This is a genomic window from Stenotrophomonas sp. 22LJNL06-5-1 (assembly GCF_056861455.1).
This window is the reverse complement of sequence record NZ_JBSPUE010000010.1, coordinates 1-111785: the sequence shown is the minus strand read 5'-3', so window position 1 is coordinate 111785 and position 111785 is coordinate 1. Positions and strand designations below refer to the sequence as shown.

The window sequence follows — 111785 nt, the reverse complement described above, 5'->3', positions numbered from 1 at the left end:
GGCGGGTCAGCACCTTCAGCAGGGCGAAGATCACGTCCTGCTTGCGGGCGCGGGCCACGCCTTCGGAGATCTGCAGCTGCTCGGCGATTTCCAGCAGCTTCTGTGCCGGCATGCGCTTGAGGTCGCTCAGCGAGTAGACCGGGAAGCCCTCGGGCACGTTGGCATGCGGGCGCGGCACGAACGGCTGCTGCTCGCCGCCGTCGTTGGGCAGGCCATCGTCGCGGAAGCGGTTGTTGCGGTCACGGTCGCGGCGGTTGCGGAAGCGGTCGCGGCGGTTGCCCTGACCTTGCCCCTGGCCCTGCTGGCCGTTCTGGTTGTACGGGTTCTGGCCCTGGTTCTGGCCGCCCCCCTGGTGGTTCTGCTGGCGCGGCTGGCCGGATTCGCGACCCTCACCGCCTTCGCCACCGCCACTGCTGGCAGGGGCCTCGGCGGCGGGCGCGCTCGGCGCGGGGGCAGCAGCCGGTGCCTCGGGCGCGGCGGCCAGCGGCAGGGTCGGCTGCGCCGGAGCGGCGCTGGTTTCGGCGGCTGCCGGAGCGGCGGCCTTGCTCACGCGGGGCTTGCGCACGCGCTTTTCGGCGGGCGCATCGGCGCTGCCGGTTTCGGAAGTGTTATCGGACAAGAGCGTTATTCCTCGCTTGAAGGTGCGAGCGCCCGGCTGGGGCGGCGAACGTTGGGAATGGGTCTGGAAGAAACTGCGTCCAGAGGGTGCGGCACGCGAACGCGGCCGGATATGCCGACACTATCATCGGCCTGCGGCGCCACGCAAGGGTCGCCGGGAACAGCATTCATCATGGGCGCGGGGCGCCCGCCGGCAGCCGCGGTCGGCGGCTGCCGGAGAACAGCAGGATCAGGCCAGGGCCTTGTCCAGCAGGCCGGCCAGCTGGGCCTTGCCCACCGCACCGATCTGCTCGCCGACCTTCTCGCCGTCCTTGAACACGACCAGGTACGGAATCGAACGCACGTGGTACTTGGCGGCCAGCGCACGGTTGTGGTCGACATTGACCTTGGCGATCTTGGCGCGGCCCTGGTAGGCATCGGCCAGCTCGTCCAGCGCCGGGGCGATCATCTTGCACGGACCACACCACTCGGCCCAGAAATCGACCAGCACCGGTTCCTTGGAATTCAGCACTGCGCTATCAAAGTCGGCGTCGCCGACATGTACAACCTTGTCGCTCATCTTGGTTTCTCGTCTTGGATTGCACCCGGCCATGCCGGAGGTGGGTGAACTGGGCCATGCCCGGTGGCGCGACCCTCGTCGTTGCCTCGCGGCGCACTGCCGCGGTGCGTTCGGCGGGATGCCTGGACGCTCACGGCCGGCAGTGTACCCCTATCGCAGGGCGGGGACAGGCGCCGGCTGGAACCCAGCGTATCGTGATCGCTTCGATGCCTGGTATGTGTCGGATTTCACTGTCTTCCTGTACATGGGGCTGGCAGCGGGCGACACCAGCGGCCCTGGCAGGGCCGTTCAAGTCCGGTGTGGCTGGGTGAAGGGCGCCGTCTCTTGACTTTATGAGACGGGTCATTCCGGTTTGCTGGCCCGAGTGCGTTAAACTGGGGCATTGTGCGGCGCGCGGACCGGGTGGTCCCAGCCTGCCAACCCGCCGCAGGGGCCGCAGTTTGCGACGGTGCCCCTAGACGATGAAGTGCCAGCCGCCCCACGGGCCGGCGGCCATACCAAGACGGACTCATGAGCGACAAACCGCTGACCGATTTGACCTTCTCCTCCTTCGAGCTGCATCCGGCCCTGCAGGCCGGCCTTGAAGGAGCCGGATTCACCCGCTGCACCCCGATCCAGGCGCTGACCCTGCCGGTCGCGCTGCCCGGTGGTGATGTTGCCGGCCAGGCCCAGACCGGCACCGGCAAGACCCTGGCCTTCCTGGTCGCTGTCGTGAACCGCCTGCTGACGCGTCCGGCCCTGGCTGACCGCAAGCCGGAAGATCCGCGCGCGCTGATCCTCGCCCCGACCCGCGAACTGGCCATCCAGATCCACAAGGATGCAGTGAAGTTCGGTTCCGACCTGGGCCTGCGTTTCGCGCTGGTCTACGGCGGCGTGGATTACGACAAGCAGCGCGAACTGCTGCAGCAGGGCGTGGACGTGATCATCGCCACCCCGGGCCGCCTGATCGACTACGTGAAGCAGCACAAGGTGGTGTCGCTGCACGCCTGCGAGATCTGCGTGCTGGACGAAGCCGACCGCATGTTCGACCTGGGCTTCATCAAGGACATCCGCTTCCTGCTGCGCCGCATGCCCGAGCGCACCACCCGCCAGACCCTGCTGTTCAGTGCCACCCTCAGCCACCGCGTGCTGGAGCTGGCCTACGAGCACATGAACGAACCGCAGAAGCTGGTGGTTGAAGCCGAGACCATCACCGCCGCGCGCGTGCGCCAGCGCATCTACTTCCCGGCCGACGACGAGAAGATTCCGCTGCTGCTGGGCCTGCTGTCGCGCAGCGAAGGCGCGCGCACCATGGTTTTCGTCAACACCAAGGTGTTCGTCGAACGCGTTGCCCGTTCGCTGGAAAAGGCCGGCTACCGCGTCGGCGTGCTGTCCGGCGACGTGCCGCAGAAGAAGCGCGAGAGCCTGCTCAACCGCTTCCAGAAGGGCCAGCTGGAAATCCTGGTGGCCACCGACGTGGCCGCGCGCGGCCTGCACATCGACGGCATCAAGTACGTCTACAACTACGACCTGCCGTTCGACGCCGAAGACTACGTGCACCGCATCGGCCGCACCGCGCGCCTGGGCGAAGAGGGTGATGCGATCAGCTTCGCCTGCGAACGCTATGCCATGGGCCTGCCGGACATCGAGGCCTACATCGAGCAGAAGATTCCGTCCGAGCCGGTCACCAAGGAACTGTTGACCCCGCTGCCGCGCCCGGAACGCCCGGCCCCGGCTGCAGGCGAGGAAGGCGAGGACAACGAAAGCGTCGGCCAGATCTTCCGCGAAGCGCGCGAAGCCCGCGCCGCCGAGGAAGAGCGTCGCGGCGGTGGCCGTAGTGGCGGCCGTTCAGGCGGTGGCGGTCGTGGTGGTCGCGACGGTGAGCGCAGCGGCGAGCGCCGTTCGCGTGGCCCGCGCAAGCCGCGCGTGGAAGGCGAGCAGGGCGCTGCCGCCCCGGCCGCCGGTGCCGAAGGCGCCGCTGCCCAGGCCCCGCGTCCGCCGCGCCCCCCGCGCGCCGAAGGCGCACCGGAAGCTGCGGTGGACGGCGAGCACAAGCCGCGCAAGCGCCGTCGTCGTCGCCACGGCCGTCCGGTCGAAGGTGCCGAGGGCGTGCAGAACGCCGCCGGCAATGGCGCCAGCCCGGTCACCCCGGTGCAGGTGGTGGCCAAGCCGGTGCGCACGGCTGCTGATACCGGCGATTCGTTCCTGACCCGCATCGGCCGCAAGATCCGCCGGATGCTGTCGGGCAACTGATCGGCGTGCCGATCAGCGGGTAGCACCCGACCGTTGGTCGGGTGGCTTTAAGGGAGTGCCGACCAACGGTCGGCACCCACCGTCTCCACGACGTCGCGCCGGTCCTGCATAATCGGGGCATGAGTGTCCTGCGCTTCGACAATGTCAGCAAACAGTACGCCGGTGGCCACGAGGCACTGACCGATGTCAGCTTCGAGGTCGCGCCGGGCGAGATGCTGTTCGTCACCGGCCACTCCGGTGCGGGCAAAAGCACCCTGCTCAAGTTGATTCACCTGGACGAGCGGCCCAGCCGCGGCGCGGTGGTGTTCGACGAGCGCAACCTGCTGAAGGTGCGTGGCGGCGACGTGCCCCGCCACCGTCGCGCGGTGGGTGCGGTCTACCAGGACCACCGCCTGCTGATGGACCGCTCCATCGCCGAGAACGTGGCGCTGCCGCTGATCCTGCGCGGCACCCGCCGTGGCGACATCAACAAGCGCGTGCGCTCGGTGCTCGAGCGGATGGGCCTGGGCCATCGCGAGAAGGCACTGCCCTCGCAGCTGTCGGCCGGTGAGCAGCAGCGCGTTGGCATCGCCCGCGCCATCGTCGGTGAGCCCAAGCTGCTGGTGGCCGATGAGCCGACCGGCAACCTCGACCCGACCCTGGCGGCGGAGATCATGGCCCTGTTCGCCGAGCTGCCTGCGCGCGGCACCAGCGTGCTGGTGGTCAGCCACGACCTGCCGCTGCTGCGCCGCATGCGCAAGCGCGTGCTGATCCTTGACCACGGCCGGCTGGTGGATGACATCTCGCCGCAGGACCTGGCGGAGTAATCGATGGCGAAGAACGAAAACAGCGAAGCCGCCGCCCCCTCGCGTGTGGGCGTCTGGTTCCAGCACCACGTGCACAGCGTGGTGTTCAGCCTCGGCCGCGCCTGCCGCAAGCCGTGGGCGACCCTGCTGACGGTGATGGTCATGGCGCTAGCGCTGGCCCTGCCGCTGGGCCTGTCGATCGCGCTGGACAACCTCAAGCAGTTCGCCGGCAGCGTGCAGCAGTCGCGTGACATCAATGTGTTCCTGAAGGGCAACGTCGATGGTCCCGGTGCGCTGCGCCTGGCCGGCCAGCTGCGCGACCGCGACGACGTGGCCGAAGTGAACGTGCGCACGCCCGAACAGGGCCTGCAGGAACTGCGCGATGCCGGCCTCGGCGAGGCGATCGATGCACTCAATGACAACCCGCTGCCGTCGCTGCTGGTGATCACCCCGGGCCAGGGCAAGGACGACGCACGCCTGGCGCGCGCGCTGGAAAGCCTGCCCGAGGCCGATCTGGTGCAGCACGACGCACTGTGGCGCCAGCGCCTGGATGCCTGGCTGGCGTTCGGCGCACGGCTGGTGCAGGTGCTGTCGGTACTGCTCGGCGTCGGCGCCGCGCTGGTGGTCGGCAACACGGTGCGCCTGGACATCCAGGCGCGTCGTGAAGAGATCGGCGTGCTGCAGCTGCTCGGCGCCAGTGATGGCTTCATCCGCCGTCCGTTCCTGTACCTGGGCGCGTGGTATGGCCTGGGTGCCGGCGCGGTGGCGCTGGCCCTGATTGCTGCGGCCGGCGCCGCCCTGCGCGTGCCGCTGGCCGAACTCTCGCGCAGCTACGGCAGCCCGTTCGTGCTGCACGGCCTGGACCTTCTGCATGGCAGCCTGGTCCTGCTCGGCACGCTGCTGCTGGGCTGGCTGGGCGCGTGGCTGGTGACCGGCCACTTCCTCCGCCAGACCCGCCCGACCGACACCTGAGACCGGCATGCAACCGCAAGCGCTGAAGCACCTTGAAGGGCCCGCGACGCGGGTGATGGTGGTCGATGGGTCGAAGCTGGTCCGCAAGCTGATCGCCGATGTCCTGCAGCGCGACCTGCCGGGCGTGGAGGTGATCGGCTGCGACAGCATCGAGGATGCGCAGCTGGCGCTGGCGCAGGGCCCGGTGGATCTGGTGACCACCTCGCTGACCCTGCGTGATGGCGACGGCCTGGCACTGGCGCGGATGGTCCGCGAAGCCGCCGGCCAGGCCTATGTGCCGGTGATCGTGGTCTCCGGCGATGCCCAGCAGCACCTGGAGCAGCGCCGCTTCACCGAGTACGTCACCGACTATTTCGACAAATCGCTCGGCCATGAAGCACTGGCGACCTTCATCCGTGGCTACGTGCAGCCGCAGACCATTCCCGGCGCCACCATCCTCTACATCGAGGACAGCCGCGTGGTGGCCGAGGCCACCAAGCGCATGCTGGAACGCCAGCAGTTGAACGTGCTGCACGTGGTCAGCGCCGAAGAGGCGTTCACCCTGCTCACTGCCGAGTCGCTGGGCCGCAGCCGCCACCGCATCGACCTGGTGCTGACCGACGTCACCCTGAAGGGTGAACTGAGCGGCCGCGATGTGGTGCAGCGCGTGCGCGTGGACTTCGGTTACGGCAAGCGTCGCCTGCCGGTGCTGGTGATGACCGGCGATGGCAACCCGCACAACCAGACCGGGCTGCTGCAGTCCGGTGCCAACGACCTGGTGCTCAAGCCGATCGAAGAACGGCTGCTGGTCACCAAGGTGCTGTTCCAGCTGCGCCTGGCCCGATTGAACGATGGACCCCTGATTCGATGATGGATGAAGTAGCCGGCACCCCGACGATCCAGCTGGAACCGAGCTGGAAGCAGCATGTCGGCGATTACCTGTTGCAGCCGCAGATGCGCGAGCTGTCCAGCTTCCTGCGCCAACGCAAGGCCAGCGGTGCGGCGGTGTTCCCGCCGGGCCCGCAGATCTTCGCCGCGTTCGACGCTACGCCGTTCGAGCAGGTGAAGGTGGTCATCCTCGGCCAGGACCCGTACCACGGCCGCGGCCAGGCGCATGGCCTGAGTTTCTCGGTGGCGCCCGGTGTGCCGGTGCCGCCGTCGCTGCTGAACATCTACAAGGAGATCGAGAGCGATCTCGGTGTCCCGCGTCCGGACCACGGCTGCCTGATCCCGTGGGCGCAGCGCGGCGTGCTGCTGCTCAATGCCGTGCTGACGGTGGAAGAGGGCCAGGCCGGTGCCCATCAGGGGCGTGGCTGGGAAGGCTTCACCGACCACGTGGTGGATGTGCTCAACCGCGAACGCGACGGCCTGGTGTTCATGCTCTGGGGCGCGTACGCACAGAAGAAGGGCAAGGTCATCGACACCCGCCGCCATCGTGTGCTGAAGTCGCCGCATCCGTCGCCGCTGTCGGCCCATCGTGGCTTCCTCGGCTGCCAGCATTTCTCGATGGCCAATGAGTACCTGCAGCGCCGCGGCCAGGCCCCGATCGACTGGTCGCTGCCGCCGCGTTCGGCGCTCTGAGCGGGCCGCCCGGCCCGGGCTGAACGCCTGGCAACGTTGCTGACCCTGAATGGGCCTCCAGAACGGCCCGTTCAGCTCCGCTTGACCGGAATCGGCCGGTTTCCGGTAGTTAATTGCTTGAATTCCAAGGGATTGTGAATCCCGAAAAGCGCGCTCGCCACTGTCATCAAATCGCGCTACGGTAGGACTCTGTTTGGGACCAGTGTTGCATCAATAGGATGCTGGAACTTTTTCCTCCTTTAGCAGTCCAAATCCCGGACTGCTAAGATGGGTGCCTATGAGCCAGAACACCTCTACTGCCCTTGTGGCAAACAATCTCCCGATTCCCAGTGCGCTCGGTTCGCTGGACGCCTACATCGGTGCCGTGCACCAGATCCCGGTGCTGTCGGTCGATGACGAACAGGACCTGGCCCGTCGCTTCCGCGACGGCAACGATCTGGACGCTGCCCGCGAGCTGGTGCATTCGCACCTGCGCTTCGTGGTGCATGTGGCCCGCGGCTACAACGGCTACGGCCTTGCCCTGGGCGACCTGATCCAGGAAGGCAACATCGGCCTGATGAAAGCGGTCAAGCGCTTCGACCCGGACATGGGCGTGCGCCTGGTCTCCTTTGCCGTGCACTGGATCCGTGCCGAAATGCACGAGTTCATCCTGAAGAACTGGCGCATCGTGAAGGTCGCCACCACCAAGGCGCAGCGCAAGCTGTTCTTCAACCTGCGCAAGTCGAAGACGCGCCTGGGCTGGATGAACGCGGCTGAAGTCAGCGCGGTGGCCAAGGACCTGAACGTGTCCGAGCGCGAGGTCATGGAAATGGAGTCGCGCCTGTCCGGTCGCGATATCGGTTTCGATGCGCCGACCGACGAGGACAACGAACACGCGCCGCCGTCGCCGGCTGCGTTCCTGGTCGCCAACGACGAAGACCCGTCGATGGCCTACGAGCGTGCCGACAGCGAAGACAACCAGATGCAGCTGCTGCGCGAAGGCCTGGCCGAGCTGGATGCCCGCTCGCGCGACATCATCCGTCGCCGCTGGCTGGATGCCGACAGCAAGGTGACGCTGCAGGAGCTGGCTGACGAATACGGCGTGTCCGCCGAGCGCATCCGCCAGGTCGAGGCGAACGCGCTGAAGAAGATGAAGGCGCTGTTCACCGCGTAAGGCGGGAAGGCGTAGGAATGAAGAAAGGCCCGGCGGTGATGCCGGGCCTTTCTTGTCTGCGCGGATGCCCCCGCTCTGCTGCACACTGCGGTCGGACCGACAGCGAAGACAACCAGATGCAGCTGCTGCGCGAAGGCCTGGCCGAGCTGGATGCCCGCTCGCGCGACATCATCCGTCGCCGCTGGCTGGATGCCGACAGCAAGGTGACGCTGCAGGAGCTGGCTGACGAATACGGCGTGTCCGCCGAGCGCATCCGCCAGGTCGAGGCGAACGCGCTGAAGAAGATGAAGGCGCTGTTCACCGCGTAAGGCGGGAAGGCGTAGGAATGAAGAAAGGCCCGGCGGTGATGCCGGGCCTTTCTTGTCTGCGCGGATGCCCCCGCTCTGCTGCACACTGCGGTCGGACGTCAAAGGCGGTGGCCTGTCAGCGGCGCAGCCCGTACAAGGAGTCCACGGTGAGTTACGAGTACAGACTGGTGTTCGATCACACCTCAGCAGCGAAGCGCGTCATGGACGTACTGGCTGAGGACGCCAGCTGCGTAGGGCGTCAGGGGCCGGATCTCTGGTTGAAGGATCCAGCGCTGCATAACGGCACGGACTACGATGTGGGGCTGACGTACGAAGGTGACTGTTCGCTGTGGTTGCAGATCCAGACCGGCTCCCTGTATCTGCATGCACGCCTGCAGGACGCGCTGGACAGCGCGTCGGTGGTCTGCCTTGAAGACGGCGATATCAGTGACGCCGTAACGCTGCACGCCGCATTTCGCATCCGGTGACAACGACCCGGCTGTGCCGGGTCGTTCCGTTCGGCCAGTAGATCCACGCCACGCGTGGATGCCTGATCTGCATTCACGCTTCGCGTGCGATCGCGCGCCAGCCGATGTCGGTGCGGTGGTACTCGTTTCACCGCATAAGCAGGAAGGCGTTGGAATGAAGAAAGGCCCGGCAGTGATGCCGGGTCTTTTTGTTTTTGGAGCGCATCCACACGTGGCGTGGATCAATCCTGACGCCAGGGCGGCAGCTGCGCCGACCGGAGCATGCGCTGGTCGCTGATTTTCACGCCGTACCACTCGGTGGCACGGTATGATCATGTCACGTGTCTTCCGCACTCGAAGCTTCAACCGCAGTACACGACGTTCTTCACTGACCGATAGAGCCTTGTGCCGCGCGGTGGTGGAAATGCGTCAAGGACTGATTGATGCAGATATAGGGGGCGGCCTTCTCAAAAAGCGAGTTGCGCTGCCGGGCCGCGGAAAGCGCGGTAGTGCCCGCGTTATTGTCGCAACTAAGGTGGGGCGCTACTGGTTCTTTCTCTTCTGCTACGAGAAGAACGCGCGCGCGACCATCAGTAGTGCGGAACGGGATGCCCTTCAGCTGTATGCGTCTGAGTTCTTGAGAATGAGCCCTGCACAGTTGGACAGGGCAGTTATCTGCGGAGAACTGCAGGAGATTTGCCATGACAAAGACGGTTGAACATAGACGTGCAAAGAGTGCGATCCTCGATGCGGTGCATGAAGGCGCGGCGAGCCTTTACGCCAGCGGCTTCATCGACAAGCGGCGCATGAGCATGTACGAGGCGCTTTGTCTGGAGCCTGTGCCCGAATACAGCAGCGCCCAGATCCGTGCACTTCGCACGTCGTTGGAACTTAGCCAGCCGGTGTTCGCAGGTGTGCTCAACACCAGCGTTTCGACGGTCCGTAGCTGGGAACAGGGCGAGAAGAAGCCGAGCGGGCCGTCGCTGAAGCTTTTGAACCTGATCGACCGTAAGGGCCTGGACGCCGTTCTCTAGAGCAAAGGCCCGGCATTGCCGGGCCTCCCTCGTTGGTGAGATTCATCCACGCCACGCGTGGATGCCTGATCCACATTCACCCCTCGCGTGCGATCGCGCGCCAGCCAATGTCGTTGCGGTGGAATTCGTTGGCCCAGGTCACCTTGGCCACGCCGGCATAGGCGTTCGCCTGCGCGTCGCGCACGCTGTCACCCAGCGCAGCCACACACAGCACGCGGCCGCCGGCACTGAGCACCTGGCCCTGTGCATCCAATGCCGTACCGGCATGGAACACCTTGGCACTGGCCGGCACGGCGTCCAGGCCGGAAATCACGTCGCCGGTGATCGGCGTTTCCGGGTACGGCTTGGCGGCCAGCACCACGCCCAGCGACGGGCGCGCATCCCACTGCGCTTCTACCTGGTCCAGGCGGCCGTCGATGGCGGCTTCCACCAGCTCCACCAGGTCCGACTGCAGGCGCAGCATCACCGGCTGGGTTTCCGGGTCGCCGAAACGCACGTTGAATTCGATCACCTTCGGTGCGCCGCTGGCATCGATCATCAGGCCGGCGTAGAGGAAGCCGGTGAACGGGATGCCGTCGGCGATCATGCCCTGCACGGTCGGGTTCACCACCTCGCGCATCACGCGTGCGTGCACCTCCGGCGTCACCACCGGCGCGGGCGAGTAGGCGCCCATGCCACCGGTGTTCGGGCCGGTGTCGCCGTCGCCGACGCGCTTGTGGTCCTGCGAGGTGGCCATCGGCAGCGCATGCACGCCGTCCACCATCGAAATGAAGCTGGCTTCCTCACCATCGAGGAACTCTTCGATCACCACGCGGGCGCCGGCATCGCCGAATGCGTTGCCCGAGAGCATGTCACGCACGGCGTCTTCGGCTTCGGCCTGGGTCATCGCCACGATCACGCCCTTGCCAGCGGCCAGGCCATCGGCCTTGACCACGATCGGGGCGCCCTTCTCGCGGATGTAGGCCAGGGCGGCGTCCACGTCGGTGTGCACGGCGTAGAACGCGGTGGGGATGTTGTGGCGGGCCAGGAAGTCCTTGGCGTAGGCCTTGCTGCCTTCCAGCTGCGCGGCGGCGGCGGTCGGCCCGAAGATGCGCAGGCCGGCGGCGCGGAAGCGGTCGACCACGCCGGCCACCAGCGGTACTTCCGGGCCGACCACGGTCAGCGCCACGCCTTCGGCCTGTGCCAGCGCCAGCAGGCCGTCGATATCGGTGACCTTGACCGCCACGTTGCGGCACTTGTCTTCGCTGGCGGTGCCGGCGTTGCCGGGCGCCACGATCACTTCGGTGACACGGGAGGACTGGGCCAGCTTCCATGCCAGGGCGTGTTCGCGGCCGCCAGAGCCGATGACAAGAATCTTCTTCATTTGGGAAGTATCCGAACTGGGAATCAGGAAGGAAAACGGTGGTGGGGGAGGGGTACTGCTCAATCCTCGCGCTTCGGCGCTGCAGCGATGAGCGCTTTTGCTTCTGCTTCGAGCTGGCGGAGATCCTCATCTACTTCCTGCTCGGACACGATCCGGTCGCCACTGCGGCGCTGTTCGTCGAACTGGCGGTAGCGCTCGGCAATGACTGTCGCCATCTGTTGGTGCGAGACCTGCCCTGCGCCCTCCAGAATCGCGCGCTCATTGAAGTCCAGGAACCGATCCGTCTGAGCAAGTCCGACATCCGCATCTCGACGCGACGCTCGGCGCGGTCTTCGGCGAAGTCCAGGAACATAGTTACCAAGCGGTTGAGTTGTTCCAGCTCTGGTTGCGCCAGATAGTTCTTGGAGACCAAGGCATCGGACTTCCTGATGCGGTCACCACTCCAGTGGGTCAGGCCAAGGGTCGCCGAGTCCGGATCGGCACGATCGACGATCAACTGCGCGGCGGTGCGGCCGGTGACAGCGTAGACAAGCTTGTTCTGGATCGTGGCGAAGAACGCTTTGGCCGTCTGTGCCGTACCGTCATAGTCGCTGCTGGTAGCTTTGAACAGGTCGCGCAGCGTCTGGTAGAAGCGCTTTTCGGAGCTGCGGATATCGCGGATGCGACTCAGCAGTTCCTTGAAGTAGTCAGCGCGCTCGGCATCCTTCAGCCTTTCATCGTTGAGCAGGAAGCCCTTGAGCAGGTACTCGGCCAGTGTTGAGCCTGCCCAGCGTCGGAACTGGCGACCGCGTGGTGACCGCACCCGGAATCCGACTGCCAGGATCAGTTCAAGTCGATAAAGCTGCGTCCTGTATCGCTTGCCATCGGCAGCAGTAGTCAAGTCAAACTTGACAACTGAATCGGCGGCAAGCTCGCCTTCCTCCAGGATTCTCCGCACATGCAGGCTGATGTTCTGTTTGGTCGTATCAAACAGTTCGGCCATCTCGCCCTGGGTCATCCACACTGTCCCCTCCGCAGCGCGCAGGTGGACCTCCGTCCGGCCGTCGTCGGTGCGGTAGAGGATCAGTTCGCCGAGGGAGCTATTCATGCTGGTCGATATGCCTCACTCGCAGCCTTCGCGTCGCAGCGATTCGGGGAAGGAATAAGCCCAGGTCTTCGGGTCCAGGGTGAAGCGGTGTTCCTGCCGGACCTGCTTGCCACCACAGGTGGCTCCGGTTTCGTCGATCAGCAGCGGCCAGACGCGCGCGCTGCGGTCGCTGTCGTCGAAACGCAGGGCGAAATCGATGCTGAAGCGGCGGGTGCGGCAGTCAGTGGCCGTGTCGGGGTCGGTACTGGCGTCGACCGTGTCGCACTCGTACTGGGCGTCATTGTCGATATGGCTGCGCACGCTGCCGCTGGCAACCAGGCCGTTCGGGCCCGGCAGGATCAGCGACTGCGAGAGCAGCGAGAAACCCTGCCCGAACCAGCCGTCCTCGACGCGGAAACCATAGAAGTCGCTGCCGGCGCGGATGATGCTGGCGGTACCGGGCTGGCCGCCGCTGCCGAAGCGCTCGCCGGTCAGTTCGCTGGTCACTTCGAAGCCATCGTCCTTCGGGCGCAGCACGAAGAACTCGATGGTTCCCGGGTCGATGTGCGCGCCATCGACCAGCGCACCGCACACGGCCAGCAGCTGTTGCCAGCTGTCACCGTTCACCACCGGTTGCTCCGCACAGACCTGCCAGTCCACCGGATGGGTGTCGTCGTCCTGGGTCCAGCTGCCGCGCCATTCACCGGAGAGCGTGGCGTTGCTGCCGTAGCGCTCAGCCAGGAAGGCCTGCAGCCGCGCGGTGCGGCTGACATGCTGTTCCGGTGCGGCGGGGACCGCCGCAGGCGCATCCACCTTCGGCGCCACGCCGGGCTCGGCAGCAGGCTTGCAGCCCGCCAGCGCGGCCGCGCCCACGAGGGCGAGGGCGGCCAGCGATTTCATCGAAACTGTGGACATCCGTGTCGCTCCAGGATCAATGACGGAAGTGGCGCACGCCGGTGAACACCATGGCCAGGCCATGTTCGTCGGCGGCGGCGATCACTTCGGCATCGCGCATCGAGCCGCCCGGCTGGATGACCGCCTTGATGCCGGCGGCCGCTGCGGCATCGATGCCATCGCGGAACGGGAAGAACGCATCGGAGGCCATCACCGAACCATCCACCACCAGGTTCGCGTCGGCCGCCTTGATGCCGGCGATGCGCGCGGAGTAGACGCGGCTCATCTGGCCGGCGCCCACGCCAATCGTGCGGTTGTCCTTGGCATAGACGATCGCGTTGGACTTCACGAACTTGGCCACCTTCCAGGCGAACAGCAGGTCGGTGAACTGCTTGTCGGTCGGTGCCAGCTTGCTCACCACCTTCAGCTCATCGCGGGTCATGCCGCGGTTGTCCGAAGACTGCAGCAGCAGGCCCGAGCCCACGCGCTTGCTGTCGAAGTTGTTCAGGCCATCGCCATGCGGGATGCGCAGCACGCGCACGTTGGCCTTCTTCTGCGCGTATTCCAGCGCGGCCGGCTCGTAGTCCGGGGCGATCAGCACTTCCACGAACTGGCGGTCGAGGATGACTTTCGCGGTAGCGGCGTCCAGCGGCTTGTTGAAGGCGATGATGCCGCCGAAGGCGCTGGTCGGGTCAGTGGCGTAGGCCAGCTCGTAGGCATCGCCGTTGCCGGCACCGACGGCCACGCCGCACGGATTGGCGTGCTTGACGATGACGCAGGCCGGCGCGTCGAACTGGCGCACGCATTCCCACGCCGCATCGGCATCGGCCAGGTTGTTGTAGCTCAGTTCCTTGCCCTGCAGCTGCTGGAAGGTGGCCAGCGTGCCCGGCACCGGGTACAGGTCGCGGTAGAAGGCGCCGCTCTGGTGTGGGTTCTCGCCGTAGCGCAGGTCCATCACCTTCACGAAGGTGGAGTTCATCTGCGCCGGGTACTCGGCACGCACCGGCACCGCGGCGTCGGTGGCGGTGACCGCCGACAGGTAGTTGCTGATCGCGGCGTCGTACTGGGCGACGCGGTTGAACGCGGCCACCGAGAACGCAAAGCGGGTGGCGGCCGTCAGCTGGCCGTTGTTGGCCTCCAGCGAGGCCAGCAGTTCGGCGTACTGCGACGGGTCGGTGGCCACTGCCACGCGGGCGAAGTTCTTGGCCGCCGAACGCAGCATGGCCGGGCCGCCGATGTCGATGTTCTCGACCGCGTCGGCCAGAGTGCAGTCGGCCTTGGCGGTGACCGATTCGAACGGGTACAGATTCAGCACCAGCAGGTCGATGGCGCCGATGCCGTGCTCGGCCATGACCGCATCATCCAGGCCCGAACGGCCCAGCAGGCCGCCGTGCACCATCGGGTGCAGGGTCTTGACCCGGCCGTCCATCATTTCCGGGAAACCGGTGACCTCGGCCACGTCCTTCACGGCCAGGCCCGCATCGCGGATCGCCTTGGCGGTACCGCCGGTGGACAGCAGCTCCACGCCGCGTGCCGCCAGCGCAGTGGCCAGCTCGACCAGGCCGGTCTTGTCGGAAACGGAGAGGAGGGCCCGGCGGACGGGCAACAGATCAGCAGTCATGGGACAGAATCGGCAGCGGAGCGGGGCCGATATTGTAGGCGGTGGGGGCCGGTGGCGGGCGCTGGAAGGGGTAATTTGCCGTGGCAATCGGCGTAAGGCCGGGTCGGGCACACCGATCCGGCCCGATCCGGGGGCTGGCCTGCGGACCAGAGCAGGGTTGCCGGAATCTGCCAACGATGGGGTAGGCTGTGCCCGCACTGCCAAGGATCAGCGGGTACGGATCATGTCGATCTATGCATTGAAAGGACGTTTCCAGGACCTGTTGCGTCCGGCCGTACGCGGCCTGTACCGCATGGGGATCACCGCCAATACGGTGACCGTGGCCGCCGCCGTGGTCTCGTTGCTGGTGGCCGCCGCCGTCTGGTGCTGCGCGCCGGCCCAGCCCCTGCTGTACCTGCTGCTGCCACTGTGGATGCTGCTGCGCATGGCGCTCAACGCCGTGGACGGCATGCTGGCCCGCGAGTTCGGCCAGCAGTCGCGGCTGGGCGCCTATCTGAACGAGTTGTGCGATGTGATCGCCGACGCGGCGCTGTACCTGAGCCTGATCAGTGTGCCGGGCGTACGCCCGGAAGCACTGTGGCTGTTGGCCTGGACAGCGGCGCTGAGCGAGTACGCCGGCGTGCTGGGGCTGATGGTCGCTGCCAGCCGCCGCTATGACGGCCCGATGGGCAAGAGCGATCGCGCCTTCGTGATCGGTGCGCTGGGCCTGCTGCTGGCGTTTGAGTGGGTTGGCGCGATGACGGTCACTGGCGTGGCCGCGGCCATGGCGGTGCTGTGCGTGCTGACGATGATCAACCGCGTCCGTCGCGGACTGCGGGAAGCGGCGGTTTCGCCGAATTAATCAAGCAGATACAAAAAGACAATCAGGAGATTGCATGCGTCAGGCGCAGGAACGGGAATTCCACAGCTTCGACCAGGTACCGCTGTTCTACCGGTACTGGGCGGGCACCACCGCCACCCCGGCCACCCGGGCCATCGTGCTGCTGCACCGCGGCCACGAGCACTCCGGCCGGGTCACCCATCTGGTCGATGAGCTGGACCTGCCGGACACCGCCTTCTTCGCCTGGGATGCGCGCGGCAATGGCCGTTCGCCGGGCGCACGTGGCGATGCACCGGGCTTCCCGGCGCTGGTGCGCGACCTGGACAGCTTCATTGCCCACATCGGCGCCGAGCATGGCATCGCGGTGGAGGACATCGTGGTGATCGCGCAGAGCGTGGGGGCGGTGGTCGCCGCGACCTGGGTGCACGACTACGCGCCGCGCCTGCGCGCGCTGGTGATGGCTTCGCCGGCGTTCAAGGTGAAGCTGTACGTACCGTTCGCGCGCCCGGGCCTGGCATTGATGCAGAAGCTGCGCGGCAATTTCTTCGTCAACAGCTACGTCAAGCCGCAGTGGCTGACCCACGATCCGGAGCGGGTGGAAAGCTACCGCACCGATCCGCTGATCACCCGGCCGATTTCGGTGCGCGTGTTGCTGGGCCTGTACGAAGCGGCCGACCGCATCGTCGCCGATGCGCAGGCGATCAGCGTGCCGGTGCAGCTGCTGGTGTCCGGCTCGGACTTCGTCGTCCACCGTGCCCCGCAGGATCGCTTCTACGAGCGCCTGTCCAGCCCGATCAAGGAGCGCGTGCATCTGCCGGGCTTCTTCCATGACACGCTGGGCGAACGTGATCGGGCGCCGGCGCTTGCGCGCATCCGCAGTTTCATCCAGGCACGTTTCGCCGAGCCGCTGCGTGAGCTGTCACGGCGCGATGCGCACCGCCATGGGCCGACCTTCGAAGAATCGGAAATCCTGGCGTGGCCACCGGAGCGCAACAGCCTGGCTGACCTGCGCTGGCGCGTGGTGCGCGGTGGCCTGCGATTTGGTGGCACGTTGTCCGAAGGCATCGCACTGGGCCTGCAGACCGGTTTCGATTCCGGCAGCACGCTCGACTACATCTATCGCGACCAAGCGCGTGGCAAGGGCCCGCTGGGCCGCATGGTCGACCGCAACTATCTGGATGCAATCGGCTGGCGCGGCATCCGTGTGCGCGGCCAGCACCTGCAGGAACTGCTGCGCGATGCCGCCCAGCGCCTGCGCGGGCAGGGCACGCCGGTGCGCGTGCTGGACGTGGCCGCTGGCCATGGCCGCTATGTGCTGGAAGCCCTGGGCCAGGGCGAGCAGCGCGCCGACCGTATCGTGCTGCGCGACTTCAGCGATCTGAACGTGACCCAGGGCCAGGCCTTGATCGAGCACCTCGGGGCGACCGACATCGCGCGCTTCGAGCAGGGTGATGCGTTCGACCCGGTACAGCTGGCCAAGGTCGATCCAGCGCCGACGCTGGCGGTGGTATCGGGCCTGTACGAACTGTTCCCCGACAATGATGCGGTGCTGCGCTCGCTGCAGGGTATCGCCGCGACCGTGCCGGTGGGCGGCTACCTGGCCTACACCGGCCAACCCTGGCATCCGCAGCTGGAATTCATCGCCCGCGCGTTGACCAGCCATCGTGGCGGCGCCGCGTGGGTGATGCGCCGCCGTACCCAGCAGGAGATGGATGAGCTGGTGCGCCTGGCCGGGTTCGAGAAGGTGGCGCAGCGCATCGATGACTTCGGCATCTTCACCGTGTCGCTGGCTCGCCGGACCGCGTGATGGCGACGCTCGCTGCAACCCCGCTGGCCGCGGAAGGGCGCCCCTGGCGGCGCGCCCTGCTGTGGCTGGCCCTGCTGGGCCCGTTCTTCTTCGCCAGCTATGGCTTTGCCAACTGGATGGCCGGCCGCCATGCCACGCTGCCGGTGATGGCGTTCGCATGGGAGGCACGCATTCCGTTCGTGCCGTGGACGATCGTGCCGTACTGGTCGATCGACCTGTTCTACGCGGTCTCGTTCTTCCTGTGCCGGCAACGGCTGGAGCTGGACCGGCACGCGTTGCGGCTGTTCAGTGCGCAGGTCATCGCGGTCACCTGCTTCCTGCTGTGGCCGCTGCGCTTCAGCTTCGAACGGCCGGAGATCGGCGGCGTGTTCGGTTGGTTGTTCGATGTGCTGCTGGGCTTCGACAAGCCGTTCAACCAGGCACCGTCGCTGCACATCGTGCTGCTGATCGTGTTGTGGGTGAAGTTCGCGCAGTATCTGCACGGGGTGTGGCGCGGGGTACTGCATGTGTGGGCGCTGCTGATCGGCGTCTCGGTGCTGACCACGTTCCAGCATCATTTCATCGATATCCCGACCGGCCTGCTGGCCGGTTGGCTGTGCGTCTGGCTGTGGCCGGAGCAGGGCACGCCACCGTTGCGGGCGTGGCACACCGCGCGTGATGCCAAGCGTTGGCGATTGGCAGCGCTGTACCTGCTGGGGGCTGCTGTATTGCTGGTGCCGGTGGTGCTTCTGCGTGGCGCAGCGTTGTGGCTGCTGTGGCCGGTGGTGTCGTTGCTGCTGGTGGCGCTGGCATATGCCGGGCTGGGTGCGGCGGTGTTCCAGAAACGCGCCGATGGTCGCCTGACCATGGCCGCGCGCTGGCTGCTGGCGCCGTACCTGGGCGCCGCCTGGATAAATTCGCGGTTGTGGACGCGGCGTGCGCCGCAGCCGGTGCCGGTGATGGATGGCGTGTGGCTGGGGCGCATTCCCTCTGAGGCATTGCCGGCACCCCTGGTGGGCGTGGTCGATGCCTGTGCCGAGCTGTCCTGCCGCGCGCCGGGCGCCGCGTATGCCAGCGTGCCGATGCTGGACCTGGTGGTCCCTGCACCGGAACAGCTGCGCGAGGCGGCCGAGGCCATCGAGCGGCTGCATGCGCGCGGGCCGTTGCTGGTGTGCTGTGCGCTGGGCTATTCGCGCAGCGCCGCCAGCGTCGCCACCTGGCTGCTGCGCAGTGGCCGTGCGGCCGATGTGAACGCGGCAGTGGCGATCGTGCGGGCTGCACGCCCCGGCATCGTGCTGGGCGCGGCGCATCTGCATGCCATCACTGCTGCGGCCGGAGCGCGCGCATGAGCATGGTTCCCGATCTGGCGACCCTGCAGGTGCTGCTGCGCCAGGGACGTTGGCCGGCGCTGCTGTCGCTGGGCCTGTTGCTGGTGGCGCTGCTGCTGCTCGGCATCGAGCCGGGGCTGGCGATGATCGCTGCCGGCCTGTTGCTGCTCAGTGTTGCTGCGGGCATCGCACAGGCCTATCACGCGTGGCGGGTGGGGCTGGATGCCAGCCTGCTGCAGCTGCTGCGCGATGAAGGCCTGGATGGCGAAGCCGCCGCGCGCCGCATCGATCAGCTGCTGCACGACAGTGGCCTGCGCCGCGCGTCGCCCGATGCGCCACTGCGTGGCTGGGATGCGCGCTGGTCCGGCATGCGTCGCCTGCTGCTGCGCCAGTACCTGCTGACCGCAGTGCAGTTCGCACTGCTGGTGCTGGCCGTGTTGTGGCCGCAGACGTGAACCGGAGGGACCGATGTTTGCCGAACTGATTGCCCGCGCCTGCAGTGGCGCGATCCATGTGGTGACCGGCGCACGCGCGCTGTGGATCGGTTGCGCGCCGTCCAGCGAGCGCCGCGTGTACTACGGCAACCACGCCAGCCATGGTGACTTCGTGCTGATCTGGTCGTCGATGCCACCGGCACTGCGGCGCCAGGTGCGCCCGGTGGCCGCGGCCGAATACTGGCAGCGTGATGGCCTGCGTCGCTACCTGATCGACGCCGTGTTCAACGGCGTGCTGGTCGAGCGCGAGGCTGGCCATCGCCAGCAGGATCCGCTGCAGGCCCTGCGTGACGCGGTGGACGAAGACTGCTCGCTGATCCTGTTTCCGGAAGGTACCCGCAACGTGGGCGATGAGCCGCTGCTGCCGTTCAAGAGCGGCATCTATCACCTGGCACGGCAACGGCCGGAGCTGGAATTCGTGCCGGTATGGATCGACAACCTGAAGCGGGTGATGCCGAAGGGCCGGTTCCTGCCGCTGCCGCTGCTGTGCACGGCCACCTTCGGTACGCCGCTGCGGCTGCAGGCCGACGAGGACAAGGCGGCCTTCCTGGCCCGCAGCCGGCAGGCGCTGCTGGACCTGGCGCCGAATGGAGGTCGCGCATGAGTTTCGTGCTGGATGTATCTGGCGATCTGGCAACGCAGAGTGTCGGCCAGCAGACCGGCCTGCTGTTTGCCGGTGTCGGCGCGGTGCTGGTGCTGGCCACGCTGGTGGCCGAGACCCTGCGCTGGCGCCAGCGCGGGCAGCCCAGTGCGGTCATCGCCAATCTGGTGTCACGCATCCGTGCCTGGTGGGTGATGGCGATCGTGGTCGGGCTGGCGCTGTTCTTCGGCCGTGCCGGGGTGATCGTGCTGTTCGCGATCATCTCCTTGTTCGCGCTGCGCGAGTTCATCACCCTGGCGCCGACCCGCTCGGGCGATTACTACGCGCTGCTGGCCGCGTTCTACATCGTCCTGCCGTGGCAGTACTACCTGGTGTGGATCGACTGGTACGGCATGTACACGCTGTTGATTCCGGTCTATGCGTTCCTGTTCCTGCCGATCCTGTCGACCATCGGCGGTGACACCACGCACTACCTGGAGCGCACGGCGAAGGTGCAGTGGGGGCTGATGATCTGCGTGTTCTGCATCTCGCATGTGCCGCTGCTGCTGAACCTGCATGTGCCCGGACATGACCCCTCGCGCAACGTGCTGCTGTTCGCCTTCCTGGTGATCGTGGTGCAGTCCTCGGACGTGCTGCAGTACATCTGGGGCAAGCTGCTGGGCAAGCACCTGATCGCGCCGAAGCTGTCGCCGTCGAAGACGGTGGAGGGCTTCGTGGGCGGCGTGCTGAGTGCCAGCGCGCTGGGCGCGGCGCTGTGGTGGATCACCCCGTTCACGCCGATGCAGGCGTTCGGCCTGTCGTTGCTGATCAACCTGATGGGGTTCTGGGGTGGCCTGGTGATGTCGGCGATCAAGCGTGATCGTGGCATCAAGGATTGGGGCCACATGATCGAGGGCCATGGTGGCATGCTCGACCGGCTGGATTCGGTGTGCTTCGCCGCGCCGGTGTTCTTCCACGTGGTGCGGTATTACTGGAAGGCGGGCGGCGGCGGTTGATTCTGCCGGCTTCCATCCACGCATGGCGTGGATCTACCGGTAGTGCCGGCCGCTGGCCGGCAACTGCAACATCCTGCCATTGTTCATGGGGTTGCCGGCCAGCGGCCGGCACTACCCAGGTGCGCGCTTACGCGCTGATGCCGTATTCCTTCAGCTTCTTGCGCAGGGTGGCGCGGTGGATGCCCAGCATCGCCGCGGCGCGGCTCTGGTTGCCTTCGCAGTGGTTGAGCACTTCCACGAACAGCGGGATTTCCATCTCGCGCAGCACGATCTCGTAGACATCGTCCGCATCGCAGCCATCAAGGTCACGCAGGTAGCGGCGCACGGACTGGGCGACGTGTTCACGCAGCGGTGGCCGGGGAGCGCCACGACTGTTGTCAGGACGAGAAAGGACAGCGTTCAAGGGGGTTCCCGATTCGGTTGGCCCGTGCGCGCGGAGCGCGCGGCCGGACGAGGTGGTGGCGGCCAGTCTAGCGCGAGCGTGCCCGGCCTGCCACGGCTGGTCGCCTCACCCCGGTCAGAGGAAGTCGAAGGTGAATGCGACGGTGGACGCTGCGGGCTCCTGTACCCGGAACGCGACGCGCGCGCTCTGGCCCGGTTCCAGCAGGGCTGCGCCGGGGTTCTCACCCAGGTACTGCGCGGGCGTGAACACACCGCTGCCGATCACCCGGCCATCGGCATCGGACAATGACAGCCGCAGGTCCGGCCACGCCTGTGCCCAGCGCGCATCGTTGCGGATGCTGGCCTGCACCTGCAGCACGCCGGCCTGGCCTGGCAGGGGGCGGATCTCGCGGCTGGTCATGGTGAACGCCGTGGGTTCGTGCCAGGTAGGCAGGCTGCAGCGCAGCACGCCGCACAGCGTGCCCAGCCATGCGCGGTTGCCGGCGTCGGCGGCCAGCCGCGCGCGGTCGGCCAGCACGCTCTGCAGTAGCAGCAGCAATGCCAGCCCGGCGACCAGCAGCCAGTGCCAGCGGGGTGCTGGCAGCGTGCGCGCGCGTGCGCTGCCGAGGAAGCTGGGAGCATCACTGGCGACCGCCGTCGCCTGCACCGCGAGCGGCGCAGGCTCGACGGCTGCTGCTTCATCAACGATGACAACGTCATCGTCGTGTCGCATCTCTGTCGCCGGTGGTCGTGCCAGGTCGATGGGCTCGACGGGCATCTGCTCCACAGGCGTTGTGTGCCCGGCTTCGTCCTGCGTGCGCGCATCGGTCGCAGGCGCGGGCTCACCTTCCGGCGTCGTGCGCAGGAAGGTGGCCAGGGGACGGCGCGGTGGGTTCGGCTCGGACATGCTCAGGGCGCGGGCTCGGATCCAGCGGTCATTCAACCACGATCAGGCGCGGCGCACGCCGGTGATGCGCATCCAGTCGCCATCCTGGGTGGCCTGAAGATCGTCGAACCATGCTGCATAGCGCTGCAGCAGTTCGCCTTCCTGGCCATGCAGGATGCCGGACAGGGCGATGCGGCCACCGGCCGCGACGCGCGCGGCCAGCAGTTCGGCCAGCGCATCCAGCGCCGAGGCGAGGATGTTGGCGACCACGATCGGATAGGTCGCGACCGGTTCGTCCTGCGGCAGGTACACATGCATGCGGGCCTGTTCGCCGTTGCGCTCGGCATTGTCGGCGGTGGCGACCAGCGCCTGCGGATCGTTGTCCACGCCGATGGCTTCAGCGGCGCCCAGCTTCAGCGCGGCCAGTGCGAGGATGCCCGAGCCGCAACCGAAGTCGAGCACGCGCTGGCCCTGCAGCAGGCCATCGACCGCCAACTGGTCCAGCCAGCGCAGGCACAGTGCGGTGGTCGGGTGGGTGCCCGAACCGAACGCCAGGCCCGGGTCCAGCCGCACCACGGCGGCATCGGCGGCCTGTGCGGCATCGGGCAGTTCATGGTTCCACGGCACGATCCAGGTACGGCTGCCGAAATCCATCGGCTGGAACTGGTCGATCCAGGCGCGTTCCCAGTCTTCATCCTCGACCGCGCGGAAGCTGCCGCTGCTCCAGTCCAGCTCCGGATCGAAGGATTCCAGTGCGGCCAGCAGCAACAGCGCGTTGCTGTCGGCGGGGAACAGTGCGCTCAACACCAGTGTGTCCCACAGGGGGGTCTCGCCCACGCCCGGTTCGAGAATGGCCTGTTCGTTGCTGGTATCGGCCTCGGCATCGAGCAGGGTCACGGCCAGTGCACCAACGTCCTCCAGCGCATTTTCATAGCGGGGCTGGGTGGCTTCGGTGCAGCGCAGGGTCAGTTCCAGGAACGGCATGGCGGTGGGGGCAATCGCGGGAAAGGGGGCCATGCTAGACCATCGGGGCGTCTCCGTATTGCCTGAGATGCTGCTCCGAGATGAACGAAGCCCGTTCAGACAGGCCCGCCGGGCCTTGCTAAACTTCGTGCTTTCCTGTGCGCCGCATCGCTCACCGCCGCCGATGGCCTTCGCTCCGACCCTGAAAACCTGGTTGCTCGTACTGCCGGCCGTGGCCGTGCTGGGCGTGGCCGGTTATCGGGCCAGCGGCCATGCTGCGACCCCTTCGCTGGCGTCGGCGGATCTGGCAGGTGGGGTGGCAGCCACTGACAGTGCGGCGCCGCTGCCGGTGATGCCGGAGGCGCTCGCGCGCCGCCTGGCACCCTTCGAGCGTGGCAATGCATTGCCGTCCGGGCTGCCGCTGGATCTCCGCGCCGATATCGAAGACGCCACCGACCTGTATGCCTATGCACAGCGGTTGCGTGCGCAGGCGGACGAAGGCAACCACGAGGCGCGCTGGATGCTCAGCCGTGTCTATGACTATTGCGCGCAGTACGCGGTCGATCCGGGCGGCTACCGCCTGGACAACAACGTGCTGGCCGGGCTGGGCCTGACCGCCGCACCGGCGATGGTGCAGGCGCGCGAACGCGTCGCGCAGCGTTGTGGTGGTTTCGTGCCGGGCGACAAGCTGGGCACGGCCTTGGTGCTGTCCGAACGTCGCAAGGCGGCCGCACAAGGCAATCTGGCTGCTGAGGCTGCGTTGTTCGCCGAGGGCGAACCGCTGCAGGACAGCCCTGAGTACCGCCGTGACCTGGTTGAACGGGTGCGCACCTCGCGTGACCCGGAGGCCTTCATGGCGATTGCACCGGGCATGGGCGTGCGCGCCTCGGGTGACCGCGCGCTCAACGGCCTGGTGGCGGGCGAGCAGCTCAGTGAACTCGCATGGCGGCTTGCGGCCTGCGAACTCGGTCTACCGTGTGGGGCAGACAGTGTGCTGGTCAACAGTTTTTGTGCGAACGGAGGGATCTGTTCGCAGGATGGTACGCAGGATTTCCGGGATTTCGTGTATGACGCTGCGGTATCGCGGCAGGGCGCTGGGAAGATGAAGGAATGGATCAAGCGATTGGTTGGAAAGAGGAACGAGCAATGAACTACCGCCGATTCCTGCACGGGGCCAAGTTCTGGTTCTGGGTGGCCCTGTTCGTGGCCTACTCGGCCGGCGCGGTTGGCCTGTTGATGATCGATACCTATGAAGATCGCTACCGGCATCTGTCGAAGGTGGAACTGACCACGGTGAAGGCGCAGGAAGACGTGCGCCGTGCCGGTGCCAGCCAGGTGGCCGCGGTCTATCGCGCGCAGAGCGGCATGCCGTTCGCGTCGCTGCCGGCGGGCAGCACCTTCCAGGTGGTGTGGCCGGATGGTTCGACCGAGACCATGGTGATCGTCGACCCGACCTCGCCCAATGGCGTGCGTCCGCTGGCGAACTCGCAGATTCCGGCCGAAGCGGCCGTCAAGCGCTGATGCGCCTGCTGTAGAGCCGAGCCCGCGCTCGGCTGGGCTTTCCGGCAAGCCGGGCATGGGCTCGGCCCTGCAGCAACAGAAAAGGGCGGGGATATCCCCGCCCTTTTCATGTCCAGCACCTGGCGCCGATCAGGTCAGCGCGATCGGCTTGTTCTTGCGTTCGGCCAAGCGCTTTTCCAGGTAGTGGATGTTCTGGCCACCGGCCTGGAAGCCCTTGTCGCGCATGATCCGCTGCTGCAGGGCGACGTTGGTCTTGATGCCATCGACCACCATTTCGCTCAGTGCCACGCGCATGCGGGCAATGGCGGTTTCGCGGTCCGGGCCGTGCACGATCAGCTTGCCGATCATCGAGTCGTAGTTCGACGGCACGCGGTAGCCACTGTAGATGTGGGTGTCCACGCGCACGCCGGGGCCGCCCGGCGGATGGAAGCCGGTGATGGTGCCCGGGCTCGGCACGAAGGTTTCCGCGTCTTCGGCGTTGATGCGGCATTCGATGGCATGGCCGGTCAGCACCACGTCACTCTGCTTGATCGACAGCTTCTGGCCGGCGGCGATCTTCAGCTGCTCGGCCACCAGGTCGATGCCGGTGACCATTTCGGTGACCGGATGTTCCACCTGGATGCGGGTGTTCATCTCGATGAAGTAGAAGCGGCCGTCCTCGTACAGGAACTCGAACGTGCCGGCGCCACGGTAGCCGATGCGCACGCAGGCTTCGGTGCAGACCTTGCCGATCTGCTCGCGCTGCTCTGCGCTGATGCCCGGTGCCGGTGCTTCTTCCACCACCTTCTGATGGCGGCGCTGCATCGAGCAGTCGCGTTCGCCGAGGTGGATGGCGTTGCCCTGGCCGTCGGCCAGCACCTGGATCTCCACGTGGCGCGGATTCTCCAGGAACTTCTCCATGTAGACCTCGCCATTGCCGAACGCGGCCTTGGCCTCGCTCTTGGTGGTTTCGATCGAGGTCTTCAGCGAGGCTTCGGCATGCACCACGCGCATGCCGCGGCCACCGCCGCCACCGGCCGCCTTGATGATGACCGGGTAACCGATCTCACGGGCGATCTTGGTGTTGGCGACGATGTCCTCGCCCAGCGGGCCGCCCGAGCCGGGCACGCACGGCACGCCGGCGGACTTCATCGCGCGGATGGCTTCGACCTTGTCACCCATCATGCGGATGGTGTCGGCCTTGGGGCCGATGAAGATGAAGCCGGACTCTTCCACGCGCTCGGCGAAGTCTGCGTTCTCCGACAGGAAGCCGTAGCCCGGGTGGATGGCCTGGGCGTCGGTGACTTCCGCCGCAGCGATCAGTGCCGGGATGTTGAGGTAGCTCTGCGGCGACGGCGCCGGACCGATGCAGACCGACTCGTCGGCCATGGCCACGTGCTTGAGGTTGCGGTCGACCGTGGAGTGTACGGCCACCGTGCGGATGCCGAGGGTGTGGCACGCGCGCAGGATGCGCAGCGCGATTTCCCCTCGGTTGGCGATGACGACTTTGTCGAGCATGGCGTGCCCCTCAGCCGATCACGAACAGCGGCTGGTCGAATTCGACCGGCTGGCCGTTCTCGCCGAGGATGGCGACGATGGTGCCGGACTTGTCGGCTTCGATCGGGTTGAACATCTTCATTGCTTCGATGATGGCCAGGGTCTCGCCTTCCTTGACCTGCTGGCCAACGCTGACGAAGGCCGGCTTGTCCGGGGCGGACGACGCGTAGAAGGTGCCGACCATCGGCGAGCGCAGCACGTGGCCTTCCGGCAGTGCCGGGCCCGGCTTGGCGGTGCCGCCGGTGGAAGCTTCGGTCGGCGACTGCATCGGCATCGCCTGCGGCGCCGGAGCGGCCGGAGCGGCGTACACCGGGGCGGCGACCGGGGCGGCATAGCCGGCCACCGGGGCGCGCGACAGGCGCACCGACTCTTCGCCTTCCTTGATTTCGATTTCAGCCAGGTTCGACTCTTCCAGCAGGTCGATCAGCTTCTTGATTTTGCGGAGATCCATGGTGGCCTCTTTGCTCTTGATGTCAGTGTGGTGGGAAGCGCATCGCGCTCGGGTCAAAGCAGTTCGTAGAACTCGCGCAGCTGCCGCGTACGGTCGCGCGCGAGGGTGATCAGGCAGCGCATCTGTGCGCCGTTGCGCGCTGTGCCATCGGAATTGAGGGCATAGACCGCGTTGCAGTCATGGTCGCGCAGCTGTATCCAGGCACGCTGGGCCAGGACCAGCTGCTGCTCGGCATCGCCGCAGTAGCTGCAGCCGCCGCCGTTGGCGGGTGTGCGCAGCTGGCGCCGGGCTTGTGCATACACCGCGTTGAGTTCGACATCAGCGGCTGCGGCCACGTCCGAGGCGCACAGGTCGCTCTCCATCGTGGTGGTCGGACGCGCGCAGTCGATGCCTTCGTCCTTGAGGTCGAACGCCGTGGCCGCGCCGCAGAGACCGGCCCACGCCAGAACGCCGGCAAGCACGCGCGGCAGCACGTTCACGCGCGGGCCGCCTGCACGCGCAGCAGCGCCGCGTCCATCGCGTAGCGGTAGCTGTCGGCGCCGAAGCCGCAGACCACGCCCACGGCCTTGTCACTGAAGTAGCTGTGCTGGCGGAACGGTTCGCGGGTATGCGGATTGGACAGGTGGATCTCGATGAACGGCACCGCCACCGCCGCCAGCGCATCGCGCAGGGCCACCGAGGTGTGGGTGAAGGCGGCGGGGTTGATCAGGATGAAAGCGGTTCCGTCGTCGCGCGCGGCCTGCACGCGGTCCACCAGCACGTGCTCGGCATTGGACTGCAGGCTCTCCACCGCGTGCCCGGCGGCCGAGGCCTGGGTGGCCAGCGCCTGGTCGATGTCGGCCAGCGTGGTGTGGCCGTAGACCTCCGGCTCGCGGGTGCCGAGCAGGTTGAGGTTGGGGCCGTGCAGGACCAGCAGCTTCGCCATGGGATCCGGAAGACGGGAAAGGGCGGCAGTCTGGCGGAACCGGCGGATGCTGTCCAGTTCGGCGAAGTTTGCAGCGTTTCAATCGTATGTTTGAAATTCCCCGGAGGGCTTGCGGCCGTACGGCGGGCGCTGGATCAAGGCGCGCTGAACGACGTGCAGGCGGGGGATGCATGCACGTAGGCCGACGATGTCGGCAGGCATGGGCAGGGCTGATGCTGCCATGGGCGGTGATGCGGTAGATCCACGCCATGCGTGGATGAAGGAAGTTCGGTGCGCAGCAAGCTACGCACCCACCGAGGGGCAGCCCACGCTGCGCTGCACGCCACCCACCGCCCCCGCCACGCACCCGCTCACGTCTCCAGCGGCACCGTCGGAACCACGTTCGGGAACACCTCCTCCAGCGGCTCCCGTTCCCCCGGCTTCGGTGCCGGCCAGTTGTAGGCGTTCACCGGCTGCGCGCGGTTCACCCACAACGCGTAATACAGGTGGTCGGCGCGGCCATCACCGGTATTGGGGTGGATCAGGATGGTCAGGCCCAGGCTGTTGAGCTGCAGCCAGGGCACCAGCACCGGCAGCAGGTCGTTGGTGAAGCCGAAATAGAACGACGGGGTGACGTGCGGCCCGCGCGGCTCCAGGTTCCAGTTGCCCAGCTCCACCGGGAAGCGCTCGGCCGCCCAGCGTCGCAGCAGCGCAGCCTTCTCGAAGCTGTCCTCGTCGAAGTAGATGTGCGCGTGATAGCTCTTGATGTCGGTGTAGGCGCGTGGGATCGCGGGCAGCGTGGCCTCGCCGGGGCGCACGCTGGCCGGGCGCGGGGTCGGTTCGCTGGCCGTGGCCCGGCCCCAGGGGCTACTGCCCTCGGGCGCCGGCGGAACGATGGCGCGGAAGCCGGGGCGGCCAGGCTCGGTGGTGTTCACCGCGCCGTTGCCGCGCGGTGCTGCGGTGGAGGTCGATGCACTGGCCAGGCCGCCAGCGGCCAGACCTGCCGAAGCGATCAGGCGGCGCCGTGCGGGCGAGAGCAGGTCGGCCCAGTGGGCGTCATCGTCGCCGGTGTCGGTGAGGGGCTGTGGGTCCGGGTGCATGAAGGGCTCCGTGGCGGCATTGTGTGGGCAGGCAAGCACGCTCGGGTACCCGCATCCACAGCGTCCAATAAGCAGGGGGCATCACCTCATGCAGGTTCGCCTCGTCGTCGTTGAGCGCGACCGCACGGCGGGCTAGGGTGCAGGTCTGCCGCCCCGGAGCCCTGCCATGACCTCGCCCGATGCCGACCTCCAGCGCAAGCGCGCGACCTTCCGCCAGCTGCATGCAGCAGGATGCTTCGTGCTGCCCAACCCGTGGGACGTGGGCAGTGCGCGCTACCTGCAACGGCAGGGCTTCCAGGCCCTGGCCACGACCAGTGCCGGCTGCGCCTGGAGTGAGGGGCGGCCGGACGGCGCGGTATCGCTGCAGGCCACGCTGGAGCATCTGCGCCTGATGGCGGCGGCGACCTCGTTGCCGTTGAACGCCGATTTCGGTGATGGCTTCGGCGCTACGCCACAGGCGGTGGAGGAGGCGGTGGCTGCGGCACTCGATACCGGCATCGCGGCCTTGTCGATCGAGGACGCCAGCGGCGTGGCCGATGCACCGCTGCGACCCATCGACCAGGCGGTCGAGCGACTGCGTGCGGCACGTGCGGCCATCGACCGCGCTGGCGGTGATGTGCTGCTGGTCGGGCGAGCCGAGAATTTCTTCGTTGGCGTGCCGGATCTGCAGGACACCCTGCAGCGCCTGCGTGCCTACGCAGAGGCCGGTGCAGACGTGCTGTATGCACCTGGCATCAGCACGCGCGAGCAGATCAGCGCGGTGGTTGCCGCTGCAGGGGCGAAGCCGGTGAACCTGCTGGTCGGTGGACCGACACCGCTGAGCCTGCAGGACATTGCTGCACTCGGCGTACGCCGGATCAGCCTGGGCGGTGCACTGGCCCGTGCCGCATGGGGCGGGTTGATGCAGGCGACGCAGCCGATCGTGCAGGATGGACGTTTCGATGGCCTGCAGCAGGCGGCTTCCGGGGCTGCCTTGAACGCCTTGTTCCGGTGACGGAAACCCCGGCACTGGCCCTGGCCAGCAGACGGCAGTAGATCCACGCCATGCGTGGATGGATGCGCCTGCGATTACAGCGCTTCCATCCCACCCTTGGGCAGCGTCACGCCAGGCTCCAGCGCCGGCAGCAGTTGACGCAGCAGCGCGGGGTTGTCCAGCAGTGCAGCGCCGTCAATGAAACTCCATTGGGTTGTGCCGACGCGGCGCACGGCGAGCATGAACGAGGTGCTGCGCATCGGCGCCTCGCGCACGCGCAGCAGCGACTGGCGGGGCACGAAGCAGACTTCTTCATCACCGGCTGCATAGGTGTGGCCCGGCACACCGGCCTCGTCGCTGATGATGGTGACCCCGGCCTTGCGCAGTTCTTTCAGGGTGTCGCGGGTCATCCGCGCATAGGCCTCATCGCCCCCGGCCAGGCGCTTCAGGCTGGGATGGGTGCGGGCGATGATCAGCTCGGCATCGCCGCGGGCGAATGCGCCCATCATCGCCTGCACGTCCTGGCGCAGGGCCGCCGACTCGTCGGCGCTGAGTACGCCGGCCAGCGCCGCCGGGGCCATCGCGGCCAGCAGCAGGAGCAACAGGGGAACAAGCAGGTATCGGCGCATCGGCGGGTGTCTCACAGGGCACCGCCGCACTATACGGTGGATGCGAAAACAGCGTCCCATCGATGGCGCTGGTATCCCGATAATCACTACTTACTATTGGTAGCTATTGATTTCTGGAGACCCCCATGCACAGCCTCATTGTCATCGCCCACCCTGAACCCGGTTCGCTGACCCATGCGATGGCGCATCGCATCGGCGATGCCATCACTGCCGCCGACGCCCGCAACACCGTGGCCTACGCCGATCTGATGGCCGAAGGCTTCGATCCCCGCTTCAACGCCCAGGACCAGGCCTTGTTCCGCAGCACTGGCGCGGTACCGGCCGACATCGCCGCCGAGCACGCACGGCTGGAGGCCGCCGATACGCTGGTGCTGGTGTTCCCGTTGTACTGGTGGTCGTTCCCGGCACTGCTGAAGGGCTGGATCGACCGTGTCTTCACCAACGAATGGGCCTACGCACAGGATGCGCAGGGCAGGCTGGTGAAGAAGCTGCAGCGCCTGAACGTGCATCTGGTGGGGCTGGGCGGTGCCGATGCAGCGATGGTCGAACGACGCGGCTACGACGCGGCGATGAAGACGCAGATCGACATGGGCATCTTCGACTACTGTGGCGCACGCGTGCTGACGTCCGACCTGCTGCTGGATGCCGATACCGGTGCGGCCGGAACGCATCTGCAGACCGCGCTGGCGATCGGCCGTAAAATAGGCACTCCGATGCGCTGATCGCCGTGTTCCGCCGATGCCTGCCAACGCCGCTCCCACGCGCCGCCGATTGACCCGCGAGCAACGCGCCCGCCAGTTGCTGGATGTGGCCTGGGCGCTGGTTGGCGAAGAAGGCACCGACGCGTTGACGCTGGGACGGCTGGCCGAGGCGGCGGGCGTGACCAAGCCGGTGGCCTACGATCACTTCGTGACCCGCAACGGCCTGCTGGCCGCGCTCTACGATGACTATGACGGGCGCCAGACGGTGGTTTTCCACGAGCGTATCGGCCGAGCCCGGGCGCAGCTGGCCGACCGTGCGGCGGCCATCGCCTCCGGCTACATCGACTGCATCCTCAGCCAGGGCAGTGAAGTGCAGGGCATCCTCGCCGCGCTGGTGGGCGCGCCGGAACTGCACGAGGTGCGGCGGCGCTACCAGCAGGACTTCATCGACAACTGCGACGCCTGGCTGGGTCCGTTCGCCACCGATGGCTCGGTGCCGCTGGCAGGACGCTGGGCGATCCTTGGTGCGGCTGAAACCCTGTCCGAGGGTGTGGCCGCCGGCGCGCTGGACAAGACCAACGCCGAGGCCGAGCTGCAGCGGCTGATCGTGGCGACGGTCAAGCGTCGTTGAGCCGCTTCGGGAGTCAGGCCCCGGCAGTACTGCTGGCCAGCGTGGCGAATCCTGCCGCCAGCTGATCGCGCACTAGGGCATCGCGTGCGTCGCGGCTTTCAGAACCCAACACCACGGTGATCAGGCGTATCGGCTCGTCCTGCCCGTGTACCGCCCGGCATGCGGTGGCGGCCAGGCAGAAGCCTGCGGCCCGGGTGTAGCCGGTCTTCAAGCCATCCACGCCGTCATCGCCAAGCAGGGCGTTCTGGTTGTTGCGGCTGAAGCTGCCGTGCGCGAACGCGCGCTGCGCGGTGACTGCCAGGATCTGTGGATGATCGTTCAGCAGGCAGGCGGCCAGCACCGCCATGTCGCGCGCGCTGGACGCATGGTGCGGCGTGGTGATGCCGGAGACGCTGGCGAACCAGCTGCTGCGCAGGCCGAGCTGGCGCGCGTGCCGGTTCATGCGCTCCAGGAACGCAGGCTGCGATCCGTCCAGGTGGCGCGCGACCGCCAGCGCCGCGTCATTGCCGGAGACGATCATCAACCCTTCCAGCAGGCGTGCGAGCGTGACCGTTTCGCCGGGCACCAGGCCCATGCGTGTTTCATCGTCGGCGACCGCATGCACGTCGGCGGCGGCGATGGTGACTTCGTCGCCCCACGAGCGCCCGCGCTCCTCGACACATTCGTAAGTCGCGTAGGCGGTCATCAGCTTGGTCAGCGAGGCCGGTTGCCTGGCGATGTCCGCGTTGTGCTGATGAATCACCGCGAAGGTTGCCGCATCGAGGGTGATGGACGACAGCGCTGCACGCGCAGGAGCAGGAGACGGCATGGAAACGATGATGGCAGTGGGGACTCTGCAGGATAGTGTGCGGCGGCTGCACGAAGCTGAAATATTGCAACGATATAACGTATCGTCATTGTGGGCCGCTGATGGCCCGACGGGACATCCGATGACTGCACGCATTCCACGCCGCTGGCTTCATTCTTCGTTGCTGCTCGCGCTGGCCGCACTTGGCGGCTGCCAGCCCAACCTGCGCGCCGAGGCCGTCTCCTCCGGCCGAGCCGGTCCGCACAATGTGATCGTGATGATCAACGACGGTGCCGGTTGGGGCACCTGGGATGCCGCCGCCTACTGGCAGTACGGCAGCCGTGAAGGTGCCCCCTATGCGGATTTCCCGCAGCGCCTGGCGGTAACCACCTTCCCGTTGAACGCCAGCAGCCAGCCGACCCGCGACAACGCACAGACCCTGGGCTACGACGCGGGCAAGGCCTGGGACAGCGAGCCGGTGCCGGCGCAGGATCTGCCGTTCGTCGGCTACCAGTACCTGGCGGCGGTCGCGACCGACAGTGCTGCGGCCGGTACGGCGTTGTCCTCGGGCATCAAGACCTACAACAACGCCATCAACTACAACAACGATGGCCAGCCGGTCGAGTTCAATACGCTGCGCGCCAAGCGCCTGGGCATGGCGACCGGTGTGGTGACTTCGGTACCGTTCGCGCACGCCACACCCGCCGCATTCGCGGCGCAGAGCGAATCGCGCAACAGCTATCACGCCATTGCGCACCAGATGCTGGCGCAGGGCCACCTGGACCTGGTGATGGGCACCGGAGGCCCGGGCTACAGCGTCGACGGCCGCGCCTGCAACGAAGGCATGGACGCCGCCAAGGCAGAGGGCTGTGCGAATCCATGGGAGTGGGTGTCGCAGCAGGATTGGCAGCAGCTGGAAGCGGGCAGCACCATCGGCGGCAATCCGTCCGGGCCGTGGCGCCTGATCCGCAGCAAGGAAGCGTTCGCCGCGCTGGCGCAGGGACGGTTGCCGGCCGACCGGCCGCTGATCGGCGTGCCGCGCGTGGCCAACACACTGCAGCAGGCGCGCCAGCTGCAGGTGCTGGGCAAGGATGCAGCCACGCCTTCGGGAGTGAGGAAGATCGACAGCGTGCCCGATCTGGCGACCATGACCCGCGGCGCGCTGCAGTTCCTGCAGCAGCGCTCGTCCAAGGGGCTGTTCCTGATGGTGGAAGGCGGCGCCACCGACTGGGCGGCGCATACCAGTGCCTGCGGCACCGAATGGCATTACGGCCAGTGCAGCGATCAGCCGCAGTATGGCCGGTTGATCGAAGAGACCGTGGAGTTCAATGACGCGGTGACGGCGGTGGTCGACTGGATCGAGCGCAACGGTGGCTGGGAGCGCAACCTGTTGATCGTCACCACCGACCACGACAACAGCATGCCGATGGGCCCGGATGCACAGAACGTTGCCTTCGCGCCGGTGCGCAACAACGGCCGTGGACGCATGCCGGGGATGAGCTTCCGTCCCACCGGCAACCATTCCAACGCGCTGGTACCGCTGTGGGCCAAGGGCGCCGGCGCGGAGCTGCTGGGCAAGCGCGTGCGGGGCGTTGATGCCGGCTACCGTCAGCACGTGCGCTGGAACGACGGCAGTTACATCGACAACACCGACGTGGCTGCAGCGGTGCAGGAAGCGCTGCAGCGTTAGGGGCGCGCCGGCCGTTGACCGGCAGTTGTGGAATGCCCGGTCGGCGAGGTTGCCGGCCAGCGGCCGGCACTACCGGGGGGGCTGCTGGGCGCCGGGGACGGGCTGGCCAGTTGGCGTGCCAGCTCGGCGCTGGCCACGTGGCCCTGCAGGAACAACAAGCCGCCGAAGATGTTCATGAGCGTGCCTCCACTTGAGTGGATTGCACGATACGGGCAGCATGGGTGGGCAAAAAGCGACATTTCCGCAAGCGTGCCTTGAGAGGAATTCAAGCCTGATGTCCCGCCCACCGCTCCATGCCCTGCAAGGCTTCGTGGCCGCTGCCCGGCTCGGCAACCTGTCGCGCGCGGCGGCGTCGATGAACCTGACCGTCAGCGCGCTCAGTCATCAGATGCGGCAGCTGGAAGAACGGCTCGGGCAGCCGCTGCTGATCCGCCAGCCGCGTGGTGTCACCCTCACCCTTGAGGGGCAGCGCCTGCTCGACCAGGTGGGACCGCACCTGGATGCGATCAACGAAGCCTTCCAGCCCTATGCCGCACGCGCCGAGCACGTGCTGACGATCAGTGCGGTGCCGTCGATGGCGTCGGCGTGGCTGGTGCCGCGCCTGGGGCACTTCGTGGCTGAGCACCCACAGATCGAAATCAACCTGCAGTCGAGTGAACGCCTGATTGATTTCGAGCGGCAGCGCCAGTTCGACGCCGCGCTGCGGCTGGGCAGCGGGCAATGGCCGGGCCTGGTGGTGGAGCCGCTGTTCGACGAGTGGCTGGTGCCGATGGCGAGCCCGGCGCTGATCGAACGCATGGGAGGCGTCGACCGTGTGCCGTTGACCCGGTGGCCGCTGCTGGGTGATCCGGACGGGGCATGGGGCGCCTGGTTCGCGTTGAGCGGGCAGAGCCCGCCGTCGCGCTTCGTGGCGGTGCTGGATGATTCGGAGGCGCACCATCGCGCGGCTCTGGATGGCGTGGGTGTGGCCCTCGGGCGGGTGACGCGGGCGCGGCTGCTGCTGGATTCGGGCCAGCTGGTCGCACTGTCCAGCCAGCGCCTGAAGACCGACTGGCCGCATTGGCTGGTGTACCCGCAGCGCTCGGCCCGCCATCGTGGCTTCCTCGCCTTCCGCGACTGGCTGCATGCGCAGGCCGCCGAGCACGTGCGGCACATGGCAGCGCAGGGACCGACCGGCTAGACAGGTGCACCGGCCTGTCCGGGCGCTGTCATCAGGGCGTGGCCGGCCGCAGCGAAGCTGGGCACCTCCGCTCAACGCTGCCTGCCGCCATGCGCTACCGACTTGCCGTCCTTGATATCGCCGGAACCACCGTTGCCGACCCGGGCCTGGTCGCCCGTGCCTTCGCAGAGGCGATGGCCACCGCCGGCCACACCATCGAGGTGGAAGACGTGCGCCCGTTGATGGGCTACCCCAAACCGCAGGCGATCGCGCGGCTGCTGGGGACCGCGGTGGACGACCCGCGCGTGGCATCGATCCATACCGACTTCGTGGCGCGCATGCTCGAGTGCTATCGCCATGCGCCGGGCATCGCACCGCTGCCGGGTGCAGAGGCGTTGTTCGACACGCTGCGCACGCACGGCATCCGCATCGGTCTGGATACCGGTTTCTCGCGCGACATCGCCGAGGTGATCATCGAACGACTCGGCTGGCACGATCGCATCGACGCGCTGGTGGCCAGCGATGAGGTGCCGGCGGGCCGCCCGGCGCCGTACATGATCCAGGCACTGATGCAGCGCACTGGCGTTGACGATGCTGCGACGGTGGTGAAAGTGGGGGACACCGAAGTCGACATCAACGAAGGGCGCAATGCCGATGTCGGCCTGAACGTGGCGGTCACCACTGGCGCGTTCACCCGTGCCGAACTGCTGCCGTACGGGCCGGACCACATCATCGATCATCTCGACCGCCTGCCGGCGCTGCTCGGCCTGGCACGTTCCGGCACGGTCGCCGCTGCATGAACCGGGCATCGCTGTGGGCGCGCCTGCAGGGGCATCCGCTGGCACTGACCGTGTTCGCCGGCAGTGCCGCGCTGTCCACCTATGCGTGCATGTATGCCTTCCGCAAACCGTTTGCAGCCGCCTCGTTCGACAACCAGCACCTGTTCGGCGCCGACTACAAAGTGTGGCTGGTGGTGGCGCAGGTGCTGGGCTACATGTGCAGCAAGTTCATCGGCGTACGGGTGATCGGTGAACTGCGCACCGAGCGCCGCGCCAGCCTGCTGCTGGGCCTGATCGGGATCTCCTGGCTGGCCCTGCTTGGCTTCGCGCTGGTGCCGGCGCCCTGGAACATCCCGTTCCTGTTCCTCAACGGCCTGCCGCTGGGCATGGTCTGGGGCTTGGTGTTCAGCTATCTGGAAGGGCGACGGACCACCGAAGCGATGGGCGCGATCCTTGCCTCCAGCTTCATCATGGCCTCCGGCGTGGTGAAGTCGGTCGGCAAGTGGCTGCTGCTGCAGGGCGTGAGCGAGTTCTGGATGCCATTCCTGTGCGGACTGCTGTTCCTGCCGCTGCTGCTGGTGTCGGTGCGCATGCTCGAACGCATTCCCGCCCCGGACGCCGCCGACCTGCGCGAGCGCTCGCCGCGCCTGCCGATGGACCGTGCGCAGCGTCGTGCCTTCGTGCGCCGCTTCCTGCCAGGGCTGGCGCTGATGATCCTCTGTTACGTGTGCCTGACCGTGGTCCGCGATTTCCGCGACAGCTTCGAAGCCGAGCTGTTCCGCGAGCTGGGCTACGGTGGCAGCGCCGGCGTGTTTGCCGCCATCGAAACGCCGGTGGCGTTCGCGGTGCTGGCACTGACCGCCGGCCTGACCTGGTTCCGCAACAACCTCAACGGCCTGATGGCGTTGCACGCGCTGATGTTCATCGGCCTGGCCACTGCAGGACTGAGCACGCTGGCGTTCCGCGAAGGCATGCTGCATCCGCTGGCGTGGCTGGGCCTGGTGGGCTTCGGCCTGTACCTGGCCTACGTGCCGTTCAACTGCGTGTTCTTCGAACGCCTGATCGCCACCTTCAAGGTCGCCGGCAATGTCGGCTTCGTGATGTACCTGGCCGATGCGTTCGGCTATCTGGGCAGTGTGCTGGTCCTGCTCGGCCACGAGTTCTCCGGCCTGCAGCTGTCCTGGGTGCGTTTCTTCTCCAGTGCGGTCATCCATCTGTCGCTGCTGGGCGGTGCCTGCCTGCTGTTGTCCCTGTTGTACTTCCACCACAAGGCGCTGCGCCTGGCTCGCATGCCGGCACTCGCCTCCGTCTGAGTCCATCCCCATGAAGAACACAACCGCCCTGGTGGTCGGTGCCGGCATCGTCGGCCTGGCCGTGGCCCGTGCGCTGGCCGTACGTGGCTGCAAGGTCACCGTGCTGGAGCGCCATGAACGCGCTGTCGGCGCCTCCATCCGCAACTTCGGCATGGTCTGGCCGATCGGCGTGCCCAATGGCCCGCTGTATGAGCGCGCGCTGCGCTCACGGCAGATCTGGCAGGAGCTGATCGACGTGGCCGGCCTCTGGCACGATCCCAGCGGCTCGTTGCATGTCGCCCATGCCGACGACGAATGGGCGGTGCTGCAGCAGTATGCGGCGGCCAATGCGCAGCTGCGCCCATGCCGCGTGCTGGATCGGGATGCGGCACTGGCGAAGTCGCCGGCACTGGTCGCGCGCGAGCTGCGCGGCGCGCTGTTCAATGCCGACGAACTGGTGGTCGATCCGCGCCAGGCGATCCGCGTGCTGCCGGACGTGCTGCATGAGCAGCACGGTGTGCAGTTCCATTGGCGCACTCCGGTGACGGCGGTGGAGAGCGGTCGGGCGTGGTCTGGCAGCCGCCTGTTCGAGGCCGATCAAGTGTTCGTCTGCAGCGGTCCGGAGTTCGAACAGCTGTATCCGGAGCTGTACGCGGCGGCGCCACTGACCCGCTGCAAGCTGCAGATGCTGCGGCTGGCCGCACAGCCGTCCGGGTTCCGCCTGGGCGCTGCCCTCTGTGGCGGCCTGTCGCTGGTGCACTACGCTGGATTCCGCGAGGCCGCCGATGTCGCGCCGTTGCAGGCGCGCTACCAGGCCGAGCATGCCGATCTGATCGAGCTCGGCATCCACGTGATGGCCGCGCAGAATGGCCTGGGTGAAATCACCATTGGCGATTCGCATGCCTATGCGCATACGCATGACCCGTTCGACGAGCACACCATCAACCAGAAGGTGCTCGATTACCTGGCCCGTTTCATGCAGGTACCTGACGCACGCATTGCGCAGACCTGGCACGGTATCTATCCCAAGCTGCTGGATGGCAGCAGCGAATTCGTCGCCGAGCCGGCACCGGGCGTGACCATCGTCAATGCCATCGGCGGCGGTGGCCTGGGCATGACGCTGAGCTTCGGCCTGGCCGAAGAACTGGTGGACGGCCGCTACACGGCGCTGCGCCGCGCAGCGTGAGGCGCAGCACGCGGCGGGTGCAACGCCCGCCGCGCTTTCCCTAGAGGTCGCTGCTGACCATCAGCTGCACCCAGTCTCCGGCGAAGCAGGTGATGCCGAACTGCACCGGTTGCCCTTGCGGATCGACATTCAGCGAGTGCACGCACAGCACCGGCCGCCGCGTCGACTGCCCGAGCACGCGCGCGATGTCGGCATCGGGCAGGCGTGCCATGACCGTGGTATGCCGGCGCAGGTAGTCGGTCACCCCGAAGGCGGCCAGCGTGCGGGTGACCGACGGCATGCGTGCGAACACCTCGCCCAGCCCCGGGAAGCGGGCAGCCGGGAAATAGGCTTCGCTGTGGTCCACCGTGCGGCCTTCCACCTGGCTGGAATACACCACCCGATGCACACGCTCGCCGGCGATCAGGCCAAGTGCGCGCGCGACCTGCCGGCTCGGCACCTGCACCCGGGTATCGAGCAGGGTGTAGTGGCTTTCCACGTTCAGGTCATGCATGGCCCGGCCGAAGCGCGTGCGGCGGCTGATCGGGTAGTGGTACGGATGCTCCTGCACGAAGCTGCCGCGGCCGGTTTCCGTGCGCACGTAGCCACGTTCTTCCAAGGCCTCGATCGCGCGCCGCACAGTGTGGCGGTTGACCGCGAAGCGCTTGGCCAGCACCTGCGCCGAGGGCAGCTGGTCGCCTTCCACCAACTGGCGCTCGCGGATCTGCCGCAGCAGCGCCTGTTCGATCTGCTGCCACAGCGGCAGCGCCGAATCGCGCGGCGTCGGGGCCGGGTCGGTCATGGTCATCAAACCTCCATCTGCGGCTGCTGGACTAGACAGGTGCACTGCACGTGCAGGCATATCAACGCGTTGCGGTTGCAGCGGCATGACACGGGCGAAGGAATCCATGGGCGAACGCATTCTCGACAACCTGAAGCTGGTGCTGGCCGACGAGGTCGTGCACGGCCATGTAGTGCTGGATGGGCCGGGCATCCGCGCCGTGGGGCAGGGGCGGGTGGGCCTGCCGGGTGCCGAAGACTGTGGCGGCGACTGGCTGATGCCGGGGTTTGTCGAGCTGCACACCGACAATCTGGAGAAGCATCTGGTGCCGCGTCCTGGCGTGGCATTTCCGGCTGGGGCGGCGGTGCAGGCGCACGATGCACAGCTGCTCGCGGCAGGCATCACGACGGCCTGCGATGCGTTGGCGGTGGGTGACGTGGAAGCCGACAGCGTGCGCGTGCGTACCCTGCAGGCCGCGCACGCAGCGCTGGTCGAAGCGCGCCATGCTGGCGGCCTGCGCAGCGACCACTACCTGCACCTGCGTGCCGAACTGCCGTATCCCGGGTTGCTGCCATTGCTGGAGCCACTGCTGGATGATCCGGCGGTGCGCCTTCTGTCGCTGACCGATCACACGCCGGGGCAGCGCCAGTTCCGCAACCTGCAGCGCTATGCGGCCTACTATGGTTTGCCGACCGACACGAAGACCGGTTACCTGGACGACCTGCTGCAGGCACGCCGTGCGCAGCAGGCACGCTATCGCCCTGCACACCTGCAACAGGTGCTGCAGTGGGTGCGCAGGCGCGGCCTGTGCCTGGCCAGCCACGACGACACGGTGGCTGCGGATGTGGATGAAGCCGTGGCCTGTGGAGCGCGCATCTGCGAGTTCCCGACCACGCTGGAGGCCGCTGCGGCCGCACGCGCGACCGGCCTGGCGATCGTCGCCGGCGCACCCAACCTGGTGCTGGGCGGCTCGCATTCCGGCAACGTGGCGGCGCTGGAACTGGCCCGCGCCGGCTGCCTCGATGTGCTGTCCTCCGACTATGTGCCGGCCAGCCTGCTGCCGGCGCTGGGCGTGCTGTGCGCGCAGCTGGGCTGGAGCCTGCCACGTGCGGTGGCCACGGTCAGCCATGCACCGGCGCGGGCGCTGGGCCTGCAGGATCGCGGTCGCATCGGCGAAGGCCTGCGCGCCGATCTGCTGCGGGTGCGTGGATCCACGCCGGACTACGTGGCCGAGGTCTGGGTGGCCGGCCGTCGCTTGCTGGCCCAGTAGCCGCCACGGCGCGAACACCTAGACAGCTGCCCCGACCTGGCTAGTCGCTGCCGCCTGCGCTTCACCGCACTGATCGAAAGTGGCCGCCATCGCCGCTCCCGCCGGAGCGGTCCACTTTCCCTTGCCGCCGCCATCGCCATGTCCACACTGCCTTCGCGCCACCCGCTTACCCTGGGCCTGCTCGCCCTGCTGCATGCCCCGCTGGCCGCCCAGGCCGCCACTCCGGCCGCGACCGATACCGTGCCTGCCACCTCTGCCGTCGACCTGGATACCGTCACCGTGGTCGGCAGCATCGTCAGTGGCGAGAAGCAGGCGCTGGATGCACAGCGCGAAGCCAGCCACCTGATGAACGTGGTCAGCGCCGACGGCATCGGCAAGCTGCCTGACCACAACGCGGCCGAGGCGGTGCAGCGGGTGCCGGGCGTGTCGATCGAGCGTGACCAGGGCGAAGGCCGCTTCGTCGCGGTGCGTGGCCTGCCGGCACAGTGGAATTCGACCACCCTCAACGGTGACCGTCTGCCGACCGCCGAAGAGGAAACCACCAGCCGTGCCACGGCATTCGATTTCTTTCCGACCGAGCTGATCGAGCGTATCGAAGTGAGCAAGACGCTCACGCCCGATCGTGAGGGCGATGCCATCGGTGGCCAGGTCAACTTCGTCACCCGCACCGCACCGACGCGCCGCACCTTCGCCGCCAGTGTGGCTGGCAACTACAACGACAAGGCCGTCGACACCGGCACCAGCGCCAACGTGCTGTACGGTGACCGCAGTGCCGATGGCCGCTTCGGCTTCCTGGTCAACGGTACCTACTGGAAGCGCCCGTGGGCGACCGACAACTTCGAGCCGCGCCGCAGTTCCGACGGCCTGGGCATCTACCGGCTTGAACTGCGTGACTACACCGGTGAGCGCACCACCCGCGGTGTCAACGGCGGCATGGAGTTTCTTCCGGCCGATGGCCACCGCCTGTACGTGCGTGGCCAGTATGGCGAGCTGAGCGACGATGAAACGCACTACAAGCACCGCTACCGCTTCGACAAGGACCGCGTCGAGCTGCAGAACATCCACAACGAGCTGATCACCGAGTTCAAGACCTTCGAATTCGGCGGCCAGCACACCTTCGGTCGCGGCCAGGTGGACTGGAAACTGGCCACCGCCGAGAACGACTTCCGCTACGGCTGCATTCCCACCTGCGCCGACAACGCGTACTTCGTGGTCCAGTTCAACCAGGGCAAGGTCGGTTACCTGGGCCTGCAGGATCGTGGTGTGGGCCGCAACTCGTACAACACCCTCGATGGCGGCAATGTTGCCGCCGATACGCCTGAAACCCATCTGCCACCGGGCTTCGCGATGGACCCGCGGAAGATGTCGCTGAGCGCGGTCGAGCTGTACCGGGTGGCGATCAACGAGAAGGACAAGGCCGTCGCACAGCTGGATTTCACCTTCGACGCCAGCGACACGCTGACCTGGAGGGTGGGGGCCAAGTACCGTGACAAGCAGCGCCGTGCGCGCTTCTCCGACGAGTTCTATGCATGGAACACCGCCACCGGCGGCCCGGTGCCGACCCTGGCCGACTTCCCGTTGATGGACCAGCCGGGCCGCAGTGGTTACGACGTCGGCAATGGCCATGACTACGCCCGCGATTTCTCGCAGGTGGTGCCGATGCAGGCCCTGGCCGAGTGGTACCGGCAGAACAAGCAGCATCTGGTGCTGGTACCGGGCGATTCGGCGCTGGTGGCCAACGGTGCAGCACTGGGCCGCAACTTCGACGTGGCCGAGAAGCAGTACGCGACCTATGCGATGGCCACCTGGAAGCCGGACGAGCGCTGGGACGTGGTCGGCGGCGTACGTCTGGAGCGCACCGCCACCGACGTGCGCGGGCTGGTGCTGGAGCGTGATGCCGATGGCAGCAGCGCGCTGCTGCCCAACCTGGGCCGCAAGCGCTATACCTCGGTGCTGCCGCAGCTCAACGTGCGCTTCTCGCCGCGCAGCGATCTCAACCTGCGGCTGGGCCTGACCCGCAGCTTTGCCCGGCCGAACTTCGGCGACATCAACCCGGGTGGCTCGTTCATGGAAGCCGATGGCACCTTCACCTCCGGCAACGCCAACCTGGACCCGACCTATTCGGACAACCTGGACCTGATGGCCGAGTGGTATGCCGGTCCGCTGGGCCTGCTGTCCGGCGGCGTGTTCTACAAGAACATCAGCAATCCGGTGTTCCAGAGCAGTAGCACCGGCAGCTTCAACGGCAACCCCAACGTCACCTTCTACCGGCCCGAGAATGGCGACGACGCCAAGTTGTGGGGTGCCGAGCTCGCTTTCGTGCGCCGCTTCGATTTCCTGCCCGGCCTGTGGAGCAACTTCGGCGTCAACGCCAATCTGACCCTGATGGATTCGCGCATGCGCATTCCGGGTCGTACCGGCAATGTACCGATCACCGGGCAGGCCGACCGCCTGTACAACGTCACCGTGTACTACGACGATGGCGCGTTCGCTGCCCGTCTGGCCACCAACCACAAGGGGGCCTACATTGAGTCGCACGGAGACAGCAGCATCACCGACGCCTGGTACGGTGCCAACACCTCGGTCGACTTCAGCGCATCCTATACCTTCGATCGCTGGACGGTATTCGCAGAGCTGAGCAACCTCACCAACGAGCCGTTGAAGTACTACCAGGGCAGCCCGCGGCGTCCGCTGCAGGTGGAGTACTACGGTCGCCGCGCGCAGATCGGCCTGAAGTACCTGTTCCAGTAAGCTGTACCCGCGTTCTGTAGCGTCGAGCCACGCTCGACTGCTTCTGCTCGACCCTACAGTCACCGGACCAGCGTAACCGCCTGCCTGGCACGCGCGAACGCTTCCTCCAGCAACGGGCCTGCCTTGATCGCCTCCACTGCGTGAAACAACGCCTGCAGCGCGTCGGCCGGGCGTGAGGCAGGCGCCGCCACCGCCTGCCGGATCGCGGTGAAGCGGTCGGTCAGCACGCGGTGGCCGGGATGCGTCTGCGCCCAGGCCACCAGCGGCTGGCGCACGCCGGCCGCGGCATCCAGACGCTGCTGATCGAACAGGGTGATGGCCGCCGCCGAGGTCTCTGCCCGCTCGATCATGGCGTGGCGCAGTTCACGGCTCAGGAACAGGTCATAGGCCGCGCCACGCCCCACCGCGATGCGCAGCCCCTCGCGGTCGAGGTCGGCCACCTGCTGCGCAGGGCTGTCCTCGCGAACCAGATAGGTGCCTTCGATCTCTACGTACGGGGCACTGAAGGCGATGCGGTCGGTACGTGCCGGATCGATGGCCAGGAAGGCCAGATCCCAGCCGTCTTCGCCTGCTGCGGCGACCACCGAGGCTGCGGCCTCGTGGCAGGTGAAGCGTGCCTGCACCCCCATCCGTTGCGCCAATGCGGTAGCCAGTTCCAGCGAGGGGCCGCGCGGTGAGCGCGCATCGCCCTGTGCCAGCACCGGGTTGCCCAGGTTGATCGCCACGCGCAGGAAACCGTGCGGTGCCAGCGTACTTCGATGGTCGGCCAGGGACATGCAGGACTCCACGGGGCAGGGGAGGCCCAGCATGCCAACAACGGTGTCCGCGTGGCGTGGAGTCAGCCGCGCGCGGCAAAGGTGCCGTGGAAGCCCAGTGGCACCGCATACGGCAGCCAGGCCTGTGCCAGCGGGCCGTCATCCACATGGCGCGCATCCAGCACGGCCAGGCCGCTGCGCTTGTTCACCGGGTCGAGCAGGGTGCCGATCAGCCAGCCGTCATCGGCGTTGCGGCTGCCCGGACGCGGTACGAACACATGCTCTTCGGCCATGATGTCCGCCCCGTAGTTCCACAGCTGGCGGCGCCCGTGCGCGATGTCGAACGCGGCCACGGCGTTGAAGTACGGCGCAGTGGCCGTGCCGTCGATGGTCGGCGCATACAGCCGTGCGCCACGTGTGTTCGTCGAGCGCGGGTCGAACAATGGGAACTCCACCGCGCTGATGCCCAAGGTCTCCCAGCGGGCCTGTCCACGACGCAGGTCCAGATGCAGCTCGACCAGGCTGGCGCCACTGTTGGCCGCATGTGCGCCGTCACCGGCCATCGCTTCCTTCATCGGCGAGCGTGCTTCTTTGATGTCGTCATGCCGTACTGCGCGAAGCACGATGCCGCCATCGCGGATGAACGCGTCGCCGAAGTGGTAGATCGCCGCGAATGGAGCCTCGAACCATTGCGCCTTGTCCGGCGCATCCTTGGCGACCACCGCGATGCGCACAGGACGCTGCGGTGCGAACTGCATGCGCTCGAAGAAGCTGCCACCTGTGCCGGTGAAATCGAACGGCATCATCACGAACACCAGGTGCTGGTCGGTCAACGCGAAGGCATGCAGGTAGCCATGCTCGGGTGTTTCGATCACATTGGCGCTGCGCAGCTGGCCGTCCGCACCGATGTGCCAGACCAGCAGGCCATGGCCCCCCATCAGGCTGATCGAGCCGAAGTTCCAGAGGCTGCCGTCGCGGTCGCGCAGCGGGTGCGCCGAGAACGGCAGCGCCGCCAGGTCCGGACGCCAGGTGACCGGGCCAAGCGTCTGCAGCGAATCGGGGTCCACTTCGAACGCCGAACCGGATTCGCACAGGGCGAACAGGCGGCCATTGATCATCGTCACCGAGGTGTTGGCCACGTTGGCATCATCGTTGTTGCGTACCGCCAGCGCACCGGGAACGCTGGTGCCGGCAGCCGGATACTGGAAGCGGCCGGCCTTCTGTTCACGGGTGAATTTCGGCGTGGCGACCATGCGCCCGTGATGGGTCAGGCTGCCATCACCATTGAAGCGCCAGCCATGCACCATGCCGTCGCCGTCGAACCAGTGGTCGTAGCGGAAGCCATCGCGCTCGGTCCACGCCGGGCCGTTGCGGTACAGCGTACCGGCCAGGCCCGACGGCAGCTTTCCGTGCAACTGCACGGTGGCCGGGCCGAGGCTTTCGCTGCCGACGCTGCGCCAGCCGAGCAGCCATGGGTGTTCCTGCATGCCCTGCGCGAACCGCGCCGGGTCGCCGGCGAAGGCGGGAGCGCTGCGCAGCGCGGTGGCGCCCAGGGCCAGGCAGGCACTGCTGCTGAGCAGGGTACGAAGGAAGCGGCGACGGTCCATGGTGGCCTCGGGTCTGGATGCGGAATCAGCGCAGGGTGATGTCGATGGCGGTGCCAGCGGCCGGCACGTCGACGCGTGCTTCGTCGAAGGTCGGCTTGCGCATCACCTGCGGGTTGTTGCTGAAGCCGTAGCCTTCCACCGGCATGCCGACCAGGTTGGTGTCGAGCTTGCCGTTGTCGTTCTCGTCGTGGGTGAGCAGCACGGCATAGCTGCCGGCCGGCACGCCCTTGAACGTGAAGTGGGCGCCGTCGCCGCTGGGCGCCGCCTGCTGGGCCTGCACGGGCCTGGCCTTGCCGTCCCAGGCGGCAGCGCTGTCGACCAGCGCAACGCGCAGGGTGCCGGTCTGCGCGCGGACGTCATGCACGGTCACGGCTAGGTCGGCGGCGTGGGCACTGCCGGCCAGGGCCAGGGTAGTCAGGGCGGTGCTGAGCAGGGCGGTACGGATCATGGCAGTGGCTCCGGAAGTGTGTGTGGCGGTGTGGAGCCAGTCTGCGTGGGGCGCTGCACTGGGTTCAGGGCCAGTGGTCATCGATTCGACGTGCCAGAAGTCACTTTCTGCGCCGGACCCATTGCCGCCGGCGTGCGCGGCGGTCAGCATCTGGCCATGCCCAGCCTGTTCCGTCATCTGTTGCGTCCCCTCAGCCTTGCCGGCCTGGTCACCGTGCTGGCGGTGGGCCTGTCGTTCGCTGTACAGCGCAGCGGTGCCGGGCTGAGCCTGCTGCTGCTTGCCGTGTTCCTGCTGCTGTTCGTGGTGCACGGCTGGGCGTCGGTGCCATCCCGCGTGCGCGCCGTCGCGGCGGTGTTGCAGGCGTTGCTGGCGGTAGTGCTGGTTGCGCTGCAGCCGCGTACTGGAACCGCTCCGGTGCTGCTGGTGGTGCTGGTCGCACAGCTGGCCGAGCACTGGCCGCCGCGCTTCGTGCTGGGCGTTGCGCTGCTGGCCAACCTGGCGGTGTATGCCGCGCTGCGCCACAGCGGCTTCAGCCAGCCGCTGCTGGTGGTGCTGCTCTATGGCGGCTTCCAGGCCTTCGCCGCGTTGACTGCACACTATGCCCGCAGCACGGCGCTGGCCCGCGATGACCTGGCCCGGGTCAACGCCGACCTGCTGGCCACCCGCGCGCTGCTGGCCGACAGCGCACGCGATGCCGAGCGCCTGCGCCTGGCGCGCGAACTGCACGATGTGGCCGGGCACAAGCTCACCGCGATGCGGCTCAATCTGCGCGCCCTGGCCGCTGACCCTGCGCTGGCCGGTCGCGAAGGGCTGGTGCTGGCGGAACAGCTGTCTGGCGAACTGCTGGCCGATATCCGCCAGGTGGTGCAATCGATGCGCGATGATCGCGGCCTCGATCTGGCCACTGCACTGCATGCGCTGGCCGCACCCTTCCCACGACCGAAGCTGCAGCTGCAGATCGGCGACGGGGTGCGCGTGGCAGACCCGTTGATGGCCGAGACCGTGCTGCGGCTGGTGCAGGAGGCCCTGACCAACGCCGCCCGCCACGGAAATGCAGACACCGTGTGGCTGATGATCAGTGAAGAGGATTCCCAGTTGCTTATCGATATCCGCGATGACGGCCAGCGCGCCGAACGCATCCGCGAGGGCAATGGCATCGCCGGCATGCGCGAGCGCCTGGCGGCCGTACAGGGGCGATTGGAGTTGGCGCGAACCGCGCAGGGCGGCATGCATCTGACCGCGCGGTTGTCGGCATGAGTGCGGCCAAGATCCGGGTGGCGCTGGCCGATGACCAGGCGCTGGTGCGTGCAGGCCTGCGTGCGCTGCTGCAGGGGCTGGGCGTGGACGTGGTGGTGGAGGCTGAGGAGGGCCAGATGCTGCTGGACGCGTTGGCCGCCCAGCGCGTGGATGTGGTGCTCAGTGACATCCGCATGCCCGGGATGGACGGCATCGAGGCAGTGCGCCAGCTGCGCGCGCGCGGCGATGCCACGCCATGGCTGCTGCTGACCACCTTTGATGAAAGTGATCTGCTGCTGCGTGCCAGTGAGGCCGGCGCACAGGGCTTCCTGCTCAAGGATGCGGCACCCGCAGACCTGCGCGAAGCGATCGAGCGCGTCGCCGCTGGTGAAACCCTGCTGCTGCCGGTCAGCACCGAGCCGGTGCGCGCCCGTTACCGCTTCCACGACGAAGCACCGCCCACCGATACCTTCGGGGAACGCGAGGTGGCGATCCTGCGCCTGTTGGCCGGGGGGTACAGCAACAAGGAGATCGCACGCAGCCTGTTCCTGGCCGAAGGCACGGTGAAGAACTACGTGTCCGCCATACTCGATAAGCTGGGCACCCGCGATCGCACCCGTGCGGTGCTCAAGGCGATTACCCTGCGCATCATCTGAGTGGACCGAGCAAGGAGTGCCAGTGAACCCGATCCTGCATGTGGAAATCCCGGCCAGTGACCTGGACCGTGCCATCACGTTCTACCAGCGGTGGCTGCAGGTCGCGGTGGACGAACCTATCGTGCTGCACGACTGCCGGATGGCCTACCTGCCGTTCTCCGATGAGGCCGCCGGTGCCAGCATTGCGCTGGTGCACGGCGCGGACTACCGGCCCTCCGAGCAGGGTGCGCGCATCTACATCGGCGTCGATGACCTGGATGCGAGCCTGGAGCGTGCACTGCAAGCCGGAGCTGAGCTGTGCTTCGGACCCGCCGATGCGGGTGACTGGCGCGTGGCCGAGATCCGCGACAGCGAAGGCAACCGGATTGCGTTGCAGGCGCGCGCAGCTCTGTAGAGCCGAGCCCACGCTCGGCTGCTGTTGGCCCAGCCGCTCCAGCTCAGCCGAGCATGGGCTCGGCTCTACAAGAGCGCGGCGCGCGAGCGCTGCAGCCAGTCATTGATGGCCGGGTCCAGTCGCGGATCGTCCGGCAACTGCATGCCGAAGCGCTGTTGCAGCACCTCACGCACATCACCCACATCATGCAGCGGGCGCTTGTCCGGTGCCTGGCCAGGGCGGTACTCGGTGTAGTTGCCGCTGCCGATGGTACGGCGCCAGTCCGGCCCGGTCAGCGATGCGCGCAGCTGGCCGGGGAAACTGGAATCGGGATGGGTGCACACGTACCAGTTGCCCACCACGTTGTCGATCGGTGCCGGCGCCTGCAGGTCGAACCGATACATCTCCCGCCAGCCATCGTTGGACTCGGCCGACAGCACGAAATCACCCTCGCCGGGCAGGCGCTGCAGCAGATAGCGTTCGTGCGGCGTGGCCTGCGGCTGCGGATCATGCAGGCGCAGCGGCACGGTCGGGGTCAGGCTGCCGAACCCGGCATCCACCAGCCAGTCATCGCCATCCACCTGCACGCGTAGCAGCAGGTGGGTACGCGCGGTCAGTTCGCCGTCCTGGGCGGCCAGCAGTACGCGCGCGCTCAATGGCTGCGCGTCAAAGCCCAATGCCTGCAGCAGCGCCAGCAATCCGCCATTGAGTTCGAAGCAGTACCCGCCACGGCGGTCGTCAAGCAGCTTGCGTTGCACGCTGTCCAGGTCGATCGGCACCGCATCGCGCAGCAGGCAGCTGAGGGTCTCGAAGGGCAGCAGTGCGTTGTGGCGCTGCTGCAGCAGGGTCAGGCCGGCCAGGGTCCGCGGTGGCGGCGCATCCAGCTGCAGGCGCTGCAGGTAGCGGGGGACATCGAGCGTCGTCATGGAGGCACCGGGCGGGGGAGGGGCGTCCACTGTGCTCCCCCAACCGGGGTTGAGGTCAAGCACGGCGGCAGTGTCATGCCCCGGTCGCCTGCACCCGGTACAAAGGCCGCGTCCACCAGCGATGGGGGGACGCAGACGAAGAAAGCGCTAAAGTTGTCCTGAATCCGGCCGATACAGGTGCGTCCTTCCGCCTGGAGTCTGTCATGTCGGCCGTTGTCCCCCACCTCCGGTCCCTGCGCACGCGCCTTGCTGCGTTGCACTCGGCGTCCCCCGGGCTGCTGCGCTGGCTGCAGCCACATCGGCTCAGCGTGGCCAACAAGCTCAAGGCCACACTGTGGATCTGCGGCCTGGGCCTGGTGGCGATCGCTGCTGTCTACGCCTGGACTGGCCATGCCAACGCACTGGCTGCGCGCAGCCAGGCCAGTTACCAGCGCGGCAGCGATCTGGCTGCCAGTCTGTCCACGCGGGTGGCCGAAGCGCGTCGCCTGCAGACCCAGTATGCACGCAGTTTCGATGATGCCGACCGCGCGCAGCTGTTGGCCACGCAGAAGGCGTTGCAGACCGATCTGCAGGCGCTGCGCGCGACGCCGATGGATGCTGGCCGGCGCAAGGCCTTGCAGGCGCTGGCCGAGGCTGCCGACGCGTTCTCGCAAGGTGTGGCCGCCCTGTTCGAACGGGTCGACGAGATGGGCCGTGGTGATGCCGGCCTCGCCGCGCAGCTGCAGCAGGCCGCTGACACCCTGCAGGCGCAGGTGGATGTGCAGCAGCGGCCCGCGCTGGCGCTGTCCCTGCAGAAGATGCGAAGGCAGGAGGCGCTGCTGCTGCTCGACGGTGATTCCACCCACGCCGACCGTGCCAGCGAGGAAAAGCTGCCGTTCGACCTCGCGCTGGCGGGCCTGCCTGCGGATGTGCAGGACACCCTGCGCACCGGGATGGAGGCATATCAGGCCGCATTGCTGGGGTATACCGCTGCCCGCGTCGGCCTGGATGTGGAAGCGCAGTCGCTGCTGGATACCGCTGCTGGCGTAGCGCCGGCGTTGGCTGCCTTCCAGCAGGCGCAGGTGGCGGCGCTGGCCAAGGCGCAGGCGCGCCAGCAGGCCGGTGCGCGCACGATGAGCGTGCTGTTCGCACTGACCCTGCTGCTGGTGGCCGGCGTGCTGATCACCAGCCTGGTGCTGGTGCTGCGTGCGGTGCGCCAGCCGATCCAGGACACCCTGCGTTTCGCCAGCGACATCGCCGACGATCGCCTCGACACCACCTTGCGCGTCTACAACGCCAACGATGAGATCGGCCAGCTGGCCCAGCGCCTGGTCGACATGCAGCAGCGCCTGCGCGCGCGCATCGAGACCGAGCGTGCCGTGGCGCGCGGCAACACCCGTGTGCGCCAGGCATTGGACAGCGCACAGGCTGGCTTGATGGTGATCGATGCCGAAGGCCTGGTGGCGTACGTCAATCCGGCGCTGCTGGAGCAGCTTGAACTCCGGCTTGAAGATCTGGTGGGGAGCGATGCGGTACGCCTGCATCCGGCACTGGCCAGCCTGACTGGCGTGCGCCAGCGCGAGGAGCGCGAGATCGGTCATGCCGGCGTCCGCTACCAGTTGATCGCCAATGCCATCACCGACGAAGGGCATTTCCTCGGCGTGGCAGTGGAGTGGCGCAGCCGCGCGCTGGAAACGCTGCTGGAAACCGAAGTGGCAGCACTGGTCGACGCCGCCGCACATGGCGACCTGCACGGCCGCATCGTGCTGGAGGGAAAGCAGGGTTTTGTGCGTACGTTGTCGACCAGCATCAACCGCTTGCTGGCCACCTTCGAGACCAACCTCGGCGATCTGCAGGCGCTTCTGGCTGCGCTGGCCCGCGGCGACCTCAGCGTACGCATGGAGGGTGAACTGCAGGGCGTGTTCGCGCGCATGCGCGATGATGCCAACGCCACCGTCGCGCAACTGGGCCGCATCGTCACCCGCATCCAGCAGGCGGCGTCCAGCCTCGATACCGGCGTTGGCGAGATCGTCGCCGGTCATCATGACTTGTCACAGCGCACCGAGCAGCAGGCGGCCAACCTGGAAGAGACCGCAGCGTCGATGCACGAGCTGACCGACACCGTCGGACGCAATGCCGATGCTGCGGGCCGTGCCGACGTGCTGGTCAAGGGCGCGGCAGCAGTGGCCCAGCGCGGAGGCGAGGCCGTTGGCCAGGTGGTCGCGACCATGCATGGCATCAGCGAGGCCTCGCGGCGGATCGGCGACATCACCCAGCTGATCGACGGCATCGCTTTCCAGACCAACATCCTCGCGTTGAATGCTGCGGTGGAAGCCGCGCGCGCGGGTGAGCAGGGCCGCAGCTTCGCCGTGGTGGCCGCAGAAGTGCGCCTGCTGGCACAACGCAGCGCGGAGGCGGCCAAGCAGATCAAGGGCTTGATCGAGGATTCGGTGGCGCGTGTGGGCCAGGGCAACCAGCAGGCCGAACAGGCCGGCACCACGATGGGCGAGATTGTCGGCAGCGTGCAGCAGCTTGCGGATCTGCTGGCCGGTATCCGCAGCGCGTCGCAGGACCAGCATGCCGGCATCGCCCAGGTGAACCAGACCATCGTGCAGATGGAAGCCAGTACCCAGCGCAACGCCAGTCTGGTGGAAGAGGCTGGTGCTTCTACGGCGCAGATGCAGGCGCAGGTGCATGCCCTGGCCGAAGCGGTGGGCGCGTTCCGTCTGCAGTCGATGCCACAGGCGCGCGCTGCGGCCTGATCCTGCTCCGGTAGTGCCGGCCGCTGGCCGGCACGCCCCTGATCATGCCGGCCAGCGGCCGGCACTACCCTTGTGGCTCAATACACGTCGCGCCGGTAACGCCCGTTCTCCAGCAGCGTTTCCACAACCTCATCGCCCAGCGCAGCGCGCAGCACCTGGTCCACGCCTTCGGCCATGCCCTGCAGCGAGCCGCAGACATGAATCACCGCGCCACGCTGCATCCATTCGCGCAGCGCGTCTGCGGCTGCATGCAGGTGATCCTGCACGTAACCACCTTCGCCATCGCGCGAGAACGCCAGGTCCACCCGCGCGAGATGGCCATCGGCCTGCCACGCTTCGATCTCATCGGCGAACAGGAAGTCGTGCGCGCGCTGGCGTTCGCCAAACAGCAGCCAGTGCCCGTGCTCACCTGCATGCGCGGCTTCGCGCAACAGGCTGCGCAGGCCCGCGATGCCGGTGCCATTGCCGATCAGTACCATCGGCGCACCGCCAATGCGATGGAAACCGGGGTTGCGGTGCACGCGGGCCACGATGCTGGCACCAACCGGCGCATGCAGCGACAGCCAGCCCGATCCCAGCCCGGCACGACCCGACGGGTCATGTACCAGGCGCACCACCAGTTCCACCACTTCATCACTCGTGGAGGAGGCGATGGAGTATTCGCGCCCGGGCAGCGTTGGCAACCCGGACAACCACAGGCAGGCATCCTGCACCGCCAGCGCGGCGTCGGCCTCGGGCAGCGCGCGTTCACTGGCCAGCGCCAGCAGGGTGCGTGGGTGGCCGTCCACCAGCAGCGGCTGCAGCGGATCCAGCCCCTGTGCCTTCAGCACCGCGCTGGCGTGCCGCGCGTTGTGCCGGGGCGCGATATGCAGGATGTCGCCCGCCTGCCACTGCACATCGGCCGGTGGTGCAAGACGGATGCGCCAGATGGCACCACCCACGCTGCCCGGGTTGAGCCGGTCGCGGCCGAGCAGCCGCCACTCATGCATCTGCGTGGCCGCCGGCAGCACGCTGTCATCGGTGACGATGCCGGTCAGCGCGCCCAGCTGCAGCTGCCATTGGCGCAGCGCCGCTACCGAGGCGGCATCGACTTCGATGCGCTCGAACAACGGGCGCGCGCCATTGCCGAGCAGCCAGCCATCAACCTGGCGGCCGAAGCCGCAGTAGTGCGGGTACTGTCGGTCACCCAGCGCCAGCAGTCCAAACTGCAGGCCTGACAGGTCGAGTGTCTGTGCCATCAGCCGTCGTGCAGTGCCTCGCGCCGCATCCGGTGGTTCGCCATCGCCGAAGGTGCTCAGTACCAACAGCACCTGCGCGGTGCGTGCCAGCTGCGCGGCATCGACGCGGGCCAGCGGCAGCACCTGCACCGCATGACCGGACGCCTGCAGCTGCGCGGCTGCGCGCCATGCGAGTTGTTCGCCCAGCCCGCTCTGGCTGGCATGCACCACCAGCCACGGCGTGCCACCGCCATCGGCAGGCGTTGCTGGCAGCGACTGGCGCAGGCCACGCGCGGCGCGTTGGCTGCGGCGCCGGTCCAGGTAGAGCATCCAGCCGGTGATGAAGAACAGGCTCATGCCCAAACTGCTGAGCATCACCACGACACGCCCGGGCACGCCGAAGTAGCTGCCCGAGTGCAGCGCGAACACGCTGGTGGCCAGCTGCGCGCCGGCGCCCTGGCGCGCGTAGGGTCGGGCATCGAGCGTGGCACCAGTGCCCGGGTCCAGCTGCAGCAGATCATGCGCGCGGTCATGCTGGCCGCCGCGCTGTGACGGATCACCGGCCATCACGCGCACATTCAGTGCCTGCCCGGGCTTCTCCGGCAGGCGCAGGTCGATGTAGCCGGTGCGCACGCCGGGCAGTGCATACAGCGTGGCTTCGATGCGCTCCAGGTTCAGGGCGGCACCGGTGGCGACCTTGTGCTTGGCGGGCGGTGCCACGCCCAGCAGGGTGTTGGCGGCACTGCGATACCAGTCGAAGGACCACCACAGGCCGGTCAGTGCACTCATCAGGTAGATCAGCAGCACCCAGGTGCCGACCACCGAGTGCAGGCTCCACAGGAAGCCACGGCCGCTGCGTTTCCATTCCACCGCCAGCCAGCTGCGCCAGTGCCACCAGCGTCGCGGCCAGCGCAGATAGAGCCCGGACAGGGTGAAGAACAGCAGCGCGATGGCGCAGCTGCCGGTGATCCATTTGCCGCGCTCGCCGGCGGCGAGGTGGCGATGCAGGTCCTCGACGAAATCGAAGAACGCCTGCCCACGCAGGGCGCTGAATCGCTCGCCGCTGTACGGATCGAAGTAGACCCAGTGTTCCTTGCCACCGGCGAAGCGTGCCACCGAGGGCCGTTGCCCGGTGGCGTCCACGCGCAGGCGCTGCAGGGGGCGATCACTGCCGGCCTGCAGCAGCGGCACCAGTTCGCTGAGTTCAAGCGGAAGCTGGCCGTCGGCATGGTGCTCGGCGATCTCGGCGAAGCCGGGATTGGCCGCGCGCAGCAGTTCGTCCTCGAAGGACAGCATGGCGCCGCTGAGGCCCATCACGGTCAGTACGGCACCGGCGGTGATGCCCAGCAGCCAGTGCAGTTGGAACAGGACGTTCTTGAACATCGAAGGAGGAGGGCCCGGAAGGCTGCCGCCCGCATCCTGCGCAACAGCAAATGAGAATTAGTCGCGGAATTCTCCGTGGCGCCCCGGCTGCGGTCAAGCAGGGGTTGCCGGCCGGGCTGCGCCCGGCACCCGCGGTAGTGCCGGCCGCTGGCCGGCAACCTCAGAAGCAACAGCCGACGCAACAGCGGGTTTCCTGTGGGGAGGCGAGGTGAGTCCGGTTGCGGGGGACGGCGCAAGTACGTCCCTGTAGCCTTGGCCGCGGCATCCATGCCGCGGACACCCCCGCAACCGGACCCACCCCGCCTTCGACAGTTTCCTGCGATCTGTCGGAACGGTGTTCTGCTTTGGTGGGTGCCGACCGTTGGTCGGCACGGGGTCTGATTCCGTTCTGAATATCGATATCTGACAGATGTGCCGACCAACGGTCGGCACCTACCAACAGCCGCGAAGATCTATCAGAGGTGGGGCGGTGTCGGAGTGCGGGGTGTCAGCCGCATGGGCCCAAGGCATGCCTCGGGCGGGTTGGGCAGGACGCCCAACCCCGGTCTTGCCGTGTGCGCAGGACAGCGCACACGAGCAAGCGGCTGCCAAGCTTACAGGGACGTACTTGCAGCGTCCCCGCACTCCGACACCGCCCCGCCAACCCACGGAATGCCAGCTTTGGCTTTGGCTTTGGCTGTTGCCGTTGCATTGAGCAGGGTGCAGGGCTGCAAGCCCTGCAAAAAAACACCCTTACTTCACCCAGCTGTCGATCTCGCCGTGGGCGAACGGCCCCAGCTTCGCCTTCACCAGCCGCCCTTGTGCATCGAACAGCACGCTGTAGGGCAGCAGGCCCTGTGTATTGCCCAGCTGCACGCTGGCATCGCGCGGCCCCGGGGTCTCGATCACGATCGGGTAATCCACCGGTACCCGTTGCAGGAAACCGCGCACGTCTTCCGGCGTATCCAGCGCCAGGCCCAGCACCTGCACGCCTGGGTCGCCCTGTGCAGCGGCAAAGCGTGCCAGTTCGGGCATTTCTTCAACGCAGGGCGCGCACCAGCTGGCCCAGACATTGATCAACAGCGGGCGACCGGCAGCGTGCTGGCGCAGGTCCAGCGGCCGGCCTTCAAGATCGGGCAGCGACAGCGCGGGCAGGCTGTCGCCGACCTGCAGGACGGGTGCCGCAGCCGCCACAGCAGGTGCCGCTGGCGTTGCCTCAGGCGCAACCGGCGCAGGAGCCAATCGATGCCCGGCCCACAGGCCGAGGCCGGCGGCCAGCACCGCTGTCCACAGCAGCGCTGGCCGTTGCCACTTCATCGTGCGGTGCGCAGCAGCGCTTCCTCGACCACCGCCTGGGTCAGCAGGGTCGGCAGCACGGTCGGCGGTGCGCCGGGGCCGTACACCACGTACAGCGGCACGCCGACAGCCTTGTGCTCTTCCAGGAACGTGGTGATCTGCGGATCGACGTTGGTGTAGTCACCGCGCATGTACACCGCGTTGGTGCGCTTGAGCAGTTCCTTGAACTCCGGCCGCGACAGCACGGCGCGCTCGTTGGCCTTGCAGCTCACGCACCAGTCGGCGGTCATGTTCACGAACACCACGCGGTTGTCGGCACGCAGGCGATCCAGCAGTTGCGGCGAGTATTCGACCACGTTGTCAGTGGCCGCCTGCGCGGCACGCGCCGGCGCTGCCAGCTGGGTCACGCCCCAGGCCGGAACCAGTGCGCCGATCGCCAGCAGCACGCCAAGCAGGGTGACGGCGCGCGAGCCGGTCCAGCGGTTGCGTTCAAACAGCCACAGGCCGAAGGCGAGCAGCAGCAGGCCGCCCAGCACCAGCGCCATGCCGTCCACGCCGCGCTGCTTGCCCAGCACCCACAGCAGCCACAGCACGGTGGCATACATCGGGAAGGCCAGCACGTGCTTGAGCGTTTCCATCCACGGGCCCGGCTTGGGCAGGCGGCGTGCCAGTGCCGGCACGAAGCCGATCAGCAGGAACGGCAGCGCCAGGCCCAGGCCGAGGAACAGGAACACGGTCATCGCCTTCAGCGGCGGGGCAATGAACGCGTAGGCAATCGCGCCGCCCATGAACGGGCCGACGCAGGCACTGCCGACCACGCAGGCCAGCGCACCGGTGAAGAAATCACCGGCCGGGCCACTGCGGCTGGCCAGCGACTGGCCCAGGTTGCCGATGCCACCGCCGAGGGTGAATACGCCGGACAGGCTCAGGCCCACCGCGAACATGATGTAGGCCAGCGCCGCCACCACACCCGGGTGCTGCAGCTGGAAGCCGATGCCGACGGCATTGCCGATCGCACGCAGGCCCACCATCAACGCACCGATCACCGCGAATGCGACCAGCACGCCCAGCGTGTACCAGAGCGCGTGGCTGCGTGCGCGCTGCGGGCTTTCGCCACTCTGCGCCAGGCTCAGAACCTTCAGCGACAGGATCGGCAGCACGCAGGGCATCAGGTTGAGCACCAGGCCTCCGGCCAGGGCCAGCAGCAGCACCCATACGAACGAACGGTCCGGATTCGGCGTGGTCACCGGCGGTCGCGTGCGCAGTGCGTTGTCGCTCTGTGCATCGGCGGCGAATTCATTGCCTGCGCCTTCACTGCCGACGGTGGCCGGGGCCGCTGCACCATCGTTGGGCACGGTCGGCAGCAGACGCAGCGGAGCGCCGTTGGCCGACTCGCGAGGGGCTGCGGTGGTTGCAGGCAGCGGGCTGATCACCTCGTTGCGCGGCGGTGCCTGATCGGTGCTGGCGTTGATCTTGCCGGCCGGAATGGACAGCTTCACCCGGCGGGTCATCGGCGGGTAGCAGATGCCATCGGTCTGGCAGCCCTGGAAGGTCACCACCAGGGTACTGTCGACCGCATCGGCGACGGAGCGGCGCAGCGGCAGCGGCACTTCCACCTGGTTGAAGTAGACCGAGACATCGCCGAAGTGTTCGTCGCGATGCGACTGCGCGGCAGGCCAGCGCAGCTTGTCGGCCAGCACCCCGGTGCTGCCGTCCAGCTTCACCGAAGTGCGGTCGCGATACAGGTAGTAACCCGGCGCAGGGCTGAAGCGCAGCAGCAGGGTGTTGCCGTCACTGGCGATGGCATCGAAGCCGAAGGCCTGTTCTGACGGCAGCGGCAGCGCCTGGCTGTTGCTGGCGGCACCCGGCAGGCGCAGGCCGCCGCTGTTGCCGGCACCGGCCAGCGGGTTGTTGAACGGGCTGGCGGCGCCGGCACGCGGGGCCGGGGCGGTGGCTTGTGCACCGGCACCGGGCAGGGTGACCTGCACCACGCGCTTCTGCGGCGGGTAGCAGACACCGGCATCGGCGCAGCCCTGGTAACGCACTTCCAGGCTGATGGTGCCGGCGGCCTCGGTCGGCGTGCCGGGCAGGGTGGCCTGCAGGCGCTCGCGATAGGTTTCGACCTCGCCGAAGAAATCATCGTGGTGCTTGTCGCCCTTGGGCATCTGCAGCGCGCCGGCATTGAAGGCCGGGTCGGCCTTGACGCTGGTGCGGTGGCGATACAGGTAATAGCCCGGCGCGATCTTGAACTGCAGCTGCACCTGGCCACGTTCGGGAGCGGTGGCGGTCAGCGCGAACGCCTGGTCCACCGGCAGCAGGTCCTTCTCATCCAGGGCGAAGGCGGGCAGCGAGAGCCACATCAGGGCGCACAAGGCGGCGCCACGCGCAAACAGAGTCTTCAATCAGTGTCCTCCCGGGTCTGTGCCCGGATCCAGTCCAGATACGCCGGCAGGCCGGCCCGGGTTTCGACCGCGATGCACTCCGGGAGTTCATACGGATGCAGTTCGACGATCCGGGCAATCGCGTCATCGACGCGACTCGCGGTGGTTTTCACCAGCAGCTGCAGCTCGGCGTCGGTGGTCACCTCGCCCTGCCAGCGGTACGTCGACTGCGCGCCATCGAGGCGGGTGACGCACGCGGCCAGGCGCTCGCCGACCAGCGCGTGCGCGATGCGCTCGGCACTGGCCCGGTCCGGGCAGGTGGTCAACAGCAGCAGGACGGGATCGACGGTCGACATGACCGTCGAGTATAGGGCCGCCGCCGGGTCAGGGCCCGGCGGCGGCGATGGACCGCTGCGTTGCGCGGTCAGTTGGCCAGCTGGCAGGTGGCCGGCTTGGCCGAGGTGAACAGGCCAGGGGTCGCCCACTCGGGGTGGTCGATGAACGGGTTGCGGTTGCCCTGGAAGCTGTAGATCACGTCATTGCGCGCACGCTCGGCATCATCCGGCGGATCGGACAGGTGCCAGTCGATCAGGGTCGACAGCAGGCCCATGTAGGCCGGCGAGCTGCTGGTCTTGACGATCTTGCTGCGGTCGTCGGTCAGCTCCAGGTCCGGCTCGGACTGGCCGGTGGCTGCATCCTTGCCGCCCTCATAGCGGATCGCCATGTACAGCACCGCACGCGCCATGTCGCCCTTGCGCTTGCCCCATACCTCGAAGGTGCCGGTGTTGCCGTCCGGCGTGCGCACCCAGTTGGAGTTGCCCGGGTAACCGCCGCTGCCGCCGCCCTGGCCGTTGTTGGCCTCGGTGGCGCGCTCGCCGCAGTTGGCGTCGCACTTGCCGAACGGCTTGTTGCCACGGTCGGCGTTCCACTGCGCGTCGGTCAGGTACAGCATGTGGGTGTCGGTGTACGGCGCGTACGGCAGGCCCTTGTCGCCGGTGGTGCTGGCAAAGCCCAACGAGTTCGGCCAGGTGTGCTCGCGGTTGTACTTCAGGCCGCCGCCGCTGCCGGCGCGGTCGGTCACCTTGACGTAGCTGCGGTTGCGGTACGCATCCAGGATCCTGCCGCTGTTGTTCGGATCCTCGTCGGCGATCTCCAGGATGGTCCAGGTGCTGGTGCCCGAGCCGCTGTACGGGTAGGCGGTGTGGCCCTTGATGGTGGCGTGCAGCGAGCAGCGCAGCTGGCTGGGGCTGCTGGTGTTGACCTTGGAGTAGTAACCGGCCGGCACGCCGGGGTTGCCCGGGTCCGGATTGCCGCCGGTGGTTGCCACGGTGAAGGCGATGCGGCTGTCGGCGGCCGGGCGTGCGCCCTGCAGGTCGGTGATGCGCGCGGCGCGGATGTCGAAGCGGCAGGCTTCACCAGCCACCAGCGCGGTGTTGGTGGACAGTTTCACGCTGCGGCCGCTGGCCGGGTAGGTCAGCGGCACGCTGCCGGAGGTACCGCAGCTCAGCGCGAAGGCACCGCTGGCCAGGTTCACCGTCTCGCTGAACACCACTTCCAGATCGGCCGCGGCCGGGAAGGTGCTGCTGCCCTGTGCCGGGGTGGTGGTGGACACCGACGGCGGCGTGTTCGGGCCCGGGGTGCCGCCACCGCTGAAGGTCTGGCCGTTGTTGCAGCTGCCGAAGGTCTGCCTGGCCGACTCGGCCCAGGTGAAGTGGGCGTACTGGCTGCCGCTGCCGGTCAGCTGCAGCGAGGTGCCCGGCGCCGTGCTGTTGGTCTCGGCCACCGGAATGTTCTGGCTGGTCATGCCGGCGGCAGGGCCACCGGAGGCGGTGATGGCGCCCTCGTAGCTGAGGAACTGGACCACCTTGCCGCTGGCATCGACCAGGGCGATGCCGTCGTTCGGGCCGTTCTGGAGGCCGTTGGTCGGGTAGCTGACCACGGCCAGGGTGGCGCTGCCGCAACCGGCGGCGGTGCCGGCCGGGACCGGGTTGTTGGCGTAGACCGTGGCGGCCGAAGGATTGCTGCCGTTGTAGAGGTAGAGGCGGTAGCCGGACAGGTCTTCACCCGCGGTAGCGACCACTTCGATGGCTTCGCCGACGTCACCGGCGGCGGTGCTGTCGTCGTAGTGCAGTTCGTTGATGAAGACCTCGGCCTGGGCCGGCGCGGCGGCCAGGGCCAGCAGGCAGGCGGCGGCAAGCGGGGACAGCAATCGCATCGACAACTCCTTGTGATTGGGAATGCGCGGCCGAGCCTAAGGCCGATCCAGTGACACTTTGTCGTAAATGAACGTCAGATATCTGACAGTGCGACGCGGATCACCAAATGTCGAGGGCCGAGGACAGGGCGGTGCCGCGTTGCACCCATATGAACCCCTTCACGCGGGGCGTTGATGCCCATCACGCTGGGCCGCGAATTTTTTTCGGGAGCGGCCTTGAAAGGTCCGGGGCCAGCTCCATCTCTGTCCTGCTCCCGATTCATCGGGCTTTTTCGCGAGCGATGCTGGCAGTCACCTGGGGTGAGTGCTAACATCGCCAGACTTTTTCAGACCAATCAATAACTTAAGAGGTCTCTCATGAGCATCAAGCCGCTGCACGACCGCGTTGTGGTCAAGCCGATCGAAGCCGACGAAATCTCCGCCGGTGGCATCGTCATTCCGGATTCGGCCAAGGAAAAGTCCACCAAGGGTGAAGTCGTGGCCGTCGGCCCGGGCAAGCCGCTGGACAACGGCAGCGTGCGCGCTCCGTCGCTGAAGGTCGGCGACAAGGTCATCTACGGCCAGTACGCCGGCAGCTCGTACAAGAGCGAAGGCGTCGAGTACAAGGTCCTGCGCGAAGACGACGTGCTCGCCGTCATCGGCTGAGCCTCGGCGCGACCTGTTTCAACCTGATCCCCAAATCCCAGCCGCCGGGCATTGTCCGGCGCTACCAATGAGGTAATTGCAATGGCTGCCAAGGATATTCGTTTCGGTGAAGACGCCCGTTCGCGCATGGTGCGCGGCGTCAACGTTCTCGCCAATGCCGTCAAGGCCACCCTGGGCCCGAAGGGCCGCAACGTCGTGCTGGAAAAGAGCTTCGGCGCGCCGACCATCACCAAGGACGGCGTCTCCGTCGCCAAGGAAATCGAACTGGCTGACAAGTTCGAGAACATGGGCGCGCAGATGGTGAAGGAAGTTGCTTCGCGCACCAACGACGACGCTGGCGACGGCACCACCACCGCCACCGTGCTGGCCCAGGCCCTGATCCGCGAAGGTGCCAAGGCTGTGGCCGCCGGCATGAACCCGATGGACCTGAAGCGTGGTATCGACAAGGCCGTCGTGGCCGCCGTTGCCGAGCTGAAGACCATCTCCAAGCCGACCGCCGACGACAAGGCGATTGCCCAGGTCGGTACCATCTCGGCCAACTCGGACGAGTCGATCGGCCAGATCATCGCCGACGCGATGAAGGAAGTCGGCAAGGAAGGCGTGATCACCGTTGAAGAAGGCTCGGGCCTGGACAACGAGCTGGACGTGGTCAAGGGCATGCAGTTCGACCGCGGCTACCTGTCCCCGTACTTCATCAACAACCAGCAGTCGCAGACCGCTGACCTGGATGACCCGTTCATCCTGCTGCACGACAAGAAGATCTCCAACGTCCGTGACCTGCTGCCGGTGCTGGAAGGCGTCGCCAAGGCCGGCAAGCCGCTGCTGATCGTTGCCGAAGAAGTTGAAGGCGAAGCGCTGGCGACCCTGGTGGTCAACACCATCCGTGGCATCGTCAAGGTCGTGGCCGTCAAGGCTCCGGGCTTCGGCGACCGTCGCAAGGCGATGCTGGAAGACATGGCCGTGCTGACCGGCGGCACCGTGATCTCCGAAGAAGTTGGCCTGTCGCTGGAAAAGGCCACCATCAAGGACCTGGGCCGCGCCAAGAAGGTGCAGGTTTCCAAGGAAAACACCACCATCATCGATGGCGTGGGTGACAAGGCTGCCGTCGATTCGCGCGTTGCGCAGATCAAGACCCAGATCCAGGACACCTCCTCCGATTACGACCGTGAGAAGCTGCAGGAACGCGTGGCCAAGCTGGCTGGCGGCGTTGCCGTGATCAAGGTCGGCGCTTCGACCGAAATCGAAATGAAGGAAAAGAAGGATCGCGTCGACGACGCCCTGCACGCTACCCGTGCAGCCGTTGAAGAAGGCGTGGTCCCGGGCGGCGGCGTTGCCCTGGTCCGTGCGGTCACCTCGCTGGCCGGCCTGAAGGGTGCCAACGAAGACCAGAACCACGGCATCCAGATCGCCCTGCGCGCGATGGAAGCCCCGCTGCGCGAAATCGTGGCCAACGCCGGCGAAGAGCCGTCGGTCATCATCAACAAGGTCAAGGAAGGCACCGGCAGCTTCGGCTACAACGCCGCCACCGGCGAGTTCGGCGACATGCTGCAGTTCGGCATCCTGGACCCGACCAAGGTGACCCGTTCGGCGCTGCAGAACGCGGCCTCGATCGCTGGCCTGATGATCACCACCGAAGCCATGGTTGCCGAAGCTCCGAAGAAGGACGAGCCGGCCATGGGTGGCGCCGGTGGCATGGGCGGCATGGGTGGCATGGGCGGCATGGACTTCTAAGTCCCCGCTTTCACCCCGCAATGAAAAACCCCGCCGGAAGGCGGGGTTTTTTTGTGGCCGATTGGAATCGAAGTAGTAGATCCACGCCATGCGTGGATGCCGCTGCCAACCTGGGATCTACCTGCCACCCTCGCGCCGCTGCCGATATGCGGCCTCGGCAATCGCATCGCTTTCCTGGCGGCTCATCCTGCGTCCTGCTGGGCGTGTGCGCCTGCTTCCTGCGGCGTCATCAGTGCTGCATGCAGCCAGGCCATGAACGCAGGTATCGCAGCGTTGGATTCGCCGTCCGCGCGCGTCACTGCGTAGTAGGCGAAGGCCTGTGGCCAGGGCTGGTCGATCACCACCTGCAGCCGGCCATTGGCCAACTCTTCGGCCGCGTGGATGTCGCGTACCAGGGCGATGCCTTGCCCGGCCACCGCCGCGCGGATCAGCAACAGGTCGTCATCGAAGGCAGGGCCACGCTCCAGTCGCTCATCGACGGGCAGATCCAGTGCCCGGAACCACAGCCGCCAGTCGCTTCGGTCGGCGTCCTGCAACAGGGGCAGCTGCAGGCAATCCTGTACCGAGCTGACCGTCGGTGCGCCGGCCAACAATGCTGGACTGGCCACCGGCAGCAGCACCGGTGCCATCAGGTGCTCAGCGTGCAGCCCCGGGTAGCGGCCGAGGCCGTGGCGGATGGCGATGTCCACCCCCTCGCGGCGCAGGTCGACCAGCGCCGGGCTCGAGTCCAGCTGCACGTCCACCTGCGGATGCAACGCACTGAACCCGCCCAATCGCGGTGCCAACCACTGTGCGGCAAAGCTCGGTGCCGCGCTGATGCGCAGCGTGCGTCGCGTCTCCCAACGCTCCAGGGTCTGCAGGCTGTGCGAGATCTGCTCGAAGGCCTGCAGCAGTTCCGGGTATACGCGAGCGCCTGCGGCGCTGAGCACCACGCCATGCCGGGTGCGGTCGAACAGGCTCACACCCAGCCGTTCCTGCAGCTGGCGCAGTTGTTGGCTGATCGCACCGGGCGTGACCCCCATCGCTTCGGCGGCAGCGGTCAGGCTGCCATGGCGGCCGGTTTCAACGAAGGCCCGCAGGCCCAGCAGCGGCAGCACCGCACCCATGTCCATCCTCCTGTAGCCGCGTCGGCACCCGCCGCGCTGCGACAGCATATCGAGCGTGCCGCAGGCTGTCGCGCGCCTGCCGCTCGCGTTGAGCTGCGCTCAACTTCCCATGCAGGAGACATCGTTTCCTTCCCGCGCCAGCGCTTCCTAGACTGGTTGCACGGCTGCTGCAGCGCCCGTTTCCGCATCGCCCGGCCAGTTTCGTTGAAGACCGGTGCGTGCCGTCGCTCCCTGCCGTCCAGGAACCCCATGAACGAACCTTCGCTGCACCTGTACTCCGACAGTTCTCCCAATGGCTTCAAGGCCACCATCGCACTGGAAGAGCTGGGTCTTCCCTATCGCCTGCACCACGTGCGCATCGTGGATGGCGAACACCGCCATCCCGATTTCCTGCAGCTCAATCCGCATGGGCGCATTCCCGTGCTGGAGGATCGCGCGCGCGGCATCGTTGTCTTCGAATCGGCGGCGATCCTGATGTACCTGGCCGAACAGGGCAATGCGTTGCTGCCTTCCGAACCGGCTGCACGCTGGGAGACACTGACCTGGCTGATGTTCCATGCCGCCAGCGTCGGCCCGATCCTCGGCCAGCGCGTGCATTTCGAGCATTTCGCGCAAGCACCGGACGCTACGGCGATCGAACGCTACCGACGCCTGAGCGACGACCTGTTCGCCGTACTCGACCAGCGCCTGCAGGGACGTGAGTGGTTGGCTGGCGATCACTACTCGATCGCCGATATCGCCCATTTCGGCTGGCTGCATATCGCCCGCATCATCGACATCGATTTCTCGCGGCATCGCCATCTGGATGCGTGGTACGCGCGGGTTGCCGCACGCCCTGCGGTGCAGCGCGGCGTGCAGCTGCCCGAACCGGCCACCGGTCCGTAAGGAGGCCATGCAGATGAAGGATTCCATTGCGATGCCGGGCGCGTCGGCGCCCGCCTTTGCCACGCATCCCGGCTACCAGCGCATGTTCCGGGCCGATGCACTGACGCTGGGCATCTACCTGCCGTTGCGTTTCTACCAGGGCGACATGAGCGTGCTGCAGGGTCAGGCGCGGTGGGTGGAGGACATCGATCACCACGGCTTTGCCGCGGTATGGGTGCGCGACGTGCCGCTGTTCGATCCGATGTTCGGTGATGCTGGCCAGTTGTTCGACCCGTTCACCTACCTTGCATGGCTGGCGGCGCGCACGCAACGCGTGGCCCTGGCCACCGGCAGCGTGGTACTGCCCCTGCGCCACCCGATCGATCTGGCCAAGGCGGCGGCATCGATCGATCAGCTGTCCGGTGGGCGACTGGTGATGGGTGTGGCGTCCGGGGATCGACCGCTGGAATTCCCGGCCTATGGACTGGAGCACGCGGCACGCGGAGAGCGTTTCGCCACCGCAATGAACGAGATGCGCCGTTGGCTGCAGCCGGGCACGGATGGGCGGATGACGCATGCCGGGGCCGAGCACGGTGTGCAGCTGCTGCCGCCCACGGTCAGTGGCCGTGTTCCGCTGATTGTCACCGGCGGTGCGCGCCAGTCGCTGGAGTGGATCGGCCAGCATGCCGATGGCTGGCTGACCTATCCCGAGGCCACCCACGACGCCGCCGGCCCGCAGCGGCTGGCCGCGAAGATCCGTGCCTGGCGCGCGCTGATCCCGGACGGGGGCTTCCGCCCGCACATGACCAACGAGTGGATCGACCTGGTGGATGACCCGGATCATCCACGCACGCCGCTGCAAGGGGGCTATACCCTGCGCACCGGCCGCAAGGGCCTGATCGAGCTGCTGCAGGCCTGGCAACACGCCGGCGTGAATCACGCGGCACTGGGTATCCAGTTCGCCGAACGTCCTGCCGGCGACGTGCTGCAGGAGCTGGCCGAAGAGGTGCTGCCGTTGTTCCCGTCGCATCCGGGGCCGGCGCCGCAGGTGATGGACTGGTAGCGCAAGGGCAGGCGGCGGCAGGTGCTCAACTGGCTGGCCGGCGCAGGCAGATCCGGTCCGCGCTGGCACCGATGTCCACCTGGCCGCCGCGCATTGCATCGGCACCGAGGATCAGCGCTGGCCGGGCCTCCAGGCCGATTGCCTTGAACACCGGCAGTTCGCTGATGCGAACCTCCATAGACGGGTGCTGCCAGCCGCTGCCGGTCATGCCGGGCAGGGTGTACAGCCAGGTCGCCTGCTGTCCGCCACCCAGGCCTTCGGTGCCCTTTTCACGCACCCGCACCCGTTCGTCGCTGCCGTCGGTGCGTAGCCCCAAGGCACGAGCAGCTTCGGCATTGAGGACGGTCTGCGCGGCGCCGGTGTCGACCACGGCGATGGCTTCCACGCCCGGCGTGCCCAGCGACAGCGTGATGAAGCCGAAGTGGTGCAGGCCTTCGGTCCGGTCGGGCAGCGCATTGGACTGGCAGCCGGGTCCATCGAGGCTCAGTTGCCCGGGCGTCCACAACGCAAGCTGATGGCGGCCGAAATCCCAACGGCTGTCCCAGCGCCCGGTCAGATCATTGCCGATCAAGCCGTCGATGGCCGGATCATCATCCTTGGCCAGGGAAGACAGGTCGACCTGCATGCCACTGGCCCGCAGCTGCCAGCTGCCCAGCTGCCAGGACGTGCTGCGCATGCGCTGCAGCCGGGCGGACTTCGCGCTTGCGCCCTGGGCCTGTGAAACTGCTGCATCCGCATCCTCCAGGGCGTAGCGCCGCACCACGCGTGCATCGACCAGCGTCGCGCCGGCGGCACTGTCGACCACGAAGCGCAGCGGTTCGGCGCGTCCGTCCAGCGAGACGGCCACCGCTGGATGGCCGCTCTGCATCCACATCGGCAGCACGTGCTGGGGGGCATCGGACGCCAGCGCAGGCACTGGGATGGTCAGCATTAGGAACAGGATCGGGCGCAAGGGAGGTCTCCGAAGTAATCGTGGGAGGCCATTGGCGCGTATGGACGTATCGCGGGAACATCGGTGTTGATACCGTCCTGATACACACCGGCGCGATACTGCCTTCATGAGGACCCCCGCCCATGTCATCGTTGTCGATGACGACGCCAGCATCCGCGATGCCATCGCCGACTGCCTGCTGCTGCACGGCTACCAGGTGCGAGTGGCTGCAGACGCAGCGGCGCTGGATGTGCTGCTGCAGGTCGAACGTCCGGACCTGATTGTGCTTGACTGGATGATGCCCGGCGAGGATGGGCTTTCGGTCTGCCGCCGATTGCAGGCGCGGGCGATCCCAATCCTGATGCTGTCGGCGATGGGAAGTGCGCCGGACCGGGTGATCGGTCTGGAGATGGGAGCAGACGATTACCTGGCCAAGCCGTTTGATCCACGTGAGTTGCTGGCACGTGTGCGCGCACTGCTGCGTCGCCAGCACAAGCTGCGTGAGCAGATAACCAGCGAGCTGCGCTTTGCGGGTTGGCGGCTGCTACCAGAACAACGTCGCCTGCTCGCGCCGGACGGAAACGAGCTGCTGCTCAGTCGAGGCGAATTCAACCTGCTGCTGGCGCTGGCCGAACGTCCCCGGCGCGTGCTGGGGCGTGAGCAACTGCTGCAGTTGAGTCGCGGCGAAGGCAGCGACAGCGTTGACCGCGCTGTTGACCTCGCGATCAGCCGGCTTCGGCGCAAGCTGGGGCAGGCATCACCCGGTGCAGAAGCGCTGGTGCAGACCTCGCGCGGTGAAGGCTATCGCTTCGACGCCGAGGTACACGTGTTGTGAGCACCCGATGGTCGACCGCGCGCTGGATCGCGATGCTGGCTCTGGCCAGCCTGCTGCTGGCGACCCTGGTCAGTGTGGCCGTGGTTGGCTGGATGCCTCGGCCCGCGCCGCCGCCGATGCGGTTGGACCAGGCCACGCAGGTAATGCGGGGTGAACAGGCGCCGGCGTCGCTGGGCCTGCATCTGGCGACGCAGGCAACGCCGCCGCAGGGTAGCACCAGCGACTGGCTTACGCAGCTGGCGGCGCTGCAGCTGGGCTCGCCGGTGGAGGATGTTCGGCTGGTATGGAGTGGACAAGGCAAGGCGCCCGATGTGCAGATCATCGAAGGCGGCGCGGTGCTGGATGCCACGACGCGGGCCGGCGTACTGAAGGCGCAGGCAGCAGTGCTGACCGCCATGCAATGGCCGCCGTTCGAACTGGGTGTGCGCCAGACCGATGGCCGCTGGCGGGTGGTGGGCAGTGACCACAGTGACCTGGCGGCCTGGCGCCGCCAGGTGGTGCTTGCCCTGCTGGGCGGTGCCGTGCTGCTGGCGCCGTTGGCGGCATGGGCGTCAACCCGGTTGGGGCGCCCGTTGCGACGGTTGGCCGAAGCCAGCGCGCGTGTGGATCTGCAGGCTGAAACACCATTGCCGGATGACGGCCCACGCGAAGTACAGGTGCTGGCTGCCGCAATCACCGCCGGTCGCGAGCGCCTGCGCGCACAGGCACAGGACATGACTCACATGCTGGCTGCGGTGGCACATGACCTGCGCACGCCATTGACCGGCCTGCGACTGCGCGCCGAGTTCGCACCTGCGCCACAGGCGGCGCGGATGGTGGCGGACATCGAACGCATGGACACGATGATCGAGCAGGTGCTGGACTACGCACGCGGTGAACTGCAGCCGCTGCAGGTGCGGTCACTGGATCTGGCGGTCGTGCTGGAGGAATGCGTGCAGGCGGCACTGCTGCGTGGTGTCTGCATCTCCGTCCAGGGGCCGGATACCTTGCCGTGGCACGGTGATGCGCTGCTGCTTCGGCGCGCGGTCGAGAATCTCATCAATAACGCCGAGCGCTACGCCGGGGGCGTGGAGCTGCGGGTCGCCATGGAGGGCCACAGAGTGCAGCTGGATGTGATGGACCGCGGCCCGGGCATCGCCGAGGCCGACCGCGCACGCCTGCTGCAACCGTTCCAGCGTAGCGAGAGCTCGCGTAGCCGCGCCACCGGTGGCGCCGGACTTGGACTGGCCGTGGCTGCCAATGTGGCGAGGCGCCACGCGGGCGAACTGCAGCTGCTGCACCGTGAGGGCGGTGGGTTGATCGCACGCCTGCTGCTGGGAAGCACTGGCTGAAATTCAAATCCGGCTTGCTTGGTTCAGTTAATTGACAATATGATTAGCTGCCTAATCATATAGAGAAGTCAGATGATTGAAGCCAAGCACCGCGCCCTTCTGGAAGAAGCGCAGCGACGCGGCCATGCCAATATCGCGCCGCTGCGCTTGTGCTTCCAGCTGCTCTCGTTGTCCTCGTCGATCGATCGCGACTGCGCTACCCGGCTGGCACCACACGGGCTCAGTGAGGGTCGCTTCATCGTGCTGTTCCTGTTGCATGGGGCCGGCGGCACGTTGCCGCCCCACGTGCTGGCCGAGTGCGCAGGCGTGACCCGCGCCACCATCAGCGGCCTGCTCGATGGCCTGCAGCGCGAAGGACTGCTGCAGCGTCGCAGCGATGCCGAGGATGGCCGCCGCCTGCAGATCGTACTGACCGGACCGGGAAAGCGCTTGGCCGAAACGCTGTTCGACCAGCACACGCAGTGGATCGGTGGTCTGTTCAATGGTCTGGACAGCGATGAACAGCAGCAGCTGTCGCGATTGCTGCACAAGGTCTGGCAGCACACCGATGCAGGACGAGAGCCTGCAGCATGAGCCTGGCGATCGCGGCGCAACGCCTGCATGCACTCAACACCGGCCGTGCCCCCGCCACCCATCTGGCCGAATGCCTGGCAGTGGACTTCGCCGCGCTGCTGCGGGTGGTGGCGCCCGCGCTTGCGCCGGAAGCGATGCAACGCATGCAGGATGCCTCAGGGAAGGGCATCACGCTGCGCATGGCCCTGGCTGCGCAACTGCTGCGTGAGGCGGGGCAGGGCGCGCCTGCGCTCTGGCAGCATCACGGCTCCGATACCGTGCGCGGTTGGGCCTGCTACCTGATCGGCAGCGATGCCCGCGCAACGTTGGCAGAGAAGCTGCAGCACATGCGCACGCTGGCCGATGATCCACACTTCGGTGTGCGCGAATGGGCGTGGCTGGCGCTGCGCACGGACATCGTTGCCGCACCGATGCAGGCGCTTGAGTACCTGCAACCGTGGACACAGGAAACATCTCCGTACCTGCGCCGCTTCGCCTGCGAAGCACTGCGTCCGCGCGGTGTCTGGGCCACGCATATCGCGCTGTTCAAGCAGCACCCGGAACATGCATCCGCGCTGCTGGAAGCACTGGCTGACGATCCGGAACGCTATGTGCAGGATTCGGTCGGCAACTGGCTCAATGATGCCGGCAAGACCCAGCCGCAGTGGCTGCGCCAGCTGTGCACGCGTTGGCAGCACGAGCGCCACAGCGACGCCAACGCCTACATCCGCAAACGCGCATTGCGCTCGCTCCGGTAGTGTCGGCCGCTGGCTGGCAACTCCGTAATCTCGTCAACCTCAAGGAAGAACCACCATGTCGCACACCTTCATCGAGCTCTACACCGCCACCCCCGCCTGGACCACGCTCCCGCCCGAGCAGCGGAATGCCTTCTTCGCCCGCATCGGCGCCGGCATGCAGCAGTTCGATCCAGCCCGTATTACGCCGCTGGCGATGGGCCGCATCGCCACGGGCGTACCGCACGGCAGCGATGAGCAGTTCTATGCGGTCTGGCGCTGCGCAAGCCGCGCGGAGGTCGATGCGTTGGTGGCCGGCATTGCCGCCACCGGCTGGCATGAGTACTTCACCACCACCCATGCGATAGGCGCGATGGACAGCATGGCCCAGCACCTGGCCGACCTGGCCGCCTTGTAGCGGGGCGGCTGGTGCCGATGGATCCCGGTCCTCGGCATGGGGGGCACATGCGCCTGTCACCCAGACGCGGTAAACAGGGCATTGCCCATGTCCATCCGCAGGGAAGTCGATCATGCAGAGCACGCTCCAGGTCACGCTGTTCGGCCCGCTTGGCGACAGCCCGGCGTTGCAGTTGCCGGGTCTGGAGGGGCCGTCGGTGGCCATCCAGGAATCGGCCCTGCGGCGGTTGGTTTCCGACCTCTACACCGCGCGTTCCCTGCTCAACCCCGAGCAGCTGGACGAGGCCCGGCAGGAGCTGGACCGCGTGCTGGAACGCTGGGCCGACATCCATGAGGGCCTGCTGCTGGACGTGGAAGTGCATGGCAAATGAGCGACTTTGCGTGGTTGCCGCCGCGTAGGCCGGGCTTGCGCGTATCTCGCTGAACCGCGTCCCCAGTTGCGGATGAAACATTTTGCACTGCGCAAAAGCTGTGTTATCAATAGATCCCATGAACGCAGCCCCCACCAGCTTTTACTGGTATTACTTTCCGAAGCCACTGGCGGAGGAAGGACTGCGCTCACCCTGAAGAAAGCTTCAGACGCATTCCCGAAAGCCGCCAGCGAACCTGGCGGCTTTTTTCATGCCGCCACGCTGGGGACCCCCAACGTTCCGGAGATCTCCCGCAATGCCCCCGCACACCGACGACCTGCGTATCCGCACCATCGAACCGCTGACACCGCCTGCCCAGCTGCTGGCGATGCTGCCCTGTGACGATGAAGCCTCCGACACCGTCAGCGCCTCGCGCGCGGCCCTGCACCAGATCCTGCACGGCCGTGACGACCGCCTGGCAGTGGTGGTGGGTCCGTGCTCGATCCACGACCCGAAGGCCGCCATCGAGTACGCCCAGCGCCTGAAGCCGCTGCGCGACGCGCTGGCCGGCGAGCTGGAAATCGTCATGCGCGTGTACTTCGAGAAGCCGCGCACAACGGTGGGCTGGAAGGGCCTGATCAACGACCCGGACCTGGATGGCAGCTTCAAGATCGACAAGGGCCTGCGCATTGCCCGTGGCCTGCTGCGCGACATCAACAAGCTCGGCCTGCCGGCCGGTGTCGAGTTCCTTGACGTGATCTCGCCGCAGTACATCGCCGACCTGGTGGCATGGGGCGCGATCGGTGCACGCACCACCGAAAGCCAGGTGCATCGCGAGCTGGCCTCGGGGCTGTCGTGCCCGGTCGGCTTCAAGAACGGCACCGATGGCAACGTGAAGATCGCCGCTGACGCGGTGGGTGCTGCGTCCAATCCGCATCACTTCCTGTCGGTGACCAAGCAGGGCGGCACCGCTATCGTGTCGACCACCGGCAACCCGGATTGTCATGTGATCCTGCGCGGCGGCAAGCAGCCGAACTACGACGCCGGCAGTGTTGCCGAGGCCTGCCAGGTGCTGGCCAAGGCCAAGCTGCCGACGCGCCTGATGATCGACGCCAGCCATGCCAACAGCCTGAAGAACCCGGAGAACCAGCCGAAGGTGATCGACGACATCGCCGTTCAGCTGGAAGACGGCGAACAGCGCATCGTTGGCGTGATGATCGAGAGCCATCTGGTCGGTGGCCGCCAGGAACTGGTGGAAGGCCAGCCGTTGGTCTACGGGCAGAGCATCACCGATGGCTGCATCGACTGGGACACTACCGTGACGGTGCTGGAGCGATTGGCCGCGGCCGTGCGCGCCCGTCGCGACGTGAAGGTGTCCGAAGCCGCTTGAGTGCGGCACGTGTGTGGATGGCGGCCAGCGCCTGCGGGGGTGCGGCCGCGATCAGGGCCGGTCGGAGTTGGAGACCGGCCCATCTGCACCGGCGATGCGCCTGGCGCTGCGCATGAGCGACAGCGCCAGGTACATCGCCGGGGTGGTGTGAGACGTAGATCCACGCCATGCGTGGATGATCCACCTGCTTTGGCAATGGCGGCTACGACCCGTCGGAGGCCACATCTGTCGCGGGCCCGTCGGGCCGCACCCGGCACGCCAAGTGGTCCAGTCCGCGCAGTGCGTTGATCCGCCTTGGATACGTAGAGTCGAGCTTGCTCGACTGCGGAAGAACGTGCCCCAACGGCAGTCGAGCAAGCTCGACTCTACTCAATGTCCGCAGTAGATCCACGCCATGCGTGGATACAGCTCTTGTGTAGCGTCGAGTCATGCTCGACTTGCGCGCTAAGCGCGTTGGTTCCCTGCAAAGAGCAGTCGAGCATGGCTCGACGCTACATGGCCTTTTTCGCGCGCACCCTCGCCAACGCCAGATACATCGCAGGCGTCGTGTACAGCGTCAGCCACTGGCTGACCAGCAACCCGCCCACAATGGCGATTCCCAGCGGTTGCCGGAGTTCCCAGCCTTCGCCGTTGGCCAGCATCAGCGGCAGCGTGCCAAGCAGTGCCGCCAGCGAGGTCATCAGGATCGGCCGCAGGCGCAACCGCGCGGCTTCCATTACTGAATCCTGCGCGCTCAACCCGCGCCGCTCGCCGGCCAGCGCGAAGTCCACCAGCAGGATGGTGTTCTTCATCACCACGCCCACCAGCAGGAACAAGCCGAGCAGGGCGATCAGGTTCAGTTCGTTGCCGAACAGCCACAACGCCAGCAGCGCGCCGACACCGGCCGAGGGCAGGGTGGACAGGATCACCAGCGGCTGCAGGAAGCTTTCGTAGAGGATGCCCAGCACCAGGTAGACCGCCAACGTGGCGCCCAGCACCAGCCATAGCTGGCGCGCGCGCAGCTGATCCAGGCCTCCGGCCTCACCGGACAGCTTGCCCTGCACCGAACGTGGCAGCATCAGTTTCGACATCGCACCATCGATCGCCTGCGTGGCCTGTTCCAGCCCCACGCCCGGTGCCAGCGCGAACTCGATCCAGATCGAGGCGAACTGTTCGCTGTGATACACCCGGTCCGGTGCCATGCCATAGCGCCAGCTGGCGATGCTCGACAGCGGAATGCGCTGGCCGTTGCCATCGATCACCTGCAGCCGCGACAGCGTGCCGGGGTCCTGGGTGTGCTTCGGGTCCAGCTCCATCACCACGCGGTACTGGTTGAGGCTGTCGTACAGCGTGGCCACCTGGCGCTGGCTGAAGGAGTTGTTGAGCATGCTGGCGACGGTACGCAGGTCCACGCCGTGGCGCGCGGCCGCCTCGCGGTCGATATCCAGCACCACCTGGCGCATGCCGGCATCACCCTGCGCTTCCACGTCCACCAGCTCCGGCAGGCCACGCAGTGCGGCGGCCACCTTCGGTGCCCATTCGCGCAGGGGCGCAGTATCGGCCGACAGCAGCTGGAACTCGTACTTGCCGCTGCTGCCGGCGCCTTCCAGGCGGATGTCCTGGTCCACCCACAGATAGAGATTGCCGCCGGGCAGCTTGGGCAGCTGCGCCCGCAGGCGGTCGATCACCTGCTGGCTGGAGACCTTGCGCTCGGCCAGCGGTTTCATCTTGATCATGATGAAGGCGTTGTTGACCCCGTTGCTGCCACCGATGTAGCCGATGATGTCCTCGATGGCCGGGTCGGACAGCAGCAGCGCGCGGTAGGCATCGATCTTCGGCTGCATGGCCTGGAAGGAGAGCCCGTCGTCGCCGCGGGCAAAGCCACGCAGCTGTGCGGTGTCCTGCTTGGGCACGATGCCCTTGGGTACCTGCTGGAACAGCCAGGCGTTGAGGGCGATCACGGCCACGAACGCCAGCAACGGCCAGCGCAGCCGGCGCAGGCTGGCCTGCAGCGTGCGCAGGTAGACCCCGCGCAGGCGCTCGAACAGTGCGTTGCTGCCGCGCTGCCAGGCCGAGGGCTGCCGTGCGTCGTCCACGAACAATCGTGCACACAGCATCGGAACCAGGCTCAGGGCGACCAGCACCGATACCGCCATCGCCGCCACCAGGGTCAACGAGAATTCGCGGAACAGGCGTTCGACGAAGTCGTCCAGGAACAGGATGGAGATGAACACCACGGCCAGCGCCAGGTTCATCGACAGCAGCGTTGCTCCCACTTCCGAGGCGCCACGCACGGCGGCCTGCCAGCGATCGGCGCCCAGTTCGCGATGGCGGGCGATGTTCTCCAGCACCACGATGGCATCGTCCACCACCAGCACGGCGGCCACGATCAGGGCCATCAGCGAGAGCGTGTTGAGCGAGAAGCCCATCAACGCCACCAGCGCGAGCGTGCCGAACAGCACCACCGGAATCGCCACGCTGGGCACCAGCGCTGCACGCCAGTGGCCGAGGAAGCCGAGCACCACCAGCACCACCAGCACGATCGCCAGCACCAGCGTGAGCTCCGCTTCGTGCAGGGTGGCGCGGATCACCGGCGAGCGGTCCATCACCAGGCGCATGTCCACGCTGGAGGGCAACAGTGCATGCAGCTGCGGCAGCTGCGCCTGGATGGCATCAACGGTGGCGATGATGTTGGCACCGGGTTGGCGGCTGACGATCAGCAGCACGGCGGGGCGTTCGTTGTGGAAGCCGCTGGCGTAACGGTCTTCCACGCCATCGGCAACGGCGGCGACATCGCCCAGCCGCAGCGTGCGGTCGTCGCTGGCCTTCAACGCCAGTTCGCGGTACTGCGCGGCCTGGCGCAGCTGCAGCGGCGCTTCCAGCTGCCACTGCTGGCGCGCGTCCCCCACCGCGCCCAGCGGGCGCACCGCATTGGCACGCGCGATGGCCTGGGCCACGTCTTCCAGTGCCAGGCCTGCATGGTTCAGTGCATTCGGGTCCAGCGATACGCGCACGGCCGGCAACGCGCTGCCACCCACCTGCACTTCACCCACGCCCGGTACCTGCGACAGCTTCTGCGCCAGCACGGTGGAGGCCAGGTCGTACAGCTGGCCGGGCGACAAGGTGTCCGAGGTCAGCGCCAACGCCAGGATCGGTGCCTGTGAGGGATTGACCTTGCGGTACTGCGGCATGCCGGGCATGCCACTGGGCAGCTGCCCGCGTGCAAGGTTGATGGCGGCCTGCACTTCACGCGCTGCCTCATCGATGTCGCGGCCGAGCACGAACTTCAGTTCGATCTGGGTCTGGCCCTGGGTGCTGGCCGAGTCTATGCGCGAGATGCCAGGCAGGCTGCCCAGTGCACGCTCCAGCGGCGTGGCCACGGTGGCCGCCATCGATTCGGGCGAGGCGCCGGGCAGGCTGGCACTGACTTCAATGGCGGGGTAATCGACCTGCGGCAACGGCGCCACCGGCAACAACCGCAATGCCAGCAGGCCCGCCAACACCAGTGCCACGGCCAGCAGGATCGTGGCCACCGGGCGCTGCACGCAGGCCTGTGCCAGGCGCGCGACAGGGGTCACGCGCGCGCCTCGTCAGGCGACGGCGCCGTAACGGCCGCGCGGCCACGCTGCAGGCGATCGAAGGCCAGATAGATCACCGGCGTGGTGAACAGGGTCAGTACCTGGCTCACCAGCAGCCCGCCCACCATCACCCAGCCCAACGGTTGCCGCAGTTCGGCACCGGAACCACTGGCCAGCATCAGCGGCACTGCGCCGAACAGCGCGGCCAGCGTGGTCATCAGGATCGGCCGGAAGCGCAGCAGTGCCGCCTGGTGGATTGCTTCGCGTGGCGTCATGCCGCGTGTGCGCTGCGCGTCCAGCGCAAAGTCGATCATCATGATCGCGTTCTTCTTCACCAGGCCGATCAGCAGCACGATGCCGATCACTGCGATCAGGTCCAGGCTGCGGCCGCTCACCCACAACGCGGCCAGAGCGCCGACCGTTGCCGAAGGCAGGGTGGAGAGGATGGTGACCGGATGGATGAAGCTCTCGTAGAGCACGCCCAGCACGATGTACATCACCACCACTGCCGCCAGGATCAGCCACAGTGTGGAGGACAGCGAACTGCTGAACGCCGCTGCGGCACCCTGCAGGCGCAGCTCGATGCTCTGCGGTAGATCCACGTGTGCGCGTGCGGCATGCACAGCCTCCACCGCTTCGCCCAGCGATGCGCCCGGGGCCAGATTGAATGACAGCGTGGCCGCCGGGAACTGGCCGACATGGTTGCGCAGCAGGGCGGTCGGGCCCAGATCCACGCGCGCCACCGCACCCAGCGGCACGGTCTGTCCGCTGCTGCTGCGCACACGCAGGCCCGTGATCGCCTCCGGCCCGGGCTGCCGTGAAGGATCGGCCTCCAGGACCACCCGGTACTGGCTGGCCTGGGTGAAGATGGTGGAGATCTGCCGTTGCCCGTAAGCGTCGTACAGCGCATCGGCCACCGCTTCCACGCTCACGCCCAGGCGCGCTGCGGCGTCGCGGTCGATGTTCACCCGTGCCTGCCGCCCCTGCATCTGCAGATCGCTGGCGACATCGCGCAGTGCCGGTTGCTGGCGCAGCACCTGCAGCAGCTTCGGGGTCCAGCGCTCCAGTGTTTCAAGATCCGGCGTGGTCAGCGTGAACTGGTACTGGGTGCGGCTGATGCGGTCTTCGATGCCCAGCTCCTGCACCGGCTGCAGGTACAGGGTGATGCCGGGGATCTTCGACACGCGCTGTTGCAGGCGCGCCATCACCTCGGTTGCGCCATCGCGGTCGCCATGCGGTTTCAACTCGATCAGCAGGCGGCCGGTATTGAGCGTGGCATTGTTGCCGTCCACGCCGATGTACGAGGACACGCTGGCCACCGCCGGGTCCGCTTCGATGGCGGCGGCCAGCGCCTGCTGGCGCTCGCGCATGGCCTGGAACGAGATGGCCTGCGGGGCTTCGCTGATGCCCTGCACCAGGCCGGCATCCTGCACCGGGAAGAAGCCCTTGGGCACGGCGAAGTACAGCGCCACGGTGAGTGCCAGCGTGGCAACGGTGGCCAGCAGCATCAGCGGCTGGCGCTGCAGCACCCAGCGCAGTTGTCGGTCGTAGAGGGCGATGACGCGGTCGAACACATCGGGCGCATGCGAGGTCTTCGCGTGCGGCTTCAGGAACCGCGCGCACAGCATCGGCGTCAGTGTCAGCGAGACCAGCAGCGAAATGCCGATGGCTACCGCCAGTGTCACCGCGAACTCATGGAACAGCGCGCCCACCAGGTCGGCCATGAACAGCAGTGGGATCAGCACCGCGATCAGCGAAACAGTCAGCGACACCAGGGTGAAGCCGATCTCGGCTGCGCCTTTCAGCGCTGCGTCGCGTGGGCTTTCGCCTTCCTCCAGATGGCGGGCGATGTTTTCCAGCATCACGATGGCATCGTCCACCACGAAGCCGGTGGCGATGGTCAGCGCCATCAGCGTGAGGTTGTTGAGCGAATAGCCGGCCAGCAGCATCACCGCGAAGGTGCCGATGAGCGACAGCGGTACCGCGACGCTGGGAATGAGCGTGGCCGGCAGATTGCGCAGGAACACCCAGGTGACCAGCACCACCAGGCCGATGGCCAGCACCAGTTCCTTCTGCACGCCGCGCACCGACGCGCGGATCGATTCGGTGCGGTCGCTCAACACGTTCATCTGCACACCAGCCGGCAGCGTGGCCTGCAGCTGCGGCAGCAGCGTACGCACCTGTTCGACCACGGCGATCACGTTTGCACCGGGCTGGCGCTGGATGTTCACCAGCACTGCCGGGGTGGTGCCGCTCCACGCCGCCAGCTGGCGGTTCTCGGCGCCATCGGTGATGGTGGCCACGTCGCCCAGCCGCAGCGGCGCGCCGTCGCGCCAGGCCAGCACCAGGGCACGGTACTCATCCACGCTGCGCATCTGGTCATTGGCATCGAGCATCACCGCGCGGATCGGGCCGTCGAAGCTGCCCTTGGGCAGGTTGACGTTGGCGGCGGCGATGGCGGTGCGGATGTGGTCCATGCCCAGGCCGTTGGCGGCCAGTGCCGCCGGATTGACCTGGATGCGCACCGCCGGGCGTTGGCCCCCGGCCAGGCTGACCAGGCCGACGCCGGGCAACTGTGCCAGGCGCTGGGCAATGCGCGTATCCACCAGATCGTGCACCTGCGGCAGCGACAGGCCTTGTGAGGTCACCGCCAGGGTCAGGATCGGCGTATCGGCCGGATTGACCTTGCGGTAGACCGGTGGCACCGGCAGGTCGCCGGGCAGGAAGCTGCCCGCCGCATTGATTGCGGCCTGCACGTCCTGTTCGGCCACGCCCAGCGACACCTCCAGGCCGAACTGCAGGGTGATCACCGACGCACCGCCGGAACTGGTCGACGACAGCTGCTTCAGCCCGGGGATCTGCCCGAGCTGGCGCTCCAGCGGCGCGGTGATGGTGCGCGTGGTCAGCTCCGGGCTGGCGCCCGGGTACAACGTGGTGATCTGGATGATCGGGTAATCGACCTGCGGCAGCGCTGCCACCGGCAGCAGGCGGTAGGCCAGCACGCCCGACAGCAGCAGCGCCACCATCAGCAGCGTGGTAGCGACCGGACGCAGGATGAAGGCGCGCGAGAGGTTCATGCGCCGGCCTTGGTCACGGCCTCCTCGGTGATGATCTCCACCGCGGTGCCGTCTTCCAGTCCGTCGATGCCTTCGATCACCACCTGGTCGCCCGCAGCCAGTCCCGAGCGCACGGCCACGCGTCCGTCATCGGCAGGCCCAAGCACCACATTGCGCCGCTGCGCCTTGTTGTCCTTGCCGACGACATGCACGTAGTTGCCCTGGCTGCCGAACTGCACGGCGGCATCGGGAATCAGCAGCGCGGGCTGCTCGCCCAGCTGCAGGCGTACGTTGACGAACTGGTTGGGGAACAGGGCCAGGTCGTCGTTCTCGAAGTGCGCGCGCAGCTTCAGCGTGCCGGTGGTGGTATCGATGCGGTTGTCGACGCTGGACAGCGAGCCGCGGGCCAGCTGCCGGCGTTCTTCGCGGTCCCAGGTTTCCACTGCCAATGCCGGTTGCGCCTGCACGGCATCAAGCAGCGCGGGCAGCTCGGGTTCGGGCACGGTGAACAGCACGCTGATCGGCGCGGTCTGCGCCAGCGTCACCAGGCCTTCGGCATCGCTGGCGCGCACCAGGTTGCCCACGTCCAGCCGACGCAGCCCGACGCGGCCACTGACCGGTGCGGTGATGCGGGTGTACAGCAGCTGCAGGCGCGCTTCGTCAACAGACGCCTGATCGCTGAGGCGGCGACCCTGCAGCTGGCGCACCTTGCTCTGCTGGTCGCTCAGTTCCTGCCCGGACACGTAGTTCTGCTTCTGCAGTTCGCGGTAGCGCTGCAGCTGGCGTTCGGCGTTCTCCAGCTCGGCCAGGTTCTGCTGCTGGATCCCCTGAGCCTGTGCCAGCTTCACCTCATACGGGCGTGGGTCGATCTGCGCCAGCAGGTCGCCGGCTTTCACCTGTTGGCCTTCCTGGAAGTGCAGGCGCAGCAGCTCGCCATCCACGCGGCTGCGTACCACCACGCTGTGCAGGGGGGTGACCGTACCGACCGCCTTCAGGCGCAGCACCAGCGGCTCGGCGCTGGCGCGCGCCACGCGTACCGGCACCGTCTTGCCCGGCGCATCGTCGCTGCTGCCGGCGTCGTCCCGGGGCCACAGCCACCACGCCAGAAGGGCGACGAGGGCGATGCCCAGCACCACCCACAACGGGCGGGCACGGCGGGAACGGGAATTTTCGGCGACAGACATGGGGCATCCTGCGCCCTGCGCGCGCAGGGACATGCGGGCCCGTCGGCGCGTTCACGGCACCACGGGCAGCGGGGAGGGAGTGTCTGGCGGGGCCGCGGGCGCGGCGTGGCTGGATGCCGTCGCGGCAGCAACGGGGTGACAATGGTAGCCAATCAGCCCGGCCAATGCCGCGTGACCATGGTCATGCAACGCATTCGGTAGTGCCGGCCGCTGGCTGGCAACCTGCTGGAATCTGCGGGCATGTGCCGTGTTGCCGGACAGCGGCCGGCACTACCGTCAAACAATCAATGCACTTCGTCGTGATAGACGAACTTCGGCATTTCCCAGCGGTAGTGGATCGCCAGCAGGCGCAGCGCGAAGCCGCCGCCGAGGCAGCACAGGATCGCGGTGGCGTCGGCCACGCCCCAGTGCAGCAGCAACAGATAGGCCGCGCCGGTCAGCAGCGCGATGATCGCGTACAGCTCCTTCTGGAAGATCAGCGGCACCTCGTTGCAGAGGATGTCGCGCAGCACGCCGCCGAACGCGCCGGTCAGCATGCCGGCGATCAGCACGATCGGCATCGCATGGCCGGCTTCGCGCGCGATCGAGCAGCCGATCAGGGTGAAGGCGATCAGGCCCAGGCCATCGAGCACCAGGAAGGTGCGGCGGAAGTGGTGCATCCAACGCGCCACCCAGGTGGCGATCAGCGCCGCACACACGGTGAAGCCCAGGTATTCGGGATGCTTCACCCAGCCCAGCGGATAGTGGCCGAGCAGGATGTCGCGCAGTGAACCGCCGCCGAGTGCGGTGACGCAGGCGATCATGACCACCCCGAACAGGTCCATGCGGCGGCGGCCGGCGGACAGCGCGCCGGTCATGGCTTCAGCGGAAATGGCAATCAGGTAGATGATGGACAGCAGCATGGGGCAGGCTCCGGGCGCGGTGGGGCCGGCCATGCGCGACTACCGCCACTGCCTGCGCAATGACGGGATGACGATGACCGGTGCCGCTCCCGCTGTCCTTTTGCCTGAGAGTTCAGCGGCGTAGGCCGCGTGCCCCTTCGGCGGATCGTCCCGGGCGTGCCCGGTGACCTCTCTCCAGCTCGGCGAGTCGAATGCATGGTTGGTGGGATTCCAGCCCACCGGCCTGAGCGATCATGGGAGCCTGCGCCTTCGGCGGGCGCCAGCGCGGCGCCTCTCTCCTGCATTCGGGCGCCAGTATATCCGCTGCAGTGCAGCACGGCATAATCCGGGCATGGCCCCGTCCCTCCGCCCCTGGTTCCTGTACCTGCTCGAATGCCGCGATGGCAGCTATTACGCCGGCATCAGCACCGATGTGGAGGCGCGTTTCGCTGCCCACCAGGCCGGCAAGGGCGCGCGCTACACCCGGGCGCGGCCACCGCTGCGCGTGCTGGCCGTGCGCGAATTCCCGGACCGGGCCGCCGCGTCACGGGCCGAGTGGCAACTCAAGCAGCAGCCGCGCGAACGCAAGCTGGCCTGGCTGCAGGCACCTGCCGAGACGCTTCTGTAGATCCACGCCATGCGTGGATGGGCGCTTCCAGCCATGCCATGATCGCCCCGCGCCCTCAGCGCTGGAGACCCGGATGTCCACGATCGCCCTGCTGTTCGCTCTCTCCGCAGCAACGAGCCCTGCCGCCGATCCGGCCACCCTCGCGGCCATTGAAGCTACCTGCCACGACTACGTCGACGGCCAGCTGGAGGCCGACCCACAGCGCGTCGCCCGCTCCCTGCACCCGGACCTGGCCAAGCGCGCGGTGCTCGGCGATACGCCCGACGAGCGGCTGGGCCTGCGCCGCATGTCGAAGGAAGAACTGGTCGCGCTGACGAAGCAGGGCGCGCTGAAAACCCCGAAGGATCAATGGGACCGCCGCTGCACGGTGCTGGACGTGACCGGCAACGCCGCCTCGGTGCGATTGGAAACGCCGTGGTTCGTCGACTACTTCCACATGGGCCGCTTCGACCAGCGCTGGGTCATCGTCAACGCGTTGTGGTACCCGAAGCCGAAGGCGCCGTAGAGCCGAGCCCATGCTCGGCTTCTGCAGTCCGCGCAAAGTGCAGCCGAGCATGGCTCGGCTCTACAGGAACATGCGTGCGGCCCTAGCGCCTCGGCCGCCGGTCTTCCTGATCATCACCGAAGATGATGCGCGCGCTGCGTTGGTAGCTCCAGTACGCCACGGCCCAGTTCAGCAGCACCACGATGCGGTTGCGGAAACCGATCAGGAAGAACACGTGCGCGGCCAGCCAGAACCACCAGGCCAGCACGCCGGACAGCTGCAGCCGGCCCAGGTGCACGATCGCAGCCATGCGGCCGATGGTGGCCAGGTTGCCGAAGTCGGCGTACTTGAACGGACCGGGCTCGGGCTTGCCGTGCAGGCGTGCACGGATCACCTCGGCCACGTACTTGCCCATCTGTTTGGCGGCGGGTGCCACGCCGGGCACCGGCTTGCCGTTGGCCTGGTTCAGCGCGGCCAGATCGCCGGCCACGAACAGTTCCGGGTGGCCAGGCAGGGTCAGGTCCGGTTGCACCTGCACGCGTCCGGCGCGGTCCAGCGGCACGTCCAGCGTGCGCGCCAGCGGTGAAGCGGCCACGCCGGCGGCCCAGACCACGGTGCGTGCCGGTACGAACTGATCGCCGAGCTTGAAGCCCTGGCTGTCGATGTCGCTCACCGGGGTGCCGGTCAGTACCTCCACGCCCAGTTTTTCCAGCTGCCGGCGCGCCTTCAGCGAAAGCACTTCCGGGAACGAGGACAGTACGCGCGGACCAGCCTCGACCAGCCGTACCTTGGCGCTGGCTGGATCAATGTGGCGGAACTCATTGCGCAGGGTGTGGCGCGCGATCTCGGCCAGCGTGCCGGCCAGTTCGACGCCGGTAGGTCCACCGCCAACCACGGCGAAGCTCAGCCACGCGGCCTTCTTCGCCGGGTCCGGTTCCGCCTCGGCGCGCTCGAACGCCAGCAGCAGCTTGCGGCGCAGCGCGATCGCATCGTCCAGTGTCTTCAGGCCGGGCGCATCATCGGCCCACTGGTCGTTGCCGAAGTAGGCGTGGGTGGCGCCGGTGGCCAGCAGCAGGCTGTCGTAGTCCAGTGTGCTGCCATCGGCCATGCGGATCTGCCGGGCCTGCTTGTCGATGGTCACCACTTCGCCGAGGCGGACTTCCACATTGCGCTGGTGGCCGAGGATGTGGCGCAGCGGTGCGGCGATATCCGGGGCGGACAGGCCGGCGGTGGCCACTTGGTACAGCAGCGGCTGGAACAGGTGATGATTGCGGCGGTCGACCAGGGTGATGCGTATGCGCTCGCGGGCCAGGGCACGGGTGGCCCAGAGACCGGCAAAACCGCCGCCGACAACAACCAGGTGGGGAACGCGCTCGCGACTCATCGACTCACTCCAGTGGGGGCATTGGGGGAAGCGCCTGGCATCTTCGCACGATGGCCCCCTGTCACGTCAGCGCCCGCGTGGATCGGCGATACTCGGGTTCAGGCAACGGCCCGTGAGGAGCCCATGAGCGAACCGGAAAAGCGCATCGCCCTGTTGATCGACGCCGACAATGCGCCGGCCTCGAAGATCGACGAGGTCCTGGCCGAAGTCGCCCGCTACGGTGTGGCGAACGTGCGCCGTGCCTATGGCAACTGGAAGAGTCCGCGGTTGAAGGGCTGGGAGGCGGTACTGCACGAATATGCGATCCGCCCGATCCAGCAGTTTGCCTACAGCAAGGGCAAGAATGCCTCGGACATGGCGATGGTGATCGACGCCATGGATCTGCTGTACGCGCGTAATCTGGATGGCTTCGCCATCGTCTCCAGCGATGCCGATTTCACCCCGATGGTGATGCGCCTGCTGACTGACGGCGTGAAGGTGTATGGCTTCGGCGAGAAGAAAACCCCGGAGCCGTTCGTCAACGCGTGCTCGAAGTTCACCTACCTGGAAGCGCTGGGCCAGACCCATGCCAGCGTGCCGGATACCGAACAGGCTTCCAGCGAACAGGCATCGAACGAGCCTGTTGCCAACGACGATGCCCGGCCACGCAAGAGCGGTGCGGAAATGCGCAGTGACACCCGGCTGGTGAAGATGCTGCGCCGCGCGGTGTCCTCGGCGGAGGGCGAGGATGGCTGGTCGCACCTCGGGCCGGTCGGCAGCCAGATCGGCAATCAGGCCTCGTTCGATCCGCGCAACTATGGCTACGGCAAACTCAGCGATCTGCTGGCGGCGATCGGCCTGTTCGAGCTGAAGAAGGATGGCAAATCGTCCTACGTGCGCGCGCTGCCGAAAAAGAACCGGTAATGCCGGCCGCTGGCCGGCAATTCCCGGATGCCAGATCCCGCATCCACCACCCACACACCCACTCCGATCAGGCGTATCGTTGCCGCTCGCATTGCCAGCAAGGAAAAAACCCGCATGTTGAAGATCTGGGGCCGCCGCAATTCCAGTAACGTCCGCAAGGTGCTGTGGTGCGCCGAGGAGATCGGCCTGCCGTATGAATCCATCGAAGTCGGTGGCAGCCACGGCGGCACGCAGACGCCGGAGTACCAGGCGATGAATCCCAACAGCCTGGTGCCGGTGATCGAAGACCACGGCCTGCCGCTGTGGGAGTCGAATGCCATCGTGCGTTACCTGAGCGCGCGCTATGCGCTGGGCACGCTGTACGCCGAAGACCCGATGGAACGTGCCCAGGCCGAGAAGTGGATGGACTGGAGTACCTCGCGGATGGCACCGATCTACACCGACCTGATCTGGGGCATCATGCGCACCGCCCCGGCCGACCGCGACGAAGCGCGGATCAATGCCGCCATCGTGCGCGCCGGCGACTACCTGGCGATGGCCGATGCCACGCTGGCCAGACAGCCGTGGCTGTCGGGCGAGACGTTCGCGATGGGTGACATCCCGCTGGGCTCGCTGATCTATGCCTGGTTCGAACTGCCGATCCAGCGCCCGGAACTGCCGCACCTGGCCGACTGGTACGCGCGCCTGCGCGAGCGGCCGGCCTACCAGCGCGGCGTGATGTCGCCGCTGACGTAAGCGGCAGGGCCGTTGGTAGAGTCGAGCTTGCTCGACTGCTCCTGCATGAGGCAGTCGAGCAAGCTCGACTCTACGCAGCACCGACCGGATCAATACAGATCCGTCGGATCCACATCCAGCGACCAGCGCACCTTGCGTGCTTCCGGCAGCGCATACAGCTGCGGAACCAGCTGCGAAAGCACCCCATGCAGCGGCGGCCGCTGCAACGCAGACAGCAGCAGCTGGGTGCGCTGGTAGCCGGCACGCCGTGGCATCGGCGCCGGCATGGGCCCATAGGCTTCGACCACATTCTGGTCGCCCAGCAGTTGCCGCGCCGCCAGCAGGAACGCGTTGGCATGCTCCACCTGCTGCGCTTCGGCGCGCATCAGCGCCAGATGCGCGAACGGCGGGAATCCGGCGGCCTGGCGCTGGTTCAACTCGGCCTGCGCGAACGGGTGGTAGCCGCCGCTCACCAGGGTTTCCAGCAACGGGTGCCCGGGGTGATGGGTCTGCAGCCAGACTTCGCCAGGATCACGCGCGCGTCCCGCACGGCCGGCCACCTGGATCAACTGCTGCGCCAGTTTCTCGCTGGCACGGAAGTCAGCCGAGAACAGGCCCTCGTCAATGCCGACCACCACCACCAGGGTCAGCTTCGGCAGGTCGTGGCCCTTGGCCAGGATCTGCGTGCCGACCAGGATGCCGGGCTGGTCGCCCAGTTTCGCCAGTTGCTGTTCCAGTGCATCGCGGCGTGAAGTGGTGCCGCGGTCGATACGCACCACCGGGAAGTCGGCGAAGGCGGCGGTGAGATGCTCTTCCAGGCGTTCGGTACCGATGCCCTGGGGTTGCAGCGCCAGGCTGCCGCAGGCCGGGCATGCCAGCGGCGCCGGTTGCCGAGCGCCGCAGTGATGGCACTGCAGGCGACGGCCGCCGCCGTGCACGGTCATCGGCGCATCGCAGCGCTGGCAGGGCGCGGTCCAGCCGCAGTCGTGGCACAGCAGCACCGGCGCGTAGCCACGGCGGTTCTTGAACACCAGTACCTGTTGGCCGCGCTGCAGATGTTCGCCGATGCCGGTCAGTACGTCGGCCGACAGACCGTCATGCAGCGGCCGCTTTCGCACATCGAGGATGCGCACGCGTGGCGGCCGTGCATCACCGGCGCGCTGCTTCAGGCGCAGGTGCGTGTAGCGCCCGGCGTAGGCGTTGTGCAGCGTTTCCAGCGAAGGGGTGGCACTGCCGAGCAGCACCGGAATACCGAGCGCCTTGGCACGCACCAGGGCGAAATCGCGCGCGTGGTAGCGGATGCCGTCCTGCTGCTTGTAGCTGCCGTCGTGTTCCTCGTCGACGATCAGCAGGCCGGCTTGCGGCAATGGTGTGAACACCGCCGAGCGGGTGCCGACGATGACCCGCGCTTCGCCACGTGAGGCCGCCGCCCACACACGCGCGCGCTCGTTGTCGTTCAGCCCGGAGTGCAGCGCGTGCACGGCGATGCCAAGGCGGCCGCGGAAGCGTGCCAGGGTCTGCGGGGTCAGGCCGATTTCCGGCACCAGCACCAGCGCCTGCTTCCCCTGCGCCAGGCAATGGATGATCGCCTGCAGATAGACCTCGGTCTTGCCGCTGCCGGTCACGCCATCCAGCAGGAAGGGCTGGAAGCCTTCGGCGGCGTTGATCGCGGCCACCGCCTCGGCCTGGTCCGGGTTGAGCGTTGGACCGGGCAGTGGCTGCGCATGTTGCGGTGCCACCGTCAGCGCCACGCGCTCGGCCAGATCACGCTTGGCCAGACTGCGTGCGGCGGTGCGCCAGTCCTGCATGCGTTCGCCCAGTACATCCTCATCCACCACGGCCTCGGCCAGCAGTTCGGCCAACTGCCGCGGGCGGCTGCCGGCGCGCAGTGTCCCGCGCTGGGCATGGCCTCCGGGTGTCAGCTGCCAGCCCCAGTGATGGGTGTCAGGCAGGGCGTCGCCATGTCGCAGCGGGCCGGGCAGGGCGGTGCTCAGCACCTCGCCGAGAGGGGCATGGGTGTAGCGCGCCAGCCACTGCAGGCTCTGCCACAGCTCACCCTGCAGCAGCGGCTGCGGGTCGCACCAGGCCAGCGCCTGGCGCAGGCCCTGGCCGTCGTCGGATTGGCCGTGCCCCACCACCACGCCGACCAGCTCGCGGTTACCGAACGGCACCTTCAGGCGGCAACCGACCGCAACCGTGGGGCCATCGCCCTCCGGCGACAGGTAGTCGAACAGACGGGGCAGGGGGACGGGCAGGGCGACCTGCAGGGTCGGAATCGGTGAAAGCATCGGGCCAGTGTACCGGGCCATGCGCGCGCGAATGGCGGGGTGGGAGGCGGTGGGGCGGCGCCCGTTGAATCATAAATGTCACCTAAATATCGGTGTCCATTGGAGATTCAGTCTTATCCACATGTTCTGTGGATAACGCTGTGCGTTACCGGTCGGCGGGCGCGCAGGAGGCCGATGGCGACGGCCTCATGCTCGGGTTGGTCAAAAAATCGCCATACTTTAAAAATCATCAAAATCAATGATTTAAGTGTGAAACAATGCTGAAACAGAGTGAATTCAGCTGGATGCCACAGTTTCCAGCGCAGGCAGCGTGGTGCTGTGCACAACCTGCAGCACGAAGTGCCTGCGGGCGCAAGTCCTGCCGGGCGTCGATGGCCTGCCGCTATCATGCGGGCAGACCTTTGGAGTGACCGATGACGGCTGTGCCCGCCCCTGTTTCCTCGACCGCGGCCGGCGCGCTGTCGGCGTTCCTGCGAGGCGTTGAACGCCGCGCCCTGGTGGTGGCTGAACTGCAGTGCGGCGATGCTGCCCGTGCCGAGCAGACCCTGGTGGCGGTGATGCGCGCGTTTGCGGCGGTCGCCAGTGACCTGCCGATGGCGCAGTGGCCGACCCGCTTCTGGACCCTGCTGGGCCAGCGCCAGGCACTGCGTGAGCCGGTGGGCGGCCAGTGGGAACCGTCGCTGGCCGCGTTGGGCGAGATGGGACCGTTGCCGCGCCTGGCGCTGTTGCTGCGGGTGGGCGGCAGCCTGGATGAAGGTATCGCCACGCGCGTGCTCGACCAGGACGAAGCCGGCTACCAGCACCTGCTGGCCGATGCCTGCCCGCGTGACGCGCACGGCCAGCCCGATGCATCGGCCTGGCGTCAGCTGGCCGAACAGGTGCAGCTGCGCATCCGAGACCTGCCCGCCAAACGCCTGCAGCAGCTGCAACAGCCGACGGCACCGACGACCAGCAGCGAAGTCCCGACCTCCAGCTGGCGCACCCCGCAGCGCGACGAGCGGGCCGCAGCCACTGGCAAGCGCCGCCGCGCCAATGCCAAGCCGCGCTGGCGCGGTCCGTTGATCCTGCTGGTGACCGTGGCGGTACTGCTGGCCGCCGCGCTGGGCTGGCGCTACTGGCAGGGGCATTCGTTCGGCAGCGACGCCCCATTGCCGGAAGGCGTGGTCGGTGAGGCGGGCCCCGTCACGGTGGAAGCACTGCCGCCGAGCAAGGTCAATGCCGCGCCGGACGCGACCCCTGCGCAGGCGGCGGACGACGCCACCATGCTGGCCGACCGCGACTATCCGCTGGTGGCCGATGCCGATCTGTATGCGTGGACGGCGGCCGGTGGCCCACTGCCGGTGGACGAATCGCAATCCAAGCCGAGCCGGCCCGAGCCGGCCAGCGCCACGCTGGAAACCGCTGCTGCCGATGAATAAGACCCTGTTCGCCAGCCTGCTGCTGGCCCTGCCGTTGTCGCTGTCCGCCGCGCCGCAGACCTTGAGCGTGCCGCTGCCGCCGCCAGTGCCGGGCAGTTCACCGGCGGCTCCGGCTCCGGCCCCGGTCACCACAAGCACGACGCCCGCTGCGTTCACCCAGCTCGATGCCCAGCAGCAGCGCCAGCGTCGCGCCGACTACGCGGCCTGGCGCGCCCTGCCGGAGGGCGAGCGTGAGCGGATCCGTCAGGCCGCTGCCCGCTTCAATGCGCTGCCGGCCGACCAGCAGCAGCGCCTGCGCCAGCAGTTCCAGGCGCAGGACCAGGCGTTCCGCGAAGGCTGGCGGCTGGGTCCGCAGCTGGGCCTGGAGTTCCCCAAGCTGCACGGCCTGTTCGGGTTTGTGCCGCCGGAACAGCGCGAGGCCGCGCTGGCCGTGCTGCGCCAGCTCAGCACGGCGCAGCTGGCCCAGCTCACCCTGGTCGCGCAGCGCACACCACCACAGGAACGCGACACGGTACGCAGCGCGTTCCTCGCCGTGCCGCCCGCCGAGCGCGACACCTGGCTCAAGCGCCAGGCGGGGCAGTAAACCCGAAGGCGCAGCGTCCAGGGGTAGAGTCGACTGTTAGTCGACTTGCGCGCACAGCGCGGGGTTTTCGCGGTCCTGTATGAAGAGCAGTCGACTGACAGTCGACTCCACAAGGCGGGCGTCTTTCCCGGTAACGCGATCGCAACGGGTGATGCCGGGGCCTGCCGGAACCCAGCATTCACGCCATGTCATGGGAATGCGCGCGCTGCACGCGTAAGATGGCGGCCCGCAACCCGGTGCCTGTGCCCTTCGCGCGCAACCGCAGTTCGCGTCAAGCACCTTATGTCTACTGCAACCTCCACGCCGCGCTTCAGCAAGGAAGTCGGCGCCACCGGTCTGCTCGCCCTGCCGCTTGTGCTCGGGCATGTCTCCACCGGTCTGATCTCCTTCGTCGACAACGTCATTGCTGGCCACCATGCCACCGCGACCCTGGCTGCGGTGACCATCGGTACGGCGCTGCTGTGGCTGCCGATGCTGATTCCGATCGGCACCCTGATCTCGCTCACCGCCTCGGTGTCGCAGCTGCATGGCGCCGGCCGCGAGCGCGAGATCGGCCCGCTGTTCCGCCAGGCACTGTGGCTGGCGTTGGGCCTGGGCCTGATCATGTTCACCTTCCTCACGGTGGTGCCGCCGCTGCTGCCGGCATTCGGCATCGCGCCGGACATCGTGCCGGGGGCGACCGCGTTCCTGCATGCGGTGCGTTGGGGCGGCCCAGCGCTGACCCTGTACTTCTGCATGCGCTATCTGAGCGAGGGCATGCACTGGACGCTGCCGACCATGCTGCTCGGTTTCGGTGGCCTGCTGGTGCTGGCGCCGATGGGCTACGTGCTGGCCAACGGCAAGCTGGGCTTCCCGGAAATGGGTGCCGAGGGCCTGGGCATCGCCTCGGCGGTGATGATGTGGCTGCAGGCGATCGCCTTCGCCACCTACCTGTGGTTCACCAAGCGCTTCGCCCACCTGCAGCTGTTCTCGCACTTCGAAGGACCGCGCTGGTCTGCGATCTGGGATTTGCTGCGCACCGGCCTGCCGATCGGCATTACCGTGCTGATGGAGGGCGGCCTGTTCATCGTCACCGCGCTGCTGATCGGCCGCCTCGGTGCCAATGAGGCGGCCGCGCACCAGATCGCGATCAACGTTGCGCAGCTGTGCTTCATGATCCCGATGGGCGTGGCCGAGGCCACCACCGTGCGCGTCGGCCATGCGGTCGGCCGTGGCGATGGCTTCGGTGTACGGCGTGCGGCCTGGGCCGGCTACGCGATCATCATGGGTACGCAGACGTTGTCGGCGGCGGTACTGCTGTTCGGCCACGATGCCATCGTCGGTGTCTACACCAACGACCTGGCGGTGGCCGGCCTGGCCTCCACCCTGCTGCTGTACGCGGCCACCTTCCAGTTCCCGGATGGCATCCAGGTGCTGTCGGCCGGCGCGCTGCGTGGCCTGAAGGACACCCGCGTGCCGATGTTCATCGCCATGTTCGCGTACTGGGGCCTGGGCATGCCGCTCGGCGCCGGGCTCGGCCTGGGCCTGGGCATGGGCCCGCAGGGCATGTGGATCGGCCTGATCGTCGGCCTGACCGCCGCCGCCATCCTGATGGGCTGGCGCCTGCGCCGCAGCAGCCTGCGCATCGGCCAGTCCGTACTGTCCTGATCCGCCCCGCCCGCCGCGATGACCCGTGGCGGGCGATCCCCTGACTTGTGTCCGATGCCGCATCACGCGGCACCGGCTATGCTGGCACCACGGCAAGAAGCCATCCGGAGCGTTCCATGAATCAACCCGTGCCCCCGCTGCCCCCGGCGCGTCGCAACCCCGTCGCCAGCTTCTTCATCGGGCTGTGGGACGTCATGAACTTCACCCGCCGGTTGATCCTCAACCTGGTGTTCTTCGGCCTGCTGTTCCTGCTGCTGGTGATGTTCGTCATCGCCGCCGGCATGGGCGCCGGTGCCAGCAAGTCGCTGCAGGACCGCACCACCCTGGTGATTGCGCCGGAAGGCCGCCTGGTCGAGCAGTTCAGCGCTGATCCGGTCAGCCGTGCGCTGGCCAAGGCGGTGGGCGACAACGGTGCCGAAGAGATCCAGCTGCGCGATCTGCTGCGGGTGATCGAGTCGGCCAAGGAAGACAAGAAGATCGAGCGCGTGGTGCTGGAGCTGGACAAGCTGCAGCCGTCGGGCTTTGCCTCGCTGCGTGAAGTGGCCGCGGCACTGCAGGACCTGCGTGCGTCCGGCAAGCAGCTGGTGGCCTACAGCGAGAGCATGGGCCAGTCGCAGTACCTGCTGGCCGCACAGGCCGACGAGGTCTACCTGGACCCGATGGGGTCGGTGGTGCTCGAGGGCCTGGGCCGCTACCGCCAGTATTTCCGCACCGGCCTGCAGGACAAGCTGGGCGTGGACGTGCACCTGTTCAAGGTGGGTGAGTACAAGTCCGCGGCCGAGCCGTATGTGCTCGATGCTGCGTCGCCGGCCTCCAAGGAAGCCGACCTGTTCTGGATGAACGACGTGTGGCAGCGCTACCTGGGCGACATCGCCAAGGCCCGTCGCCTGGACCCGGCACAGCTGGCCGCCGGCATCGACACGCTGCCGGAAGGCATCGCCGCTGCCGGTGGCGACCTGGCCAAGTTCGCCCTGCAGCAGAAGCTGGTGACGTCACTGAAGACCCGCGAGGAATTCGAGGATCTGATGATCGAGCGCGGCGTGGCCGACGACGATGCCGACGGTGGTTTCCGCAACGTCGACTTCGGCACCTACCTGGGCCAGCTCGATGCGCGTCGCAACCCGGTCGATAACCGTCCGCAGGTGGCGGTGGTGGTGGCTGCCGGCGAAATCAGCGGCGGTGATCTCCCGGCCGGCCGCATCGGTGGCGAATCGACCTCGGCGCTGCTGCGTGCCGCGCGTGACGACGAGAACGTGAAGGCCGTGGTGCTGCGCGTGGATTCGCCGGGTGGTGAAGTGTTCGCCTCCGAGCAGATCCGCCGCGAAGTGGTGGCCCTGCAGGCCGCCGGCAAGCCGGTGGTGGTGTCGATGGGCGACCTGGCCGCCTCCGGTGGCTACTGGATCAGCATGAATGCCGATCGCATCTATGCCGATCCGTCGACCATCACCGGTTCGATCGGCATCTTCGGCATGGTGCCGAACTTCAGCCGCGCGCTGGACAAGATCGGCGTGCACACCGATGGTGTCGGCACCACCCGTTTCGCGGGTGCGTTCGATGTCACCCGCCCGATGGAGCCGGCCGTGGGCCAGGTCATCCAGTCGGTGATCAACAAGGGTTACGCCGACTTCACCGGTCGCGTCGCCGACGCCCGCAAGAAGCCGGTCGAGGCCGTCGACGAAGTGGCCCGTGGCCGCGTGTGGAGCGGTGCGCAGGCAAAGGAACGTGGCCTGGTCGATGCCTTCGGTGGCCTGAAGGATGCCGTGGCCGATGCCGCCAGCCGCGCCAAGCTGGGCAAGGCCGATGCCTATCGCGTGCGCTACATCGAGAAGGCGGCAACGCCGTTCGCACAGTTCGTCAGCGGTTTCGCCGGCAGCCATGCCGGTGCCTGGATGCTGTCCGATTCGGGCATGGCGCGGATGGTGCTGGCGCGCACGATGCCGGAAGTGGATACGCAGCTGCGCTTTGTCGAGAACGCGGCCCGCGAGAAGGGCAACGGCACGCCGGTGAAGGCGCTGGCGTACTGCTTCTGCGGGTTCTGACCGGAAGCCATCCACGCATGAATGGCGTGGATTTACTGGAAGCGCCCGGCCTTGGCCGGGCGTTTTCGTTTGCGGGGTTACTGCGCGGCGTCAGCCTCGGCCTTGCGCTCGCTCGCAGCGGCGTCATCGACGGTTTTCTGCACGCGCTTGGCGCGGTCCAGTGGCTGCTGGATCGCGCGGGCCATGGCCTGCGGTTCCGGCGGCTTCTCCGGGTTCGGCGTGGGCGGGCGCTGGCAGGCGGACAGCAGCACGGTGGCCAGCAGGGACGTGGACAGGATCAGGATGCGCATGGCGGCACTCCGTGATGGGCGTGCGGGCAGTGTCGCATCCTCGGCAGGGGGCGGCCGTGAGCGCGTATCCTTGCCGCATCGAAATACAGCGGGCGCGGCCCCGGAGAGCACATGACCCAGCAACGGTGGCGCCTGGACGGCCAGACCGCCCTGATCACCGGCGCCAGCGCCGGCATCGGCCTGGCCATCGCCCATGAACTGGCGGGGCTCGGCGCCGACCTGATGATCGTCGGCCGTGATATCGACATGCTGGAGACCGCGCGCGACGAACTGCTGGATGTGTATCCGCAGATGCAGGTGCATGCGCTGGCCGCCGATGTTTCCGACGACGAGGACCGCCGCCAGATCCTGGACTGGGTGGAGGACCACAGCGATGGCCTGCACATCCTGGTCAACAACGCCGGCGGCAACGTCACCAAGGCGGCCACGGAGTATTCCGAGGATGAATGGCGGAAGATCTTCGAGACCAACCTGTTCTCGGCATTCGAGCTGTCGCGCTACGCACATCCGTTGCTGGCCCGCCACGCGTCGTCGTCGATCGTCAATGTCGGCAGCGTGTCCGGCCTGACCCACGTGCGCAGCGGTGTGGTCTACGGCATGACCAAGGCGGCGATGCACCAGATGACCCGCAACCTGGCCGTCGAGTGGGCCGAGGATGGCATCCGGGTCAACGCGGTGGCGCCGTGGTACATCCGCACGCGGCGCACGTCCGGTCCGTTGGCGGACCCGGATTACTACGAGGAAGTGATCAACCGCACGCCCATGCGCCGCATCGGCGAGCCGGAGGAAGTGGCTGCGGCCGTGGGCTTCCTGTGCCTGCCGGCGGCCAGCTATGTCACCGGCGAGTGCATCGCGGTGGATGGTGGGTTCCTGCGCTACGGGTTCTGATCTTTCAGAGGGTAGTGCCGGCCGCTGGCCGGCAACTGCAATCATCTGAAAATCCTGCGATTGCCGGCCAGCGGCCGGCACTACCGGGTGGCTGTCACCCCGGCACCGGGCAGTTGCTGGCCTCCAGCACGCCCTGCAGCCGCTCGCGTTCTCCGCGCGCGGTATCGCGGTTCTCCGGCGCGGCAAAGCGCTCACGGCCGCGGGCATCGCGGAAGCGCTGCTGCCAACCACCGCAGCGCTGCGCTTCGGGAAGCGCTTCGCAGTGGTCGCGCACCACTTCGCAGCTGGCGGCATTCACCGGCGTCACTCCGCCAAGGCCCTGTACCGTCATCAGCTCGCAGCGGCCCGGCGCGGCCTCGTACTCATACAGGTAGCCGCTGCCCTGGCTGTCGGTGCACTGGAAGATCGGAGGAAGCGGCGGCTTCGGTGGACCGTCACCTGTGGCGGCGCGAGCCCCGGCATCGCGGCGCAGCGTCGCGCTGTCGAGGATCTGGTCGTCTCCTTCGTGTTCGACCATGCCTGCTTCCATGATCGTGCGCCCTTCGTCCGCGCGTCGTGGTTTCGCTGGGGCCGCAGGGGCAACGGCCGGTCCGGCCGGCACCGGCGCGGGTGTTTCGACCGGGGCGGGTGCGGGTTCGTCGGCCACAGGTGCAGCGGCAGCCGGCTGCGCGTTGGCCGGGTCGGGTATGCGCAGCACCTGCTGCTTGCTGCCGGTGGGGCACGGCGAGCGCTGCAGGGTAGGGACGTCACTGCTGCTGGAGGTACAGCGGTAGATCACGCCCTCTTCGGCCAATGCGCTTCCCGGCAGCAGCACCAGAAGCAGCCAGATCACTCGGTTCATGCGCACAGCGTACAGGCTGCGACGGCGCGCCGCGCTCAGCGTTCGCAATCGCGCGACAGGCGCGCATCGATGCCGCGCTGTTCGTTGCTGATGGCGGTGCGTTCGCTCTGCAGTGCGCTGTTGTAGCGCCGGTCCAGTTCCCAGCGACGGTCGCGCAGGCGCGCGCAGACTTCCTGCGGCGGCAACGCATGGCAGCTGTCGCGGACCAGCACGCTGCCGGCCGGAACCTGCACGTCCATACCGATCGAGGGGCGCCGATACCCCGCGCCTTCGCCGACTGGCGTGCCGATGGCCGGGCGTGGTCCGGGGTAGGCCGGGCCACGATGGCCGTGTGGCAGCCAGACACTGGTCCACAGCGGCACCCAGCGCGGATTGCCTTCGTTGTTGTCGCTGGTATAGCGGCGGCCATCCTCGCTCACGCATTCGTACATCGGCTGCGGCGGCTGGATGTAGACGTGGCGGACTTCGCGCTCGCGGATGACCGGGGCTTCGCTGGGCGGGGGAGGCGTGGCATCGCTGCGCACCACCCGCGGAGCGGGATCGCGCGGGCGCTGCAGGTCGCGCACCTGCTGGCGGCCGCTGTTGCAGGGCGTGTCCTGCAGGGCAACGGCCCCGTTGCTGGCAACGCAGCGGTACACCCGCACGTCTTCGGCGGCGGGCGCCGTCCACGGCAGCAGCAGGCACAGGCTGAGGGTGGCGCGCAGCAGGGTCATGGCGGCAGGGTGCGCGATTGTCCGCAGCAGCGCAATCGCCGGCTCAGGAGCGCAGCACGTTGCCGCTGAGCGCGTCGCGGATCGGGGTGGGTTGGGCCAGGCCACCGGTCTGCCCATCGAGGATGCCGTCGAGCAGGCGCAGCAGGCGCGGGTCCAGCTCTTCGCGGCTGCGTGCCGGTGGTTCGCCGGCCAGGTTGGCGCTGGTGGAGACCAGCGGGCCGCCCCAGGCGCGGCAGACTTCGGCCACCAGCGGGTGCGCGCTGATGCGCACCGCGATACCACTGTGTTCGCCGGTGACCCAGCGCTGCGCGCGCGGGCCGGCGGGCAGGATCCAGGTGTTGGCGCCGGGCCAGCTGGCCAGTACCGCGCGCTGGCGGGCGTCGGGCAGCGCCTGCAGGCGCACCCAGCCTTCCAGCTGTGCCAGCTCGGCCGCAACCAGGATCATGCCTTTCTCGATCGGGCGCTGCTTCAGCCGCAGCACCATGTGCACCGCCGCTTCGTGCGAGGGATCACAGCCCAGGCCCCAGACCGCTTCGGTCGGGTAGGCGATCACGCCGCCCGCGCGGAGCGTGGCGACAGCAGAGTCCAGGGTGAGTTCTTTCATGGTGGCGACCGGCCCGGCGTGGGCCTCCATTATCCCCCTGCTGCGTGCAGAAGGGGTGGTGGGTGCGGATGGTAGGTGCGGACCGTTGGTCCGCACACCTTGACCCTCATCCACGCATGGCGTGGCAGAGCATCCACGCATGGCGTGGATCTACTTCTTTGCGGCGGCCTTCTTCGCCGGGGCCTTCTTTGCGGCCGCCTTCTTCACTGCTTTCTTGGCCGGGGCCTTCTTGGCAGGCGCTTTCTTTGCAGCGGCCTTCTTCGGCGCGGCTTCCTTCTTCACCGCAGCTTTCTTGGCCGGGGCTTTCTTCGCGGCGGCCTTCTTGGCGCCAAAGCCCTTGCGCACCGGCTTGCCGGTTTCTTCCATCAGCTGCTGCACTTCGGCCAGGGTCAGCGATGCCGGCTCGCGATCCTTGGGGATCTTGCCGTTCATCTTGCCGTCGCTGATGTACGGGCCGAAACGGCCGTTCAGCACCTGGATGTCGCTTCCCTCGAACTCCTTGATGATCCGGTTGCGCGCGATCTCTTCCTTCTCTTCGATCAGGAACACGGCGCGGGCCAGGTCGATGGTGTACGGGTCGTCTTCCTTCTTCAGCGAGGCATAGGTGCTGCCGCGCTTGGCGAACGGGCCGAAGCGGCCGATGCCGACGCTGACCGGCTCGCCGTTGTCCTCACCCAGCGCGCGCGGCATCAGGAACAGCTCCAGCGCGTCTTCCAGGGAGATGGTGTGCATCGACTGGCCGGGGCGCAGCGAGGCGAACTTGGGCTTCTCCTCGGCGTCCTCGGCGGTGCTGCCGATGGCCGCGTAGGGCCCGAAGCGGCCCAGGCGCACGCTGACCGGCTTGCCGGTCTTCGGGTCGGTGCCGAGCTCGCGCGCGCCACTGGCCTCGGCACGGTCGACCGATTCCTTCTTGTCTTCCACCAGCTCCTTGAACGGCTCCCAGAAGCGGGCCATCAGCGGGATCCACTCTTCTTCGCCACGCGAGACGGCGTCGAGCTCGTCTTCGAGCTTGGCAGTGAAGTCGTAGTCCACGTACCGGGTGAAGTGGCTGGACAGGAACTTGGACACCGCGCGGCCGACGTCGGACGGGCGGAAGCTGCGGCCTTCCATTTCCACGTACTTGCGGAACAGCAGGGTCTGGATGATCGAGGCGTAGGTCGAGGGACGGCCGATGCCGTACTCTTCCAGCGCCTTCACCAGTGCTGCTTCGGTGTAGCGCGGCGGCGGCTGGGTGAAATGCTGTTCGGCCTGGATGCGTTCCAGCGGCACGCGGTCGCCGGGCTTCATCGCCGGCAGCTTGCGGCCTTCGTCCTCATCCTCGGCGCTCTTGTTGTCCTTGCCTTCTTCGTACACGGCCAGGAAGCCGGGCACCACCACGGTGGTGCCGCTGGCACGGAACACGTGCTCGCTGCCGGCCGAGAGGTCGACGCTGACGGTGTTGAGCGTGGCCGGAATCATCTGGCAGGCCACCGCGCGCTTCCAGATCAGCTCGTACAGCTTGCGCTCGTCATCGGTCAGGTAGCGCGAGACCTGCGCAGGCGTGCGCAGCGCCGAGGTCGGGCGCACCGCTTCGTGCGCTTCCTGGGCGTTCTTGGACTTGGTCTGGTAGGTGTTCGGCTGGTCCGGCAGCGAGGCGATGCCGTAGTCACGGGCGATCACGTCGCGGATCTCGGCCAGCGCGTCCTGCGACAGGTTCACCGAGTCGGTACGCATGTACGAGATCAGGCCGACGGTGCCTTCGTCGCCGATGGCCACGCCTTCGTACAGCTTCTGCGCCACCTGCATGGTCTTGCGGGTGGTGAAGCCGAGCTTGCGCGAAGCTTCCTGCTGCAGGGTGGAGGTGGTGAACGGCGGTGCCGGGCGGCGCTTGCGCTCCTTGCTGGCCACGTCGGTGACATGCAGCGAGCCCTGCGCGGCCTGCTGGATGCGCAGGCGGGCGGCCTCGGCGGTGTCGCCGTCGGTGATGGTGAACTGCTCGAACTTCTGCCCGTCCAGCTTGATCAGCTTGGCGTTGAAGTGCTGCGACGGGTGCGCGCACTCGGCGGCGATCGACCAGTACTCGCGGGCGATGAAAGCTTCGATCTCTTCCTCGCGCTCGACGATCATGCGCAGTGCCGGGCTCTGCACGCGGCCGGCGGACAGGCCGCGCTGGACCTTGCGCCACAGCACCGGCGACAGGTTGAAGCCGACCAGGTAATCCAGCGCGCGGCGCGCCTGCTGGGCATCGACCAGGTCGCTGGCGATCGCGCGCGGCTGGCTGATCGCTTCCTTGATGGCGCGCGGAGTGATCTCGGTGAACACCACGCGCTGCATCGGCTTGTCCTTGACCAGCCCGCGCTCCTTCAGGATCTCGGCGATGTGCCAGCTGATCGCTTCACCCTCGCGATCCGGGTCGGTCGCCAGCAGGATGTCGTCGGCGCCCTTGGCGGCCTTGGCGATCGCATCGACATGCTTTTCGTTCTTGTCGATCACGTCGTAGTGCATGGCGAACCCGTTGTCCGGGTCGACCGCGCCTTCCTTCGGGATCAGGTCGCGCACGTGCCCATACGAGGCCAGGACCGTGTAGTCCTTGCCGAGGTATTTGTTGATCGTCTTGGCCTTGGCCGGCGATTCGACGATGAGCAGGTGCTTGGGCATGTCAGGAAAGGTCTGTGGGCGGACCGGGGGAGAGGGGCCGCTAGGGTGGAGCAAACGGCCGCATTAGTGAAGCGGCCACGGGCAAATCCATAAACTGAACGCCCGGTAATGTGCCGGGCGTTCAGGTTTCACCTTATTAGAGGAATCACGCCCGGCCAGCCCATGTCAAGCAGCCAGGCGTGAGGATGGCCGTTCATGAGGCCATCTTGGCGATGACGCCGACCGCGAACACCAGCAGGACCACGCCCGCCAGCGACAGCAGGCCAGTCAGCACGAGCACCAGCACGGTCACCGTGCCCAGCTCGCGGCGCTGCAGCTGCGGCTGGTCGGTGTAGGCCCAGCGGTCGACCACCAGGGTGTCGCAGATCATGTCGTGCAGGCCCTGCTTGCGCTCGGTGAAGGCGGCCATCAGGAAACCGATGCCGAGGGTGAAGCTGCTCAGCAGCATGGCCCAGTAACGACCAAATGCGCGGGCCTTGGTCAGGCGCTCGCCGTTGCCGCGCACGACCTTGATGCCGACTGCCATCTTGCCCAGCGTGGCGCCGCCCTGCGAGGCGTGGAACCAGGTGTAGTAGGCCATGCCGATGCAGAGGTTGATCAGGGCACTGGCCAGCTGGGCCACGATCTCGATGGCCGATTCACCACTACCCACCGCGCCCATGCTGGCGCCCAGGATCGCACCGAGGATGGCACCGATGATGCTGCCGGGGATGACCAGCACGAAGTAGTCGATCATGTAGGCCGCCACGCGCTTCCAGAAGCCTGCATAGACCACTTCACCGCCAACCACCGGCTGTGCGTGGCCACCGCTGCCGGCGGCGGCTGGAGCGCTGTATGGCGAGCTGCTGAGCGCGCCGGTGCCGGGCAGCGGCGCGGTGCCGCTGTCGATGGCGGCATAGTCGCTGCGCAGGTCGAACCCGCCGCTGCTGGTGGCCGTGCTGGCATCGGCCAGCGTCTGCAGGCCGAGCTCGTCGACCACCTGGCGCAGTGCAGCCCACTGGGCCATGCCCTCGCGCCAGACCAGGGTGTCCAGGTTGAGCTGGCCGCGCTGGAAGCGCTGGCGGATCTCCTGGACCGGCAGCGGGCCCTGGCGTTGCTGTCCTTCGGCGTAGTACCACTCAGTCATTGCATGTTCCCTGTTGAATCATCCTTGGAGGTGCTGGCGTGCGCGTGGCTCAGCCGCGGCACGTCGGCGGCAGGTACTTGTCGTTGCTTTCGCCACTGCATTCCCAGCGGCCGCTGTCGCGATCGTATTCCAGCCACAGCAGGTCGCCATCGAGGCTTTTGCCGGGCAGCGCCAGGGTGGCTTCGATGCCGCAGTGGCCATTGTTGAAGCGACCGATGTTCACCGCCGACAGCCCTGCGTGGGCAAAGTCACCCGGGGCCGGGAAGCCGGCGTCGTTGGCACCGGGGCAACGGCCTTCGTCATCGGCGAAATGCTGCACCTGGTCCTTCAACGGCTGCAGTGCGGTCACGGCGCCGGCGACCTTGGCGCGCACGGTGTAGTCGTTGTAGGCCGGCAGCGCGATGGCAGCCAGGATGGCCACGATCGGGACCAGCACCAGCAGCAGGCCGCCGCCGATGATGGCGGTCAGCGCACAGCCGGACAGCTTCTTCTTCGGCGCCGGCAGGGCGGTGGCCGATGCACTGGTGGTGTAGGGCGTGGACGGCGGCAGTACCGGTGGCTGTGGCGGAGGCGGTGCCACCGGTTCCGGTTCGGGCTCGGGTTCCACGGGGGGCGCCGCAGCGTCCAGCGCCGGCACGATCAGGCCGAGTTCGTCGACCACGGTGCGCAACGGCTGCCACTGCGGCAGGCCGTCGCGCCAGACCAGGGTGTCCAGGGAGATCTGGTTGTTGCGGAACAACTCGACCAACTGTTCCGCCGGCAGCGGACCCTGCTGCCGGTTGCCTTCTGCATGGAACCACTCGCTCACGGGGACGCTCCTGAATGCGCTATGCCCCCAAGTGTACGGTCAGTGCAGGGGTTCTGGCTCGTCCATGAACATCTGCGTCTCCATCCAGGCATACGCCGCCTCGGAGCCGGGCTGGTTGAACAGCACCATCAGTACGACCCACTTCAGGTCGTCCAGGTCCAGTTCGTCCTGGTCCAGGGCCATCGCCCGGTCCAGCACCAGCTCGCGCTGGTCGGCGTCGAGGATGCCGTGCTGTTCCAGGTACAGCAGGAAGCCGCGGCATTCCACGTCCAGCTTGTCCAGCTCGGGGCCGTGGTAGACGCGCACGGGGCCATCGACCCGTGCCTGGGCCACGCTCGGCCGCTGCGCGGCCAGGGCATCGAGCCAGTCGAATGCCTTGTTGATCTCGGTTGGGCTGAAACCGGCCTGGATCAGGCCGTTCTGGAGCGAATCGCGGTCACGGATCAGGTCCGCATCTTCGCTGAAATAGTGTTCAAACAGGTACAGCAGTACGTCCAGGATGCTCTCTTTCATTGCCCCTCGGCCTGCGTCGCGCGACGCTGTGGAGGTGAAGAAACTAGGGAGTTCGACAGTAGCGGCCGTGTACGCACACCACGATTCCCGCCAGTTCCATGGCCAGCAGCATGGAGGACACCTGGGGCGCCGTCAATCCACAGCGCGTGATCAGTGAATCCATACTGCTTGGGTTGTGGTCCAGGGCCCGCCACAAGCACTGGTAGTCAGGGTCGTCGGCCCAGCGCGCCGGCAGGAGTACCGGCGGTGCCTGTTCAGTGGGGGTGCCCAGCCGTGATTGCAAGCCCGGCAGCTGCTGGCGAAGGGCAGGGGCCAGCAGCTCCAGGACTTCCTCCGGGCGCTCGACCAGTGCGGCACCCTCACGGATCAGCCGATGGCAGCCTGCCGCGCGTGGGTTGAGCACCGAACCGGGCAGGGCGCAGACCTCGCGGCCGGCCTCGGCAGCCAGGCGTGCGGTGATCAGGGCCCCGGAGCGCTGGGCGGCCTCGACCACCACCGTTGCCAATGCCAGCCCGGCCACCAGCCGGTTGCGGGCGGGAAAGTGGCCGGGGCGCGCCGGCGTGCCCGGCAGGTACTCGCTGAGCACCGCGCCTTCGGTGGCGATCCGGGCCTGCAGGCGGGCGTGGCTGTCCGGGTAGGCCCGGTCCGGGCCGGTGCCGATCACCGCCACGGTGCAGCCCCCGGCGTCCAGCGTGGCCTGGTGGGCGGCGGCGTCGATACCCGCCGCCAGGCCACTGGTCACCGCCAGTCCGGCCTCGACGAAGCAGCTGGCAAAGCGGGCGGCCAGCGCGCGTCCGCCCGGCGTTGGCGAGCGGCTGCCGACCAGCGCCACCGACGGGCGCCAGGCCAGGCTGGGGTCGCCGGCGATGAACAGCGCCAGGGGTGGGTTGGGGACCTCCAGCAGGGGCGGGGGGAAGGCCGGATCGGTGAAGGCCAGCGGGTGCCGGTTGTCGTCTTCCAGCCAGCGCCGTGCGACGGCCCAGGCCCGGGCGTCCGGGCGTTCCAGTGCGGCGCACTGCTCTGGCGTGCAGCCGTGCGCGCGCCAGTTCGCGGCGCCCTGCGCGATCGCGATTTCCACGCTGCCCGCGGCCTGCAGCAGGGCCCACCGGGGCGCCAGCGCACCGCCTGCCATCAACAGGCGCAGCAGCGCCTCGTCAGCTTGGTTGGTCATCCCCCCACTATCGAGCGCATACAACAAAGGCGCCCTAGGGCGCCTTCGCATGTGGCTGTCAGGTTTTGCCGGAGGTGCCTGCCGGCCAGCGGCCGGCACTACCTGCAGTGGCCGGGCAACCCGGGACTGGTTACTTCGCGTCCGGGTGCAGTGCGTTGAACCCCACGCGCACCGGCTTCACGCCCTGCATCACCAGCGCATAGCTGACGTTGTCGAAGGTACGGAACACCATGGCGTGCGCGGCGTATTCGTCCGGCAGCGAGACGCGGCCGGCGCCGGTGCTGAGCGAATCGTCCATGCGCGACGAGGTCGGGTACTTCATGCGGTGCGCCACGTGGCGGCCCGGGCGCCACAGCGAGAACACGGTGCCGTTGTCCACGCCCTGCGCGCGGCCTGCCGAGATCGCGATCACATCGCGCGGACCAGCAGCAGTGAACATGTCGGTGACGGCCAGCACGCGCACGTCGACGCCCTCGACACCGGCGGCCGGGACATGGGGCACGAACTGCAGGTCGTACGGTTTGGCCTCGACCGGGACCAGGCGGTCGCCGGCACGTACCTCGCGGCCGCCTTCGTTCTTGTCCAGCACCAGGGTGGATGCCTCGACCTTGCCGCCGGCGACACGGGTGATGGTGCCGGTGGCGACCTGGGCCAGCTCGTAGCCGAGCACGCCGCGGCGGTGGTTGGGGGCGTTGTAGGCCCGCCACAGGTTGCCGCTGCCCGGGGTGACGTCGCCGTTGGCGGTCAGGTCCTCGGTCGGCTTGGGCTGGGCGTAGCGCACGGTCGGGCGGACCACGGCCCAGCGCTGGCCCAGCTGGGCGTCGGCCAGGCGCACGTAGACCGCACTGCCGCTGGTGACGCGCAGGCGTTCTTCTTCCAGGCCGGCCACGTAGGGCAGCTGCTCGATGCTGTCGACCACGCTCAGCTGCTTCAGGAACGGCTCGACCTGGGCCAGCGGAATGGCATCGATCGGGGCTTCCTGGCGCGGGCCGGGCGTGGCAGCGACGGTCACCCGGTCCAGATAGGCCAGGCTGAGCACGTCACCGGGATAGATCAGGTGCGGATTGGCGATCTGCGGATTGGCCTGCCAGATCTCCGGCCACAGCCAAGGCTTCTGCAGGAAACGTGCGGCGATATCCCACAACGTATCCCCTTTTCGGACCACATAGGTGTCCGGGTGCCCGCCATTCACTTCCACGGCGGTAGCATAGGCAGCCACGGTCAGCATCGCCGCGGCGACGACCGTACGAAAACGAAGCAACATAGGTGTGAAGCCCTGATTCCCCAACAGGTCCGCGCACTATAGTCCAGAAACCGGGGCGCAAGGCAAGCGTTGGAGCTAGAATCTGCGACGTATGCCGGCGTGCCGGCCCCCTATCCGGAAACAGCCATGGCCCTTCTCCCCATTCTCGAGTTCCCCGATCCGCGCCTGCGTACCAAGGCTGCGTTGATCGAAGCTGCCGAAGTCACCACGCCGGCCTTCCAGGAACTGATCGACAACATGTTCCTGACCATGTACGACGCCCCGGGCATCGGCCTGGCCGCCACCCAGGTGGACGTGCACAAGCGCTTCATGGTCATCGATGTCAGCGAAGAAAAGAATGAACCGCATGTGTTCATCAACCCGGAAATCGTCGCCAAGGACGGGGGCCGGGTGTACCAGGAAGGCTGCCTGTCGGTCCCGGGCATCTTCGCCGACGTGACCCGTGCCGATACCATCACCGTGAAGTACCTGGACCGCAACGGCCAGGAACAGCAGCTGGAAGCCGGCGAAGTGCTGGCCACCTGCATCCAGCACGAGATGGATCACCTGGACGGCAAGCTGTTCATCGACTACCTGTCGCCGCTCAAGCGCGAGATGGTGCGCAAGAAGCTGGCCAAGCAGCGCAAGCACGTGGCGTGATCGCCAATCCGGGCCGCCCTTCGGGTGGCCCGCGCCTGCGCGACGCGCGCGGGCTGTACGGCGCCGGCCGACGGCGCCGTTTTCTTTCCTGCACGAATCCATCCTGCAAGTGGGGTAGCCATGAGGATTGTCTTTGCCGGTACGCCGGAATTTGCGGTGTCGTCGCTGCGCGCGGCTGCGCGCCACCATGAGGTCGTGGCCGTCTACACCCAGCCTGATCGTCCGGCCGGCCGTGGCCGTGGCCTGGCGCCGTCGCCGGTCAAGCTCGAGGCCGTGGCTCGTGGCATTCCGGTCTACCAGCCGGAGTCGTTGAAGGACGAGGCTGCCCAGCAGCAGCTGCGCGACCTGCAGCCGGACCTGATGGTGGTGGTGGCCTATGGCCTGATCCTGCCCAAGGCGGTGCTGGCGATCCCGACCCACGGCTGCTGGAACGTGCATGCCTCGCTGCTGCCGCGCTGGCGCGGTGCCGCGCCGATCCAGCGTGCGATCCAGGCCGGCGATGCAAAGACCGGCGTCTGCCTGATGCAGATGGAGGCCGGCCTGGATACCGGCCCGGTGCTGCTGCACCAGGAGCTGCCGATCGCGGCCACCGATACCGGCGGCCAGCTGCATGACAAGCTGGCCGAGCTGGGTGCACAGGTGCTGTCCGACGGCCTGGGCCTGCTGCGCGCCGGCATCAAGCCGATCGCGCGGCCGCAGCCGGAGCAGGGCGTGACCTACGCGCACAAGCTGGACAAGGCCGAGGCGCGTCTGGACTGGGCGCAGGACGCCGATGCGCTGGCGCGTACCGTGCGCGCCTTCAATCCGTGGCCGATCGCCGAGGCGACGCTGGCAGGCGAGCGCGTGCGCATCCATGGCGCGGTGGCGCTGGATGAGGCCCACGGCCAGGCACCGGGCACGGTGCTGGCGGCCAGCCGCGATGGCATCGACATCGCCTGTGGCCAGGGCGCACTGCGCCTGCGTGTGCTGCAGCGGGAAGGTGGCAAGGCGATTACTGCGGCCGACTACCTCAACGCCCGCCGCGATCTGCGCGTGGGAGCATAAGCGGTGTCGAAGCAGAACGATTTCTCCGTCGCCAAGGCGGCGCCGGGCGCGGCCACGCGCATGTTGGCCGCACGTGTGCTGGCACAGGTGTTCACCCGTGGCCGTTCGCTGAAGGCCGAACTGGCCTGGGCGCTGCCGAAGCTGGCCGACAGCCGCGACCGCGCGCTGCTGGAAGCCCTGTGTTTTGCTGTCCTGCGCCGTCGCAGCACCTATGACGCGGCGCTGCAGTCGTGGATGCAGAAGCCGCTGTCGGCGCGTGATGCCGACCTGCGCACGCTGCTGATGGTCGGGTTCGCGCAGTTGGACGTGCTGGAGCTGCCGGCGCACGCGGCACTGTCGGCCACGGTCGATGCCGCCCGCGCGCTGGGCCGTGAGCGCCAGGCGGGCCTGGTCAATGCGATCCTGCGCCGCGCGCAGCGCGAAGGTTTCCCGGAACAGCCGGCGCGCGATGCCTTCCCGGAATGGCTGGCCGATGCGGTGGAACGCGATTGGCCGGCACAGGCCGACGCGATCTTCAGCGCCAGCCTGCAACCGGCGCCACTGTGGCTGCGTGCCAACCACCAGCAGGGCGGCCGTGACAAGGCACTGGCAGCGCTGGCCGAAGCCGGCATTGCCGCAGAAGCCAGTCCGCTCAGTGCCGACGCGTTGCGCCTGGCCTCTCCGGTTGCCGTGAATCAGCTGCCCGGCTTCGCCGAGGGCGCGATCTCGGTGCAGGACCTGTCGGCGCAGTGTGCAGCCGATGCGCTGGCCCCGCTGGCCGGTGCCCGCGTGCTGGACGCCTGCGCGGCCCCCGGCGGCAAGTCGGCGCACCTGCTTGAGCGCGACCCCAGCCTGCGCCTGCTGGCGCTGGATATCGACGCGCGCCGTCTGGCCCGTGCACGCGATACCTACACCCGCACCGGCGTGGGTGAACATGCGCAGACCCTGGCTGCCGATGCCAGTGATCCCGGTGCCTGGTGGGATGGCGTGCCGTTCGACGCGATCCTGCTCGATGCGCCGTGCTCGGCGACCGGCGTGATCCGCCGCCAGCCGGATGTGATGTTCCACCGTCGCGCTGAAGACATCGATGCACTGGTCGGCGTGCAGGCACGCCTGCTGGAAGCCTGCTGGTCGATGCTGCGCCCGGGTGGCGTGCTGCTGTATGCCACCTGCTCGATCCTGCGCGCCGAGAACATCGATCAGGTGCGTGCGTTCCTGAAGTGGCATCCGGATGCCGTGGCGCAGCCGCTGGGCGACGCGTTCGGCGTGGATTGCGAAGGGGTGGCACGCCAGCGGCTGCCGGGTGAAAACGATGCTGACGGTTTCTTCTACGCGCGTCTGTTAAAAGCAGCCTGACCCCCGCTGCCGTTTCGAGTCCCATGCTGAAAACCCACGCGTCGCGCCAGACGTGGTTGTTGGTGGTGATGGCCCTGCTGGTGCTGGGGGCCGGCCTGGGCCTCCGTGATCCGTGGCCATCGGATGAGCCACGTTTCGCGCTGGTGGCCAAGCAGATGGTCGACAGCGGTTACTGGTTGTTCCCGCATCGCGGCCCCGAACTGTATTCGGACAAGCCGCCGATGCTGATGTGGTGGCAGGCCGCGCTGTACAGCCTGGTCGGCCACTGGCGGGTGGCGTTCCTGCTGCCCTCGCTGCTGGCCGCGCTGGGCACGCTGTGGTGCGTGGTCGATCTCGGCCGCCGCCTGTGGACGCGGCAGGTGGGGCTGTACGCGGGCTGGGCGCTGCTGTTCGCGCTGCACTTCACCTTCCAGGCGAAGAAGGCGCAGATCGATCCGCTGGTGGTGCTGTTCATCACCCTGGCCAACTACGGCCTGCTGCGCCATCTGCTGCTGGGCCCGGCCTGGCGCTGGTGGTGGCTGGGCTGGTTCTTCGCCGGCATCGGGGTGATCACCAAGGGCGTAGGCGTGCTGGCGCTGATGATGATCGCGCCGGCCGCGGTCGCATCGGTGCTGCACTGGCCGTGGGTGGGCCTGCACGTGCGCGACCTGCGCTTCTGGCTGGCACCACTGGCCTTCCTGCTGGCGGTGTCGTTGTGGCTGGCGCCGATGCTGCTGGCCGGCCTGGCCACCGGCTCGGAGCCGTACCGCGCCTACATGGACGACATCCTGTTCCGGCAGACCGCACGGCGCTACACGCAGTCCTGGGACCATCACCAGCCGTGGTGGTACTTCCTGGCGATCATGCCGTCGATGTGGATCCCCGCGTTCCTGCTGCTGCCGTGGGCGCTTCCGGCCTGGTTCCGGCGGCTGCGCCGACGCGATGCACGCTACCTGCTGCCGTTGGCCTGGTGGCTGCTGGTCGTGCTGTTCTTCTCCATTCCGCACGGCAAGCGCGATGTCTACATCCTGCCGGCATTGCCGATGTTCTGCCTGGCGTTGGCGCCGTTGCTGCCGGGACTGCTGAGGCGGCGCGATGTACAGCGCGTGCTGGGCGTATTCACCGCGTTGCTGGCACTGGCGCTGGGCCTGGTCGGTGCGCTGGCGCTGCTGGGTGATCCGGATTTCGAAGTGCGCCTCACCCATGGCCGCGGGTTGCTTCCCGGTGCCACCGATGCGCTGGCCTGGGCGGCGCTGGCGATGGCGATCTGGTCGGCGTTGAGCCTGTGGGTGTGCGGGCGCCGGCGTCGGCACGTTGCCCTGGTTTCTACCCTGGCCGGGGTCTGGGTGCTGTACAGCCTGGTCGGTTATCCGGTGTTGAACGATTCCAGCTCGGCCCGTGGCCTGATGCGTGAGGTCAGCGCACGCATCGGTCCTCAGGCCGAGCTGGGACTGGTGGCATGGAAAGAGCAGAACCTGCTGATGGCCGATCGCCCGGTGGCCACCTTTGGATTCGAAGCACGTTGGCATCAACAGCTGCAGGCGGCCGTGCGCTGGCAGCGGCTGGCTCCGCAGCACCGCTGGCTGCTGGTGAACGAGGATGCGATGCAGGCCTGCATTGATCGTGCGCAGGCCGAAATGGCGGGCATTTCCAATCGTCGCCGCTGGTGGCTGGTGCCTGCCGACGCGGTCGCCGGCACCTGCCGGCCGTCGGCGGCGGAACTCGAGCACGAGCGCCGCCTGCAGGGGCCCGGCATTACCGATTGAGCGTTCGGGCAACGTGGCTCAGGTGCTGGCCAGGGCGGCGTGATAACTGGCCAGCGTGGCGTCGGCGAATGTCTGCAGGCCGAACTCCCGCTGTGCATGGCGGCGTGCTGCCCGGCCATGTTCCGGCAGCGCATCGCGCTGTGCGTACAGCGCCTGCACCTGTGCGGCGATGGCGTCGATGTCGCGGGTGGCAACCACCCAGCCATCGACGCCTTGTTCGATGTTCTCCGGCAGGCCCGCGTAATCGCTGACCAGCATCGGCTTGGCGCTGGCCATCATCTCGCGGCAGGCGAAGGAGATCGTCTCGACGTCATGGGACAGCACGAAGCCAGCATCGCCGGCGGCGATCAGTACGCGGGTATCGGCCAGCAGGCCGGTGAAGTGCACCTGCGCGGCCACCTCGCCCAGCGCCTGCACCTGTTCGCTCTGCTGTGCGCTGGGCAGGTGGCCGGCCACGGCCATGTGCACGTGCGGACGCACCGCATCGGGCAGCCGCGCGATGGCCTGGGCCAGGTCGATCCAGCCCTTGTAATCGTCGGTGCCGGCATTGCTGACCAGCACCAGCGCCTGTGGGTCCTGCGTCCATTGCTGGCGCAGCGCGCTGCCGGTGCCGTCCGGCTGTGGCGAGTAGCGCTCCAGGTCCACGCCGTTGCGGACCACGTCGATCGGGCAGCGACGGTAAGGGCCCTGTTCCAGCAGGCGCTTGGTGTCGGCCGAGACCGCGATCAGCCGATCGGTGGCCCAGCGTGCGCGCAGCGCATTGCCGAAGGTGCTGGTGGGTTTGCTGTTGTGCTTGGTCAGCACGATCGGCGGGCGGCGCATGCCGAGCAGCCCCTGCATCACGAAGCGGTGGTCGCGTGCACCGTTGACGTGGATCAGGTCAATGCCTTCATCGCGCACCAGCCTGCGCAGCGTGCGCTGTTCGGCCAACTGCCGGGGCAGTGTTGGCAGGCCGCTGCCGAACGCAATCGGCAGTGTGCGGGCCAGGCCTTCATCGGCCATGGTCCGCAGCAGACGGCTGTCGGCCGGCGCGGCGACATGGAGCGTGTGCTGGCCGTGCAGCGCACGCGCCAGCGAGACGATGTACGTGGTGTGGCCGCCACCGTCGCCGTAGTGGAAGTTGGTGTACAGGATTTTCATGGGGGGTCTTCAGGCAACGCCCACGCAGTGTGACACAGCGTGGTCACGCCCGGTCCGCGGAAGGCGCCGGGTCGGCCACCGCCTGTCCATTGCCCAGCATCCACAGCATGATGGTCTTCTGCCGCACGTAGTTGGCGCGGACGTAGGCGTAGACCAGGCCATGCCAGCCGTCGCGGAAGCCGCCACGGAACAGGAAGCCGCGCCAGAACCGCCAGGCCGGCGCCAGCACCAGCTTGCCCAGCGTGGCCCGCTTGCCGCGTGCGAACTCGTGCTCGGCCATCATCCGCGCGTACTTCTCGGTCTTGGCCAGCTGCTGCTGCAATGACCGGTACGGGTAATGGATCAGGTCGCCGCGCAGGGTGCCCACACTGCCGTCGACACTGGCCGCCTCGTGGATCTCGCGCTTGCCGCGCCAGCCGCCCTGGCGGCGGTCGAACAGGCGCATCACCCGGTCCGGGTAGGCATTGCCATGGCGCAGGAACTTGCCGAAGTACTCCGACAGGCGGGCGAAGCGGTAGCCGGCGTGGCCGCTGAAGCCGCCGTCACGGGCCTGTTCGATGGCCGTGCGCAGCTCCGGGCTGATGCGCTCGTCAGCATCCAGGCACAGCACCCAGTCGTGGCTGGCCTGCTCCACGCAGAACGCCTTCTGGCTGCGGAAACCCTCGAACGCGCGCTGCAGCACGCGGGCGCCGGCGGCCTCGGCGATGGCCACCGTGGCATCGGTGGAATACGAATCCACCACCACGATCTCATCGCAGAAGGCCAGCGAGGCCAGGCAGTCGCCGATGCGCCCAGCCTCGTTGAACGCGATAATGCACGCCGAGATGCGAGGCCGTTCGATGGGAGCGGTCGTGGAGGACATGATGGCCGGGTACCTGTTGTTTGCGACGGAGCGCTATGCGCTGCCTATTCTCGCCCCGTTGGCGCAGGCCTTGCACGCCTCCGGGCAGGAAGTCGCTGCCTGGTTCGAGGACGGCGCAGCCGGCAGCAGCCTGCCGGGGGTGCCCAACGTCGGCCTGAAGCAGGCCCTGGCGATGCGCCCGCGGGCAGTGTTCAGCGCCGCCAACTGGGTGCCGACCTTCCTTTCGGGGGCCAAGGTGCAGCTGTTCCATGGCTTCAACGTGGAGAAGCGGGACAGTGCGCGCGGCCACTTCCGGGTGCGCGGCATGTTCGACCTGTACTGCACGCAGGGCCCGGCCACCACCGCGCCGTTCCGCGAGATCGCTGCCCTGCAGGGCCATTTCGCGGTGGCAGAGACCGGCTGGCCGAAGCTGGACCCGCTGTTCCGCGATGACGGCGGCGAGAGCTCCGCGTTGCGCGCACCCGCCGGCGACCGCCCGGTGATCCTGTTCGGTTCGACCTTCACTGAACGGTTGAGCGCGGCCCCGCACCTGCACGCGCAGATCGCCGCCGATATCGCCGCCGGTGACCACTACTGGCTGCTGACCCTGCACCCGAAGTGCCCGCCGGAACTGTTCGAACGCTACCGCGCGCTGGCCGGTGCCAATGCCCGCTTCATCGAGCCGGAACAGGTGATGGCCGCGCAGCGTGCCGCCGATGTGCTGGTGTCGGACACCTCGTCGATCGTTTCGGAGTTCATTGTCCAGCACAAGCCGGTGGTGACCTTCCGCAACCGCGTGCCCAAGCCGCACATGATCGACTTCGATGATCCTGCGCAGCTGCAGGCGATGCTGCAGCGCGCGCTGCACCCGGACGCGGCGTTGCAGGCCGAGATCGTGCGCTATGCCGACGCGATCCACCCGTACCGCGATGGCCTGTCCAGCGAGCGCGTGATCACGGCCACCGAGGATTTCCTGTCCGGTGAAATGGGCGCGCTGCGGCGCAAGCCGTTCGGCAGCTGGCTGCGTGATCTGCAGATCCGCAAGGACCTGGGGTATTGGGGCCCGTCGCAGCGGTAAGCCGAGCATCGGCTCGGCTCTACAGTGGATCCACGCCATGCGTGGATGCGCGGCTCCGCCCGCGGTAGTGCCGGCCGCTGGCCGGCAACCTCGGGAATGTCTGTGATTGCCGGCCAGCGGCCGGCACTACCTGTAGTGCTTACCAGCGCAGCTTGCGCCGCGCCAGCGCCGCCGCCAGCTGATCCATCACCTGTT

At 67.6% G+C, this 111785-nt stretch carries 103 protein-coding genes, 1 pseudogene and 2 riboswitches (1 of these 106 running past the window's edge); of the genes and pseudogenes, 57 read left to right on the top strand and 47 right to left on the bottom strand.

Going from position 1 to position 111785, the window contains the following annotated elements; all coding sequences use genetic code 11:
• Together rho and trxA are read right to left on the bottom strand one after the other, a co-directional pair.
• On the bottom strand, positions 1 to 619 hold the beginning of the coding sequence (rho, locus tag AC13GF_RS19255) for a transcription termination factor Rho (RefSeq protein WP_029379723.1). It extends 1124 nt beyond the left edge of the window; only the first 619 of its 1743 coding nucleotides appear in the window; it begins with the start codon at positions 617 to 619; its stop codon lies off the left edge, out of view.
• Between the two features lie 228 nt (positions 620 to 847).
• Positions 848 to 1177 carry a thioredoxin gene (gene trxA, locus AC13GF_RS19250; protein WP_005411275.1) on the bottom strand — a complete coding sequence of 110 codons (330 nt, stop codon included), beginning with the start codon at positions 1175 to 1177 and terminating at the stop codon, positions 848 to 850.
• 510 nt (positions 1178 to 1687) lie between these two features.
• Between trxA and rhlB the strand changes: the two genes are divergently transcribed.
• The 10 genes and pseudogenes from rhlB (at position 1688) to AC13GF_RS19200 (ending at position 9667) form a co-directional block, all read left to right on the top strand.
• Entirely contained in the window at positions 1688 to 3409 is a 1722-nt protein-coding gene (rhlB, locus tag AC13GF_RS19245) for an ATP-dependent RNA helicase RhlB (RefSeq protein WP_483005684.1), read from the top strand.
• Between the two features lie 119 nt (positions 3410 to 3528).
• On the top strand, positions 3529 to 4215 hold the full coding sequence (gene ftsE / locus AC13GF_RS19240; RefSeq protein ID WP_019338976.1) for a cell division ATP-binding protein FtsE: 687 nt from the start codon (positions 3529 to 3531) through the stop codon (positions 4213 to 4215).
• A gap of 3 nt (positions 4216 to 4218) precedes the next feature.
• Positions 4219 to 5166: a permease-like cell division protein FtsX gene (gene ftsX, locus AC13GF_RS19235; protein WP_010481047.1), complete on the top strand. Its 948-nt coding sequence runs from the start codon at positions 4219 to 4221 to the stop codon at positions 5164 to 5166.
• Between the two features lie 7 nt (positions 5167 to 5173).
• Positions 5174 to 6016 carry a response regulator gene (locus tag AC13GF_RS19230; protein ID WP_099604709.1) on the top strand — a complete coding sequence of 281 codons (843 nt, stop codon included), beginning with the start codon at positions 5174 to 5176 and terminating at the stop codon, positions 6014 to 6016.
• Positions 6013 to 6726 carry a uracil-DNA glycosylase gene (gene ung / locus AC13GF_RS19225; protein ID WP_483005683.1) on the top strand — a complete coding sequence of 238 codons (714 nt, stop codon included), beginning with the start codon at positions 6013 to 6015 and terminating at the stop codon, positions 6724 to 6726. The genes AC13GF_RS19230 and ung overlap by 4 nt, the downstream gene beginning before the upstream one ends.
• A gap of 277 nt (positions 6727 to 7003) precedes the next feature.
• A complete protein-coding gene (rpoH, locus tag AC13GF_RS19220) occupies positions 7004 to 7879 on the top strand; it encodes an RNA polymerase sigma factor RpoH (protein WP_006473441.1) in 876 nt (291 codons plus the stop codon).
• 92 nt (positions 7880 to 7971) lie between these two features.
• A pseudogene (locus AC13GF_RS19215) lies at positions 7972 to 8187 on the top strand (sigma factor-like helix-turn-helix DNA-binding protein); the annotation flags it as partial.
• Positions 8188 to 8333: 146 nt separating this feature from the next.
• Positions 8334 to 8654, top strand: coding sequence for a hypothetical protein (locus AC13GF_RS19210; RefSeq protein ID WP_483005682.1), 321 nt, complete (start codon positions 8334 to 8336; stop codon positions 8652 to 8654).
• Positions 8655 to 8967: 313 nt separating this feature from the next.
• The gene (locus AC13GF_RS19205) at positions 8968 to 9351 is read left to right on the top strand and encodes a type II toxin-antitoxin system RelE/ParE family toxin (RefSeq protein WP_033834072.1); all 384 of its coding nucleotides are present in this window, start codon (positions 8968 to 8970) and stop codon (positions 9349 to 9351) included.
• Positions 9335 to 9667 (top strand): helix-turn-helix domain-containing protein, encoded by a 333-nt coding sequence (locus tag AC13GF_RS19200; RefSeq protein WP_483005681.1) that lies wholly within the window; start codon positions 9335 to 9337, stop codon positions 9665 to 9667. Before AC13GF_RS19205 ends, AC13GF_RS19200 begins: the two co-directional genes overlap by 17 nt.
• Positions 9668 to 9743: 76 nt before the next feature.
• On the opposite strand, the gene purD is transcribed toward AC13GF_RS19200, so the two are convergent.
• The 4 genes from purD to purH form a co-directional block, all read right to left on the bottom strand.
• Positions 9744 to 11030: a phosphoribosylamine--glycine ligase gene (gene purD / locus AC13GF_RS19195; protein ID WP_483005680.1), complete on the bottom strand. Its 1287-nt coding sequence runs from the start codon at positions 11028 to 11030 to the stop codon at positions 9744 to 9746.
• 130 nt (positions 11031 to 11160) lie between these two features.
• Complete coding sequence (gene rhuM, locus AC13GF_RS19190) at positions 11161 to 12117, bottom strand: RhuM family protein (RefSeq protein ID WP_483005679.1); 957 nt, start codon at positions 12115 to 12117, stop codon at positions 11161 to 11163.
• 15 nt (positions 12118 to 12132) lie between these two features.
• Entirely contained in the window at positions 12133 to 13011 is an 879-nt protein-coding gene (locus AC13GF_RS19185) for a hypothetical protein (protein ID WP_483005678.1), read from the bottom strand.
• Positions 13012 to 13027: 16 nt separating this feature from the next.
• Positions 13028 to 14611, bottom strand: coding sequence for a bifunctional phosphoribosylaminoimidazolecarboxamide formyltransferase/IMP cyclohydrolase (gene purH / locus AC13GF_RS19180; RefSeq protein ID WP_483005677.1), 1584 nt, complete (start codon positions 14609 to 14611; stop codon positions 13028 to 13030).
• A 223-nt stretch (positions 14612 to 14834) separates the two neighbouring features.
• On the opposite strand from purH, the gene AC13GF_RS19175 reads away from it, so the two are divergent.
• From AC13GF_RS19175 to AC13GF_RS19150, 6 genes are read left to right on the top strand one after another with little or no spacing between them, the layout of a single operon-like run.
• Positions 14835 to 15452: a CDP-alcohol phosphatidyltransferase family protein gene (locus AC13GF_RS19175; RefSeq protein ID WP_483005676.1), complete on the top strand. Its 618-nt coding sequence runs from the start codon at positions 14835 to 14837 to the stop codon at positions 15450 to 15452.
• Between the two features lie 34 nt (positions 15453 to 15486).
• Complete coding sequence (locus AC13GF_RS19170; protein WP_483005675.1) at positions 15487 to 17238, top strand: bifunctional alpha/beta hydrolase/class I SAM-dependent methyltransferase; 1752 nt, start codon at positions 15487 to 15489, stop codon at positions 17236 to 17238.
• A complete protein-coding gene (locus AC13GF_RS19165; RefSeq protein WP_483005674.1) occupies positions 17238 to 18566 on the top strand; it encodes a phosphatase PAP2/dual specificity phosphatase family protein in 1329 nt (442 codons plus the stop codon). Before AC13GF_RS19170 ends, AC13GF_RS19165 begins: the two co-directional genes overlap by 1 nt.
• The gene (locus tag AC13GF_RS19160) at positions 18563 to 19000 is read left to right on the top strand and encodes a hypothetical protein (RefSeq protein ID WP_483005673.1); all 438 of its coding nucleotides are present in this window, start codon (positions 18563 to 18565) and stop codon (positions 18998 to 19000) included. The genes AC13GF_RS19165 and AC13GF_RS19160 overlap by 4 nt, the downstream gene beginning before the upstream one ends.
• 13 nt (positions 19001 to 19013) lie before the next feature.
• Positions 19014 to 19643, top strand: coding sequence for a lysophospholipid acyltransferase family protein (locus AC13GF_RS19155; RefSeq protein WP_005411260.1), 630 nt, complete (start codon positions 19014 to 19016; stop codon positions 19641 to 19643).
• Positions 19640 to 20635 carry a phosphatidate cytidylyltransferase gene (locus tag AC13GF_RS19150; protein WP_483005672.1) on the top strand — a complete coding sequence of 332 codons (996 nt, stop codon included), beginning with the start codon at positions 19640 to 19642 and terminating at the stop codon, positions 20633 to 20635. The genes AC13GF_RS19155 and AC13GF_RS19150 overlap by 4 nt, the downstream gene beginning before the upstream one ends.
• A 127-nt stretch (positions 20636 to 20762) precedes the next feature.
• On the opposite strand, the gene fis is transcribed toward AC13GF_RS19150, so the two are convergent.
• The 3 genes from fis to prmA form a co-directional block, all read right to left on the bottom strand.
• Entirely contained in the window at positions 20763 to 21038 is a 276-nt protein-coding gene (fis, locus tag AC13GF_RS19145) for a DNA-binding transcriptional regulator Fis (protein WP_005419706.1), read from the bottom strand.
• A 114-nt stretch (positions 21039 to 21152) separates the two neighbouring features.
• Positions 21153 to 21923, bottom strand: a complete 771-nt coding sequence (locus AC13GF_RS19140) for a DUF3426 domain-containing protein (RefSeq protein ID WP_483005671.1) — start codon at positions 21921 to 21923, stop codon at positions 21153 to 21155.
• 42 nt (positions 21924 to 21965) lie between these two features.
• Positions 21966 to 22886: a 50S ribosomal protein L11 methyltransferase gene (gene prmA / locus AC13GF_RS19135; RefSeq protein ID WP_010481075.1), complete on the bottom strand. Its 921-nt coding sequence runs from the start codon at positions 22884 to 22886 to the stop codon at positions 21966 to 21968.
• 163 nt (positions 22887 to 23049) lie between these two features.
• On the opposite strand from prmA, the gene AC13GF_RS19130 reads away from it, so the two are divergent.
• Positions 23050 to 24015: a hypothetical protein gene (locus tag AC13GF_RS19130; protein WP_483005707.1), complete on the top strand. Its 966-nt coding sequence runs from the start codon at positions 23050 to 23052 to the stop codon at positions 24013 to 24015.
• Positions 24012 to 24386, top strand: a complete 375-nt coding sequence (locus AC13GF_RS19125) for a hypothetical protein (RefSeq protein ID WP_126930470.1) — start codon at positions 24012 to 24014, stop codon at positions 24384 to 24386. Before AC13GF_RS19130 ends, AC13GF_RS19125 begins: the two co-directional genes overlap by 4 nt.
• 129 nt (positions 24387 to 24515) lie before the next feature.
• Here AC13GF_RS19125 and accC read toward each other — a convergent pair whose 3' ends face one another.
• From accC to AC13GF_RS19100, 5 genes are all read right to left on the bottom strand, one after another.
• Positions 24516 to 25883 carry an acetyl-CoA carboxylase biotin carboxylase subunit gene (accC, locus tag AC13GF_RS19120; RefSeq protein WP_126930471.1) on the bottom strand — a complete coding sequence of 456 codons (1368 nt, stop codon included), beginning with the start codon at positions 25881 to 25883 and terminating at the stop codon, positions 24516 to 24518.
• 10 nt (positions 25884 to 25893) lie between these two features.
• Positions 25894 to 26373 (bottom strand): acetyl-CoA carboxylase biotin carboxyl carrier protein, encoded by a 480-nt coding sequence (accB, locus tag AC13GF_RS19115; RefSeq protein WP_032129560.1) that lies wholly within the window; start codon positions 26371 to 26373, stop codon positions 25894 to 25896.
• A gap of 53 nt (positions 26374 to 26426) precedes the next feature.
• A complete protein-coding gene (locus AC13GF_RS19110) occupies positions 26427 to 26852 on the bottom strand; it encodes a lysozyme inhibitor LprI family protein (protein ID WP_483005670.1) in 426 nt (141 codons plus the stop codon).
• Positions 26849 to 27298: a type II 3-dehydroquinate dehydratase gene (gene aroQ, locus AC13GF_RS19105; protein WP_126930474.1), complete on the bottom strand. Its 450-nt coding sequence runs from the start codon at positions 27296 to 27298 to the stop codon at positions 26849 to 26851. Before aroQ ends, AC13GF_RS19110 begins: the two co-directional genes overlap by 4 nt.
• A 350-nt stretch (positions 27299 to 27648) precedes the next feature.
• A complete protein-coding gene (locus tag AC13GF_RS19100; protein WP_483005669.1) occupies positions 27649 to 28377 on the bottom strand; it encodes a DOPA 4,5-dioxygenase family protein in 729 nt (242 codons plus the stop codon).
• A gap of 166 nt (positions 28378 to 28543) precedes the next feature.
• Here AC13GF_RS19100 and AC13GF_RS19095 point away from each other — a divergent pair, with 166 nt between their 5' ends.
• Complete coding sequence (locus tag AC13GF_RS19095) at positions 28544 to 29371, top strand: isocitrate lyase/PEP mutase family protein (protein ID WP_483005668.1); 828 nt, start codon at positions 28544 to 28546, stop codon at positions 29369 to 29371.
• A gap of 74 nt (positions 29372 to 29445) precedes the next feature.
• Here the strand turns inward: AC13GF_RS19095 and AC13GF_RS19090 are convergent, their stop codons facing one another.
• Positions 29446 to 29979, bottom strand: a complete 534-nt coding sequence (locus tag AC13GF_RS19090; protein WP_126928850.1) for a hypothetical protein — start codon at positions 29977 to 29979, stop codon at positions 29446 to 29448.
• A 125-nt stretch (positions 29980 to 30104) separates the two neighbouring features.
• Between AC13GF_RS19090 and AC13GF_RS19085 the strand changes: the two genes are divergently transcribed.
• Both AC13GF_RS19085 and AC13GF_RS19080 read left to right on the top strand, forming a co-directional pair.
• Entirely contained in the window at positions 30105 to 30701 is a 597-nt protein-coding gene (locus AC13GF_RS19085; protein ID WP_483005667.1) for an NAD(P)H-dependent oxidoreductase, read from the top strand.
• Between the two features lie 16 nt (positions 30702 to 30717).
• Positions 30718 to 31311: a TetR/AcrR family transcriptional regulator gene (locus AC13GF_RS19080; RefSeq protein ID WP_024958370.1), complete on the top strand. Its 594-nt coding sequence runs from the start codon at positions 30718 to 30720 to the stop codon at positions 31309 to 31311.
• 13 nt (positions 31312 to 31324) lie between these two features.
• On the opposite strand, the gene AC13GF_RS19075 is transcribed toward AC13GF_RS19080, so the two are convergent.
• Positions 31325 to 32119: a D-alanyl-D-alanine carboxypeptidase family protein gene (locus tag AC13GF_RS19075; protein WP_483005666.1), complete on the bottom strand. Its 795-nt coding sequence runs from the start codon at positions 32117 to 32119 to the stop codon at positions 31325 to 31327.
• Positions 32120 to 32240: 121 nt separating this feature from the next.
• Between AC13GF_RS19075 and AC13GF_RS19070 the strand changes: the two genes are divergently transcribed.
• Positions 32241 to 33788, top strand: a complete 1548-nt coding sequence (locus AC13GF_RS19070) for an alkaline phosphatase (protein WP_483005665.1) — start codon at positions 32241 to 32243, stop codon at positions 33786 to 33788.
• Here the strand turns inward: AC13GF_RS19070 and AC13GF_RS19065 are convergent.
• A complete protein-coding gene (locus AC13GF_RS19065; RefSeq protein WP_483005664.1) occupies positions 33785 to 33964 on the bottom strand; it encodes a hypothetical protein in 180 nt (59 codons plus the stop codon). The two genes, AC13GF_RS19070 and AC13GF_RS19065, sit on opposite strands and share 4 nt — an antisense overlap.
• A gap of 98 nt (positions 33965 to 34062) precedes the next feature.
• Here AC13GF_RS19065 and AC13GF_RS19060 point away from each other — a divergent pair, with 98 nt between their 5' ends.
• The 4 genes from AC13GF_RS19060 to AC13GF_RS19045 all read left to right on the top strand — a co-directional run bounded on the left by AC13GF_RS19060 (position 34063) and on the right by AC13GF_RS19045 (position 38204).
• Positions 34063 to 34968 (top strand): LysR substrate-binding domain-containing protein, encoded by a 906-nt coding sequence (locus AC13GF_RS19060; RefSeq protein ID WP_142806852.1) that lies wholly within the window; start codon positions 34063 to 34065, stop codon positions 34966 to 34968.
• Positions 34969 to 35057: 89 nt separating this feature from the next.
• Positions 35058 to 35747: an HAD family hydrolase gene (locus tag AC13GF_RS19055; protein ID WP_483005663.1), complete on the top strand. Its 690-nt coding sequence runs from the start codon at positions 35058 to 35060 to the stop codon at positions 35745 to 35747.
• A complete protein-coding gene (locus AC13GF_RS19050) occupies positions 35744 to 37039 on the top strand; it encodes a DUF5690 family protein (protein WP_483005662.1) in 1296 nt (431 codons plus the stop codon). The genes AC13GF_RS19055 and AC13GF_RS19050 overlap by 4 nt, the downstream gene beginning before the upstream one ends.
• Positions 37040 to 37049: 10 nt before the next feature.
• A complete protein-coding gene (locus AC13GF_RS19045) occupies positions 37050 to 38204 on the top strand; it encodes a TIGR03364 family FAD-dependent oxidoreductase (protein WP_483005661.1) in 1155 nt (384 codons plus the stop codon).
• A gap of 40 nt (positions 38205 to 38244) precedes the next feature.
• Here the strand turns inward: AC13GF_RS19045 and phnF are convergent, their stop codons facing one another.
• Positions 38245 to 38991 (bottom strand): phosphonate metabolism transcriptional regulator PhnF, encoded by a 747-nt coding sequence (gene phnF, locus AC13GF_RS19040; RefSeq protein ID WP_483005660.1) that lies wholly within the window; start codon positions 38989 to 38991, stop codon positions 38245 to 38247.
• 100 nt (positions 38992 to 39091) lie between these two features.
• On the opposite strand from phnF, the gene AC13GF_RS19035 reads away from it, so the two are divergent.
• Positions 39092 to 40234, top strand: a complete 1143-nt coding sequence (locus tag AC13GF_RS19035) for an alpha-D-ribose 1-methylphosphonate 5-triphosphate diphosphatase (protein WP_483005659.1) — start codon at positions 39092 to 39094, stop codon at positions 40232 to 40234.
• A gap of 138 nt (positions 40235 to 40372) precedes the next feature.
• Positions 40373 to 42985 carry a TonB-dependent receptor gene (locus tag AC13GF_RS19030; RefSeq protein ID WP_483005658.1) on the top strand — a complete coding sequence of 871 codons (2613 nt, stop codon included), beginning with the start codon at positions 40373 to 40375 and terminating at the stop codon, positions 42983 to 42985.
• A 59-nt stretch (positions 42986 to 43044) separates the two neighbouring features.
• On the opposite strand, the gene AC13GF_RS19025 is transcribed toward AC13GF_RS19030, so the two are convergent.
• The 3 genes from AC13GF_RS19025 to AC13GF_RS19015 all read right to left on the bottom strand — a co-directional run bounded on the left by AC13GF_RS19025 (position 43045) and on the right by AC13GF_RS19015 (position 45795).
• Positions 43045 to 43761 (bottom strand): ABC transporter substrate-binding protein, encoded by a 717-nt coding sequence (locus AC13GF_RS19025; RefSeq protein WP_483005657.1) that lies wholly within the window; start codon positions 43759 to 43761, stop codon positions 43045 to 43047.
• Between the two features lie 62 nt (positions 43762 to 43823).
• Positions 43824 to 45347: a carotenoid oxygenase family protein gene (locus AC13GF_RS19020; RefSeq protein ID WP_483005656.1), complete on the bottom strand. Its 1524-nt coding sequence runs from the start codon at positions 45345 to 45347 to the stop codon at positions 43824 to 43826.
• A gap of 25 nt (positions 45348 to 45372) precedes the next feature.
• Positions 45373 to 45795 (bottom strand): DUF2141 domain-containing protein, encoded by a 423-nt coding sequence (locus AC13GF_RS19015; protein WP_483005655.1) that lies wholly within the window; start codon positions 45793 to 45795, stop codon positions 45373 to 45375.
• A 156-nt stretch (positions 45796 to 45951) separates the two neighbouring features.
• On the opposite strand from AC13GF_RS19015, the gene AC13GF_RS19010 reads away from it, so the two are divergent.
• From AC13GF_RS19010 to AC13GF_RS19000, 3 genes are read left to right on the top strand one after another with little or no spacing between them, the layout of a single operon-like run.
• Positions 45952 to 47052: a sensor histidine kinase gene (locus AC13GF_RS19010; RefSeq protein ID WP_483005654.1), complete on the top strand. Its 1101-nt coding sequence runs from the start codon at positions 45952 to 45954 to the stop codon at positions 47050 to 47052.
• Positions 47049 to 47687, top strand: coding sequence for a response regulator transcription factor (locus tag AC13GF_RS19005; RefSeq protein ID WP_483005653.1), 639 nt, complete (start codon positions 47049 to 47051; stop codon positions 47685 to 47687). Before AC13GF_RS19010 ends, AC13GF_RS19005 begins: the two co-directional genes overlap by 4 nt.
• Positions 47688 to 47709: 22 nt before the next feature.
• A complete protein-coding gene (locus AC13GF_RS19000; RefSeq protein ID WP_483005652.1) occupies positions 47710 to 48081 on the top strand; it encodes a VOC family protein in 372 nt (123 codons plus the stop codon).
• Positions 48082 to 48146: 65 nt separating this feature from the next.
• On the opposite strand, the gene AC13GF_RS18995 is transcribed toward AC13GF_RS19000, so the two are convergent.
• The gene (locus AC13GF_RS18995) at positions 48147 to 48986 is read right to left on the bottom strand and encodes an arylamine N-acetyltransferase family protein (RefSeq protein WP_483005651.1); all 840 of its coding nucleotides are present in this window, start codon (positions 48984 to 48986) and stop codon (positions 48147 to 48149) included.
• Between the two features lie 203 nt (positions 48987 to 49189).
• Here AC13GF_RS18995 and AC13GF_RS18990 point away from each other — a divergent pair, with 203 nt between their 5' ends.
• Positions 49190 to 51727: a methyl-accepting chemotaxis protein gene (locus AC13GF_RS18990; protein WP_483005650.1), complete on the top strand. Its 2538-nt coding sequence runs from the start codon at positions 49190 to 49192 to the stop codon at positions 51725 to 51727.
• A gap of 77 nt (positions 51728 to 51804) precedes the next feature.
• Here the strand turns inward: AC13GF_RS18990 and AC13GF_RS18985 are convergent, their stop codons facing one another.
• The 5 genes from AC13GF_RS18985 to AC13GF_RS18965 all read right to left on the bottom strand — a co-directional run bounded on the left by AC13GF_RS18985 (position 51805) and on the right by AC13GF_RS18965 (position 60198).
• Positions 51805 to 54327, bottom strand: a complete 2523-nt coding sequence (locus AC13GF_RS18985; RefSeq protein ID WP_483005649.1) for a PepSY domain-containing protein — start codon at positions 54325 to 54327, stop codon at positions 51805 to 51807.
• A gap of 732 nt (positions 54328 to 55059) precedes the next feature.
• Positions 55060 to 55623, bottom strand: coding sequence for a TlpA family protein disulfide reductase (locus AC13GF_RS18980; protein WP_483005648.1), 564 nt, complete (start codon positions 55621 to 55623; stop codon positions 55060 to 55062).
• Positions 55620 to 58004 (bottom strand): protein-disulfide reductase DsbD family protein, encoded by a 2385-nt coding sequence (locus AC13GF_RS18975; RefSeq protein WP_483005647.1) that lies wholly within the window; start codon positions 58002 to 58004, stop codon positions 55620 to 55622. Before AC13GF_RS18975 ends, AC13GF_RS18980 begins: the two co-directional genes overlap by 4 nt.
• Positions 58001 to 58339 (bottom strand): divalent-cation tolerance protein CutA, encoded by a 339-nt coding sequence (gene cutA / locus AC13GF_RS18970; protein ID WP_010481118.1) that lies wholly within the window; start codon positions 58337 to 58339, stop codon positions 58001 to 58003. The genes AC13GF_RS18975 and cutA overlap by 4 nt, the downstream gene beginning before the upstream one ends.
• 68 nt (positions 58340 to 58407) lie before the next feature.
• A complete protein-coding gene (locus tag AC13GF_RS18965) occupies positions 58408 to 60198 on the bottom strand; it encodes an endonuclease (RefSeq protein WP_483005646.1) in 1791 nt (596 codons plus the stop codon).
• A 357-nt stretch (positions 60199 to 60555) separates the two neighbouring features.
• Here AC13GF_RS18965 and AC13GF_RS18960 point away from each other — a divergent pair, with 357 nt between their 5' ends.
• A complete protein-coding gene (locus AC13GF_RS18960) occupies positions 60556 to 60843 on the top strand; it encodes a co-chaperone GroES (protein WP_006396661.1) in 288 nt (95 codons plus the stop codon).
• 81 nt (positions 60844 to 60924) lie between these two features.
• Positions 60925 to 62574, top strand: coding sequence for a chaperonin GroEL (gene groL, locus AC13GF_RS18955; protein WP_483005645.1), 1650 nt, complete (start codon positions 60925 to 60927; stop codon positions 62572 to 62574).
• A 182-nt stretch (positions 62575 to 62756) separates the two neighbouring features.
• Here the strand turns inward: groL and AC13GF_RS18950 are convergent, their stop codons facing one another.
• Positions 62757 to 63680 (bottom strand): LysR substrate-binding domain-containing protein, encoded by a 924-nt coding sequence (locus tag AC13GF_RS18950; protein ID WP_483005644.1) that lies wholly within the window; start codon positions 63678 to 63680, stop codon positions 62757 to 62759.
• A 249-nt stretch (positions 63681 to 63929) separates the two neighbouring features.
• On the opposite strand from AC13GF_RS18950, the gene AC13GF_RS18945 reads away from it, so the two are divergent.
• Positions 63930 to 64565, top strand: coding sequence for a glutathione S-transferase family protein (locus tag AC13GF_RS18945; protein WP_459042003.1), 636 nt, complete (start codon positions 63930 to 63932; stop codon positions 64563 to 64565).
• 13 nt (positions 64566 to 64578) lie between these two features.
• Positions 64579 to 65607 (top strand): LLM class oxidoreductase, encoded by a 1029-nt coding sequence (locus AC13GF_RS18940; RefSeq protein ID WP_483005643.1) that lies wholly within the window; start codon positions 64579 to 64581, stop codon positions 65605 to 65607.
• A gap of 25 nt (positions 65608 to 65632) precedes the next feature.
• Here the strand turns inward: AC13GF_RS18940 and AC13GF_RS18935 are convergent, their stop codons facing one another.
• Entirely contained in the window at positions 65633 to 66559 is a 927-nt protein-coding gene (locus AC13GF_RS18935) for a pepsin/retropepsin-like aspartic protease family protein (protein WP_483005642.1), read from the bottom strand.
• A 106-nt stretch (positions 66560 to 66665) separates the two neighbouring features.
• On the opposite strand from AC13GF_RS18935, the gene AC13GF_RS18930 reads away from it, so the two are divergent.
• From AC13GF_RS18930 to AC13GF_RS18900, 7 genes are all read left to right on the top strand, one after another.
• Complete coding sequence (locus AC13GF_RS18930) at positions 66666 to 67373, top strand: response regulator transcription factor (RefSeq protein ID WP_483005641.1); 708 nt, start codon at positions 66666 to 66668, stop codon at positions 67371 to 67373.
• A gap of 32 nt (positions 67374 to 67405) precedes the next feature.
• Complete coding sequence (locus AC13GF_RS18925) at positions 67406 to 68704, top strand: sensor histidine kinase (RefSeq protein WP_483005706.1); 1299 nt, start codon at positions 67406 to 67408, stop codon at positions 68702 to 68704.
• 72 nt (positions 68705 to 68776) lie between these two features.
• Positions 68777 to 69277, top strand: coding sequence for a MarR family winged helix-turn-helix transcriptional regulator (locus AC13GF_RS18920; protein ID WP_483005640.1), 501 nt, complete (start codon positions 68777 to 68779; stop codon positions 69275 to 69277).
• Complete coding sequence (locus tag AC13GF_RS18915; protein WP_483005639.1) at positions 69274 to 70014, top strand: DNA alkylation repair protein; 741 nt, start codon at positions 69274 to 69276, stop codon at positions 70012 to 70014. The genes AC13GF_RS18920 and AC13GF_RS18915 overlap by 4 nt, the downstream gene beginning before the upstream one ends.
• Before the next feature lie 55 nt (positions 70015 to 70069).
• A complete protein-coding gene (locus AC13GF_RS18910) occupies positions 70070 to 70408 on the top strand; it encodes a DUF6616 family protein (RefSeq protein WP_483005638.1) in 339 nt (112 codons plus the stop codon).
• A gap of 112 nt (positions 70409 to 70520) precedes the next feature.
• Complete coding sequence (locus AC13GF_RS18905; protein WP_005411217.1) at positions 70521 to 70778, top strand: hypothetical protein; 258 nt, start codon at positions 70521 to 70523, stop codon at positions 70776 to 70778.
• Positions 70779 to 71073: 295 nt separating this feature from the next.
• Complete coding sequence (locus tag AC13GF_RS18900) at positions 71074 to 72147, top strand: 3-deoxy-7-phosphoheptulonate synthase (protein ID WP_071227875.1); 1074 nt, start codon at positions 71074 to 71076, stop codon at positions 72145 to 72147.
• 491 nt (positions 72148 to 72638) lie between these two features.
• Here the strand turns inward: AC13GF_RS18900 and AC13GF_RS18895 are convergent, their stop codons facing one another.
• The 4 genes from AC13GF_RS18895 to AC13GF_RS18880 all read right to left on the bottom strand — a co-directional run bounded on the left by AC13GF_RS18895 (position 72639) and on the right by AC13GF_RS18880 (position 80846).
• Positions 72639 to 75704: an efflux RND transporter permease subunit gene (locus tag AC13GF_RS18895; protein ID WP_483005637.1), complete on the bottom strand. Its 3066-nt coding sequence runs from the start codon at positions 75702 to 75704 to the stop codon at positions 72639 to 72641.
• Complete coding sequence (locus tag AC13GF_RS18890) at positions 75701 to 78781, bottom strand: multidrug efflux RND transporter permease subunit (RefSeq protein WP_483005636.1); 3081 nt, start codon at positions 78779 to 78781, stop codon at positions 75701 to 75703. The genes AC13GF_RS18895 and AC13GF_RS18890 overlap by 4 nt, the downstream gene beginning before the upstream one ends.
• Positions 78778 to 79944, bottom strand: a complete 1167-nt coding sequence (locus AC13GF_RS18885) for an MdtA/MuxA family multidrug efflux RND transporter periplasmic adaptor subunit (RefSeq protein ID WP_483005635.1) — start codon at positions 79942 to 79944, stop codon at positions 78778 to 78780. The genes AC13GF_RS18890 and AC13GF_RS18885 overlap by 4 nt, the downstream gene beginning before the upstream one ends.
• Before the next feature lie 284 nt (positions 79945 to 80228).
• Positions 80229 to 80846, bottom strand: coding sequence for a trimeric intracellular cation channel family protein (locus AC13GF_RS18880; RefSeq protein ID WP_005411215.1), 618 nt, complete (start codon positions 80844 to 80846; stop codon positions 80229 to 80231).
• 84 nt (positions 80847 to 80930) lie between these two features.
• Positions 80931 to 81034, bottom strand: a riboswitch (glycine riboswitch).
• Positions 81035 to 81047: 13 nt separating this feature from the next.
• Positions 81048 to 81137, bottom strand: a riboswitch (glycine riboswitch).
• Between the two features lie 40 nt (positions 81138 to 81177).
• On the opposite strand from AC13GF_RS18880, the gene AC13GF_RS18875 reads away from it, so the two are divergent.
• Together AC13GF_RS18875 and AC13GF_RS18870 are read left to right on the top strand one after the other, a co-directional pair.
• Positions 81178 to 81453, top strand: coding sequence for a GIY-YIG nuclease family protein (locus AC13GF_RS18875; protein WP_483005634.1), 276 nt, complete (start codon positions 81178 to 81180; stop codon positions 81451 to 81453).
• 73 nt (positions 81454 to 81526) lie between these two features.
• Positions 81527 to 81958: a nuclear transport factor 2 family protein gene (locus AC13GF_RS18870; protein ID WP_483005633.1), complete on the top strand. Its 432-nt coding sequence runs from the start codon at positions 81527 to 81529 to the stop codon at positions 81956 to 81958.
• An 82-nt stretch (positions 81959 to 82040) separates the two neighbouring features.
• Here AC13GF_RS18870 and AC13GF_RS18865 read toward each other — a convergent pair whose 3' ends face one another.
• Positions 82041 to 83321 (bottom strand): NAD(P)/FAD-dependent oxidoreductase, encoded by a 1281-nt coding sequence (locus AC13GF_RS18865; protein WP_126928881.1) that lies wholly within the window; start codon positions 83319 to 83321, stop codon positions 82041 to 82043.
• A 123-nt stretch (positions 83322 to 83444) separates the two neighbouring features.
• On the opposite strand from AC13GF_RS18865, the gene AC13GF_RS18860 reads away from it, so the two are divergent.
• Both AC13GF_RS18860 and AC13GF_RS18855 read left to right on the top strand, forming a co-directional pair.
• Entirely contained in the window at positions 83445 to 84224 is a 780-nt protein-coding gene (locus AC13GF_RS18860) for an NYN domain-containing protein (RefSeq protein ID WP_010481148.1), read from the top strand.
• Positions 84225 to 84338: 114 nt separating this feature from the next.
• Complete coding sequence (locus tag AC13GF_RS18855; RefSeq protein WP_483005632.1) at positions 84339 to 84959, top strand: glutathione S-transferase family protein; 621 nt, start codon at positions 84339 to 84341, stop codon at positions 84957 to 84959.
• 89 nt (positions 84960 to 85048) lie between these two features.
• Here AC13GF_RS18855 and AC13GF_RS18850 read toward each other — a convergent pair whose 3' ends face one another.
• Complete coding sequence (locus AC13GF_RS18850) at positions 85049 to 87226, bottom strand: primosomal protein N' (RefSeq protein WP_483005631.1); 2178 nt, start codon at positions 87224 to 87226, stop codon at positions 85049 to 85051.
• A gap of 413 nt (positions 87227 to 87639) precedes the next feature.
• Between AC13GF_RS18850 and AC13GF_RS18845 the strand changes: the two genes are divergently transcribed.
• From AC13GF_RS18845 to sppA, 4 genes are all read left to right on the top strand, one after another.
• Entirely contained in the window at positions 87640 to 88644 is a 1005-nt protein-coding gene (locus AC13GF_RS18845) for a hypothetical protein (protein WP_483005630.1), read from the top strand.
• The gene (locus tag AC13GF_RS18840) at positions 88637 to 89227 is read left to right on the top strand and encodes a DUF3106 domain-containing protein (protein WP_483005629.1); all 591 of its coding nucleotides are present in this window, start codon (positions 88637 to 88639) and stop codon (positions 89225 to 89227) included. Before AC13GF_RS18845 ends, AC13GF_RS18840 begins: the two co-directional genes overlap by 8 nt.
• A gap of 282 nt (positions 89228 to 89509) precedes the next feature.
• Positions 89510 to 90874 (top strand): MATE family efflux transporter, encoded by a 1365-nt coding sequence (locus AC13GF_RS18835; protein ID WP_099554534.1) that lies wholly within the window; start codon positions 89510 to 89512, stop codon positions 90872 to 90874.
• Between the two features lie 116 nt (positions 90875 to 90990).
• Complete coding sequence (gene sppA / locus AC13GF_RS18830) at positions 90991 to 92913, top strand: signal peptide peptidase SppA (RefSeq protein ID WP_483005628.1); 1923 nt, start codon at positions 90991 to 90993, stop codon at positions 92911 to 92913.
• Positions 92914 to 92990: 77 nt separating this feature from the next.
• Here the strand turns inward: sppA and AC13GF_RS18825 are convergent, their stop codons facing one another.
• Positions 92991 to 93203: a hypothetical protein gene (locus AC13GF_RS18825; RefSeq protein ID WP_483005627.1), complete on the bottom strand. Its 213-nt coding sequence runs from the start codon at positions 93201 to 93203 to the stop codon at positions 92991 to 92993.
• A 111-nt stretch (positions 93204 to 93314) separates the two neighbouring features.
• On the opposite strand from AC13GF_RS18825, the gene AC13GF_RS18820 reads away from it, so the two are divergent.
• Complete coding sequence (locus AC13GF_RS18820) at positions 93315 to 94091, top strand: SDR family oxidoreductase (RefSeq protein ID WP_483005626.1); 777 nt, start codon at positions 93315 to 93317, stop codon at positions 94089 to 94091.
• A gap of 94 nt (positions 94092 to 94185) precedes the next feature.
• Here the strand turns inward: AC13GF_RS18820 and AC13GF_RS18815 are convergent, their stop codons facing one another.
• The 9 genes from AC13GF_RS18815 to AC13GF_RS18775 all read right to left on the bottom strand — a co-directional run bounded on the left by AC13GF_RS18815 (position 94186) and on the right by AC13GF_RS18775 (position 103768).
• Complete coding sequence (locus AC13GF_RS18815; protein ID WP_483005625.1) at positions 94186 to 94932, bottom strand: hypothetical protein; 747 nt, start codon at positions 94930 to 94932, stop codon at positions 94186 to 94188.
• Positions 94933 to 94967: 35 nt separating this feature from the next.
• A complete protein-coding gene (locus AC13GF_RS18810) occupies positions 94968 to 95645 on the bottom strand; it encodes a DUF4124 domain-containing protein (protein ID WP_483005624.1) in 678 nt (225 codons plus the stop codon).
• Positions 95646 to 95688: 43 nt separating this feature from the next.
• Positions 95689 to 96279 carry an L-threonylcarbamoyladenylate synthase type 1 TsaC gene (gene tsaC, locus AC13GF_RS18805; protein ID WP_483005623.1) on the bottom strand — a complete coding sequence of 197 codons (591 nt, stop codon included), beginning with the start codon at positions 96277 to 96279 and terminating at the stop codon, positions 95689 to 95691.
• Positions 96280 to 96399: 120 nt separating this feature from the next.
• A complete protein-coding gene (locus AC13GF_RS18800; protein WP_483005622.1) occupies positions 96400 to 98886 on the bottom strand; it encodes a DNA topoisomerase I in 2487 nt (828 codons plus the stop codon).
• 193 nt (positions 98887 to 99079) lie between these two features.
• The gene (locus AC13GF_RS18795; protein ID WP_483005621.1) at positions 99080 to 100012 is read right to left on the bottom strand and encodes an RDD family protein; all 933 of its coding nucleotides are present in this window, start codon (positions 100010 to 100012) and stop codon (positions 99080 to 99082) included.
• Between the two features lie 49 nt (positions 100013 to 100061).
• Positions 100062 to 100820 carry a pilin gene (locus tag AC13GF_RS18790; RefSeq protein ID WP_182266763.1) on the bottom strand — a complete coding sequence of 253 codons (759 nt, stop codon included), beginning with the start codon at positions 100818 to 100820 and terminating at the stop codon, positions 100062 to 100064.
• A 39-nt stretch (positions 100821 to 100859) separates the two neighbouring features.
• Positions 100860 to 101333, bottom strand: coding sequence for a DUF494 family protein (locus AC13GF_RS18785; protein WP_005411195.1), 474 nt, complete (start codon positions 101331 to 101333; stop codon positions 100860 to 100862).
• A gap of 43 nt (positions 101334 to 101376) precedes the next feature.
• On the bottom strand, positions 101377 to 102504 hold the full coding sequence (gene dprA / locus AC13GF_RS18780; RefSeq protein ID WP_483005620.1) for a DNA-processing protein DprA: 1128 nt from the start codon (positions 102502 to 102504) through the stop codon (positions 101377 to 101379).
• Positions 102505 to 102634: 130 nt separating this feature from the next.
• Positions 102635 to 103768: a LysM peptidoglycan-binding domain-containing protein gene (locus tag AC13GF_RS18775; protein WP_483005619.1), complete on the bottom strand. Its 1134-nt coding sequence runs from the start codon at positions 103766 to 103768 to the stop codon at positions 102635 to 102637.
• 126 nt (positions 103769 to 103894) lie between these two features.
• Between AC13GF_RS18775 and def the strand changes: the two genes are divergently transcribed.
• The 4 genes from def to AC13GF_RS18755 all read left to right on the top strand — a co-directional run bounded on the left by def (position 103895) and on the right by AC13GF_RS18755 (position 108531).
• Positions 103895 to 104407, top strand: a complete 513-nt coding sequence (def, locus tag AC13GF_RS18770) for a peptide deformylase (RefSeq protein WP_008267110.1) — start codon at positions 103895 to 103897, stop codon at positions 104405 to 104407.
• Positions 104408 to 104527: 120 nt separating this feature from the next.
• Entirely contained in the window at positions 104528 to 105451 is a 924-nt protein-coding gene (gene fmt / locus AC13GF_RS18765) for a methionyl-tRNA formyltransferase (protein WP_483005618.1), read from the top strand.
• A gap of 3 nt (positions 105452 to 105454) precedes the next feature.
• Entirely contained in the window at positions 105455 to 106786 is a 1332-nt protein-coding gene (gene rsmB, locus AC13GF_RS18760; protein ID WP_483005617.1) for a 16S rRNA (cytosine(967)-C(5))-methyltransferase RsmB, read from the top strand.
• A gap of 23 nt (positions 106787 to 106809) precedes the next feature.
• Complete coding sequence (locus tag AC13GF_RS18755; protein ID WP_483005616.1) at positions 106810 to 108531, top strand: ArnT family glycosyltransferase; 1722 nt, start codon at positions 106810 to 106812, stop codon at positions 108529 to 108531.
• A gap of 18 nt (positions 108532 to 108549) precedes the next feature.
• Here AC13GF_RS18755 and AC13GF_RS18750 read toward each other — a convergent pair whose 3' ends face one another.
• Positions 108550 to 109671: a glycosyltransferase family 4 protein gene (locus AC13GF_RS18750; protein ID WP_483005615.1), complete on the bottom strand. Its 1122-nt coding sequence runs from the start codon at positions 109669 to 109671 to the stop codon at positions 108550 to 108552.
• 43 nt (positions 109672 to 109714) lie between these two features.
• Positions 109715 to 110533 (bottom strand): glycosyltransferase family 2 protein, encoded by an 819-nt coding sequence (locus AC13GF_RS18745; protein WP_483005614.1) that lies wholly within the window; start codon positions 110531 to 110533, stop codon positions 109715 to 109717.
• On the opposite strand from AC13GF_RS18745, the gene AC13GF_RS18740 reads away from it, so the two are divergent.
• Positions 110532 to 111590, top strand: a complete 1059-nt coding sequence (locus tag AC13GF_RS18740; protein WP_483005613.1) for a CDP-glycerol glycerophosphotransferase family protein — start codon at positions 110532 to 110534, stop codon at positions 111588 to 111590. The genes AC13GF_RS18745 and AC13GF_RS18740 overlap by 2 nt on opposite strands.
• Positions 111591 to 111785 lie beyond the last annotated feature (195 nt).

Excerpts from the sequence above, each read along its gene's own strand:
- AC13GF_RS19020 (WP_483005656.1), bottom strand. The coding sequence starts at position 45,347 with ATGGACCGTCGCCGCTTCCTTCGTACCCTGCTCAGCAGCAGTGCCTGC.
- AC13GF_RS19005 (WP_483005653.1), top strand. The coding sequence starts at position 47,049 with ATGAGTGCGGCCAAGATCCGGGTGGCGCTGGCCGATGACCAGGCGCTG.
- AC13GF_RS19165 (WP_483005674.1), top strand. The coding sequence starts at position 17,238 with ATGGCGACGCTCGCTGCAACCCCGCTGGCCGCGGAAGGGCGCCCCTGG.
- purD (WP_483005680.1), bottom strand. The coding sequence starts at position 11,030 with ATGAAGAAGATTCTTGTCATCGGCTCTGGCGGCCGCGAACACGCCCTG.
- AC13GF_RS18995 (WP_483005651.1), bottom strand. The coding sequence starts at position 48,986 with ATGACGACGCTCGATGTCCCCCGCTACCTGCAGCGCCTGCAGCTGGAT.
- AC13GF_RS19090 (WP_126928850.1), bottom strand. The coding sequence starts at position 29,979 with ATGCGCCGATACCTGCTTGTTCCCCTGTTGCTCCTGCTGCTGGCCGCG.
- AC13GF_RS18785 (WP_005411195.1), bottom strand. The coding sequence starts at position 101,333 with ATGAAAGAGAGCATCCTGGACGTACTGCTGTACCTGTTTGAACACTAT.
- AC13GF_RS19185 (WP_483005678.1), bottom strand. The coding sequence starts at position 13,011 with ATGTCCACAGTTTCGATGAAATCGCTGGCCGCCCTCGCCCTCGTGGGC.
- AC13GF_RS19095 (WP_483005668.1), top strand. The coding sequence starts at position 28,544 with ATGACCTCGCCCGATGCCGACCTCCAGCGCAAGCGCGCGACCTTCCGC.
- AC13GF_RS18750 (WP_483005615.1), bottom strand. The coding sequence starts at position 109,671 with ATGAAAATCCTGTACACCAACTTCCACTACGGCGACGGTGGCGGCCAC.
- AC13GF_RS18810 (WP_483005624.1), bottom strand. The coding sequence starts at position 95,645 with ATGACCCTGCTGCGCGCCACCCTCAGCCTGTGCCTGCTGCTGCCGTGG.
- AC13GF_RS19030 (WP_483005658.1), top strand. The coding sequence starts at position 40,373 with ATGTCCACACTGCCTTCGCGCCACCCGCTTACCCTGGGCCTGCTCGCC.
- AC13GF_RS19010 (WP_483005654.1), top strand. The coding sequence starts at position 45,952 with ATGCCCAGCCTGTTCCGTCATCTGTTGCGTCCCCTCAGCCTTGCCGGC.
- AC13GF_RS18880 (WP_005411215.1), bottom strand. The coding sequence starts at position 80,846 with ATGCTGCTGTCCATCATCTACCTGATTGCCATTTCCGCTGAAGCCATG.
- AC13GF_RS18950 (WP_483005644.1), bottom strand. The coding sequence starts at position 63,680 with ATGGGTGCGGTGCTGCCGCTGCTGGGCCTGCGGGCCTTCGTTGAAACC.
- purH (WP_483005677.1), bottom strand. The coding sequence starts at position 14,611 with ATGACTGCTGATCTGTTGCCCGTCCGCCGGGCCCTCCTCTCCGTTTCC.
- AC13GF_RS19170 (WP_483005675.1), top strand. The coding sequence starts at position 15,487 with ATGCGTCAGGCGCAGGAACGGGAATTCCACAGCTTCGACCAGGTACCG.
- AC13GF_RS19075 (WP_483005666.1), bottom strand. The coding sequence starts at position 32,119 with ATGCCGTCTCCTGCTCCTGCGCGTGCAGCGCTGTCGTCCATCACCCTC.
- AC13GF_RS18940 (WP_483005643.1), top strand. The coding sequence starts at position 64,579 with ATGAAGGATTCCATTGCGATGCCGGGCGCGTCGGCGCCCGCCTTTGCC.
- AC13GF_RS19050 (WP_483005662.1), top strand. The coding sequence starts at position 35,744 with ATGAACCGGGCATCGCTGTGGGCGCGCCTGCAGGGGCATCCGCTGGCA.
- AC13GF_RS18755 (WP_483005616.1), top strand. The coding sequence starts at position 106,810 with ATGCTGAAAACCCACGCGTCGCGCCAGACGTGGTTGTTGGTGGTGATG.
- AC13GF_RS18800 (WP_483005622.1), bottom strand. The coding sequence starts at position 98,886 with ATGCCCAAGCACCTGCTCATCGTCGAATCGCCGGCCAAGGCCAAGACG.
- AC13GF_RS18855 (WP_483005632.1), top strand. The coding sequence starts at position 84,339 with ATGTTGAAGATCTGGGGCCGCCGCAATTCCAGTAACGTCCGCAAGGTG.
- AC13GF_RS19175 (WP_483005676.1), top strand. The coding sequence starts at position 14,835 with ATGTCGATCTATGCATTGAAAGGACGTTTCCAGGACCTGTTGCGTCCG.
- AC13GF_RS18775 (WP_483005619.1), bottom strand. The coding sequence starts at position 103,768 with ATGTTGCTTCGTTTTCGTACGGTCGTCGCCGCGGCGATGCTGACCGTG.
- AC13GF_RS19130 (WP_483005707.1), top strand. The coding sequence starts at position 23,050 with ATGGCCTTCGCTCCGACCCTGAAAACCTGGTTGCTCGTACTGCCGGCC.
- aroQ (WP_126930474.1), bottom strand. The coding sequence starts at position 27,298 with ATGGCGAAGCTGCTGGTCCTGCACGGCCCCAACCTCAACCTGCTCGGC.
- AC13GF_RS19025 (WP_483005657.1), bottom strand. The coding sequence starts at position 43,761 with ATGTCCCTGGCCGACCATCGAAGTACGCTGGCACCGCACGGTTTCCTG.
- AC13GF_RS18865 (WP_126928881.1), bottom strand. The coding sequence starts at position 83,321 with ATGAGTCGCGAGCGCGTTCCCCACCTGGTTGTTGTCGGCGGCGGTTTT.
- AC13GF_RS18835 (WP_099554534.1), top strand. The coding sequence starts at position 89,510 with ATGTCTACTGCAACCTCCACGCCGCGCTTCAGCAAGGAAGTCGGCGCC.
- AC13GF_RS18920 (WP_483005640.1), top strand. The coding sequence starts at position 68,777 with ATGATTGAAGCCAAGCACCGCGCCCTTCTGGAAGAAGCGCAGCGACGC.
- AC13GF_RS18990 (WP_483005650.1), top strand. The coding sequence starts at position 49,190 with ATGTCGGCCGTTGTCCCCCACCTCCGGTCCCTGCGCACGCGCCTTGCT.
- AC13GF_RS19080 (WP_024958370.1), top strand. The coding sequence starts at position 30,718 with ATGCCTGCCAACGCCGCTCCCACGCGCCGCCGATTGACCCGCGAGCAA.
- AC13GF_RS18985 (WP_483005649.1), bottom strand. The coding sequence starts at position 54,327 with ATGTTCAAGAACGTCCTGTTCCAACTGCACTGGCTGCTGGGCATCACC.
- AC13GF_RS18875 (WP_483005634.1), top strand. The coding sequence starts at position 81,178 with ATGGCCCCGTCCCTCCGCCCCTGGTTCCTGTACCTGCTCGAATGCCGC.
- rpoH (WP_006473441.1), top strand. The coding sequence starts at position 7,004 with ATGAGCCAGAACACCTCTACTGCCCTTGTGGCAAACAATCTCCCGATT.
- AC13GF_RS18930 (WP_483005641.1), top strand. The coding sequence starts at position 66,666 with ATGAGGACCCCCGCCCATGTCATCGTTGTCGATGACGACGCCAGCATC.
- AC13GF_RS19015 (WP_483005655.1), bottom strand. The coding sequence starts at position 45,795 with ATGATCCGTACCGCCCTGCTCAGCACCGCCCTGACTACCCTGGCCCTG.
- AC13GF_RS18795 (WP_483005621.1), bottom strand. The coding sequence starts at position 100,012 with ATGACTGAGTGGTACTACGCCGAAGGACAGCAACGCCAGGGCCCGCTG.
- sppA (WP_483005628.1), top strand. The coding sequence starts at position 90,991 with ATGAATCAACCCGTGCCCCCGCTGCCCCCGGCGCGTCGCAACCCCGTC.
- AC13GF_RS19160 (WP_483005673.1), top strand. The coding sequence starts at position 18,563 with ATGAGCATGGTTCCCGATCTGGCGACCCTGCAGGTGCTGCTGCGCCAG.
- AC13GF_RS18845 (WP_483005630.1), top strand. The coding sequence starts at position 87,640 with ATGACGGCTGTGCCCGCCCCTGTTTCCTCGACCGCGGCCGGCGCGCTG.
- AC13GF_RS19230 (WP_099604709.1), top strand. The coding sequence starts at position 5,174 with ATGCAACCGCAAGCGCTGAAGCACCTTGAAGGGCCCGCGACGCGGGTG.
- AC13GF_RS18890 (WP_483005636.1), bottom strand. The coding sequence starts at position 78,781 with ATGAACCTCTCGCGCGCCTTCATCCTGCGTCCGGTCGCTACCACGCTG.
- trxA (WP_005411275.1), bottom strand. The coding sequence starts at position 1,177 with ATGAGCGACAAGGTTGTACATGTCGGCGACGCCGACTTTGATAGCGCA.
- AC13GF_RS18980 (WP_483005648.1), bottom strand. The coding sequence starts at position 55,623 with ATGAAGTGGCAACGGCCAGCGCTGCTGTGGACAGCGGTGCTGGCCGCC.
- ftsX (WP_010481047.1), top strand. The coding sequence starts at position 4,219 with ATGGCGAAGAACGAAAACAGCGAAGCCGCCGCCCCCTCGCGTGTGGGC.
- AC13GF_RS18815 (WP_483005625.1), bottom strand. The coding sequence starts at position 94,932 with ATGAACCGAGTGATCTGGCTGCTTCTGGTGCTGCTGCCGGGAAGCGCA.
- AC13GF_RS19070 (WP_483005665.1), top strand. The coding sequence starts at position 32,241 with ATGACTGCACGCATTCCACGCCGCTGGCTTCATTCTTCGTTGCTGCTC.
- AC13GF_RS19125 (WP_126930470.1), top strand. The coding sequence starts at position 24,012 with ATGAACTACCGCCGATTCCTGCACGGGGCCAAGTTCTGGTTCTGGGTG.
- dprA (WP_483005620.1), bottom strand. The coding sequence starts at position 102,504 with ATGACCAACCAAGCTGACGAGGCGCTGCTGCGCCTGTTGATGGCAGGC.
- AC13GF_RS18945 (WP_459042003.1), top strand. The coding sequence starts at position 63,930 with ATGAACGAACCTTCGCTGCACCTGTACTCCGACAGTTCTCCCAATGGC.
- prmA (WP_010481075.1), bottom strand. The coding sequence starts at position 22,886 with ATGCCGTTCCTGGAACTGACCCTGCGCTGCACCGAAGCCACCCAGCCC.
- AC13GF_RS19085 (WP_483005667.1), top strand. The coding sequence starts at position 30,105 with ATGCACAGCCTCATTGTCATCGCCCACCCTGAACCCGGTTCGCTGACC.
- AC13GF_RS18960 (WP_006396661.1), top strand. The coding sequence starts at position 60,556 with ATGAGCATCAAGCCGCTGCACGACCGCGTTGTGGTCAAGCCGATCGAA.
- phnF (WP_483005660.1), bottom strand. The coding sequence starts at position 38,991 with ATGACCATGACCGACCCGGCCCCGACGCCGCGCGATTCGGCGCTGCCG.
- AC13GF_RS19200 (WP_483005681.1), top strand. The coding sequence starts at position 9,335 with ATGACAAAGACGGTTGAACATAGACGTGCAAAGAGTGCGATCCTCGAT.
- AC13GF_RS19035 (WP_483005659.1), top strand. The coding sequence starts at position 39,092 with ATGGGCGAACGCATTCTCGACAACCTGAAGCTGGTGCTGGCCGACGAG.
- accB (WP_032129560.1), bottom strand. The coding sequence starts at position 26,373 with ATGGATCTCCGCAAAATCAAGAAGCTGATCGACCTGCTGGAAGAGTCG.
- ftsE (WP_019338976.1), top strand. The coding sequence starts at position 3,529 with ATGAGTGTCCTGCGCTTCGACAATGTCAGCAAACAGTACGCCGGTGGC.
- AC13GF_RS19060 (WP_142806852.1), top strand. The coding sequence starts at position 34,063 with ATGTCCCGCCCACCGCTCCATGCCCTGCAAGGCTTCGTGGCCGCTGCC.
- AC13GF_RS18745 (WP_483005614.1), bottom strand. The coding sequence starts at position 110,533 with ATGTCCTCCACGACCGCTCCCATCGAACGGCCTCGCATCTCGGCGTGC.
- AC13GF_RS19065 (WP_483005664.1), bottom strand. The coding sequence starts at position 33,964 with ATGAACATCTTCGGCGGCTTGTTGTTCCTGCAGGGCCACGTGGCCAGC.
- AC13GF_RS18900 (WP_071227875.1), top strand. The coding sequence starts at position 71,074 with ATGCCCCCGCACACCGACGACCTGCGTATCCGCACCATCGAACCGCTG.
- AC13GF_RS19100 (WP_483005669.1), bottom strand. The coding sequence starts at position 28,377 with ATGCACCCGGACCCACAGCCCCTCACCGACACCGGCGACGATGACGCC.
- AC13GF_RS19140 (WP_483005671.1), bottom strand. The coding sequence starts at position 21,923 with ATGTCCGAGCCGAACCCACCGCGCCGTCCCCTGGCCACCTTCCTGCGC.
- AC13GF_RS18850 (WP_483005631.1), bottom strand. The coding sequence starts at position 87,226 with ATGCTTTCACCGATTCCGACCCTGCAGGTCGCCCTGCCCGTCCCCCTG.
- AC13GF_RS19155 (WP_005411260.1), top strand. The coding sequence starts at position 19,014 with ATGTTTGCCGAACTGATTGCCCGCGCCTGCAGTGGCGCGATCCATGTG.
- AC13GF_RS18840 (WP_483005629.1), top strand. The coding sequence starts at position 88,637 with ATGAATAAGACCCTGTTCGCCAGCCTGCTGCTGGCCCTGCCGTTGTCG.
- fmt (WP_483005618.1), top strand. The coding sequence starts at position 104,528 with ATGAGGATTGTCTTTGCCGGTACGCCGGAATTTGCGGTGTCGTCGCTG.
- AC13GF_RS18870 (WP_483005633.1), top strand. The coding sequence starts at position 81,527 with ATGTCCACGATCGCCCTGCTGTTCGCTCTCTCCGCAGCAACGAGCCCT.
- AC13GF_RS18740 (WP_483005613.1), top strand. The coding sequence starts at position 110,532 with ATGATGGCCGGGTACCTGTTGTTTGCGACGGAGCGCTATGCGCTGCCT.
- AC13GF_RS18860 (WP_010481148.1), top strand. The coding sequence starts at position 83,445 with ATGAGCGAACCGGAAAAGCGCATCGCCCTGTTGATCGACGCCGACAAT.
- ung (WP_483005683.1), top strand. The coding sequence starts at position 6,013 with ATGATGGATGAAGTAGCCGGCACCCCGACGATCCAGCTGGAACCGAGC.
- AC13GF_RS18965 (WP_483005646.1), bottom strand. The coding sequence starts at position 60,198 with ATGCGATTGCTGTCCCCGCTTGCCGCCGCCTGCCTGCTGGCCCTGGCC.
- AC13GF_RS19205 (WP_033834072.1), top strand. The coding sequence starts at position 8,968 with ATGTCACGTGTCTTCCGCACTCGAAGCTTCAACCGCAGTACACGACGT.
- tsaC (WP_483005623.1), bottom strand. The coding sequence starts at position 96,279 with ATGGAGGCCCACGCCGGGCCGGTCGCCACCATGAAAGAACTCACCCTG.
- accC (WP_126930471.1), bottom strand. The coding sequence starts at position 25,883 with ATGCTCGACAAAGTCGTCATCGCCAACCGAGGGGAAATCGCGCTGCGC.
- AC13GF_RS19055 (WP_483005663.1), top strand. The coding sequence starts at position 35,058 with ATGCGCTACCGACTTGCCGTCCTTGATATCGCCGGAACCACCGTTGCC.
- AC13GF_RS19045 (WP_483005661.1), top strand. The coding sequence starts at position 37,050 with ATGAAGAACACAACCGCCCTGGTGGTCGGTGCCGGCATCGTCGGCCTG.
- def (WP_008267110.1), top strand. The coding sequence starts at position 103,895 with ATGGCCCTTCTCCCCATTCTCGAGTTCCCCGATCCGCGCCTGCGTACC.
- cutA (WP_010481118.1), bottom strand. The coding sequence starts at position 58,339 with ATGTCGACCGTCGATCCCGTCCTGCTGCTGTTGACCACCTGCCCGGAC.
- rhuM (WP_483005679.1), bottom strand. The coding sequence starts at position 12,117 with ATGAATAGCTCCCTCGGCGAACTGATCCTCTACCGCACCGACGACGGC.
- AC13GF_RS18910 (WP_483005638.1), top strand. The coding sequence starts at position 70,070 with ATGTCGCACACCTTCATCGAGCTCTACACCGCCACCCCCGCCTGGACC.
- AC13GF_RS19150 (WP_483005672.1), top strand. The coding sequence starts at position 19,640 with ATGAGTTTCGTGCTGGATGTATCTGGCGATCTGGCAACGCAGAGTGTC.
- AC13GF_RS18825 (WP_483005627.1), bottom strand. The coding sequence starts at position 93,203 with ATGCGCATCCTGATCCTGTCCACGTCCCTGCTGGCCACCGTGCTGCTG.
- groL (WP_483005645.1), top strand. The coding sequence starts at position 60,925 with ATGGCTGCCAAGGATATTCGTTTCGGTGAAGACGCCCGTTCGCGCATG.
- AC13GF_RS18885 (WP_483005635.1), bottom strand. The coding sequence starts at position 79,944 with ATGTCTGTCGCCGAAAATTCCCGTTCCCGCCGTGCCCGCCCGTTGTGG.
- AC13GF_RS18915 (WP_483005639.1), top strand. The coding sequence starts at position 69,274 with ATGAGCCTGGCGATCGCGGCGCAACGCCTGCATGCACTCAACACCGGC.
- rhlB (WP_483005684.1), top strand. The coding sequence starts at position 1,688 with ATGAGCGACAAACCGCTGACCGATTTGACCTTCTCCTCCTTCGAGCTG.
- AC13GF_RS18905 (WP_005411217.1), top strand. The coding sequence starts at position 70,521 with ATGCAGAGCACGCTCCAGGTCACGCTGTTCGGCCCGCTTGGCGACAGC.
- AC13GF_RS18925 (WP_483005706.1), top strand. The coding sequence starts at position 67,406 with ATGCTGGCTCTGGCCAGCCTGCTGCTGGCGACCCTGGTCAGTGTGGCC.
- AC13GF_RS18820 (WP_483005626.1), top strand. The coding sequence starts at position 93,315 with ATGACCCAGCAACGGTGGCGCCTGGACGGCCAGACCGCCCTGATCACC.